Annotated in this window: 73 protein-coding genes; 29 read left to right on the top strand and 44 right to left on the bottom strand. The window is 63.0% G+C overall.

What is annotated here, in order from left to right; all coding sequences use genetic code 11:
• Window positions 1–257: 257 nt before the first annotated feature.
• Genes secB through CAF92_RS23245 form a run of 3 tightly spaced genes read right to left on the bottom strand, consistent with a single transcriptional unit; the run spans window position 258 to window position 1,453 of the window.
• Window positions 258–743, bottom strand: coding sequence for a protein-export chaperone SecB (gene secB / locus CAF92_RS23255; RefSeq protein WP_013974581.1), 486 nt, complete (start codon window positions 741–743; stop codon window positions 258–260).
• Window positions 744–783: 40 nt separating this feature from the next.
• Window positions 784–1,038: a glutaredoxin 3 gene (grxC, locus tag CAF92_RS23250; RefSeq protein ID WP_003249204.1), complete on the bottom strand. Its 255-nt coding sequence runs from the start codon at window positions 1,036–1,038 to the stop codon at window positions 784–786.
• A 1-nt stretch (window position 1,039) separates the two neighbouring features.
• Entirely contained in the window at window positions 1,040–1,453 is a 414-nt protein-coding gene (locus tag CAF92_RS23245; protein WP_003259887.1) for a rhodanese-like domain-containing protein, read from the bottom strand.
• A 206-nt stretch (window positions 1,454–1,659) separates the two neighbouring features.
• On the opposite strand from CAF92_RS23245, the gene gpmI reads away from it, so the two are divergent.
• The 4 genes from gpmI to CAF92_RS23225 all read left to right on the top strand — a co-directional run bounded on the left by gpmI (window position 1,660) and on the right by CAF92_RS23225 (window position 6,905).
• On the top strand, window positions 1,660–3,195 hold the full coding sequence (gene gpmI / locus CAF92_RS23240) for a 2,3-bisphosphoglycerate-independent phosphoglycerate mutase (RefSeq protein WP_085602045.1): 1,536 nt from the start codon (window positions 1,660–1,662) through the stop codon (window positions 3,193–3,195).
• Between the two features lie 229 nt (window positions 3,196–3,424).
• Entirely contained in the window at window positions 3,425–4,717 is a 1,293-nt protein-coding gene (locus CAF92_RS23235) for a murein hydrolase activator EnvC (RefSeq protein WP_085602044.1), read from the top strand.
• A 77-nt stretch (window positions 4,718–4,794) separates the two neighbouring features.
• Complete coding sequence (locus CAF92_RS23230) at window positions 4,795–6,111, top strand: S41 family peptidase (RefSeq protein WP_046613499.1); 1,317 nt, start codon at window positions 4,795–4,797, stop codon at window positions 6,109–6,111.
• A 5-nt stretch (window positions 6,112–6,116) separates the two neighbouring features.
• Window positions 6,117–6,905, top strand: a complete 789-nt coding sequence (locus CAF92_RS23225) for a divergent polysaccharide deacetylase family protein (protein WP_085602043.1) — start codon at window positions 6,117–6,119, stop codon at window positions 6,903–6,905.
• Here CAF92_RS23225 and CAF92_RS23220 read toward each other — a convergent pair.
• Both CAF92_RS23220 and CAF92_RS23215 read right to left on the bottom strand, forming a co-directional pair.
• Entirely contained in the window at window positions 6,889–11,535 is a 4,647-nt protein-coding gene (locus CAF92_RS23220; RefSeq protein WP_085602042.1) for a dermonecrotic toxin domain-containing protein, read from the bottom strand. The two genes, CAF92_RS23225 and CAF92_RS23220, sit on opposite strands and share 17 nt — an antisense overlap.
• A gap of 120 nt (window positions 11,536–11,655) precedes the next feature.
• A complete protein-coding gene (locus tag CAF92_RS23215) occupies window positions 11,656–13,602 on the bottom strand; it encodes a BCCT family transporter (protein ID WP_223998156.1) in 1,947 nt (648 codons plus the stop codon).
• Between the two features lie 533 nt (window positions 13,603–14,135).
• On the opposite strand from CAF92_RS23215, the gene betI reads away from it, so the two are divergent.
• From betI to trxC, 7 genes are all read left to right on the top strand, one after another.
• On the top strand, window positions 14,136–14,792 hold the full coding sequence (betI, locus tag CAF92_RS23210) for a transcriptional regulator BetI (RefSeq protein ID WP_085602041.1): 657 nt from the start codon (window positions 14,136–14,138) through the stop codon (window positions 14,790–14,792).
• A gap of 39 nt (window positions 14,793–14,831) precedes the next feature.
• On the top strand, window positions 14,832–16,304 hold the full coding sequence (gene betB, locus CAF92_RS23205) for a betaine-aldehyde dehydrogenase (RefSeq protein WP_025340943.1): 1,473 nt from the start codon (window positions 14,832–14,834) through the stop codon (window positions 16,302–16,304).
• Window positions 16,305–16,382: 78 nt separating this feature from the next.
• Window positions 16,383–18,080 (top strand): choline dehydrogenase, encoded by a 1,698-nt coding sequence (gene betA / locus CAF92_RS23200; protein ID WP_085602040.1) that lies wholly within the window; start codon window positions 16,383–16,385, stop codon window positions 18,078–18,080.
• Between the two features lie 267 nt (window positions 18,081–18,347).
• Window positions 18,348–20,090, top strand: a complete 1,743-nt coding sequence (locus CAF92_RS23195; RefSeq protein WP_046613503.1) for a potassium/proton antiporter — start codon at window positions 18,348–18,350, stop codon at window positions 20,088–20,090.
• 35 nt (window positions 20,091–20,125) lie between these two features.
• Window positions 20,126–23,434, top strand: coding sequence for a mechanosensitive channel MscK (gene mscK / locus CAF92_RS23190; protein ID WP_085602039.1), 3,309 nt, complete (start codon window positions 20,126–20,128; stop codon window positions 23,432–23,434).
• A gap of 180 nt (window positions 23,435–23,614) precedes the next feature.
• Window positions 23,615–25,075 carry a protein adenylyltransferase SelO gene (selO, locus tag CAF92_RS23185; protein WP_085602038.1) on the top strand — a complete coding sequence of 487 codons (1,461 nt, stop codon included), beginning with the start codon at window positions 23,615–23,617 and terminating at the stop codon, window positions 25,073–25,075.
• Window positions 25,076–25,202: 127 nt separating this feature from the next.
• Window positions 25,203–25,637, top strand: coding sequence for a thioredoxin TrxC (gene trxC / locus CAF92_RS23180; RefSeq protein WP_063912048.1), 435 nt, complete (start codon window positions 25,203–25,205; stop codon window positions 25,635–25,637).
• Here trxC and CAF92_RS23175 read toward each other — a convergent pair.
• On the bottom strand, window positions 25,634–26,407 hold the full coding sequence (locus CAF92_RS23175) for a ParA family protein (RefSeq protein ID WP_046613507.1): 774 nt from the start codon (window positions 26,405–26,407) through the stop codon (window positions 25,634–25,636). The two genes, trxC and CAF92_RS23175, sit on opposite strands and share 4 nt — an antisense overlap.
• A gap of 136 nt (window positions 26,408–26,543) precedes the next feature.
• Window positions 26,544–27,455: a LysR family transcriptional regulator gene (locus CAF92_RS23170; RefSeq protein WP_046613508.1), complete on the bottom strand. Its 912-nt coding sequence runs from the start codon at window positions 27,453–27,455 to the stop codon at window positions 26,544–26,546.
• Between the two features lie 166 nt (window positions 27,456–27,621).
• Here CAF92_RS23170 and CAF92_RS23165 point away from each other — a divergent pair, with 166 nt between their 5' ends.
• Window positions 27,622–28,809: an MFS transporter gene (locus CAF92_RS23165; protein ID WP_230384968.1), complete on the top strand. Its 1,188-nt coding sequence runs from the start codon at window positions 27,622–27,624 to the stop codon at window positions 28,807–28,809.
• A gap of 115 nt (window positions 28,810–28,924) precedes the next feature.
• Here the strand turns inward: CAF92_RS23165 and CAF92_RS23160 are convergent, their stop codons facing one another.
• The 24 genes from CAF92_RS23160 to pilM form a co-directional block, all read right to left on the bottom strand.
• Window positions 28,925–29,272 carry a YgiW/YdeI family stress tolerance OB fold protein gene (locus CAF92_RS23160; protein ID WP_075046628.1) on the bottom strand — a complete coding sequence of 116 codons (348 nt, stop codon included), beginning with the start codon at window positions 29,270–29,272 and terminating at the stop codon, window positions 28,925–28,927.
• A 60-nt stretch (window positions 29,273–29,332) separates the two neighbouring features.
• Complete coding sequence (locus CAF92_RS23155) at window positions 29,333–29,716, bottom strand: hypothetical protein (protein WP_085602036.1); 384 nt, start codon at window positions 29,714–29,716, stop codon at window positions 29,333–29,335.
• Between the two features lie 92 nt (window positions 29,717–29,808).
• Complete coding sequence (gene gspL / locus CAF92_RS23150) at window positions 29,809–30,918, bottom strand: type II secretion system protein GspL (RefSeq protein WP_085602035.1); 1,110 nt, start codon at window positions 30,916–30,918, stop codon at window positions 29,809–29,811.
• Window positions 30,911–31,768 carry a general secretion pathway protein GspK gene (locus CAF92_RS23145; protein WP_085602034.1) on the bottom strand — a complete coding sequence of 286 codons (858 nt, stop codon included), beginning with the start codon at window positions 31,766–31,768 and terminating at the stop codon, window positions 30,911–30,913. The genes gspL and CAF92_RS23145 overlap by 8 nt, the downstream gene beginning before the upstream one ends.
• Window positions 31,765–32,331: a type II secretion system minor pseudopilin GspJ gene (gene gspJ, locus CAF92_RS23140; protein WP_256573785.1), complete on the bottom strand. Its 567-nt coding sequence runs from the start codon at window positions 32,329–32,331 to the stop codon at window positions 31,765–31,767. Before gspJ ends, CAF92_RS23145 begins: the two co-directional genes overlap by 4 nt.
• Window positions 32,332–32,341: 10 nt before the next feature.
• Window positions 32,342–32,722 carry a type II secretion system minor pseudopilin GspI gene (gene gspI, locus CAF92_RS23135; protein ID WP_085602033.1) on the bottom strand — a complete coding sequence of 127 codons (381 nt, stop codon included), beginning with the start codon at window positions 32,720–32,722 and terminating at the stop codon, window positions 32,342–32,344.
• Window positions 32,700–33,164 carry a type II secretion system minor pseudopilin GspH gene (gene gspH / locus CAF92_RS23130; protein WP_085602032.1) on the bottom strand — a complete coding sequence of 155 codons (465 nt, stop codon included), beginning with the start codon at window positions 33,162–33,164 and terminating at the stop codon, window positions 32,700–32,702. The genes gspI and gspH overlap by 23 nt, the downstream gene beginning before the upstream one ends.
• A complete protein-coding gene (gspG, locus tag CAF92_RS23125; protein WP_085602031.1) occupies window positions 33,161–33,607 on the bottom strand; it encodes a type II secretion system major pseudopilin GspG in 447 nt (148 codons plus the stop codon). Before gspG ends, gspH begins: the two co-directional genes overlap by 4 nt.
• A gap of 1 nt (window position 33,608) precedes the next feature.
• Window positions 33,609–34,814: a type II secretion system inner membrane protein GspF gene (gspF, locus tag CAF92_RS23120; protein ID WP_085602030.1), complete on the bottom strand. Its 1,206-nt coding sequence runs from the start codon at window positions 34,812–34,814 to the stop codon at window positions 33,609–33,611.
• A 1-nt stretch (window position 34,815) separates the two neighbouring features.
• Window positions 34,816–36,279 (bottom strand): type II secretion system ATPase GspE, encoded by a 1,464-nt coding sequence (gene gspE, locus CAF92_RS23115; RefSeq protein WP_085602029.1) that lies wholly within the window; start codon window positions 36,277–36,279, stop codon window positions 34,816–34,818.
• On the bottom strand, window positions 36,276–38,117 hold the full coding sequence (gspD, locus tag CAF92_RS23110; RefSeq protein WP_085602028.1) for a type II secretion system secretin GspD: 1,842 nt from the start codon (window positions 38,115–38,117) through the stop codon (window positions 36,276–36,278). The genes gspE and gspD overlap by 4 nt, the downstream gene beginning before the upstream one ends.
• Window positions 38,114–38,611, bottom strand: coding sequence for a type II secretion system protein N (locus CAF92_RS23105; RefSeq protein WP_085602027.1), 498 nt, complete (start codon window positions 38,609–38,611; stop codon window positions 38,114–38,116). The genes gspD and CAF92_RS23105 overlap by 4 nt, the downstream gene beginning before the upstream one ends.
• A 5-nt stretch (window positions 38,612–38,616) precedes the next feature.
• Window positions 38,617–39,129 (bottom strand): cytochrome b, encoded by a 513-nt coding sequence (locus tag CAF92_RS23100; RefSeq protein ID WP_046613522.1) that lies wholly within the window; start codon window positions 39,127–39,129, stop codon window positions 38,617–38,619.
• Between the two features lie 51 nt (window positions 39,130–39,180).
• Window positions 39,181–40,644 carry an N-acetylglucosamine-binding protein GbpA gene (gene gbpA, locus CAF92_RS23095; protein ID WP_256573783.1) on the bottom strand — a complete coding sequence of 488 codons (1,464 nt, stop codon included), beginning with the start codon at window positions 40,642–40,644 and terminating at the stop codon, window positions 39,181–39,183.
• A gap of 391 nt (window positions 40,645–41,035) precedes the next feature.
• Window positions 41,036–42,100, bottom strand: a complete 1,065-nt coding sequence (hemE, locus tag CAF92_RS23090; RefSeq protein WP_085602025.1) for a uroporphyrinogen decarboxylase — start codon at window positions 42,098–42,100, stop codon at window positions 41,036–41,038.
• Between the two features lie 238 nt (window positions 42,101–42,338).
• On the bottom strand, window positions 42,339–43,757 hold the full coding sequence (locus tag CAF92_RS23085) for an FAD-dependent oxidoreductase (protein WP_013974599.1): 1,419 nt from the start codon (window positions 43,755–43,757) through the stop codon (window positions 42,339–42,341).
• 106 nt (window positions 43,758–43,863) lie between these two features.
• A complete protein-coding gene (gene gltB, locus CAF92_RS23080; protein WP_046613524.1) occupies window positions 43,864–48,309 on the bottom strand; it encodes a glutamate synthase large subunit in 4,446 nt (1,481 codons plus the stop codon).
• A gap of 373 nt (window positions 48,310–48,682) precedes the next feature.
• Window positions 48,683–50,308 carry an SPOR domain-containing protein gene (locus CAF92_RS23070; protein ID WP_046613525.1) on the bottom strand — a complete coding sequence of 542 codons (1,626 nt, stop codon included), beginning with the start codon at window positions 50,306–50,308 and terminating at the stop codon, window positions 48,683–48,685.
• Window positions 50,309–50,323: 15 nt separating this feature from the next.
• Window positions 50,324–51,421: a 3-dehydroquinate synthase gene (gene aroB, locus CAF92_RS23065; protein WP_046613526.1), complete on the bottom strand. Its 1,098-nt coding sequence runs from the start codon at window positions 51,419–51,421 to the stop codon at window positions 50,324–50,326.
• A 96-nt stretch (window positions 51,422–51,517) separates the two neighbouring features.
• The gene (aroK, locus tag CAF92_RS23060) at window positions 51,518–52,036 is read right to left on the bottom strand and encodes a shikimate kinase AroK (RefSeq protein WP_046613527.1); all 519 of its coding nucleotides are present in this window, start codon (window positions 52,034–52,036) and stop codon (window positions 51,518–51,520) included.
• A 4-nt stretch (window positions 52,037–52,040) separates the two neighbouring features.
• Complete coding sequence (locus CAF92_RS23055) at window positions 52,041–53,309, bottom strand: type IV pilus secretin PilQ (protein ID WP_085602024.1); 1,269 nt, start codon at window positions 53,307–53,309, stop codon at window positions 52,041–52,043.
• Window positions 53,233–54,234 carry a pilus assembly protein PilP gene (locus CAF92_RS23050; protein WP_046613726.1) on the bottom strand — a complete coding sequence of 334 codons (1,002 nt, stop codon included), beginning with the start codon at window positions 54,232–54,234 and terminating at the stop codon, window positions 53,233–53,235. The genes CAF92_RS23055 and CAF92_RS23050 overlap by 77 nt, the downstream gene beginning before the upstream one ends.
• Before the next feature lie 11 nt (window positions 54,235–54,245).
• Window positions 54,246–54,782: a PilN domain-containing protein gene (locus tag CAF92_RS23045; RefSeq protein WP_085602023.1), complete on the bottom strand. Its 537-nt coding sequence runs from the start codon at window positions 54,780–54,782 to the stop codon at window positions 54,246–54,248.
• Entirely contained in the window at window positions 54,779–55,660 is an 882-nt protein-coding gene (gene pilM / locus CAF92_RS23040; protein ID WP_085602022.1) for a type IV pilus biogenesis protein PilM, read from the bottom strand. The genes CAF92_RS23045 and pilM overlap by 4 nt, the downstream gene beginning before the upstream one ends.
• Window positions 55,661–55,867: 207 nt before the next feature.
• Here pilM and CAF92_RS23035 point away from each other — a divergent pair, with 207 nt between their 5' ends.
• Window positions 55,868–58,318, top strand: coding sequence for a penicillin-binding protein 1A (locus CAF92_RS23035; protein ID WP_371916251.1), 2,451 nt, complete (start codon window positions 55,868–55,870; stop codon window positions 58,316–58,318).
• Between the two features lie 110 nt (window positions 58,319–58,428).
• Here CAF92_RS23035 and CAF92_RS23030 read toward each other — a convergent pair whose 3' ends face one another.
• The 3 genes from CAF92_RS23030 to rpmE all read right to left on the bottom strand — a co-directional run bounded on the left by CAF92_RS23030 (window position 58,429) and on the right by rpmE (window position 60,914).
• Entirely contained in the window at window positions 58,429–59,697 is a 1,269-nt protein-coding gene (locus CAF92_RS23030; protein WP_046613532.1) for a malic enzyme-like NAD(P)-binding protein, read from the bottom strand.
• 177 nt (window positions 59,698–59,874) lie between these two features.
• A complete protein-coding gene (locus CAF92_RS23025; RefSeq protein WP_085602021.1) occupies window positions 59,875–60,696 on the bottom strand; it encodes a thermonuclease family protein in 822 nt (273 codons plus the stop codon).
• Between the two features lie 2 nt (window positions 60,697–60,698).
• Window positions 60,699–60,914, bottom strand: coding sequence for a 50S ribosomal protein L31 (gene rpmE, locus CAF92_RS23020; RefSeq protein ID WP_046613534.1), 216 nt, complete (start codon window positions 60,912–60,914; stop codon window positions 60,699–60,701).
• A gap of 167 nt (window positions 60,915–61,081) precedes the next feature.
• On the opposite strand from rpmE, the gene CAF92_RS23015 reads away from it, so the two are divergent.
• The 3 genes from CAF92_RS23015 to CAF92_RS23005 all read left to right on the top strand — a co-directional run bounded on the left by CAF92_RS23015 (window position 61,082) and on the right by CAF92_RS23005 (window position 65,956).
• Window positions 61,082–63,301: a primosomal protein N' gene (locus CAF92_RS23015; protein ID WP_085602020.1), complete on the top strand. Its 2,220-nt coding sequence runs from the start codon at window positions 61,082–61,084 to the stop codon at window positions 63,299–63,301.
• Window positions 63,302–63,519: 218 nt separating this feature from the next.
• Window positions 63,520–65,256, top strand: a complete 1,737-nt coding sequence (gene argS, locus CAF92_RS23010; RefSeq protein WP_046613536.1) for an arginine--tRNA ligase — start codon at window positions 63,520–63,522, stop codon at window positions 65,254–65,256.
• Window position 65,257: 1 nt separating this feature from the next.
• The gene (locus CAF92_RS23005) at window positions 65,258–65,956 is read left to right on the top strand and encodes an SPOR domain-containing protein (protein WP_046613537.1); all 699 of its coding nucleotides are present in this window, start codon (window positions 65,258–65,260) and stop codon (window positions 65,954–65,956) included.
• Between the two features lie 123 nt (window positions 65,957–66,079).
• On the opposite strand, the gene CAF92_RS23000 is transcribed toward CAF92_RS23005, so the two are convergent.
• Complete coding sequence (locus CAF92_RS23000) at window positions 66,080–66,496, bottom strand: TM2 domain-containing protein (protein WP_085602019.1); 417 nt, start codon at window positions 66,494–66,496, stop codon at window positions 66,080–66,082.
• 166 nt (window positions 66,497–66,662) lie between these two features.
• On the opposite strand from CAF92_RS23000, the gene CAF92_RS22995 reads away from it, so the two are divergent.
• Complete coding sequence (locus tag CAF92_RS22995; protein WP_085602018.1) at window positions 66,663–67,298, top strand: C40 family peptidase; 636 nt, start codon at window positions 66,663–66,665, stop codon at window positions 67,296–67,298.
• A gap of 65 nt (window positions 67,299–67,363) precedes the next feature.
• Here CAF92_RS22995 and CAF92_RS22990 read toward each other — a convergent pair whose 3' ends face one another.
• On the bottom strand, window positions 67,364–68,362 hold the full coding sequence (locus CAF92_RS22990) for a type IV pilus twitching motility protein PilT (RefSeq protein WP_085602017.1): 999 nt from the start codon (window positions 68,360–68,362) through the stop codon (window positions 67,364–67,366).
• A 65-nt stretch (window positions 68,363–68,427) separates the two neighbouring features.
• Here CAF92_RS22990 and CAF92_RS22985 point away from each other — a divergent pair, with 65 nt between their 5' ends.
• The 9 genes from CAF92_RS22985 to CAF92_RS22945 all read left to right on the top strand — a co-directional run bounded on the left by CAF92_RS22985 (window position 68,428) and on the right by CAF92_RS22945 (window position 74,997).
• Entirely contained in the window at window positions 68,428–69,114 is a 687-nt protein-coding gene (locus CAF92_RS22985) for a YggS family pyridoxal phosphate-dependent enzyme (protein WP_085602016.1), read from the top strand.
• Between the two features lie 38 nt (window positions 69,115–69,152).
• The gene (gene proC / locus CAF92_RS22980; RefSeq protein WP_046613542.1) at window positions 69,153–69,971 is read left to right on the top strand and encodes a pyrroline-5-carboxylate reductase; all 819 of its coding nucleotides are present in this window, start codon (window positions 69,153–69,155) and stop codon (window positions 69,969–69,971) included.
• Window positions 69,972–69,981: 10 nt separating this feature from the next.
• Window positions 69,982–70,572, top strand: coding sequence for a YggT family protein (locus CAF92_RS22975; RefSeq protein WP_013974619.1), 591 nt, complete (start codon window positions 69,982–69,984; stop codon window positions 70,570–70,572).
• Between the two features lie 99 nt (window positions 70,573–70,671).
• Window positions 70,672–71,811, top strand: a complete 1,140-nt coding sequence (locus CAF92_RS22970) for a homoserine O-acetyltransferase (protein ID WP_085602015.1) — start codon at window positions 70,672–70,674, stop codon at window positions 71,809–71,811.
• A gap of 7 nt (window positions 71,812–71,818) precedes the next feature.
• Window positions 71,819–72,439, top strand: a complete 621-nt coding sequence (gene metW / locus CAF92_RS22965) for a methionine biosynthesis protein MetW (RefSeq protein ID WP_015272149.1) — start codon at window positions 71,819–71,821, stop codon at window positions 72,437–72,439.
• 22 nt (window positions 72,440–72,461) lie between these two features.
• A complete protein-coding gene (locus CAF92_RS22960; protein ID WP_046613544.1) occupies window positions 72,462–72,896 on the top strand; it encodes a DUF4426 domain-containing protein in 435 nt (144 codons plus the stop codon).
• The gene (gene rdgB, locus CAF92_RS22955; protein WP_046613545.1) at window positions 72,893–73,489 is read left to right on the top strand and encodes an RdgB/HAM1 family non-canonical purine NTP pyrophosphatase; all 597 of its coding nucleotides are present in this window, start codon (window positions 72,893–72,895) and stop codon (window positions 73,487–73,489) included. The genes CAF92_RS22960 and rdgB overlap by 4 nt, the downstream gene beginning before the upstream one ends.
• Complete coding sequence (hemW, locus tag CAF92_RS22950) at window positions 73,486–74,661, top strand: radical SAM family heme chaperone HemW (protein WP_085602014.1); 1,176 nt, start codon at window positions 73,486–73,488, stop codon at window positions 74,659–74,661. The genes rdgB and hemW overlap by 4 nt, the downstream gene beginning before the upstream one ends.
• Before the next feature lie 9 nt (window positions 74,662–74,670).
• The gene (locus CAF92_RS22945; RefSeq protein WP_003257821.1) at window positions 74,671–74,997 is read left to right on the top strand and encodes a DUF3392 domain-containing protein; all 327 of its coding nucleotides are present in this window, start codon (window positions 74,671–74,673) and stop codon (window positions 74,995–74,997) included.
• 253 nt (window positions 74,998–75,250) lie between these two features.
• On the opposite strand, the gene trmB is transcribed toward CAF92_RS22945, so the two are convergent.
• The 4 genes from trmB to CAF92_RS22925 form a co-directional block, all read right to left on the bottom strand.
• On the bottom strand, window positions 75,251–75,973 hold the full coding sequence (trmB, locus tag CAF92_RS22940; protein ID WP_085602013.1) for a tRNA (guanosine(46)-N7)-methyltransferase TrmB: 723 nt from the start codon (window positions 75,971–75,973) through the stop codon (window positions 75,251–75,253).
• A gap of 9 nt (window positions 75,974–75,982) precedes the next feature.
• Window positions 75,983–76,777: a thiazole synthase gene (locus CAF92_RS22935; protein WP_013974625.1), complete on the bottom strand. Its 795-nt coding sequence runs from the start codon at window positions 76,775–76,777 to the stop codon at window positions 75,983–75,985.
• A 53-nt stretch (window positions 76,778–76,830) separates the two neighbouring features.
• The gene (gene thiS / locus CAF92_RS22930) at window positions 76,831–77,031 is read right to left on the bottom strand and encodes a sulfur carrier protein ThiS (RefSeq protein WP_003257817.1); all 201 of its coding nucleotides are present in this window, start codon (window positions 77,029–77,031) and stop codon (window positions 76,831–76,833) included.
• Window positions 77,032–77,133: 102 nt separating this feature from the next.
• Window positions 77,134–77,505, bottom strand: coding sequence for a DUF423 domain-containing protein (locus CAF92_RS22925; protein WP_046613548.1), 372 nt, complete (start codon window positions 77,503–77,505; stop codon window positions 77,134–77,136).
• A 64-nt stretch (window positions 77,506–77,569) separates the two neighbouring features.
• Here CAF92_RS22925 and mtgA point away from each other — a divergent pair, with 64 nt between their 5' ends.
• Window positions 77,570–78,280: a monofunctional biosynthetic peptidoglycan transglycosylase gene (gene mtgA, locus CAF92_RS22920; RefSeq protein WP_046613549.1), complete on the top strand. Its 711-nt coding sequence runs from the start codon at window positions 77,570–77,572 to the stop codon at window positions 78,278–78,280.
• A 183-nt stretch (window positions 78,281–78,463) separates the two neighbouring features.
• Here mtgA and rpoH read toward each other — a convergent pair whose 3' ends face one another.
• The 4 genes from rpoH to ftsY all read right to left on the bottom strand — a co-directional run bounded on the left by rpoH (window position 78,464) and on the right by ftsY (window position 82,634).
• Entirely contained in the window at window positions 78,464–79,318 is an 855-nt protein-coding gene (gene rpoH / locus CAF92_RS22915) for an RNA polymerase sigma factor RpoH (protein WP_046613550.1), read from the bottom strand.
• A gap of 111 nt (window positions 79,319–79,429) precedes the next feature.
• Window positions 79,430–80,452: a permease-like cell division protein FtsX gene (ftsX, locus tag CAF92_RS22910; protein WP_046613551.1), complete on the bottom strand. Its 1,023-nt coding sequence runs from the start codon at window positions 80,450–80,452 to the stop codon at window positions 79,430–79,432.
• Window positions 80,449–81,120, bottom strand: coding sequence for a cell division ATP-binding protein FtsE (gene ftsE, locus CAF92_RS22905; protein ID WP_013974630.1), 672 nt, complete (start codon window positions 81,118–81,120; stop codon window positions 80,449–80,451). Before ftsE ends, ftsX begins: the two co-directional genes overlap by 4 nt.
• Window positions 81,121–81,122: 2 nt before the next feature.
• Window positions 81,123–82,634 (bottom strand): signal recognition particle-docking protein FtsY, encoded by a 1,512-nt coding sequence (gene ftsY, locus CAF92_RS22900; protein WP_085602012.1) that lies wholly within the window; start codon window positions 82,632–82,634, stop codon window positions 81,123–81,125.
• Between the two features lie 230 nt (window positions 82,635–82,864).
• Between ftsY and CAF92_RS22890 the strand changes: the two genes are divergently transcribed.
• Window positions 82,865–84,220, top strand: a complete 1,356-nt coding sequence (locus tag CAF92_RS22890) for a pitrilysin family protein (RefSeq protein ID WP_085602011.1) — start codon at window positions 82,865–82,867, stop codon at window positions 84,218–84,220.
• Complete coding sequence (locus tag CAF92_RS22885) at window positions 84,213–85,703, top strand: pitrilysin family protein (protein WP_085602010.1); 1,491 nt, start codon at window positions 84,213–84,215, stop codon at window positions 85,701–85,703. The genes CAF92_RS22890 and CAF92_RS22885 overlap by 8 nt, the downstream gene beginning before the upstream one ends.
• Window positions 85,704–85,736: the final 33 nt, after the last annotated feature.

The following is an 85,736-nucleotide window of genomic DNA, read 5'->3' as shown; positions in this document are numbered from 1 at the left end:
CGTGATCCCTGTGGGAGCGGGTTACCCGCGAAGAAGACACCGCGATGGATGGCACGGGCTTCGCCCGTGTTCGCGGGCAAGCCCGCTCCCACAGGGATCACGCCAGCTTTTAGAAATTGAGCAAGACAGTTGCTCCCACAGGGACCGCACCGGCCTTGAAACCTGTCAGTAACTGTGGGAGCCGGCTTGCCGGCGATAGGGCGGGAACAGGCCAACAAAAAAAGGCGACCGAAGTCGCCCTTTTTCAAACGCAGCTATTACTGCACAGTCGGCGCTTCGCCAGCTTCCTGCATGCGCTGCATTTCCTGCGCGTACAGGGCGTCGAAGTTGACCGGCGACAGCATCAGGGCCGGGAACGAACCGCGGGTCACCAGGCTGTCCAGGGTCTCGCGGGCGTACGGGAACAGGATATTCGGGCAGAACGCACCCAGGGTGTGGCTCATCGAAGCCGCATCCAGGTTCTTGATCAGGAAGATACCAGCCTGCTGCACTTCAGCGATGAAGGCCACTTCGTCACCGTTCTTGACGGTAACCGACAGGGTCAGCACCACCTCGTGGAAGTCGCCTTCCAGGGCTTTCTGCTTGGTGTTCAGATCCAGGGCAACGCTCGGTTCCCAGGTCTGACGGAAGATCTGCGGGCTTTTCGGGGCCTCGAACGACAGATCGCGCACATAGATGCGCTGCATGGAGAACTGAGGGCTGTTGTCTTCTGCAGCAGCGCCGTTGGTCTGTTGGTCAGTCATGGCAGATCCTTATCCTAATGTTTTTGAATGCAGTGCAAATTCAGGCCGCCAGCAGCGCGTCGAGCTTGCCGGCGCGCTCCAGGGCATAAAGGTCATCGCATCCACCGACGTGAGTGCTGCCGATCCAGATCTGCGGCACCGATGTACGACCGGCCTTCTGGCTCATTTCGGCACGAACCTGTGGCTTGCCGTCGACCTTGATTTCCTCGAAGGCCACGCCCTTGCTCTCGAGCAGGTACTTGGCGCGCATGCAGTAGGGGCAGTAGTCGCTGGAATAGACGATGACGGGCTTCATATCACTTCACCAGGGGGAGGTTATCGGCTTTCCAGCTGGAAACGCCACCGCTCAGCTTGGCGGCGTTGTAACCAGCCTTGAGCAATTCGCGGCAGATGGTGCCGGACTGCTGGCCCATCGAGTCGACGACGATCAGGGTCTTCTCTTTGTGCTTGTCCAGCTCGCTCATGCGGTTGACCAGCTTGTCCTGCGGGATGTTCACCGCACCGACGATGTGACCGGCGGAGTATTCCTTGGTCGGGCGGATATCGATGACCAGGGCTTTCTCGGCGTTGACCAGAGCAGTCAGCTGGCCGTTGCTCAGGCTCTGGCCACCACGACGGATTTCGTTGACCAGCAATGCGACCAGCAAAACAACGAAGATCGCCACCAGGATGTAGTGGTTTGTCGCAAATTGAATCAGGTTAGCAACCATCTGGGGTGTTCCACGCGATTGAAAATGCCGGCCAGTATACACAGCCCCTTATTGCCACCAAAGCCCGACGGGCCGGCCGGAAAGGTACCTTCATGTTGCCACATTGGCCACGCTGGTCAGGGAACAGGACGAATATTCGCCGCCAGTGGCGCATTTGCCCTAAAATGCGTGTCTTTATCATCTTTGAACAACCGTGAGTTTGATTGATGACGAGTACGCCCAAACCCCTGGTCCTGATCATCCTGGATGGCTTCGGCCACAGCGAAAGCCCCGAATACAACGCCATCTATGCCGCCAACACACCGGTCTATGACCGCCTGCGCGCCAGCCAGCCGCATGGCCTCATTTCCGGCTCGGGCATGGATGTCGGCCTGCCGGACGGGCAGATGGGCAACTCCGAAGTCGGTCACATGAACCTCGGCGCCGGCCGCGTGGTGTACCAGGATTTCACCCGGGTGACCAAGGCCATCCGCGACGGCGAGTTCTTCGAAAACCCGGTACTGACCGGCGCCGTGGACAAGGCAGCCAGTGCTGGCAAGGCCGTGCATATCCTCGGTCTGCTGTCCGATGGCGGCGTACACAGCCACCAGGACCACCTGGTGGCCATGGCCGAACTGGCCGCGCAGCGCGGTGCGCAGAAAATCTACCTGCACGCCTTCCTCGACGGCCGCGACACTCCGCCACGCAGCGCGCAGTCGTCCATCGAACTGCTCGACACCACCTTCGCCAAACTGGGCAAGGGCCGCATCGCCAGCCTGATCGGCCGCTACTACGCCATGGACCGAGACAACCGCTGGGACCGCGTCAGCGCCGCCTACAACCTGATCGTCGACAGTGCTGCCGAATACACTGCCGACACCGCACTGGCCGGCCTGGAAGCAGCCTACGCCCGCGACGAGAGCGACGAGTTCGTCAAGGCCACGCGCATCGGTGAAGCAGTCAGGGTCGAAGATGGCGACGCGGTAATCTTCATGAACTTCCGCGCCGACCGCGCCCGCGAACTGTCGCGCGTGTTCGTCGAAGCCGACTTCAACGAATTCCCGCGTGCCCGCCTGCCAAAACTGGCCGCCTACATCGGCCTGACCCAGTACTCGGCGAAAATCCCGGCACCTGCCGCCTTCGCCCCGGCCAGCCTGAACAACGTGCTGGGCGAGTACCTGGCGAAAAACGGCAAGACCCAGCTGCGCATCGCCGAGACCGAGAAGTACGCCCACGTCACCTTCTTCTTCTCTGGTGGCCGCGAAGAGCCGTTCGAAGGCGAAGAGCGCATCCTGATCCCGTCGCCGAAGGTCGCCACGTACGACCTGCAGCCGGAAATGAGCGCACCGGAAGTTACCGACCGCATCGTCGAGGCCATCGAGCAGCAGCGTTATGACGTGATCGTGGTCAACTACGCCAACGGCGACATGGTCGGCCATACCGGCGTGTTCGAAGCTGCGGTGAAGGCCGTCGAGGCCCTGGATGGCTGCGTCGGGCGCATTGTCGAGGCGCTGGACAAGGTCGGTGGCGAAGCGCTGATCACCGCCGACCACGGCAATGTCGAGCAGATGGAAGACGAGTGCACCGGCCAGGCGCACACTGCGCACACTACCGAGCCGGTGCCGTTCATCTATGTCGGCAAACGCAACGTCAAAGTGCGTGACGGCGGCGTGCTGGCCGATGTGGCGCCGACAATGCTGAAGCTGCTGGGGCTGGAAAAGCCGGTGGAAATGACCGGCACCTCCATCCTGGTCGACGCCTGATTCTGTGTATCGGGGCCGCTCTACGGCCCATTCGCAGCACAAGGCTGCTCCTACAAAGGGCTCGCGCAATGCCTGCAGGTGCAGCCTTGTGCTGCGAATTGACTGCACGGCAGCCCCGATAACACATGAATTCCAGACAAACGCCCCTCTGCACCCGCAGCGAGGCGTTTTTTTTGCCCGCCCGCGCGGGCATACTAGGCCAGTCTCCATCCTTGGTACGCCAAACCCCATGCTTCGCGCCCTGATCCTCCTAGCCCTGTCTTGCCTGCTCAGCCCGGCCTTTGCCGATGAGCGTGCGCAGACCCAGCAGCAACTGGACGCCACCCGCCAGGACATTGCCGAGCTCAAGAAGACGCTGAGCAAGCTCCAGGAAGAAAAGGCCGGCGTGCAAAAGGACCTCAAAGCCACCGAGACCGATATCGGCAACCTCGAAAAGCAGGTGGAGGCCCTGCAGCAAGAACTAAAAAAGACCGAGGGCGAGCTGGAGCGCCTTGATACCGAGAAAAAAAAACTCCAGAGCGCCCGCGTTGAACAACAGCGACTGATCGCCATCCAGGCCCGTTCGGCCTACCAGAATGGCCGCGAGGAATACCTCAAGCTTCTGCTCAACCAGCAGAACCCCGAGAAGTTCGCCCGCACCCTGACCTACTACGACTACCTGAGCAAGGCGCGCCTGGAGCAACTGCGCACCTTCAACGAGACCCTGCGCCAACTGGCCAACGTCGAACAGGAAATCGCTACCCAGCAGCAACAGCTGCTGGCCCAGCGCGCCGACCTCGACAGCCGCCGCCAGGCCCTGGAAACCGAGCGCGGCAAGCGCCAGCAGGTTCTGGCCAAGCTCAACAGCGACATGAAGGACCGCGACCAGAAGCTGCAATCGCGTGAACAGGATCAGGCCGACCTGTCCAAAGTTCTCAAGACCATCGAAGAAACCCTCGCCCGCCAGGCCCGCGAGGCCGAAGAAGCGCGCAAGAAGGCCTTACTGGCCCAGCAGGAAGCGGAAAAACGCCGCCAGCAGGAAGCCCTGGCCGCCGCTGCCGCCCGCGAGCCGGTGGAGCCACCGAAAAAGGCCCGTACAACCCTGGGCCCGATGGTTTCCAGCGACGGGGCGAGCTACGGCGGCGCATTTTCTGCCGCACGGGGAAAACTTCCATGGCCAGTCAATGGTCGATTGCTGGCACGTTTCGGTGATGCCCGCGGCAGCGATGCCCGTGCCAAGTGGGACGGGGTGATGATCAGCGCCAACCCGGGCACCCAGGTACGTGCCGTGCACGGCGGGCGCGTGGTGTTCGCCGACTGGTTGCGCGGTGCCGGGCTTCTGGTCATTCTCGACCATGGCAACGGTTACCTGAGCCTGTACGGCCATAACCAGAGCCTGCTCAAGAGCGCCGGTGATATCGTCAAGGCCGGCGAGGCCATTTCCACCGTTGGCGACAGCGGCGGCCAGGACGCTGCCGGCTTGTACTTCGCCATCCGCCAGCAGGGCCGGCCTACCGACCCTTCGCAGTGGTGCCGGGGCTAGTCAAATTTCCACGGGGTAGCCACAGGCTGCACCGATGCTCCCAAGGGAGCGCTTACAGGATCAGGAGTTAGTTCGACATGCTGCACTCGCCTCGTCTCACCCAGCTGGCCCTGTCCATCGCCCTGGCGGTCGGCGCGCCCCTGGCCACTGCCGCGGAGCCGGCCAAGCCGGCCGCAGTACCGGCCACCGAGGTGACCGCCAAGGCACCACTGCCGCTTGAAGAGCTGCGCACCTTCGCCGAGGTCATGGACCGCATCAAGGCGGCCTACGTGGAGCCGGTGGACGACAAGACCCTGCTGGAAAATGCCATCAAGGGCATGCTCAGCAACCTCGACCCGCACTCGGCCTATCTCGGCCCCGAGGACTTCCAGGAACTACAGGAAAGCACCAGCGGCGAATTCGGCGGGCTGGGCATCGAAGTAGGCCAGGAAGACGGCTTCATCAAGGTGGTCTCGCCGATCGACGACACCCCGGCCTCGCGTGCCGGCGTGCAGGCCGGCGACCTGATCGTCAAGATCAACGGCGCCCCGACTCGTGGCCAGACCATGACCGAGGCGGTGGACAAGATGCGCGGCAAGGTCGGCGAGAAAATCACCCTGACCCTCGTGCGCGACGGCGGCACCCCCTTCGACGTGACCCTGGCCCGCGCGGTCATCCAGGTCAAGAGCGTGAAGAGCCAGCTGCTGGAGAACGACTACGGCTACATCCGAATCACCCAGTTCCAGGTCAAGACCGGCGACGAAGTAGGCAAGGCCCTGGCCAAGCTGCGCAAGGATAACGGCAAGAAGCTGCGCGGCGTGGTGCTGGACTTGCGCAACAACCCGGGCGGCGTGCTGCAGTCGGCGGTGGAAGTGGCCGACCACTTCCTGACCAAGGGCCTGATCGTCTACACCAAGGGCCGCATTGCCAATTCCGAACTGCGCTTCTCGGCCGACCCGGCCGATGCCAGCGACGGCGTGCCACTGGTGGTGCTGATCAACGGCGGCAGTGCCTCGGCCTCGGAAATTGTCGCCGGCGCCCTGCAAGACCAGAAGCGCGCCGTGCTGATGGGCACCGACAGCTTCGGCAAGGGCTCGGTGCAGACCGTGCTGCCATTGGCCAACGACCGTGCGCTGAAGCTCACCACCGCGCTGTACTTCACCCCCAACGGCCGCTCGATCCAGGCCCAGGGCATCGTACCCGACATCGAAGTGCGCCCGGCCAAGCTCACCGCCGAAGCCGACACCGACAACTTCAAGGAAGCCGACCTGCAGGGCCACCTGGGCAACGGCAACGGCGGTGCCGATCGCCCGACCGGCAGCGGCAAGCGCAAGGAGCGCCCGCAGGATGACGACTTCCAGTTGAGCCAGGCACTGAGCCTGCTCAAAGGGTTGAACATCACCTCCGGCAAGTGATCCCCATGCGGTATCTGCTTTGTCTGCTGTTCTGCCTTATGGCCGGGGTCGCGCAAGCGGCGCCGGCCGGCAAGGCCTACATGAGCATCATCATCGACGACCTGGGCCAGAGCAGCGAGCGCGACAGCCGTACCTTGGCCCTGCCCGGCCCAGTGACCATGGCGATCATGCCCGACACCCCGCATGCCACCACGTTCGCCCGTCAGGCACACAAGGCCGGCAAGACGGTGATCCTGCACATGCCCATGGACCCGGCTACCGGCCCTTACGCCTGGCACCCCGGCACACCTCTGCCGGAGCTGGCCCGGCGCCTGGACGCCGCCCTGGCGAAGGTGCCGTGCGTGGTCGGCATCAACAACCACATGGGCAGCCGCATGACCGCCGAACCCGAAGCAACGGCGATGCTGATGGCCGACCTGCAACGCAGGCACCTGTTCTTTGTCGACAGCCGTACCAGCGCTGCCACGGTAGCTGCATTCCAGGCTCAGGCTCAGGGCCTGGCACAGGTATCCCGCGATGTCTTTCTGGACAACGTACGTACGGTCGAGGCCATCGGCAGCGAATTACAGCTCGGGGTCGAACTGGCTCGCAAGCAAGGCTCAGCCGTGCTGATCGGCCACCCTTATCCGCAAACCCTCGAAGTGCTCGAACGCGAACTGCCCCGGCTGAAGCGCCAGGGCGTAGAACTGATCGGCCTGGAACAGATGATTGCCGAGCGGGGCAATCAGACGATGCCTGCACATGTCAGGCACCACCCCACTACCCCCGTTGGCCGGCTCAACGGAAAGGAATGATTCCTCGGGCCTCGGCCAGCGTAAGTCTTCCCCTGTGCACCCGCTGGCCCGAGGCTGCAGCGACCTGGCTACTCAAACGACGCTGGCTCCAGGTCTTGAGGTGGCCCACAGTGAAGTCCTCTGCAAAAGCGTCTGGCGAGCTGAAATGGAAGTGCGCAGCCCAAAGGTTACGCTTGCTCGGTAGGCGCACGATCCGGTATTCGTCAAAAGCGCTGCCATCCTGCATGGTGCGCCGCTCCAGATATTCGACCTGTATCAGGCGCTCTTCGTGGAGATACTGCAAGCCTTCGGCCGACGGATACTTGGTGTCAGTATAGAGCGTGGTCAATTGCAGTTTCTTCTCCGCCCCCAACTTGTCCAGATCCAGTTCCAGCGCCCTGACCAGTTTGTCGTTTCCTCCGGCATTGCGCACCACATTGAGCGCCTGATTCAGCTTTTCCAGATGCTGATCGAACAACTGCTTGAGCAACGCCCCTTTGATGTCGTGCTCGAGATAGTCCTTGGCCTGCTCCCGCACGGAATCGCTCTCGTCCAACAACGCCTGTACCCACATGGGCAGGTCTGTTGGAGTAGCTTCGTCCACCAATGAAGGGCGCTTGCTTTCACGCTGTCGCCATTCCCCATCCACCAGATCGAAAATGGCCAGAACTTCTTCACTGAAGGTCTCGCGCACTTCCACAATCTGGTTTTCGCCTATCGTCCTTTCAACCCCGATCATCAACTGCCCAGCAAGGTTGCGCACCACTCGCTGCTCTTCGGTAGACACCTTGTAGGGCGTGCGCTTTGGCGCGAGCCTTCTTCCCTCCTGCTCCGAGATAGCGACAACCAGCCGCTGCCCCGCATCTTCCTTCAGTTGTTCTACATGGTTGCGATACCGCTCGAGCATTTCAGGCTCGATCAGGTCGCCACCTTCGCGGAGAATGCGGGCACTATTGAGCAGCGCGGCAGAGTACTCATCCCAAGCCTCTTGCAGGATCACGATGCGGTCATCTGCCGACAGATTGGCGAAATCAAGCTCCCCATGAGCCTCTGCAGCATTGCGCAAGGCCATGCTGACCAGTTCGTCCCGGTAGCGGGCGACTGTCAGAAGGTCGCCGGTAGCATCGAGATGCAAGGACAGGTCAGCCAGGTTCTGCACTTGATGGAAGCGCATCTGCACAGTCGAGAAGGCTCTTTCGTCGATCAAATGCCCCACCGTGCGATGGTCGCCAGGGGGGTTGGAAGGTATGGCCAGCTCAACCGGCGACTCGGCCAGCAAATTGTCCAGGAGCACTCGAATCGCAAGCATGCGGTCCTGGTACTGCGCCACACGCTCCAGCTTGATACGAAACGCAGCATATTGGTCACCGACCTCTGCCAATGGTTTCCTATCGATAGCCCGTTGCAGAGCCGCAAGTTGCGGGTAGTCCGTCAGGTTCCACAGCTCGTTGTAAACGAACTCGCAATCGCGAATCAGCTCTATGCGAGCATTCTCTTCATGCGTCGCGACAGGCTCATCCAACCCATCCTTTTGGCGTTGCGTGGCATATTTGGGTTCTGCCATCGTGATCAACAGCTTCAGCTTTTCGTCTTCCTTGCCGATGGCCTCTTCAAGCAGCGAAACGATTTGCTCACGCTGCTGGGCGATGCTTTCCCGCGCTTCCATCGCTCGCTGTTCATACCGCGCAGTCAGTGACCGGAGCGCTGTCGTATCGGTACCTGCCGGGGCCGAACTCACTTCCTCCTGCGCCTTTAGCTTCAACGCATCTATTTTGCCAAGGCTCTGGTGCAAAGCCATCATCTGCTGGGTGGCTGCATGAACCGTCAACTTCAAATTCGGGATTTCCACATCCAGCTGGCCGACGCGGTCGTACAGTTTCTTGAATCGTAGTGATACCGATGTCTTGGGGCTTGGAGCCCCTCCTGCCAGGCGCAGTTTCGTATCCAACCGCCAAGCCCCATCGACAAATGTCAGCCAAGGCCCGTAGGCGCCAGTCGCATCGGCCACCCGAACTCCATCAGCCAGCAACTCCACGCCATACAGGTCACCCGCCATGGCCGCGTAGTAGCTTCCATCGATCTGGTACAGGCCTTCACCATCACCCGCTGACAAGGGCCTCAGCCCATTGACCGAGACGCTGGAGCGCATGGTTTGCAACCTCTGCCGCTGTTGCATGGGCAGCCAGTTGAACCCATGCTGGCCACGCCAGGAAAAATCCAGCACCTGACTGCCCAGCTCGCCCAGTTTGCCTTCCGGCGCTTCGCGCACCTCGATAGCAAACTCGGTAAACGCGCCGTTTTGCCGGTCAGGCCCTTCGAACAGTGAAACCTCCGGCAACAGCCTTGCGGGCACTGTCTCCAGCTTCGGTTGATGGGCATGAAGCAGCGCCATCCCAAGGTTGAGCAACATGTCGGCCACTGCGGCGGATCGATCGAACTCTCCCCCCTGCTCCAATGCGGTCAGGTCGTGTTGCAACGAAACCAGAAATTGCACGAGCCAGGCCACCGAAGCTACCGGACCGCGTATCGCCTGGGTCACCACATCGAACAACAGCCAGGCGCCTTCGCACAAGAGTTGCCAGCGGCTCTCGGCAACAGATACCGATTCCAGGCCCGCCAGCTCGACAAGCAGGTCTCGATTGGCCTGGTAGATTTTTTCATCAACGTCGTTGCGCCACAGTTCCAGGTCGAGCATCGCCGGCTCCGGCTTGGTTGGTAGCGCATAAGGGTCGACACCAATACTCACGATGTGTGGTTCGGCGAACCCACCGTCCGCATATATGTCGCGCACGGTCGGATCAATCCAGTCAAGAATGCTACCCTGCAATAGATCCGACTCTCGGATATGTGCAAGCAAGGCCTCAAGGTTTGCGTACTCGCGGACCGTGTCCTGTGGATACAGCGGGCGGTACAGCAGAACCTTTGCCGGCTCGGCGCAGAACAGCAAGTACATGCCGCGCACAGCGTCTTTCTTGCGCGATTGGCGGCTGCGCCTGAAAGCCAAGGGGATCAGGGACATGCGCGGAACCGAGGGGTCCTGATGACCTGCGCAGAAATCGACCACGCACTGCAGCCCCACCTCGGAAACTTTCGCGTCGAGCCTGGCCGAAAGGGCACTGGAAAGAAACCTGCTTCGCCACTCCCTGGCCAAACGCACGACGCGTTCGGCACGCATGTTCTTGTCATCGAACTGTTCGGCAACATAGGCCGGGTAACGGCCACCAATGTCTACCTGGGTGACCAGTCGCTTCGCTGCATCGGCATCCAGCCAGTTCGGGGGAGTGATGCCCTCCTTATGACGGACCTGTTTGATGTATGCGCCCTTGAGCGAAGCAAGGTTGCCGATAGCGAATTCGGTAAGCGACCTGGTGCCCACGAACGCCAGCGGCTCGCCACCGCCGGCACCTGTCGCGGCGCCTCCAGGCACACCCCGGGCGATGTACAGGTCGAGGAGCAAGTGATCTGGAGAAGTCTCGTCCCCATGTTCCTTTCTTATCTGTTCGCCCAGTTGCTGTGCGGTATATGCCGTCAATGACTGTATGCCGTCCAGCACCGAAACACCCCCGGCATCCAGTTGGTCAAGGGCGAGCTGCAACAACGCGGCGCGACAGGCAAAGCTGTCCTGCGGAGCACTGGCTCTGAGCCCTGGCGGGGCCATGGTTGCTGGTGTGTCGTCCTCGTAGCGTACGAACCAGGCCGCCGGGTCGCTCAGGTCGGCAAAACGCTTCTCCATTGCCGCCACATCGGACAAGCCACTGAAACGCATCAAGTCGAAAGCCCTGAACATCGACTCAAGCAACAGTGAAACCTGATGGGCAAAGACGTTGCCCTCGACCGGCTGACGCGTCCACGACAGGCTTTGGAAGCTGTAGTGGCGCGCCAGTTCGTTACGCAGCGCTTCGCCGAAATCAGCCAAGGAAGCGAAGCTGCGCGTAATACCGGACGGAGCGCACCAGAGCACAACCTGCCTGTCATCGTAATCGCCAGTGACCAGCAGGTGACTGAGCATCTGATCGTATTGAATCGACCCACAGGTCAGGCTGGCTTTCACGAAATAGACCGATGGCTGGGCAGCACCACCGCGGATCAATCCGCGGATGCAGGCCTGCTCCTGAGCATCCAGTCCCTGCAGAGGCAGGCCACGCAAGAGGGCAGTCCTGAGCAGCAGTTGCAGCCACTGGTCACGGCTCACCCCTGCACTGCCCTTGGCATTCCAGTATTTGAGCTGTGCCTCGCAGAAAAACCGTGGCAACTGCTTCACCAGCTCGTCGAGCGCATCGGACATGCCACTCAGTTGGCGGGTGTCGAAAGCGCTGTCCGAGCCAGGAAAACGGTATGAGGAGGTCAGTGCAAGATTATGATGCCGCTCACCGAGAGGCTCGATGTCCAGTGGCTGTGCTTCGAGCAATGCCTGGAGCACACGGTCGACCAGCGGTTGCGTGGTCCAGTAGGGCGTCTCGGGATCGGGACTATCCAGCATGAGAGGGTCGGCGTTGGACAGCGCCGGCTTCACAAAGGCAAGCCAGGGCAGCTTCCCCAGCAGCAAGGTCCACAGTTTCTCGCTGGCCACCTGCCGCAATGTCGGCCGATCACTGAACTGACTGGCTGCGGCGTACTGAAAATCGAATGTGGGAATAGCGGAACGTTTCATGAAGCATGCCTCCGGAAGAAAACCGGCAGGCTGCAGCAAACTTGTCCGACACCCGGGCTAATTATTGCTTGCCAATGAAAAAGGCCCTGCGTCTTGCAGGGCCTCCTCATCGCTCAAGAATCAGCTGTACACACGCCCCAGCAACTGGCGGTGGCTTTCGAACTGGTCCAGTACATCACGCACGATCTGCTCTGGCGCAAAGCCCATCAGGTCGTACTCCTGGCTGCCATCGTGCAGGTACACCTCGGCACGATAGAAGCGCTGGCGCACTTCCGGCTCGCCTTCCACCGGTGCTTCGCTCGGCGCGGCCAGGTAGCCGTCCAGGCTCACTTCATAGACGAACGGGTTGCCCTCTTCCATCATCACCCGCAGGCCCATCATGTTGCGCGACTGGCCAACCCGGGTTTCCACCTCGAAGCCCAGGGTCTGCAACTGCGCGGCGGCTTCTTTCAGCGCCGGGCTGACCTGCTTGTCCATGAAACGCTGCACCACGGCCTGGGTCGGCTGCAGTTCCAGCTGGGTCAGGCGCTCGCTGAAGCCACGACGGCCACGGGCGGCCAACTCGGCACGCTCCTGCTCCACCGCCACGTCCTGTTTCATGGCCTTGTACAGGCCGAACATGAACAGCACCAGCACCACCGAGAACGGCAGGCCCGCGAGCACAACCATGGTCTGCATGGCTTCGAAGTTACCGGCGAACAGCAGGCCGATGGTGACCAGGGTGATGACCACCGACCAGAACACCACCATCCAGTGCGGGGCGTCTTCGTCGACCTTGCCGCCTTTGCACGACAGGTTGGCCATCATCACCGCACCGGAGTCGGCCGGTGTGAGGAACAGCACGAAGCCGACGAACACCGCTACACCGATCACGATCTTGGCCGCCGGGAAGTATTCCAGCAGCTGGTAGATCGACATCGACGGCTGTTCCAGGGCGGTCTTACCCAGCTCCACGGCGCCCTGGTTGATCACCAGGTCCAGCGCGGTGTTGCCGAAGATCGACAGCCAGGCCAGGGTGAAGCCCAGCGGGATCAGCAACACGCCGCTGACCAGTTGACGCACGGTGCGGCCCTTGGAGATACGGGCAATGAACATGCCGACGAACGGGCCCCAGGAGATCCACCAAGCCCAGTAGAACACGGTCCACAGGCCCAGCCAGCGCTCGGACTTGCCGGCTTCGCCTTCATACACATAAAGGTCGAAGGTTTTCAGCACGATACCGTTGAGGTAGTCACCGATGTTCTGCACGAAGCCGTTGAGCAGGTGCAGGGTTTCGCCGCCCAGCAGGACGAAGATCAACAGGCCGCTGAACAGTACGATGTTCAGGTTGGACAGGCGGCGAATGCCGTTTTCCACACCCGAGACCGCCGCCACGGTAGCAACACCGGCCATGACCAGGATCACCACCAGCAGGTTGGTCTTGCTGTGGTCCATGCCGAACAGGTATTCCAGGCCAGAGGCTACCTGCATCGAGCCGATGCCCAGGTTGGTCACCAGGCCCAGCAGGGTGACGAACATGCCGAAGATGTCCACGGCATTGCCGGCAGCGCCCTTGACCCAACGCTCACCCACCAGCGGGTACAGTGCCGAACGCAGGGCCAGCGGCTGGTTGTGGCGGTAGGCGAAGTAACCCACGGCCAGGCCGACCAGGGCGTAGATCGCCCAGCCATGCAGGCCCCAGTGCAGGAAGGTCAGCTGCAGGCCCTGGCGCGCTGCGTCGAGGCTGGCAGAAGTGCCTTCCGGTGGATTGAAGTAGTGGTCCAGTGGCTCGGAGGCGCCGAAGTACAGCAGCGAAATACCGATACCGGAGGAGAACAGCATGCCGGCCCAAGCGCCATAGCTGAAGTCGGGCTGGTCATCCTTGCCACCAAGCTTGAGCTTGCCGTAGTCGGAAAAGGCCAGGTAGATGACGAACAGCAGGTAACCGCCGATTACCAGCATGTAGTACCAGCCGAAGGTGCGTGTCAGCCATTTCTGGGCCACGCCCAGCACTTGGCCGGCGGTTTCGGGTACAGCGATAAGCAAGGCAGTCAGAACGAGGATCATCAGCGCGGAGGTGAAGAACACCACGCGGTTGACCCGTACCCTCTCGGCCGGAGGGTTGGTAAGTGAGGCAGAACTCATTGCACGAATGCTCCGGGCAGTGCGGCTGTGGAGGCTAATCAGTCTTTCCCGAGCAATTGGTGGAATATCCCCACTGCATCAGGTGTTATAAAAGCACCCTGGAAACCGTGATCCCGAATCGATACGTTGCAAAAAAACAGACAGGTGGCCTGCTGCAAATGCCACACCTTCGCTGAGGTGCGCGCATTCGTCACAGATCACCCCGCCCGCTCCAAGGGCCCGCCGCAGGGTCCATGACCGCACGGCAGAATCTGCATTTCGCATCGCTCATGCCCGTCAACGCCTTGTATTCCGGGGGTTACGCGATTTCCTGGGGTGTCAATCCGTGCCTTCTCGACCGCCTGAAAAACTGTCAATGGCACAAATTGTCGCAGAGCTTATTCTTTATTGATTGAACGTTCAATCAAAACAAAATAGACTGGCCTTCGCCGAGTCAGCCGCCCGTCGTCTGCTCGCAGGCCTGAGGAGATAGCAAGATGCCCAAGGTCGGTATGCAACCCATCCGCCGCCAGCAGTTGATCGAAGCCACGTTGCAGGCGGTCGATCAGGTCGGACTGGGCGACGCCAGCATTGCGCTGATTGCCCGTTTGGCCGGTGTGTCGAACGGCATCATCAGTCACTACTTTCGGGACAAGAACGGCCTGATCGCAGCGACGATGGGTTACATCATGAACATGCTCAACGAAGGCGTTAGAGCACGTCGCCAGGCCCTGACGGACGACAGCCCGCGCGCCCACCTGAAAGTGATCATCGAGGGCAACTTCGATGCCAGCCAGGTGAACGGCCCGGCGATGAAAACCTGGTTGGCCTTCTGGGCTTCCAGCATGCACCAGCCCGATTTGCACAGGTTGCAGCGGATCAACGACCACCGCTTGTATTCCAACCTGTGTTGCCAGTTCCGCCGCGCCCTGCCGCTCTACCATGCGCGCAAGGCAGCCCGCGGCCTGGCAGCCTTGATCGACGGCTTGTGGCTGCGTGGTGCCCTGTCGGGAGATGCATTCGACACCGACCAGGCGATACGGATTGCTTACGAATACATGGATCTACAACTGGCTAAGCAGCACACCCTGGGTACAAACGACCAGGCCGCTGAACAGCCGCGCACGGCCTTTGCCAACCCGGCAGGAGCGTGACGCGCAAGCCAAACCACACACTGCACTTGCGAGGACACTATGGCCCGTTTCGGAACGCAAAAACTCTACATTGATGGCGCTTACGTCGACGCTGGCAGCGATGCCACCTTCGAAGCCATCAACCCGGCTACCGGCGAAGTCCTCGCCCACGTGCAACGTGCCACCGAGGCTGACGTCGAGAAGGCCGTCGAAAGCGCCGAGCGTGGCCAGAAAGTCTGGGCCGCGATGACCGCCATGCAGCGTTCGCGCATCCTGCGCCGCGCCGTCGAGATCCTGCGCGAGCGCAACGACGAGCTGGCCATGCTGGAAACCCTGGACACCGGCAAGTCGTACTCGGAAACCCGCTACGTCGACATCGTCACCGGCGCCGACGTGCTGGAGTACTACGCTGGCCTGGTTCCGGCCATCGAAGGCGAGCAGATCCCGCTGCGTGAATCGTCCTTCGTCTACACCCGCCGCGAGCCGCTGGGCGTGACCGCCGGTATCGGCGCCTGGAACTACCCGATCCAGATCGCCCTGTGGAAATCCGCCCCGGCCCTGGCCGCCGGCAACGCGATGATCTTCAAGCCGTCGGAAGTCACCTCGCTGACCACCCTGAAACTGGCCGAGATCTACACCGAAGCCGGCCTGCCGAACGGTGTGTTCAACGTCCTGACCGGCAGCGGCCGCGAAGTCGGCACCTGGCTGACCGAGCACCCACGCATCGAAAAAGTCTCCTTCACCGGCGGCACCACCACCGGCAAGAAGGTCATGGCCAGCGCCTCGAGCTCGTCGCTCAAGGAAGTCACCATGGAACTGGGCGGCAAGTCGCCACTGATCATCTGCGCCGACGCCGACCTGGACAAGGCCGCCGACATCGCCATGATGGCCAACTTCTACAGCTCGGGCCAGGTGTGCACCAACGGCACCCGCGTATTCATCCCGGCTGAAATGAAAGCTGCCTTCGAGGCCAAGATCGTCGAGCGCGTTGCCCGCATTCGCGCTGGCAACCCGGAAGACGAAAACACCAACTTCGGCCCGCTGGTCAGCTTCCAGCACATGGAAAGCGTGCTTGGCTACATCGCCAAGGGCAAGGAAGAAGGTGCCCGTGTGCTGTGCGGTGGCGAGCGACTGACCGCCGGTGATTTCGCCAAGGGCGCGTTTGTGGCCCCGACCGTGTTCACCGACTGCACCGACGACATGACCATCGTCAAGGAAGAGATCTTTGGCCCGGTGATGAGCATCCTCACCTACGAAACCGAAGAAGAAGTCATCCGTCGTGCCAACGACACCGAATACGGCCTGGCCGCCGGTGTCTGCACCAACGACATCACCCGCGCCCACCGCATCATCCACAAGCTGGAAGCCGGTATCTGCTGGATCAACGCATGGGGCGAATCGCCGGCCGAAATGCCGGTCGGTGGCTACAAGCAGTCGGGCGTCGGCCGTGAGAACGGCGTCAGCTCGCTGGCTCAATACACTCGCATCAAGTCGGTCCAGGTCGAGCTGGGCGGCTACAACTCGGTCTTCTAAGGCCCTGTCCAGCCACGCCCGTGCCTCTGCGCACGGGCGTTCCCGCTCCCTGATCACCGCCAACACGAGGGTACTTTCATGTCCCAAGAATTCGATTACATCATCGTCGGTGCCGGCTCGGCCGGTAACACCCTGGCGACCCGTCTGACCGAAGACGCCGGCGTCACCGTACTGCTGCTGGAAGCCGGTGGCCCCGACTACCGCTTCGACTTCCGTACCCAGATGCCGGCCGCCCTGGCCTTCCCGCTGCAGGGCCGCCGCTACAACTGGGCCTACGAGACCGACCCGGAGCCGTACATGGGCGGCCGCCGCATGGAGTGTGGCCGCGGCAAGGGCCTGGGTGGTTCGTCGCTGATCAACGGCATGTGCTACATCCGCGGTAACGCCATGGACTTCGACGGCTGGGCGGAACTGCCAGGCCTGGAAGACTGGACCTACCTGGACTGCCTGCCGTACTTCCGCAAGGCTGAAACCCGCGACATCGGCCCGAACGACTACCACGGGGGCGAAGGCCCGGTCAGCGTGACCACGCCGAAAGCCGGCAACAACCCGCTGTTCCACGCCATGGTCGAAGCCGGCGTGCAGGCCGGTTACCCACGCACCGAAGACCTCAACGGCTACCAGCAGGAAGGCTTCGGCCCGATGGACCGTACGGTGACCAAGAACGGCCGTCGTTCCAGCACCGCCCGTGGCTATCTGGACCAGGCCAAGAAGCGCCCGAACCTGACCATCGTCACCCACGCCCTGACTGATCGCGTACTGTTCGACGGCAAGCGCGCCATCGGTGTGACCTACCTGGTCGGTGACAGCGAAGAGCGCGTTGAAGCCCGTGCCCGCAAGGAAGTGATCGTCAGCTCTGGCGCAATCGCTTCACCGCAGTTGCTGCAGCGCTCCGGTGTTGGCCCGCGCGCCCTGCTGGAAAGCCTCGACATCCCGGTGGTGCACGACCTGCCGGGCGTTGGCGAGAACCTGCAGGACCACCTGGAACTGTACCTGCAGTACGCCTGCACCCAGCCGGTGTCGCTGTACCCGTCGCTGCTGTGGTGGAACCAGCCAGCCATCGGTGCCGAGTGGATGTTCAACGGCACCGGCATCGGCGCCAGCAACCAGTTCGAAGCCGGTGGTTTCATTCGTACCCGCCCTGAATTCAAGTGGCCGAACATCCAGTACCACTTCCTGCCGGTGGCCATCAACTACAACGGCTCCAATGGCGTGAAGGAACACGGCTTCCAGGCGCACATGGGTTCGATGCGTTCGCCTGCGCGTGGCCGCATCCAGGCCAAGTCGAAAGACCCGCGCCAACACCCGAGCATCCTGTTCAACTACATGTCCACCGAGCAGGACTGGCAGGAATTCCGTGACGGCATCCGCCTGACCCGCGAAATCATGGCCCAGCCAGCACTGGACCCGTACCGTGGCCGTGAGATCAGCCCGGGCGCACACGTGCAAACCGATGAAGAGCTGGACAAGTTCATCCGCGAGCACGCCGAAACCGCCTTCCACCCATCCTGCTCGTGCAAGATGGGCACCGACGACATGGCAGTGGTCGACGGTGAAGGACGCGTACATGGCATGAAGGGCCTGCGCGTGGTCGATGCGTCGATCATGCCGCTGATCATCACCGGCAACCTCAACGCCACCACGATCATGATCGCCGAGAAAATCTCGGACAAGATCCGTGGCCGCAAGCCGCTGCCGCGCAGCACCGCCAAGTACTACGTGGCCAACGGTGCACCGGTGAAGGGCAAGCCGATGCGTGAGGTCAAGCAGGCGTAAATCCTGCACCGGCCTCTTCGCGGTTAAACCGCTCCCACAGGGTTTGCACAGGTCTGGAAACTGTGCAGCGCGTGTGGGAGCGGGGTTCACCCGCGAAAGGGCCTGCCCCGGCAATACCAGAAAAGGCACCCACCGCAGTGCCTTTTTTTCATCTGCAGAAACGCTTTACAGCCTGCCAATTCATCAGGTTAGAATCATTTGGCACGCGACCTGCTAGCGTCATGCTATCAAGTCCCCTCCCCCCTGCGGTCCCCGGAGTACCTGCCTTTGGATGCAAGCACCATCAACAGCCTGTTCCTGATCGGCGCATTGCTGGTGGGCGCAAGTATCCTGGTCAGTTCGCTGTCGTCGCGACTGGGCATCCCTATTCTGGTCATCATCCTCGCCGTCGGCATGGTCGCCGGGGTCGATGGTGGCGGCATCATCTTCAACAACTACCCGACCGCCTACCTTGTGGGCAACCTGGCGCTGGCCGTGATCCTGCTTGACGGCGGCCTGCGCACGCGGGTGGCGAGCTTCCGCGTGGCGCTGTGGCCGGCGCTGTCGCTGGCCACCATCGGCGTGATGATCACCACCGCCCTCACCGGCCTGGTCGCCGCCTGGCTGTTCGACCTGAGCCTGATCCAGGGCCTGCTGATCGGCGCCATCGTCGGCTCCACCGACGCCGCGGCAGTGTTCTCGCTGCTCGGCGGCAAGGGCCTGAACGAGCGGGTCACCGCCACCCTGGAGATCGAGTCGGGCAGCAACGACCCAATGGCGGTGTTCCTCACCGTCACCCTTATCGACATGATCGCCAGCGGCCAGACCGGCCTGCACTGGAGCCTGCTCACCCACTTGCTGCGCGAGTTCGGCATAGGCGGGCTGCTCGGCCTGGGCGGCGGCTGGCTGATGCTGCAACTGGTCAACCGCATCAAGCTGGCTGGCGGCCTGTATCCCATCCTGGTGATCGCCGGCGGCCTGGTGGTTTTCTCGGCAACCAACGCCCTGCACGGCAGCGGCTTCCTTGCCGTGTACCTGTGCGGCCTGGTGCTGGGCAACAAGCCTATCCGCAGCCGCCACGGCATCCTGCACATGCTCGACGGCATGGCCTGGCTGGCGCAGATCGGCATGTTCCTGGTGCTGGGGCTGCTGGTCACGCCCCACGACCTGCTGCCCATCGCCCTGCCGGCGCTGGGCCTGGCGCTGTGGATGATCCTGGTGGCGCGCCCGCTGTCGGTGGTCGCCAGCCTGTTGCCGTTCAAGGCCTTCCACGGCCGTGAAAAGGCCTTCATTTCCTGGGTCGGCCTGCGCGGTGCGGTACCGATCATCCTCGCGGTGTTCCCGCTGATGGCCGGCCTGCCGGACGCCCAGCTGTTCTTCAACCTGGCATTCTTCATCGTGCTGGTGTCGCTGCTGGTGCAAGGCACCAGCCTGCCGTGGATGGCCAAGTTGCTGAAAGTGACAGTACCGCCAGACCCGGCGCCAATCTCGCGTTCCGCGCTGGAAGTGCACATCACCAGCGAGTGGGAAATGTTCGTCTACCGCCTGGGTGCCGAAAAATGGTGCATCGGCGCCGCCCTGCGCGAGCTGAAAATGCCCGAAGGCACGCGAATCGCCGCGCTGTTCCGGGGCGAGCAACTGCTGCACCCGTCCGGCAGTACGGTACTGGAAGTAGGCGACATGCTCTGCGTGATCGGCCACGAGCACAACCTGCCGGCCCTGGGCAAACTGTTCAGCCAGGCGCCACAACGTGGTCTGGACCTGCGCTTCTTCGGTGACTTCGTGCTCGAAGGCGATGCCGAACTGGGTGCTGTAGCGGCGTTGTACGGCCTGAAACTCGACGGCCTGGACGCGAAAATGCCGCTGGCCCAGTTCATCCGACAGAAGGTCGGAGGCGCTCCAGTAGTAGGTGACCAGGTCGAATGGCATGGCACGATCTGGACCGTGGCCACCATGGACGGGAACAAGATCCAGAAAGTAGGCGTCAGATTCCCCGAAGGAACGCGACCCGGACCAGGATTGTTCCTCTAAACTTCGTTTCTGCCGGATCCACAAGTAGCCTGCCTATGTCCCTGCGCGTGTACCTCCGCACAGCCCTGCTCGGGCTGTGCCTGTCTCTCTCTTTTGCAGCCACCGCAGCAGAAGCCCCGACCACCGCCAGCATCCAGAACAGCCTCGACAAGATCGCCGAGCGCAAGCTGCCCGAGGCCGAGCAGAAAGCCCTGCAGCAGGTGCTGGAGCAAACCCTCAGCCTGCTCGCCAGCAAGGAAGACAACGAAAAGAAACTCGCCGCGCTGAAGCAGCAGCTTACCGGTGCGCCGAAAGAAACCAGCGACAGCCAGCGCGAACTGGCCAGGCTAAAGGAAAGCAAGCCACAGCCGGTGGCTCAGCGTTACGCCAGTCTCTCGGTGCCGCAACTGGAGCAGATGCTCAGCGAGCGCAGCACCCTGCAGGGCGAGCTGCAGAAGGCGTTGTCCGAAGCCAACAGCCTGATCATCAACTCACAGACCCGCCCGGAACGCGCCCAGGCCGAAATCAGCAACAGCCAAGCGCGCACCCAGCAGATCAACAGCATCCTCAAGACCGGCAAGGACGCCGGCAAACCGATCAACGCCGACCAGCGCAACCAGTTGAATGCCGAACTGGCATCGCTCAACGCGCTGACCCTGCTGCGCCGCCAGGAGCTGGCCGGCAACAGCCTGCTGCAAGATCTGGGCAACGCCCGCCACGACCTGCTGATCGAGCGCTCCGCGCGCCTGGAACAGGAAATCCAGGACTTGCAGACCCTGATCAACGACAAGCGCCTGGCCCAGTCCCAGGAAGCGGTCACCCAGCAGTCGATCGAGGCCCAGAAAGCCGGCGGCAGCAGCCTGCTGGCCACCGAAAGCGCGGTCAACCTCAAGCTCTCCGACTACCTGCTGAAAAGCACCGACCGCCTCAACGAACTGACCCAGCAGAACCTGCGCACCAAGCAGCAACTGGACACCCTGACCCAAGCCGACCAGGCGCTGGACGAGCAGATCAACGTGCTCAAGGGCAGCCTGCTGCTGTCGAAGATCCTCTACAAGCAGAAGCAGACCCTGCCGCACCTCAAGGTCGATCGCGACCTGGCCGACCAGATCGCCGACACCCGCCTGTACCAGTTCGAGGTCAACCAGCAACGCGAGCAGATGAGCAGCCCGGTAACCTATGTCGACAAGCTGCTGGCTGCCCAACCACAGGAAGATGTGACGCCACAGCTGCGCAAGGCCTTGCTGGAAGTGGCGATTACCCGCAGCGATCTGCTGGAGCGACTGAACCGCGAGCTGTCGGCGCTACTCAACGAATCCATCACCCTGCAGCTCAACCAGAAGCAGCTGCTGGGCACCGCCCAGAGCCTGCGCACCACCCTCGACGAGCAGATGTTCTGGATCCCCAGCAACAAGCCGCTGGACTGGGACTGGCTGCGCTATGTGCCGGAGCGCCTGGCCGACCAGATGGCCAACCTGCCGTGGGGCTCGGGCCTGAAGGAGCTGGGCGACGGCCTGAGCCAGCGCCCGTTGCTGTTCCTGCCGCTGCTGCTGGTGATCGGCGCCCTGCTGTGGCGCCGCAAGTACCTGTACCAACGGCTGGGCAAGGTGCACCAGGACATCGGCCACTTCCGCCGTGACAGCCAGTGGCACACACCCCAGGCGATCCTCATAAACATCCTGCTGGCGATGCCGGTCAGCCTGGGCCTGGCCCTGTGCAGCTACGCCCTGCAGATCGACGCCCGCGGGCAGAACGCCAACCTCGGTGCCGCCCTCTGGCAACTGGCCCAGGCCTGGCTGGTGTTTTACACCGCCTACCGCATCCTCGCCCCGGGCGGCGTGGCGGAAATCCACTTCCGCTGGCACAAGCCACAGGTCGAGTTCCTGCGCGGCTGGGTGCGCCGCCTGGGCACCGTGGTACTGGCACTGGTCGGTGTGGTGGCGGTGGCCGAACATCAGCCTTCGGCGCTGGCCGATGATGTACTGGGTATCGGCGTGGTACTGACCTGCTACGCACTGATGGCCTGGCTACTCAGCCGCCTGTTGCTCAGCAGCCCGGCGCACCGCGACACCTCGCTGTTCCGCAAGGCCGTGGGTGTGGCCTTCACCGCCCTGCCCATCGCTCTGTTCGTGGCCGTGTGCTTCGGCTACTACTACACCGCGTTGAAACTTACCGACAGGCTCATCTACACCCTGTACCTGCTGCTGTTCTGGCTTGTGATCGAAGCCGCGTTCGTGCGTGGCCTGTCGGTGGCGGCACGGCGCCTGGCCTACCAGCGCGCGCTGAGCAAGCGGGCGGCCGCCAAGGAAGGCCTGGATGGCGAAGTCATCACCGAAGAGCCAACGCTGGACATCGAGCAGGTCAACCAGCAGTCGCTGCGCCTGATCCGCCTGGCCCTGCTTGGCGGCTTCATCGCCGGCTTGTACTGGGTGTGGGCGGACCTGATCTCGGTGTTCGCCTACCTCAACAATTTCGTCCTCTACGAATACACCAGCGGCACCGGCGCCGCCGCCAGCATGGTGCCGATCAGCCTCGGCGACCTGCTGGGCGCATTGGTGATCGTCGGCATCACCTTTGCCCTCGCCGGCAACTTGCCGGGCCTACTGGAAGTGCTGGTGCTGTCACGCCTGAACCTGGCTCAGGGCAGTGCCTACGCCACCACCACGCTGTTGTCGTACACCATCGTCGGTATCGGTATCGTCAGCACCCTGTCGACCCTGGGGGTCAGCTGGGACAAGCTGCAATGGCTGGTGGCCGCGCTGTCGGTGGGCCTGGGCTTCGGCATGCAGGAGATCTTCGCCAACTTCATCTCCGGCATCATGATCCTGTTCGAGCGCCCGGTGCGGATTGGCGACACCATCACCATCGGCAACCTGTCGGGCACGGTGAGCAAGATCCGCATCCGCGCCACCACGATTACCGACTTCGACCGCAAGGACATCATCGTCCCCAACAAGACCTTCATCACCGGTCAGCTTATCAACTGGTCACTGACCGACACGGTCACCCGGGTAACGCTGAAGCTGGGCATCGACTATGGCTCTGACCTGGATCTGGTGCGTGACCTGCTGCTCAAGGGTGCCCACGAAAACCCACGCGTGCTCAAGGACCCGGAGCCGATCGTGTACTTCCTCAACTTCGGCGAGAGCTCGCTGGACCACGAGCTGCGCATGCACGTACGCGACCTGGGCGACCGCAACCCGACGCTGGACGAGATCAACCGCTACATCAACCGCGAGTTCAAGGCACACAACATCAAGATCTCGGTGCGCCAGGTCGAGGTGTTCCTGATGGATCCGAAGGGCGGCAAACAGCAGCTGATTCCGGTGGAGCAGCCGAAACCGGATGGCACTGCTTCGGCCTGAGTGGGCTCTAATACTTTATTCTGTGCAGAATCCCTGCGAGGGCTTTGCCCTCGATCGCCGGCAAGCCAGCTCCAACAGGGGCCGTGCCGCACCCAGGCCCTGCACATCCCCTGTGGGCGCTGGCTTGCCGGCGATAGGCCGCAAAGCGGCTCCCTAGGTACCGACTTCCAGGAGCAGCCCGTGAAAGCCCTCGACCAACTCACCTTTGACAATCGCTTCGCTCGCTTGGGTGACGCGTTCTCCACCCAGGTCCTGCCCGACCCCATCTCAGACCCGCGCTTGGTGGTAGCGAGCGAGTCGGCCATGGCGCTGCTCGACCTCGACCCGGCCCAGGCAGAGCTGCCGGTTTTCGCCGAGCTGTTCAGTGGCCAAAAGCTGTGGGAAGAGGCCGACCCGCGGGCTATGGTCTATTCCGGCCATCAGTTCGGCTCCTATAACCCACGCCTGGGTGATGGCCGCGGCTTGCTGCTGGCCGAAGTGCTGAATGACCAGGGCGAGCACTGGGACCTGCACCTCAAGGGCGCCGGACAGACGCCCTATTCGCGCATGGGCGACGGCCGCGCCGTGCTGCGCTCCTCGATCCGCGAGTTCCTCGCTTCCGAGGCCCTGCACGCCCTGGGCATTCCCAGCAGCCGGGTACTGTGCGTGATCGGCTCCAGCACCCCGGTGTGGCGCGAAACCCGCGAAAGCGCGGCGATGCTCACCCGCCTGGCGCAGAGCCATGTGCGTTTCGGGCATTTCGAATACTTCTACTACACCAGGCAGCCGGAACAGCAGCGCGTGCTGATCGACCATGTGCTGGAGCAGCACTACCCCGAATGCCGCGATGCCGTGCAGCCGTATCTGGCCATGTTCCGCACCATCGTCGAGCGCAATGCAGAGCTGATCGCCCTGTGGCAGGCCTATGGCTTCTGCCATGGGGTGATGAACACCGACAACATGTCGATCCTCGGCATCACCTTCGACTTCGGCCCGTACGCCTTCCTCGACGATTTCGACGCCAACTTCATCTGCAACCACTCCGACGACCGTGGCCGCTACAGTTACGCCAACCAGGTCCCTATCGCCCACTGGAACCTAAGTGCGCTGGCCCAGGCGCTGACCACGGTGATCGAAGTCGAAGCGCTCAAGGAGGCGCTGGGCCTGTTCTTGCCGCTGTACCAGGCACACTACCTGGACCTGATGCGCCGGCGTCTGGGCCTGACCACCGCGGAAGAGGACGACATGGCGTTGGTGGAGCGCCTGCTGCAGCGCATGCAGAGCGGTGGTGTGGACTACAACCTGTTCTTCCGCAAGCTGGGCGATCAGCCCGTCGCCGAGGCGCTGAAGGTGGTGCGTGACGACTTCATCGACCTGGCCGGTTTCGATGCCTGGGGGGCGGACTACCTGGCCCGCTGCGAGCGTGAAGCGGCCAATGCGGAAGGGCGGCGTGAGCGCATGCATGCGGTGAACCCGCTGTACGTGCTGCGTAACTACCTGGCACAGAAAGCCATCGAAGCGGCCGAAGCGGGGGATTACAGTGAAGTGCGACAGCTGCATCAGGTGCTGAGCCGCCCGTTCGAGGAGCAGGCCGGGATGCAGGGCTATGCCGAGCGACCGCCGGAATGGGGCAAGCACCTGGAAATCAGCTGCTCATCATGAATCCTGGGGCCGCTGCGCGGCCCATCGCGACACAAGGCCGCTCCTACGAGGGTACTCGGACTCCTGTAGGAGCGGCCTTGTGTCGCGATGGGCTGCAAAGCAGCCCCAAAAACCTCAAGGAATTGACATGTCCGAACCACTGGTAATCCCCTGCCCCCACTGCAACGGCCTCAACCGCCTGCCCGCCGAGCGCCTGGGCGACGCGCCGAAATGCGGCCGCTGCAAACAGGACGTGCTGCTGAGCACCCCTTTCGAACTCACCGAAGCCAGCTACGCCAGCCAGATCAAAGGCGATCTGCCACTGCTGGTCGACATCTGGGCGGATTGGTGCGGTCCGTGCAAATCTTTCGCCCCCACCTTCGAACAGGCCGCCCGCCAACTGGCCGGCCGCTGCCGCCTGGCCAAGCTCGACAGCGAAGCCAACCGCAACCTGGCCGGGCAACTGGGCATCCGCTCGATCCCCAGCCTGCTGCTGTTCAAGCATGGCCGTGAAGTCAGCCGTCAGGCCGGGGCGTTTCCACTCCAGTCGTTGATGGAGTGGTTGCGTAGCCAGGGGGTCTAAGCGTTCTCCTCGAGCAGCGAGTGCAACTCGACAAACTGCAGGGTCAGCTTGTGCCTGGGCTCCAGATGAATCAGCGGAAGGCTGGCATGGTGCGACTCACGCATCTTCACCGAGCTGCCCAGGTACACCGGTAGCACCGGGAGCCCTTCGGCCAGCAGCTCGTCGAGCATCTGCTGTGGCAGGCTGGCGCGGGACTGGAATTGGTTGACCACGATGCCTTCGACCACCAGGTCTTCGTTGTGGTCATCCTTGAGTTCTTCGATCTCGGCCAGCAGGCCATACAGGGCCTGGCGAGAGAAGCTGTCGCAGTCGAAAGGAATCAGCACGCGATCGGCGGCGATCAGTGCGGAAACCGCATAGAAGTTAAGCGCTGGCGGGGTATCGATGTAAATGCGCTCGTAGTCCTCGTCGAGTTCGTCGAGCAACTTACGCAGCTTGTTGATCTTGTGCTTCGCCTCAAGCTTCGGCTGCAGATCGGCCAGCTCGGCCGTGGCGGTGACCACGTGCAGGTTGTCGAACGGGGTTTCATAGATATCGACCTGATTCTTCTTGCTGAACGGCCCGCTGGACAGGCTTTGCTTGAAGAAGTCGGCGATGCCCATGGGAATATCGTCGCCGGTCAGGCCAGTCAGATACTGGGTCGAGTTGGCCTGGGCATCCAGGTCGATCAGCAGGGTCCGATAACCTTCGCTGGCGCTCACCGCCGCCAGGTTGCAAGCGATGCTCGACTTGCCCACACCACCTTTCTGATTGAACACCACGCGCCGCATGATTGACCTCCGTGTATCAACGAATGCCCGAGTATGTGGTGCGGCTGCGGCAATGACCAGTGCCTTTTGCCCGAAGCAACAGCCTCAAGCCATGCGCGCCCCCTGTGGGTGCTGGCTTGCCGGCGATGGGGCCCGATCAGGCAACTACACTGCCCCCGCCAGCCACCTGCCCCGTGAGCAACTCGGCAAATGCCCGTGCCATCGCCGACCCACCATGCTCGCGCTGCACCAGCCACACCGCCGACATCGCCCCTTCATCCAGCAGCGTGCGATAAACCACCCCTTCGATGCGCATGCGCTGGAACGACGCCGGCAGCACCGATACCCCAAGCCCTGCCGATACCAGCCCGATGATGGTCATTGCCTCCCCCGCCTCCTGGGCAAAATGCGGGCTGAAACCCGCCTGGCGCGCCAGGCTCAGCAACTGCGCGTGCAACCCGCTGCCATAGCTGCGCGGGAAGAACACGAACGGTTCATGGGCCAGCGCGGCCATGTGCACGCCGTGGTCCGTGCCTTCGGCCAATGGATGCGAGGCATTGATCACCGCCACCAGCGGCTCGCGAAACAGTTCGGTGGCCACCAGCCCTTCCGGCAGCGGCATCGGCCGCATCAGCCCGACCTCGATGGACTCGTCGAACACCCCTTCCGCCACATCGCGACTGCTCATTTCCTTGAGGTTCAGGTGCACCGCCGGGAAGCGCTGGCGAAACGCGTGGATGGCCTTGGGGATCTTCGAGGTGAACGGTGCCGAGGAGGTAAAGCCGATCTTCATCTCCCCCAGCTCCCCCAACTGCGCACGCCGAGCGACATCGGCGGCCTTTTCCACCTGCGCCAGCACCTGGCGGGCTTCCTCGAGGAACAACCGCCCCGCCTCGCTCAGCTCGACCCGACGGTTGGTACGCTCGAACAGACGGGCCCCCAGCTCCTGCTCCAGCGCCTGGATCTGCTGGCTCAAGGGTGGCTGAGAAATGCCCAGCTGCTGGGCGGCGCGGCCAAAATGCAGCTCTTCGGCCACGGCGATGAAGTAACGCAAATGGCGCAGTTCCATGATCGGCTCCGAACAGGTCGCACAACGTCTTAAATAGGTCGAACAATATATTGGATCTAATCATTAGGCAGCTATATGCTTTTTTTCATTGCGCCAGAGGTACCCGCCCGTGAAAACTGCTGTAGCCCCCCTTCCCGTCGAGCCAGACCCTGCCCCGCTGAACGAAATGTGGATCGAAAAAGGCACACCCGCCTTCATGAAAACCGTGCTGGCGCTATTCAGCGGCGGCTTCGCCACCTTCGCCCTGCTGTACTGCGTGCAGCCCATGATGCCGTTGCTGTCGAAGGAATTTGCCATCAATGCGGCGCAGAGCAGCCTGGTGCTATCAGTCTCCACAGCCATGCTGGCGTTCGGCCTGCTGATCACCGGCCCGATCTCCGACCGCATCGGGCGCAAGCCGGTGATGGTGTTTGCCCTGGTCTGCGCCGCCCTTTCCACCCTGGCCAGCGCTGTGATGCCTAGCTGGGAGCTGGTACTGGCCTCCCGCGCCCTGGTCGGCCTGTCGCTGAGCGGCCTGGCGGCGGTGGCGATGACTTACCTGAGCGAAGAGATCCACCCGCAGCACATCGGCCTGGCCATGGGCCTGTACATCGGCGGCAATGCCATTGGCGGCATGAGCGGGCGCCTGATCACCGGCGTACTGATCGACTTCGTCAGCTGGCACACGGCGATGCTCACCATAGGCGGCCTGGCCCTGGTGGCGGCGCTGGTATTCTGGAAGGTGCTGCCCGAATCGCGCAATTTCCGCCCGCAGGCGATGAACCCACGCAGCCTGCTGGATGGCTTCGTCAGGCACTTCAGGGATGCCGGCCTGCCCTGGTTGTTCCTCGAAGCCTTCCTGCTGATGGGCGCCTTCGTCACCCTGTTCAACTACATCGGCTACCGCCTGCTGGCCGAGCCCTATCACATGAACCAGGCGCTGGTCGGCTTGCTGTCAGTGGTGTACCTGTCTGGCATCTACAGTTCGGCGCAGGTGGGCGCGCTGGCTGACAAACTGGGCCGGCGCAAGGTGTTCTGGGCCAGTATCGTGGTTATGGCGGGCGGCTTGATGATGACCCTGGCCAGCCCGCTGGCGATGGTGATCGTCGGTATGCTGGTGTTCACCTTCGGCTTTTTTGGCGCGCACTCGGTGGCCAGCAGCTGGATCGGCCGCAGGGCTTTGAAGGCCAAGGGACAGGCGTCGTCGTTGTACCTGTTCAGCTATTACGCCGGGTCGAGTGTAGCCGGTACGGCGGGCGGGGTGTTCTGGCATCATTGGGGCTGGAATGGCATCGGGCTGTTCATCGGCAGCCTGCTGGCGGTGGCGTTGCTGGTGGCGCTACGCCTGAGCAAGTTGCCGCCCAAAACAGCCTGAGCATGGGGCTGCTTTGCAGGCCATCGCCGGCAAGCCAGCTCCCACAGGACCCCACAAGGCTCATGACCTGTGGGGTACTTGTGGGAGCTGGCTTGCCGGCGATAGGGCCCTCGGATCAGTTGATGATCTCGACCATATCCACATCCACCTCCCGGCTCATCAGGTGCTTCTCCACCTCACCGGTCAGCTTGACCTTGGTCTTGTCGTTGAACGGCGTCGGCGGCAGGTCTTCATCATCGATTTCCACGGTGATGGTGCCGGTGTTGTCCTTGAACTCGTACTTGTCGTCGTTGTTGATCTTCTTGGTCACGAAGCCTTGCAGGACCACTGGGGTGTCGTCGGCAGCATCGTTGGCCGCAGCTACGGTGGTGACCGACTGGGCACCGGGGCCGGTGTAGCCGGCAGCCAGGGCGGCAGTGCTGAACAGAGGGGCGAGGATCAAGGCGAGGTAACGGATTTTCATGGGACAGGTCCTGATTCGATTTCGATGGAAACAGCCTACCGCTGCTGGCTGAAGCCAACCTTAATCAGCACTGGCCTCATCCAGCGCCAACCCCAACTGCGCCTGCAGCCGCTCCCCGACTACTTGCAACTGCAAGCTACGGACCTGCGCGCCTTCACGCTCCAGCGCATGCAGCCACCCCAGCAGTGGCACAGGCTCACCCTCGAGGCTTACGTCCACCTGACCGGCCCGTGCCTGCAACCCGGTAATTCGCAAACCGGCGGCCAGTGCGCGTTCGTTCAGAATAGCGGGTGTCAGCACCGTCACCGCTTCCCCGGCCAAGGCCGGGCCTGTCGAAACCCGTTGCAGATGCCCGGTGAGCTTCAGCTCATGCGCATGGGCGAGCTCGGCCTGTTGCAAGCGCTGCTTGCCGGGTACCCAGGCAAACTGCCAGAGCAGGACCATGGCCAAACTCCAGAGTGCGGCCATGATCACTGCCCTTCGATTACCGGGTATCGATTGCCATTGGCCTATCAGGGCCTGCTCAATCCACCGCATCAGCGAGTCTCCCTGAAAGTCAGGGTCGCGCGCACAACCTGCTCGGCCTGCCGGGCTTGATCCATCAGCACGGCAGGCGCCCGCTGGCGCAGGCGCTCAAGGTCATCGAAACCTTGCGCAACCACTTCCATGCGCCACCCTCCGCGGGGACTGGACACGGCTCGCTCAACCGTGATGTTCCCGGTTTCCACCAATTGCTCCGTGAAAGATACCAGCCCCTCCACGGTAGTCTTCTCTCGGGGACGGAATTCCAGTGCCCTGATCTGTGTGGCCAGGTCACCTGCGACAGACTGCTCGGGCGCCCAACGCAGAAACGTCTGAAGATTCTCGGCATGTAGCTGTGCTGTACGTTCCGACAGCCATTCAGCACGCAGATGTTCCGCCAGGCACACCATTGCGAAGGCCAGCAGCGCTCCGCCCGCCAGGGATGGCCAGGGCACGATAGGGCTTCGTCGCCGAAATGGCCCCTGGCGCAGGTCCAGGGCCTTGGCCCGACCTTGGATGAAGGTGTGAAAGGCGCTATCGACGGCTTGGTTATGGAGGGTCTGCCCTGCATCAGCAGGTTCGGCCGGCCGCTCCATCGGCGGCAGTTGCCGCACCAGTACCTCGGCTGCCTGGGGGCCGGCGGCCAGCCAAGGCCCACCATGCCCGCCCAACAACCAGCGCCCCTCGAGCCACAGGGCACGGGGCTGCTCGGCGCCCAGCAGGTCGGCATCGGCGTGGATCCCGAGCGGGTCGATTCCCTGGCTTTTCAACAAGGCCATAAGGCTGGCCAGAACCTGACGCTCTATCACCAGAGCCCGGCGATGTCCCTGCGCATCCGGCGGGCCGAAAACCAGATGCAGCGTTTCCAGCGGCGCTGCCAAATAGTCTTCGGCAGCGTAGGCCAATGTTTCAGGCTTGGGCCGCTTGCACGGCACAGGACCGATCTCGCAACTGCCCAACATCTCCATAGGTACCACCACGATAGCAGGACCGGTGAGCGTCGGAGCCAGCTCCTCCAGTCGTGCCTTGTGCAGGCTGCCGTCCGCCGCACGCAGCCACACCGGCCACCGCGCATCGGCTGCCGCAACCCCTTCCGGCAACAGGTACAGCCAATTCTCACTCATCTGCTCTTTGCTCCCGCATCGCAGAAAACACACGCCGCACCACACGAACCTGATGCGTGTCCAAATCGATCTCCAGGTCGCTGTACAGGTACATGCGCTTACCTGCCATCTCTGCCTGCACCTCCAGGCGAAACCAGCGGCTGGTCACGGCCAGCCCGCGCCTGTCCAGCCCCACGCCTTCCAGTTGGGGCAGGGCCAAAAAACGTTCTACCGTGGGGTAACCCGCTTCGGGGCGCTCGCTTACCAGTTGGCTTGCCACCGTAAGCGACACCTCGGCGGTCGCCGCAAGCAGTAGCGCCGGGGCCGTGTTGATGTTGAGCCGCGCCTCCTTGGGCAACACCACTACCCAAGGCTGCAAACGCGCCATTACCTCAGCGGAAACACCCGGCAACGTACGCAACTGGGTTGGGTCGAGCATCGGCTGGCCAGCGAGCCCTTCCAAAGCGGGTGGCTCCACCTGCAACGAATGGCACAGGCGCTCCCAGCGCTTGAGCAGCAGCGGGTCGGGTTCCTTGCCTGGCATCAGGGCGCCGAGGTTCAAGCGGCCCGAGAGGTCCTCCAGCTGCAGGCTCAGTTGCCCCTGACCAAGGGTGAACGCTCGGGGCTGGGCCCAGGATTGTCGAACATGAGTGACCTGCAGTACTTCACCAACCTCACGGCGCAAGCTCGCCAGGGCATGCTGCTCGCCGGCCTGAGCCAAACGCAGCAAGCGCGACGCGTCGATCTGCTGGCTGACACCACCAATCAGCAATTGATGGCTGCGCAACATACCGGCTGACAGCAACGTGAGCAGCGCCATGACAAGCAGCACGGTGACCAGCGCAAGCCCCTTTTGACGTTGCCTTCTCATTGGCTGGTGCCTCCCAGCGGCAGTACCCGCCGGATCTGTTCAAAACGCCTGGTCGACAGTGTCACCTCCAGCGCCTGCGGTGGCACCGGCCGACGCTGGGCCATTGGCCAGCGCGCCTGCCAGCCGCTACCGGGCACGTGCAGACGCCAGTGCAGCTCGCTTACACCTTCGAGCAAACGCTGCGGGCGTGGCAGGCCTTGCCCCAGCGTGCGTCGCTGGCGCCACAGCACGCCGTCTTCGAGCCAGTACTCGACAACCCTCAGCTCGCTGCGCTTGAGCGTTTGGCTGCCTTGTTCGCTGGCCAACCAATGGACCCGAGTGCCGTTCAACAGAATGCCGTAACCGCCTTTGCCCAGGCTCGAGGGCGCATACACCAGCATGGCGTCGCGCTGAATCAAACTCATGGCCCTACCCAGCGCACGCAGCTCATCGGCCTGTGCCTGTCGTGCGTTCTCGGCACGCATGAACACATCAAGCACGCGCGCACTTCCAATTGCCAGGACTGCAAAGATAGCGAGCGCCAACAGCAACTCGATCAAGGTGAAGCCCCCTTGGCGGGCCATCCTGCCCGGGCTAGCGCGGCGCATCCGCCATCCCCAGCCACCCCGTGGCCTGATGCAACACCTGGCGATCCGCAGCAAGGCCCACACGTACCTGCACTTCCAGCAAGCCACCCACGCCCAGGCGGCGGCTTTCGTGCAGAGTCCAGCGGTGTTGACCGAACATGACCTCCAGGCTCCGCTGGCCGGGAGTCCGCGCAGCTTGCAGGCCCAGCTCTGTCAGGTGATTGTCGGCCACCCAGCTAGCCAATAGGCGCTCTCGAGCCCCCTGCGATTGCGCCAGCACATGCTGGCTGGCCGTGGTCACCGCCACAGCCAGCACCGCGAAAATCGCCAGCGCCACCAACACCTCCAACAAGGTGAAGCCGCGTTCAGTGCATGAACTGGGGGTCATTGAGGCCATCACTCGACACGGAAACAAGGCGCACATTGTCCGCCTCGAAATGCAGGGTAAACGGCGTGTGCTCGTCATTACCGTACATCAGCAGTTGCGGCGCCCCATCAGCCAGGGCATGCGGCACAGGCAGCCCATCGATCTCCAAGCGCAGGTCCAGGCCAATATCGCGGTGCCTGCCGGCTGCCTCCCAGCCATCCTCGGAGGCGTTGAGCAGTTGGTAGCCCTGAGCATCGATGCGAATACCTTGAGTCAGCCTTTCCAGCACCGCCTGCTGCCGCGCGTACTGCACCAACTGAAGGAAGAGGTTGGCCTCCTGGCTGGCCACACGCTGCGGATCGCGTGCGAACGTGAACCCGGCCATGCCCATCACAATGCCCAGCAACAGCATCACCAGAAGCAGCTCCAGCAGGGTGAAGCCTCGAGAGCGGCGCTGTTTCATTCAGACCAGTTACCGATATCAGCATCCATTTCCTCACCGCCCGGCTGACCATCGCTGCCCAGGGAGTAAAGGTCATAGCCATGGGGCGAACGGGTTCCTGGGCTTGCGTACTGATAATGCGAGCCCCAGGGGTCGGTTGGTGTGCTTTTCAGATAGCCTTGGGCACTCCATTGACGTGGCAATGGCGCCACCGTGGGGCGTTTCACCAAGGCGTCCAGTCCTTGCTCGGTTGTCGGGTAGCGGCCGTTGTCCAGACGGTAGATTTCCAGCGCGGTGGAAATTGACTGGATATCGGTGCGGGCTGCGGTCAGCTTGGCATGGTCGGGACGGCTCATGACGTTGGGCAGCACCAGCGCGCCAAGAACCCCCAGGATAATGACCACCACCATGATTTCGATGAGAGTGAAGCCGCGTTCGGCGCGGCGTGATGAACGCATGGACATGTCAGTTGACCAGTTGGTTGAGGTTAAGGATCGGCAGCAGGATGGCGAGCACAATGAACAGCACGATGCCCCCCATCAACAGCAGCATCAGGGGCTCACAGAGGCTCACCAGCAAGGAAATACGCCCTGCCAGTTGTTTGGCCTGAAGGTCTGCGGCACGTTCGAGCATGGTGTCGAGCTCACCGGCGCGTTCGCCGCTGGCGATCATGTGCAGCATCAGTGGTGGCAAGGCTTCGCTGCGCGCCAGGCAGTTGGCCAGCGTGGTGCCCTCGCCCAGCTCACGGGCGGCCCGCAGCAGGCGCTCGCGTAGAATCAGGTTGCCGATCACGGTCGCGCTGATGTTCATCGCCTCGACCAATACCACGCCGCTGCGCCCCAGAATCGCAAGGGTGCTGATGAAGCGGGCCGCTTCGCTGGCCCGGACGAATTCGCCATATCCGGGCAGGCGCAGTGAAAAGCCATGCCATTGCCTGCGCCGTGCCGGTTGGCGAAGGGCACAGGCAACCAGTACGATGGCCATGGCCAATAGCGCCAGCGCTGCCAAGCCATAATGGTTTGTGGCATCGCTCAAGGTGATCAGCACTCGCGTTGCCAGCGGCAGTTGTGCATGGTCACGCGAAAAGGCCTGCACCACGTCTGGCACCACATAGCCCAGCAGAAAACCCACCACCAGCAACGAGATAACCAGCAGGATCACTGGGTAAACCATCGCCAGCTGTACCTTCTGCCGCAGGGCCTGATGGTTCTCGCCATGCTCGGCCAAACGCTCGAGCACACCTGCCAGGTGGCCGGAACGTTCGGCAGCGGCCACGGTGGCCCGATAAACCATGGGGAATGCCTGTGGGTAATGCGCCAGTGCCTGCGCCAGCGCATGGCCTTCGGCAACCCGCTCAGCCACGCCGCGCAATACCTGACGTACGTGGCGCGGCGTACTCTGCTCGGCAACTACCTGCAAGGCCTCGGTCAACGGCACCCCGGCATGCAGCAGAGTCGCCAGCTGGCGCGTCAGCAGCGAGCGCCGGGCCAGACTCAGGGTACTGCGTGCCAGCAACCGGGCCATAGGGGATGCCCCCAAGGGGCTCATGCTCAGCACCAGCAACCCTTGCTCGCGCAATGTTTGCCGGGCCTGTCGCGCACCCGACGCCTCCACGGTGCCTCGCTGGCGCACACCCTTGGCATCCTGGGCCTGGTAGCGGAACAGCGCCATGTCAGTCCTGCCCCGTCACACGCAGCAGTTCTGCGACGCTTGTCTGCCCCTGGCAGACACGCTGGACGCCATGCTGGAACAGGCTTGGTGTATCCACGCGGATCAATTCGAGCATGTCGTCATGAGACGCCCGGGCATGAATCGCCTGGGCCAGCGCGGGCTTCACCACCAGCATCTCGTGCAACGCCAGGCGCCCGCTGTAACCCAGCTGGCATTCGCTACAGCCCTGCGCCTTGTAGAGCCGCGGCGGCAATTCGGCCGGGTGGCCCAGGACGCTGGCCGTAGCCTCGTCCACTTCATGTTCGACCCGGCAGTGGGGACAAAGCCGTCGCACCAGGCGCTGGGCCATGATCCCGGCCAGTGAAGATGCGAGCAGGCAAGTATCGATGCCCATGTCGGCAAGGCGTGTTATTGCGCCCAGAGCGCTGTTGGTATGCAAGGTGGACAGCACCAGGTGGCCTGTCAGCGAGGCCTGCACCGCAATCTCGGCGGTCTCCCGATCGCGGATCTCGCCCACCATGACCACGTCGGGGTCCTGTCGCAAGATGGCACGCAGCCCCCGGGCGAAGGTCATGTCGACCTTGGTATTGACCTGGGTCTGGCCGATGCCGGGAAGGTAGTACTCGACCGGGTCTTCGACGGTGAGGATATTGCGCGATACCTGGTTCAGGTACGAAAGCGCGGTGTACAGCGTCGTGGTCTTGCCGGAACCGGTGGGCCCGGTGACCAGGAAAATGCCATGTGGTTTCGCCAGCATGCGCATGAAACCAGAACGTACCGAGCCGGGCATCTGCATATGGTCGATGTCCAGACGCATTGCCTGCTTGTCCAGCAAACGCAGTACCACCCGCTCGCCATGGGCGGCGGGCAAGGTCGACACCCGCACATCCACTTCGTGGCCGGCCAGGCGCAGGCTGATCCGGCCATCCTGAGGCACGCGCTTCTCGGCGATGTCCAGGCGCGCCATGACCTTGATGCGCGAAACCAACAGTGCAGATAGCTCCCGCGGTGGCGCCAGCACCTCGCGCATGACGCCGTCGATACGCATGCGTACGCGCAGCTGATGCTCGAAGGTTTCCAGGTGGACGTCCGAGGCCCGGGCCCTCACCGCCTCGCTGAACAAGGCATTGAGCAGGCGGATGATCGGCGCATCGTCCTGTTGCTCCAGCAGGTCGCTGGTTTGCGGCAAGGCTTCAGCCAGCTGCGCAAGGTCGATTTCCCGGTCCAGGCCCTGAACAACGGCCTGCGCTGCATCCTGACCGGGGCCGTAGCAACTGGCAAGGCGCTCGGCGAAGTCGGCATCGCTGACACGCCGCAGGTGCCAGTTACTGCCCACTACACGGCAGGCCTCGGCAAGAGCGGCCAGCGAAGTGCTCTCTCGCATCAGCAAGGCAGGCTCAGCCGCCTGGCGGTCGAGCAGGATGCCGTGACGTCGGGCAAAGCTGAACGGCAGGTCGCTGTTCATGAGCGTGGCCCTGGTGCGCCGGGCAGAGCTTGCGACTCGAACATCTGCCGGGGATCTTCCGGCAGGGTCGAATCATCCGCAGCGCGTACCCCTTCGTAGGCGCGTCGCCCCGTTTCGACCAGCTCGGCCTGGCTGCGCAGAATGGTCGGGCGCAGGAAGACCATCAGGTTGGTTTTTTCCTGAGTATCGCTGCGCCACCGGAACAGACCGCCCACCCATGGGATTCGGCTGAGCAGCGGAACACCGCGCTCTACCTTGCGCACGCTGTCCTTGATCAGGCCGCCGATCACGATAATCTCGCCATCGGCGGCCAAGATGGTGCTCTTGAGCGTGCGCTTGTTGGTGATCAGGTCGTTCTCGGTCGTGCTGGGTGCAATTTCCGAGCTCTCCTGCTCGACCTCGAGGCGCAGGCTGCGCCCTTCATTGATGTGCGGGCGCACCTTCAGGCTGATACCGATGTCCTTGCGCTCGACTGTGGTAAAGGGGTTCTCCGAACCACTACCGGGGGTAACGTAGGAGCCAGTCTTGAACGGCACGTTCTGGCCTACCAGAATCTGCGCCTCCTGGTTGTCCAAGGTCAGCAGGCTCGGCGTCGACAACAGGTTGCTGCGGCTATTGCTGGCCAAGGCCGAAACCAGCGCGGCAAAACGGTCCGAGCCAATGGCCAAGGCGACGCCCCCCGGCAGCTTGGTTTCCTTGCCCAGCAGATCGGCCAGGGCAGCACCACTTTCGCTGAAGGTAACGCCACCTTTGAGGCCACCTTTGTCGATGCCCCATTGCAGGCCCAACGCTTCATCGATACTGCCACTGACTTCGACGATTGCCGCATGGATCAGCACTTGCGCCCGGGGCTGGTCCAGTTGTTGGATGATCTGCTCCACGCGGCCCAGCGTCTGCGGCTCGCCCATTATCACCAGGGCGTTCTGGCTGGCATCGGCCTTGACCATGGCCTCTCCGGGGAGGTCCGCCCCCAGAGCCTTGGTGCCTGGCGTACCATCGAGCCGCTTGCCCACCTCACCCAATACTTCGGCAAGCTGCTCGGCACTGCTGTGTTGCAGGCGCACCACCCGCCAGTTCTGCGAAGTGGCCGGGAGCGGTACATCCAGCGAGCGGGTCAGTTGCGCAAGACGTTGCCTGGACTTGATCGGGCCCAGGATCAGAAGACGGTTGCCGTTCATGTCAGCCAGTACCCGAACGCCGCTGTCCGGGCCGCCGGCGGCGGCTTCGACCACCGGGAGCACAACCTCGGCCTGGGCTTTGCGCAAAGTCACCAGTTCATGATCATGCCGCTGACCACTGTCCAGCTGCAGGATCAGGTTTTCCAGGCGGTCCAGGTTGGCTGCGGAGTCGGTGATCACCAGGGCGTTGGCGGAGCTGGACGGTCCAATGTAGCCATTGCTGGAAACCAACGGCCGCAGCAAGCCGGCCAGATCGGCAGCGACACTGCCCGACAGGTTGAAAACCCGTGTGGTGACCGCTGCCGGTATGGCCTCCACCTGCTGGTTTGCCCAGGCCTTGGCTTCGCTTGCAGGCAGTACCAGCAAGCGGTCGCCGTCGTTCACGGCGGCAAACCCATGGGCATTGAGCACCGAGTAAAAAAGCCGCCGTATCCCTTCGCGATCAAGCGCCTCGTTCGAAAGGACGGTGATGCGCCCCTGCACGCGCGGGTCAAGAATGATCGGCTGGTCAAGGATCGCCCCCACCTCACGCACCACGTCGCGCACGTCGGCATCGCTCATCGCCAGTTGCCAGGTGGGTGCCTCTGCAAGCGCCAGGGAGCAGGCAAGGGTAAGAGAGGCGCCGAACGAGGCGGCGCGCAGATATCGCATCAAAGTCATTGCACCTCCCGCAACAGGCGGGCTGAGGGGTCTGAAACAGCGCGCGGGCGAGTCGCCGCACCCGTGGGCAGAAATACAGAGGGGGTATCGCTGGACAACGACACGACTTCCTCGCGACCGTCGATCCACAGCACGATGGAACGCACATTTATGTGGCGCAGCACGCCATGGCCCGTTAACCGGTCACCGACGCGATAGATAGCCTCGCCGCTATCGTTTCTCACCAACGCTCGGGCATCGCCCTGACTGGAAACGAAGCTGGCCTTGAGGGCGATATCCGCCCGGGTCGACTGACGTTGACCCGGGGCCTGAAAGCCGAACGCCAGGGCCAAGGTAGCCGCCGATAACGGTTTTTCCGGCAAAGCCGCTGTCGTCAACGGCGGGACCTGGGCGATCGGGGGCGCAACTGCGGGATAAAAGCTTTCACGCCATGCCAGGCAGACAAGCGTTACCAGCGCGAACGCAAGCCAAATCAGATACGTCGAGCGCTTCATCGTAATCAGGGCAGCATCCGCCTCAGCACGCGCCGCCCGGACAGCTCATGCAAGAGCACGGCGCCGATGTGCAGCGAAACGCCCAGTGCCAGCAGCAGGCAAGAAGCGATGTGAGCCTTGAACCAGACGTTGTGCCAGAACGGGTTGCTCAGCATGGGCGCGATGGAGAACCAACCGAACACATCGATGACCCGATCCATCATCAGCACCCCGGACAACAGCACGATAGCTGTGGTCCAGTACAAGCCCTCATGAGCGACATGAGCGATGCGTTGGTGTTTGAGATGGTCATGCAGGCTGCGGGGTTTGGGTCTGGTCAGGCGCAACAGCCAGCGCAGCATGAATACCGGGATGAACAGGGTCGTCATGGCCACATTGACGAATGCCACAAAGTGGCGCGTGGCGGGGGCGACATTCAGGTACGCCACGTAGAAACCGCTGATCAAGACCCAAATGATGACCGTGGCAGAGATCCAGTGCAGGAGGATCTGCTGCCAGCAATATTTTTGCACTTGCATAGATAGTACTCGAAGAGCCTGGCCCCGCCGGAAGGGGCCAGGTCAGACGCTTTACTTCTCGATCCAGGCCATGTTCCAGTGGGAACCAACACCTGGCTCGAACTGGGTGGCATCTGCGGAGTACTGCAAGCAGTAACCCGAGTTAGGGAACGGCTGGCACTCGTAAACCTTGCCGTTCTTAGGCTGCAACACTGTTGTGCCAGCCTTGTAACTCGACAGCGATTTCGGGAAAACGAAGTCGTGAGACCCATCGCCAGCCGCTTTGAGCTGAACCGTCTTCTCGTCCTGCAGCAGCACCCGCTCACGCTTGTCCACGCCTACGACCTTGAGGGTATGCTCGCCTTCGGTACTTTCGACATTCAGCACGAACGGCTCGGTGCCGTTGACGCTCTGGCGCGAGTAAGACACCTGCTTCTTGTTGGTATCGAACAGCCGTGCTGTCACTGTCAGGGCCTTGTTGGTCATGACGGTGAAATCCACACCACCCTTGCCGTCGGTGATCGTGTATTCGGGTTTGACATCGTGCAGGTGCATCGTGGCCTGCTCGCCAGCGGCGGTTTCAAAGTGCAGAAGGTAGTTGGTCAACCCACTTTCGGTTTTGGCGAAGATGCTGTTGGAACCCTGCACAGGCTCGATATTACCGTCCGCATCCATTTTACCGGCGCGTACCAACGTCTGGGTTTCGTTGATCTGCTTGGCGAGCTTATAAGCCCAGTTGGCAGCTATGGCTTCTTCGGCATTTTCGATCTTGATGCTTACATGGTTTTCAGTACGCTCCCCATTGGCATCGAATGCCCGGGCAGTAACTTTGTCGCCAACTTCGAGGTCACGGCTGGCGCTGATTTCAGCCAGGCGCGGCCACTCAGGGACCGGGCCGCCATCCAGCTGGATATCGACGTCAGCGACACTGTGGAAAGCCTTATCGGTATCGCCAACCTTCCAGACGGCGAGAATCACGTGCTGGCCCGAACGGTCGGCTGGCAATGTGCAGCTATGCCTTGGATTGGTGCCGGTACCTTTTGCCGGTATCTGGTTGCCGCCATCCAATGCACAGAACGGGGTCGAATCGAATGAGTCACGGGTCAGCGCAGCGTTGGGGTTCCAATCCGCCTTGGTAATGAAGTACTCCCACGACCGCACCGGATGCGGGGCTTCATAATGCCAGTCGAACTGCATGTTACGGTCCAGGACCGGGGTCAGATGCCAGCGATTGGCTGATTGCTCATCGAGTGCGGCAAAGTCGCCCCGAACGCCACCACTGGCGATTTTTCCATCCTCGGGACCTTGGCTCGGAAAGCGCCCTATCACTTCGCCGACCGACCACGGTTCGTACTGGGCACCTCCGCAGTTGACGTTCAGGTTTTTAAAACCTGCATGGCAGAGCGCTGCACGAGACGGAGGATCAGCCAGGTGACCATGTGCATTGGCAATTTGCGTCTGCAAACCTGCACCTGCGATCGCCACCCACACACCGGTGGCGACAACGCTTTTTCGCAGGGTCTTTCTTCTATTCATCACGAACTCCGAACGCATTGCTGGTTAAATGCGTAAAGGCGCATTTATTGAAATTCAATGCACCTTCAGCGCGAATGGAGCGCGGAGAGTAAAGAAAACAACTTTGCGTTTATGTAGGAATAAACCTGGCAGGCCGCGGTCTTTTCTCGTGGCCTTGAGGCAATTTCCATGTTGAGACTTTCGAAACAAAAGCGCTAAAGACGCGAGGAGGAATTACTATCGGTCTTCAATGTCGAGAACTTTCTCTACATCGAAAGATTCACAGCAACATGCAAGCCTTTGGTGAAGCGCTGACATGTAACTTGAAGCCTGTTCAACATCAGGAAAATATCACCAATCTGATGCGAACAGGCTTACTAAAGCCCCCGCGACCCGCTCGGGGACCCTCGAATCAAGCGTGGTATTGCGCCGACAGCTCATGCACGGCGTTGATGAACACGCCGGCGTGCTGCGGGTCGACTTCCGGTGTGATGCCATGGCCCAGGTTGAACACATGGCCTGTGCCGTGGCCATAGCTGGCCAGGATGCGCGCCACTTCCTTGCGGATGGCCTCGGGCTTGGCGTACAGAACGGTCGGATCCATGTTGCCCTGCAGCGCAACCTTGTCACCCACGCGGCGGCGGGCGTCGCCGATTTCGCAGGTCCAGTCCAGGCCCAGCGCGTCGGCACCGGCTTCGGCGATGCTTTCCAGCCATAGGCCGCCGTTCTTGGTGAACAGGATCACCGGCACCTTGCGCCCCTCGTGCTCGCGGATCAGGCCGCTGACGATCTTGCGCATGTAGGCCAGGGAGAATTCCTGGTAAGCCGCCGCCGACAGGTTGCCGCCCCAGGTGTCAAAAATCTGCACGGCCTGGGCACCAGCGAGGATCTGGCCGTTGAGGTAGCTGGTGACCGACTGGGCCAGCTTGTCCAGCAGCAGGTGCAGAGCCTGCGGGTTGTCGTAGGCCATGGCCTTTGTCTTGCGGAAGTCCTTCGACGAGCCGCCTTCGACCATGTAGGTAGCCAGGGTCCACGGGCTGCCGGAGAAGCCGATCAGCGGCACGCGGCCGTTCAGCTCGCGGCGGATGGTGCTGACCGCGTCCATCACGTAGCCGAGGTCTTTCTGCGGGTCGGAGATCGGCAGCGCTTCGATGTCGGCCGGGGTGCTGATGACCTTCTTGAAACGCGGACCTTCGCCGCTTTCGAAGTACAGGCCCAGGCCCATGGCATCGGGGATGGTGAGGATGTCCGAGAACAGGATCGCCGCGTCCAGCGGGTAGCGGTCCAACGGCTGCAGGGTGACCTCGCAGGCGAACTGCGGGTTCATGCACAGGCTCATGAAGTCACCGGCCTTGGCGCGGCTGGCGCGGTACTCCGGCAGGTAGCGGCCGGCCTGGCGCATCATCCACACCGGGGTGACGTCTACGGGTTGCTTGAGCAGTGCACGCAGGAAACGATCGTTCTTCAGGGCAGTCATGTCGGCATCCGGAAAAATAGTGCGGGCATTTTCTCAGACGCCAGCGCAAAAGGCACGGTCAAGGCCATGCGTTTTGTCTATTGGATGCCATGGATCAAGGATTTTTGTATACAAAAATGCCGTTGGGGCTGCTTTGCAGCCCATCGCGACGCAAGGCCGCTCCCACATTAGGAATGCATTTCCCCTGTGGGAGCGGCCTTGTGTCGCGAAAGGGCCGCGAAGCGGCCCCGACAATCGATCAGACTTCCAGGTAGTCCAGGATACCCTCAGCAGCAGTGCGCCCTTCGAAGATAGCCGTCACCACCAGGTCCGACCCACGCACCATGTCGCCACCGGCAAACACTTTCGGGTTGCTGGTCTGGTGCTTGAACTTGCCTTTCTCCGGTGCCACCACGCGGCCCTGGCTGTCCAGCTGGATGCCATGCTGCTCGAACCACGGCGCCGGGCTTGGGCGGAAGCCGAAAGCGATGACCACGGCATCGGCCGGCAGGATCTCTTCGGACCCAGGGATCGGCTCCGGGCTTCGGCGGCCACGGGCATCCGGCTCGCCGAGACGGGTCTCGACCACCTTCACGCCTTCGACCTTGTCCTCGCCGACAATGGCGATAGGCTGGCGGTTGTAGAGGAACTTCACGCCCTCTTCCTTGGCGTTCTTCACCTCACGACGCGAACCCGGCATGTTGGCCTCGTCACGGCGATAGGCGCAGGTCACCGACTTGGCGCCCTGGCGGATCGAAGTGCGGTTGCAGTCCATCGCGGTGTCACCACCACCCAGCACCACTACCTTCTTGCCCTGCATGTCGACGAAGTCTTCCGGCGACTTCTCGAAGCCCAGGTTGCGGTTGACGTTGGCGATCAGGAAGTCCAGCGCGTCATGCACTCCCGGCAGGTCCTCGCCCGGGAAGCCGCCTTTCATGTAGGTATAGGTACCCATACCCATGAACACCGCGTCGTACTCGGCGAGCAGTTGCTCCATGGTCACGTCCTTGCCCACCTCGGTGTTCAGGCGGAACTCGATGCCCATGCCGGTGAACACTTCTCGGCGGTTGCTGAGCACGGTCTTTTCCAGCTTGAACTCGGGAATGCCGAAGGTCAGCAGGCCGCCGATTTCCGGGTTGCGGTCGAACACCACCGGGGTAACGCCGGCACGTACCAGCACGTCGGCACAGCCCAGGCCGGCCGGGCCGGCACCGATGATGGCGACGCGCTTGCCGGTTGGCTTGACCTTGGACATGTCCGGGCGCCAGCCCATGGCGAAGGCGGTATCGGTGATGTACTTCTCCACCGAGCCGATGGTCACCGCGCCGAAGCCGTCGTTCAGGGTGCAGGCACCCTCGCACAGGCGGTCCTGCGGGCATACGCGGCCACACACTTCCGGCAGGGTGTTGGTCTGGTGCGACAGCTCCGCCGCAGCCAGGATGTTGCCTTCGGAGACCAGCTTCAACCAGTTGGGGATGAAGTTGTGTACCGGGCACTTCCATTCGCAATACGGGTTACCGCAGCCCAGGCAGCGGTGCGCCTGCTCCACGGACTGCTGCGGCTTGAAGGGCTCGTAGATTTCCACGAACTCCTTCTTGCGCTGGCGCAGCAGCTTTTTCTTCGGGTCCTTGCGGCCCACTTCGATGAACTGGAAGTCGTTGTTCAGACGTTCAGCCATTTTTCAAAACCTCTTTACCGCAGTTGCCAGCCTCAGGCTGCAAGCTGCAAGACGATCACTTGAGCACGACAGGCCCCGCGTACGGGGCCGTCACTTGCAGCTGTTGTTACTGCGGGTTGGCACGGGTGCTGGACAGCAGTTGCTTCAGGTTGGCTGCCTTCGGCTTGACCAGCCAGAAGCGCCGCACGTAGTCGTCCAGGTTCTCCGAGAGCTCACGCCCCCACTCGCTGCCGGTCTCTTCCACGTACTCGGCAAGGACCCGAGCCAGGTGGCTGCGGTAGGCCTCCATCGCTTCACCACTGATACGCTGGATTTCCACCAGCTCATGGTTAAGCTTGTCGACGAAGGTATTGTCCATGTCGAGCACGTAGGCGAAGCCGCCAGTCATGCCAGAACCGAAGTTGTAACCGGTCTTGCCCAACACGCAGACAAAGCCGCCGGTCATGTATTCACAGCAGTGATCGCCAGTGCCCTCGACAACAGCGTGGGCGCCGGAGTTACGTACAGCAAAGCGCTCGCCAGCAGTACCGGCGGCGAACAGCTTGCCGCCAGTGGCGCCGTACAGGCAGGTATTGCCGACGATGGCGCTGTGCTGGGTTTCGAACGGGCTGCCGGCTGGCGGCACGATAGTGACCTTGCCACCGGTCATGCCCTTGCCGACGTAGTCGTTGGCATCACCTTCCAGGTGCAGGTTCAGGCCACCGGCGTTCCACACGCCGAAGCTCTGGCCCGCAGTCCCCTTGAAGCGGAAGGTGATCGGCGCCGCGGCCATGCCCTGGTTGCCGTGCAGACGGGCGATTTCACCCGACACGCGCGCACCGATGGAGCGGTCGCAGTTGCAGATGTCGAGGCTGAACTCGCCACCAGCCTGGTCGCGGATGGCCGGCATGGCCATTTCCACCATCTTCTCGGCCAGCTCGCCCTGGTCGAACGGCGGGTTCTTTTCGACTTCGCAGAACTGAGGCTTGTCAGCCGGGATGTGCGAGCTGCCCAGCAGCGGCGTCAGGTCCAGGTACTGCTGGCGCTCGGTGTCGCCTGGCAGCACATCGAGCAGGTCGGTACGGCCGATCAGCTCGCCGAGGCTGCGCACACCCAGCTTGGCCAGCCACTCACGGGTTTCTTCGGCGACGAAGGTGAAGAAGTTGATCACCATGTCGACGGTGCCGATGTAGTGGTCCTTGCGCAGCTTGTCGTTCTGGGTGGCTACGCCGGTAGCGCAGTTGTTCAGGTGGCAGATGCGCAGGTACTTGCAGCCCAGGGCGATCATCGGCGCGGTACCGAAACCGAAGCTTTCGGCGCCGAGAATGGCTGCCTTGATCACGTCCAGGCCGGTCTTCAGGCCACCGTCGGTCTGTACCCGTACCTTGCCGCGCAGGTCGTTGCCGCGCAGGGTCTGGTGGGTTTCGGCCAGGCCCAGCTCCCATGGGGCGCCGGCGTACTTGATCGAGGTCAGCGGCGAAGCACCGGTACCACCGTCGTAGCCGGAGATGGTGATCAGGTCGGCATAGGCCTTGGCCACACCGGCGGCGATGGTGCCGACGCCAGCTTCTGCCACCAGCTTGACCGAAACCAGGGCTTGCGGGTTGACCTGCTTGAGGTCGTAGATCAGCTGGGCAAGGTCTTCGATCGAGTAGATGTCGTGGTGCGGCGGTGGCGAAATCAGGGTCACGCCCGGTACCGCGTAACGCAGCTTGGCGATAAGGCCGTTGACCTTGCCGCCTGGCAGCTGGCCGCCTTCACCGGGCTTGGCGCCCTGGGCAACCTTGATCTGCAGCACTTCGGCGTTGACCAGGTACTCCGGGGTCACGCCAAAGCGGCCGGTGGCCACCTGCTTGATCTTCGAGCTCTTGATGGTGCCGTAGCGCGACGGGTCTTCACCGCCCTCGCCAGAGTTGGAACGCGCGCCCAGGCGGTTCATCGCCTCGGCCAGCGCTTCGTGGGCCTCTGGCGACAGTGCACCCAGCGAGATACCGGCGGAATCGAAGCGCTTGAGGATCGCCTCCAGCGGCTCGATCTGCTCCAGCGGCAGCGGCTGTTCGGCCACCTTCACCTTCAGCAGGTCGCGGATCATCGACACCGGGCGCTGGTCGACCAGCGTGGTGTATTCCTTGAACTTGGCGTAGTCGCCCTGCTGCACGGCGGCCTGCAGGGTGTTGACCACATCCGGATTGTAGGCGTGGTATTCGCCACCGTGAACGAACTTCAGCAGGCCACCTTGCTGGATCGGCTTGCGCGCGCTCCAGGCTTCGGCTGCCAGCAGCTTCTGGTCGCTTTCCAGGTCTGCGAAACGCGCACCCTTGATGCGGCTGGAAACGCCCTTGAAGCTCAGGCCGACCACTTCCTCGGACAGGCCGATGGCTTCGAACAGCTGCGCACCACGGTAGGAGGCGATGGTGGATATACCCATCTTCGACAGGATCTTCAGCAGGCCCTTGGAGATGCCCTTGCGGTAGTACTTGAAGACTTCGTCCAGGTCGCCCAGCACTTCGCCGGTACGGATCAGGTCGGCCAGCACTTCATAGGCCAGGTACGGGTAAACGGCCGAGGCACCGAAGCCCAGCAGAACGGCGAAGTGGTGCGGGTCACGGGCGGTGGCGGTTTCCACCAGGATGTTGCTGTCGCAACGCAGACCCTGTTCGGTCAGGCGGTGGTGCACCGCACCAACGGCGAGCGAGGCGTGCACCGGCAACTTGCCCGGGGCGATGTAGCGGTCGCTTAGCACCAGCTGGGTCTTGCCAGCGCGCACGGCTTCTTCAGCCTGGTCGGCGATATTGCGAATGGCCGCTTCCAGGCCGACGCTCTCTTCATAGTTGAGGTCGATCAGCTGGCGATCGAAACCTTCGCGCTCCAGGTTCATCAGCGAACGCCACTTGGCGGGCGAGATGACCGGCGAGCTGAGGATTACCCGCGAAGCGTGCTCCGGGGACTCCTGGAAGATGTTGCGCTCGGCACCCAGGCAGATTTCCAGGGACATGACGATCGCTTCGCGCAGCGGGTCGATCGGTGGGTTCGTCACCTGGGCGAACTGCTGGCGGAAGAAGTCGTACGGTGAACGCACGCGCTGCGACAGCACGGCCATCGGCGTGTCGTCCCCCATCGAACCGACCGCTTCCTGGCCCTGCTCGCCGAGCGGGCGCAGCACCTGGTCACGCTCTTCGAAGGTGACCTGGAACATCTTCATGTATTGCTTGAGCTGGTCAGCGTCGTAGCTGGCCACGCCCTGATCGTCGGTCAGCGTCGCCTGGATGCGCGTGGCGTGCTGACGCAGCCAGCGCTTGTAGGGGTGGCGCGACTTCAGGCGGTTGTCGATGGCGTCGGTGTCGAGGATCTGGCCGGTTTCGGTGTCTACGGCGAAAATCTGGCCCGGGCCGACACGGCCCTTGGCAATGACGTCCTCGGGCTTGTAGTCCCATACGCCGATTTCCGACGCCAGGGTGATGTAGCCGTTCTTGGTGGTCACCCAGCGCGCCGGGCGCAGGCCGTTACGGTCGAGCAGACACACCGCATGGCGGCCTTCGGTCATTACGATACCGGCCGGGCCATCCCATGGCTCCATGTGCATGGAGTTGTATTCGTAGAAGGCGCGCAGGTCGGCGTCCATGGTCTCGACGTTCTGCCAGGCTGGCGGTACCAGCATGCGCACGCCACGGAACAGGTCGATACCGCCAGTTACCATCAGCTCCAGCATGTTGTCCATGCTCGAGGAGTCGGAACCGACGCGGTTGACCAGCGGGCCGAGCTCTTCGAGATCGGGGATCAGGTCGTTGGCGAACTTGGTGCGACGGGCCATGGCCCAGTTGCGGTTGCCGGTGATGGTGTTGATCTCGCCGTTGTGGGCGAGGAAGCGGAACGGCTGCGCCAGCGGCCATTTCGGCAGGGTGTTGGTGGAGAAGCGCTGGTGGAACACGCAGATCGCGGTTTGCAGGCGCTCGTCACCCAGGTCTGGGTAGAAGGCCGCCAGATCGCGCGGCATCATCAGACCTTTGTAGATGATGGTCTTGTGCGAGAAGCTGCAGATGTAATGATCGGCGTCGTGGGCGTTGGCCACAGAGGAACGGCGACGGGCGCTGAACAGCTTGATGGCGAATTCCTGGTCGCTCAGGCCTTCACCGCCGATGAACACCTGCTCGATCTGTGGCAGACGCTCAAGGGCCAGGCGGCCGAGCACGCTGGTATCGATCGGCACCTTGCGCCAGCCGACCAGCTTCAGGCCAGCAGCGAGGATCTCGCGGTCCATGTTCGCGCGAGCGGCTTCGGCTTTGACCGGGTCCTGGTTGAAGAACACCATGCCGACGGCGTACTGCTTGGGCAGCTCGACGGCGAAATGCTCCTGGGCCACGGCACGCAGGAATTGATCGGGCTTCTGCATGAGCAGACCGCAACCGTCACCGGTCTTGCCGTCGGCGTTGATGCCGCCGCGGTGGGTCATGCAGGTCAGTGCCTGCATGGCGGTTTGCAGAAGGTGGTGGCTCGGTTCGCCCGTCATATGGGCGATCAGGCCAAAACCACAGTTGTCCTTGAATTCTTCGGGATGGTACAGACCTGTTTTCATAGACACATTCTCACCAGGTTCACCTCTCAACGGAGGTAAATCTCTTTTTTTAACAACCACTTACCATCCACGCCGATCAAACGCCAGCTTTTTTGCGGTGGCCATGGAAAACCATTGTTGCACAGCGACAGCGATGCTCACAAATTTTCATGTCTCACCATTGAAAATTTATGTCGCAATTTTGAATGTTTTTGCGCCATGCGCCGTGATAGCGGCTTGGCTCGAGTCTGAAGCGTTTCAGCCATGACTGCAAGTAAGGCTTGTGGCCGGCAGTCTGGGACAGAAAAGCCTGCCGCGTGACAACGCAGCAGGCTAGTCGAAAGTCAGTAATCGCTCAGCAACTGGGCGGCGGGGTGGTGCCGCCCGGAAGGTATCAGCGGGCCGAGGCCAGCTCTTGTTGGACGCTGGCGACAGTACGTGGCCAAGGTTTACCAGCCTGGACCTTCGCTGGCAAGTTCTTGATTGCCGCAACCGCTGCGTCGCGGTTGGCGAAGTTGCCGTAAGTGACTACGTACAGCGGCTTGCCCTGCAGGTTTTTCTTGAAGTAGCGATAGTCGCCACCCTGCGCCTTGACGAACGCCTGGGCCGAAGCCTCGGAGCTGGTACCCAGGATCTGCACCACGTAATTGCCCGGTTTCTGCCCGGCGTACCAACCGCTGTTGCCGCTGCCACCGGCCACAGGCTTCTCGACAGGCTTGGCGGCCGGCTTGGCCACGGCGACCTGGGTCGGTGCTGGTGCCGGCTTGGCAGGCGCAACCGGCTTGGCAGGCTGGGTTGCGACAGGTTTTTGCGCTGGCGCAACCGGCTGTGGTTGCGGCTGCGCTGGCGCTGCGGCCACTGACTGGGCAGGTACCGGTGCCGGGCCTGCCGGCACCCCTTGCGGCGGTGCGATGGTGGTCACGGTTGGTGGCGGGTTGCCTGGCTGCAGAGCGGTATCACCGGCCGGGCTGCCTTCCTCACCTTCGCCCATGCCTGCGGCCTGGGCCAGCGGCTCGCGCATCACCGGCTGCGACTGGCCAACCAGGGGCAGCGGCATCGGCTGGGACGAACCCGAGAACTCGATGGCCGGGTTGCCACCATTGGCCTGGCCCTCGCCAAGTGGCAGCTGGGCCTGGGCGGCCGGCGCTTCGGCAGGCGCCTTGTCACCTTTCTTCGGCATCAACACCGCGGCCGCAACGGCGACCACAACCACAGCGGACAGCGCGAGCACATGTTTTTTAGGCATCTTGAACCCCATGGATGGTCGCTTGGCCGTCGAGCGGCTGGCGATCATGGCTTCGATCAAAGTGTCACGGGCGACCTGGTTGATGTTGCCAGGCCAGCCGTCGGAGTTTTCATGGATATCGACGATCTGTTCACGGCTGAACACCTCGATGCCCCGGCCAGCACCTTCCAGGCGCTGCTCCAGGTACTCGCGGGTTTCTTCTTCGCTGTAGGGGGCGAGTTCGATGATGTGGAAGCGTTCTTCCTCGATATTGATCTCATCCAGCCCGGCAATCAGCGACGGCTCACCGAACAGGAACACATGCGGGCGCCCTTCCGGTACACCCGCCGCCAATTCCAGCAACGCTTGGAGTGCCGACTCGTCGAGTTGTTCCGCATCGTCCACCAGCAAATACACTTCCTGGCCGGTCAGTGCCAGTTGCACCACCTTGGCCAGGATCGCCTGCATTTCGGCCTCGGCCACATCCAGGCTCTGCGCGACCTGGCCGAGTACGCTTGCGGCATCGCTGGCGCCACGGGCGGATACCACCACGCTCTGCACCGCCTGCTTGTTGGTACTGGCCACCAGGGCCTGGCGCAGCAAGGTCTTGCCGCTGCCCAGTGGACCGGTGACAACCAGCATCAGCTGGCTGTAGCGTGCCAGGTGGTGCAGCTGGCCGAGCACGGGCTTGCGCTGGGCCGGGAAGAACTTGAAACCGGGCACGCGGGGTGCGAACGGATCGTGGCTCAACTGGTAATGGTCGAGAAAGGCCTCATCGGCATGCAAACTGGTCATTGCGCTGTCACAACCTCAAAGCTGGGCCACGATCGCGCGGTAATCCGCCGACAACGTGGCCTGAAGAATCTCTTTCGGATAGTCGTCGGTCACCACGGCCTCGCCCATCTGGCGCAGCAGCACCAGACGCAGCCGGCCGTCGAGCACCTTCTTGTCGACCGCCATGTGCTCCATGAAATGCGCCGGGGTCATTTCCTGTGGTGGCACCACCGGCAAACCCGCGTCCTGCAACAGGCGGATTCCGCGATCGCGCTCGTCCTGGTCGATCCAGCCAAGACGCATGGACATTTCCAGGGCCATCACCGTGCCCGCCGCCACGGCTTCGCCGTGCAGCCACACACCGTAACCCATGTGGGTCTCGATGGCATGCCCGAAGGTATGCCCCAGGTTCAGCGTGGCGCGTACGCCAGACTCGCGCTCGTCGGCCCCCACCACCGCGGCCTTGGCCGCGCAGGAGCGGCGGATGGCTTCGGTCAGCGCCACCGGGTCGAGGGCGCGCAACGCCTGCATATTGTCCTCGAGCCAGGCGAGGAATGGCTTGTCGCAGATCAGGCCGTACTTGATCACTTCGGCCAGGCCTGCGGACAGCTCGCGCGCCGGCAGAGTCTTGAGGCTGGTGGTATCGATCAGCACCGCATTGGGCTGGTAGAAGGCACCGACCATGTTCTTGCCCAGCGGGTGGTTGATACCGGTCTTGCCGCCAACCGAAGAGTCGACCTGGGACAGCAGGGTGGTCGGCACCTGAATGAAATCGACGCCGCGCTGGTAGCAGGCGGCAGCGAAGCCGGCCATGTCACCGATCACGCCACCACCCAGGGCAACCACGGTGGTGCGGCGGTCGTGCCGTGCAGTCAGCAGGCCATCGAAGATCAGTTGCAGGGTTTCCCAGTTCTTGTGGGCTTCACCATCAGGCAATACCACCGGCAGCACCGAATAGGCACCCAGGGTCTTGCTCAGGCGTTCGAGATACAGGGGCGCGACGGTCTCGTTGGAAACGATGGCAACCTGCCGCCCGGCGATGTGCGGCGCCAGCAGCTCGGGCTGGTCCAGCAGGCCTTCGCCAATGTAGATCGGGTAGCTACGCTCGCCCAGGTCGACCTTTAGTGTCTGCATGTATCCCCACAATGTACTTGGGCGCGGCGCCGTTCGGGCACCCGCGCGGTAACGTTGAACCTCGCCTCGGCGCTGGTGGCCGAGAATAGTCCCGGGCTAACGGGGCGGCAACTGCTGCAAGCGCTCGAGAATATCGATCACCACCATGCGTGGCGGCCGCTCGTCGGTTTCCACCACCAGGTCGGCGATCTCACGATAAAGCGGGTCACGGGTTTCCAGCAGGGCGCGCAAGGTCGCCTCGGGGTTGGCGGTGCGCAGCAGGGGGCGATTACGATCGCGCGCGGTGCGGCCAACCTGCTGTTCCACAGAAGCATGCAGATAGATCACCCGGCCACCCTTGTGCAGGGCCTGGCGGTTGGCTTCGCGCATTACCGCGCCACCGCCGGTCGCCAGGACCACGCCGTCGAGTGCGCACAGCTCGGCGATCATCGCCTGCTCACGGTCACGGAAACCCGGCTCGCCTTCCTTGTCGAAAATCCACGGGATGTTGGCACCGCATCGCAGTTCGATTTCCTTGTCGGAATCCTTGAACAGCAAGCGCAGCTCTTTGGCCAATAGGCGTCCGATGGTGCTTTTACCAGCGCCCATGGGTCCCACAAGTATCAAATTTCGCACAGAATCAACGACTCACAGCAATCGCCTGGTCACTCATGATACGCGGAGTCAGGAAGACCAGCAGCTCGGATTTTTTCTCTTGTAATGCATCGCGTCGAAACAGCCGCCCAACATACGGCAGATCGCCGAAAAATGGCACCTTGTCGACCACATTGTTTTGCGAAGTCGAGTACACGCCACCGATAACGATCGTTTCACCATCCACCACGCGAACCTTGGCATTGACCTCGTTCTTGCGGATCGGTGGTACGTTGTTCAAGGCATTGACGTAATCCGGCTCGTCCTTGGTCACCCTGACGGTCATGATTACCTTGTTGTCCGGGGTGATCTGCGGGGTCACCTCCAGCGACAGCGAGGCTTCGCGGAACGCTACCGAGGTTGCGCCGCTTTTGCTGGTTTCCTGGTACGGCACCTCGGTACCCTTGAGAATCCTGGCCGTTTCCTTGTCAGCCGTGACCACCTTGGGCTGCGAAATGATTTCGCCGTTGCCGCTCTTTTCCATGGCACTGAGTTCCAGGTCGAGCAGCACGTCGCCACGCAGCACGCCCAGGCCGATACTGCCGCCCACCCGCTCCACCCCGAGATCGACGAACAGGTCCTTGCCCGGCCGAGGGTCCTCAATGTAAAGCGGCCCACCCCAGCGCACCCCCAGGCTTTTTTCGTAATCGACATTGGCTTCGACGATACGCGCCTCGATCGCTACCTGGCGCACCGGCACATCCAGTTGCTCCACCAGTTGCCTCAGCTCGGCAAGGCGGTCGGCCGGCTGGTGCACCACCAGCGTGTTGGTGCGCTCATCGACACTGAGGCTGCCCCGACCGGTGAGGATGCCGTCATCCGCCAGGCTCGCCAGCAGCAGCTCCGCAAGTTCGGCGGCCTTGGCGTGATGGATGGGCAACAGCTCTCGGAGCAACGGCTGCAACTGCGCATCCAGCGCCTGACCCACACGGGCATCGACAGACTGCGCGGCGAACTCGGCCGCAGGCGCCACAAGCAGCACATTACCCTCCTGGCGCCGGGCCAGGCCCTTGCTGCGCAGCACCAGGTCCAGCGCCTGGTCCCATGGCACATCCTGCAAGCGCAAGGTGACGCTACCCTGCACGGCATCGCTGGCGACCAGGTTTACCCCGGCATAGTCAGCCAGCACCTGCAGCACCGAGCGCACTTCCACATCCTGGAAGTTCAGCGACAGAGGTTCACCCTGGTAGGGCGTCGCCGACGCCAGCGGGACCGGCAGCAGGGCTGCCAGCATCCATTTCATCAATGTTTTCATCGTCGTCCGGGGCCTCCGTGCCCAAGTGCTTTGCGAGCGTGATGAACGCCGTACGTTCATGCCACTCCCCTGCGATGAACAGCCGTTCGAGTACTTCGACCTGGGCTTGATCAACCCTCGCCACCACCCCCTGGTCACGCCCGACTCGGTCCCCAGGGCGCACGCGATAGAGTCTGCCAGCAGCCACCAGCAGTGCTTCGTGTTCCGCCCCACGCGACAGGCTGCCGACCATCTCCAGTTGCGCCAAAGGCACGCCAGCCAACCCGCTGACCGTCAATCGCTTCGCCCCAGGCGCAAACGGGTCGACTGGCGGCGCTGCCATCACGCCCCTGGCCGGCATGCGCGCATACATCGCAGGCTCCGGCACTGGCGCCAGCGCCTGAAAGGCATCAACCCGCAACTGCAGGCGCAGCAGGCCAGGCTTGCCATCTACTGCAGCCAGCTGCAGGTCACCACTGCGTAGCACACGCGCCTGGCCCAACCAGTCGCCCAGCCACTGACGCAGGGCCGCGTAACGCCCCACCACCTGAAGCTCCAGCGGCACCTTGCGAAAGCCGGCCTGCTGTTCGTCTTCATGTACATCGAAGCGCTCGATGAGCAAGCCGTGCGCATGGCCCGACGCCGCCAGGCGCTCGAGCAGGTCACTCATGCCCTCCCCGGCTGCCAGGTGCCAGTACGCCTCCCGCAAGCGTCGCTCGGCAACGGCCACAGACGCGTGGAGTTGCTCCAGCTCGGCCAGCTGCACCTCGCCGGCTGAATGCTGCTCGTGCAACTCGGCATGCCGAGCCTCCTCCCGCGCCTGCTGCTGCAGTGCTGCAGGGAGAAGTATGGCGCAGCCCAGGCCGAACAACGCCAAGGCCACCAGCACGGGCGCCAGCTGCCTGAAGCGGCTGGAGCGCTCGGCCACGGCCAACCAGCCGAGCACCTGCGCAGCATTCACGACCAGAACGCCGAAACGCGCGCACCCAGCAGGAATTCATCGCCGCCCGGCAGGCTCCTGATGCGCTTGAGCTCCAGACCGACCAGCGCGCCGGAGCGGCTCAGGTCACGCATGAACTGCGCGACCACGGCGCCCGAGGTGGCCAGCCCGGTCATCTGCAGGTTGCCGTCTTCCAGGCTGAGGTCGAGCAATTGCACACCCACTGGCAACGCCCGCTCGAGGTCAGCAAACACCCCGGCCAGCACATCCTGGTGGGCACGCAGGCCCTCCAGCGCCACCGCCCGTGCCAGTAGCGCCTCGTGCTGCGCACGCACATCGGCCAGCGGCTGCAATTGCTCGCCCAACACCTCAAGTGCTGCCTGGTGTCGGGTATTGGCCAGCGCCTGCTGCTGCCCGCGCTGGCGGGCCAGCTGGTCGACCAGCGTCACGCCACACAGGGCGAGCAGCGCTCCGGCGACCAGCTGCCTTCGAAAAGACCGCAACGTAGCCCGGCGTTGCCGTTCGCGCCAAGGCAGAAGATTCAGCCGCATCATCGGCGCAACCCTCCCAGAGCCAGGGCGCACGCCAGGATCATCGCGCCATCGACATGTTCCAGGCGGGCCAGATCGGGTACCAGGCGACACGGCAGGTTCAACCGGGAGCCGAGGCTCTGCAACTGCCCCGGTTCGATAGGGGAACGGCTGGCAATCAACAGGCAATCGGGCAAAGGCTCACTGGCGAGCAAGGCCAGCAAGCGCTCCGGCAGCGCTCCCGCTATCGTCGACAGGCCCAGGCTCAGCTCACGCCGCTGCTGAGGCCGGCCCGACTGCCAGCTATGAAGGGTGGTGCTTTGCGCCTCGATACGCAGCAGCGCCGAGCGCTGCTGCCTGTCCAGTGGCAGCATGCGCCCCAAGGCAATGCTGTCGACCTCCACGGCCTCCAGTTGCAACCCGGCCTCCTCGATGATGCTTTCAAGTGGCGCCAGTGCACTCTGTCGGCACGCAGCTACCATCACCTCAGCGCAGCCTGGCTCGACCCTAGAGCCTCCCAGAACCTGAAAATCCAGGGCCAGGTCTTCCAGCGGAAATGGAAACAGCCGTTCGGCGTCAGCCAGCAACTGCGCCTCCATTTCTGGCCCACCCTGTTCCACCGGCAGATGGCACACTTTGCAGATCACCTGGTTGCCCGGCAGTGCCAGCGCGACCCTGCGCTGCCTGAGGCCGCTGCGTCGGTAGGCCCGCCTCAAGGCAGCCGCCACGGCGCCAGGTTCTGCCACCCAATCACTGCCAGCCGGTGATTCGAACGGTTCTTGTACCGAGGCAAGCACCCGGCAGCGCCGGTTACGCCGCTGCAATTGCACAATCCGAACGGAGTCAGGGGCAATTTCCACCCCCAAGAGTGAACCGGCATCCTTGCCGAAGCGTCCTAGCATCGTGGCATCCTTGTTGTCTGTCGCCGCCGTCTGTCGCGACTACCTGCCCCAACCCCGCGTCAACACTAGGCCGCGCCGCCCCATCGAGGCGACGGGCAGCCTGGCCGGTAACCCGGAGAGGCGAAAAAATGCTTATAATGCCCAGCGTTTTTTGGTCCGCCGGACCTGCGTGCAATCCACTCCCAACCTGGACACCGAAAAGCCTTGATACGTCTGCTGAAGTTCTTCTGGTGGTCTTCCGTCGCAGTCATCTGCGCGCTCGTACTCGGTGTGAGCGGTGCGTTTCTGTATCTTAGCCCCAGCCTGCCCTCGGTCGAATCGCTCAGAAGCATCCAGTTGCAGATCCCCCTCAGGGTGTACAGCAGCGACGGCAAGCTGATTGCCGAGTTTGGCGAAATGCGTCGGTCGCCGATCCGCTTTGCGGAAATTCCCCCACAATTCATACAGGCGCTTCTGTCAGCCGAGGACGACAATTTCCTCAACCACTACGGTGTCGACCCCAGCAGCCTGATGCGCGCCGCAACCCAGCTGGTGAAAACCGGCCACATCCAGACCGGCGGCAGCACCATCACCATGCAGGTGGCGAAGAACTTCTTCCTCACCAGCGAGCGCAGCTTCTCGCGCAAGACCAACGAAATTCTGCTGGCGCTGCAGATCGAACGTGAGCTGACCAAGGACGAGATCCTCGAGCTGTACGTGAACAAGATCTACCTGGGCAACCGCGCGTACGGTATCGATGCCGCTGCGCAGGTGTACTACGGCAAGTCGATCCGCGACGTGAGCCTGGCGCAGATGGCGATGATCGCCGGCCTGCCCAAGGCACCCTCTCGCTTCAACCCGCTGGCCAACCCGGTGCGCGCCAAGGAGCGCCGCGACTGGATCCTCGGCCGCATGTACAAGCTTGGCAAGATCGACGAAGCCAGCTACCAGGCAGCCCTGGCCGAGCCGCTCAACGCCAGCTACCACGTGCCCACGCCTGAAGTGAATGCGCCTTACATCGCCGAAATGGCCCGCGCCGAAATGGTCGGCCGCTACGGCAGCGACGCCTACACCGAAGGCTTCCGTGTCACCACCACGGTGCCCAGCGACATGCAGGAAATGGCCAACAAGGCCATCCTCAACGGCCTCTCCGACTACGATGAGCGCCACGGCTACCGCGGCCCCGAAGCACGCTTCCCGGGGCGTACCCAGGCGGCCTGGCTGCAGGAACTGGGCAAGCAGCGCAGCCTTGGCGGCCTGGAGCCGGCCATCGTCACCCAGGTCGAAAAAACCGGCCTCAAGGTGCTGACCCGCAGCGGCCAGGAAGAGCTGGTGGCCTGGGACACCATGAAATGGGCACGCCCGTTCATCAATAGCAACTCCCAGGGCCGTGCGCCGCAGTCGCCGGCAGACGTGGCCCAGGTCGGTGACCTGGTGCGCCTGCAGCGCCTTGAGGATGGCAAGTTCAAGTTCAGCCAGGTGCCTGGCGCGCAGAGCGCGCTGGTCACCCTCGACCCTTACAACGGCGCCATCCGCGCCCTGGTCGGCGGCTTCTCGTTCGAGCAGAGCAACTACAACCGCGCCATGCAGGCCAAGCGGCAGCCGGGCTCGAGCTTCAAACCGTTCATCTACAGCGCCGCCCTGGACAGTGGCTACACCGCATCCAGCCTGGTCAACGATGCACCGATCGTCTTCGTCGACGAGTACCTGGACAAGGTCTGGCGACCGAAGAACGACACCAACACCTTCCTCGGCCCGATCCGCATGCGCGAAGCGCTGTACAAGTCGCGCAACCTGGTGTCGATCCGCCTGCTGCAGGCCATGGGCGTGGACCGCACCATCGACTACATCGCCAAGTTCGGCTTCAACAAGCAGGACCTGCCACGCAACCTGTCGCTGGCACTGGGCACCGCCACCCTGACCCCGATGGAAATCGCCACTGGCTGGAGCACCTTTGCCAACGGCGGCTACAAGATCACCCCGTACCTGATCGAGCGCATCGAAAGCCGCAGCGGCGAGACGCTGTTTACCGCCAACCCGGCCCGCGTACCACAAGGTGCCGAGGACCAGGCGGGTGTGGCCGCGCCCGAACAGCCGATCAGCACCGCCGCCATGCCGGGCGAGGCACCCGCCGCCTTCGGCCAGGTGGCGCCTGCACCGCAGGCGCCGGCTGTGGCCGAGCAGATAGTCGACGGGCGTACCACCTACATCCTCACCAGCATGCTGCAGGACGTGATCAAGCGCGGTACCGGCCGCCGGGCGCTGGCCTTGGGCCGCACCGATCTGGCAGGCAAGACCGGTACCACCAACGAATCCAAGGACGCCTGGTTCTCCGGCTACAACGCCGACTACGTGACCACCGTCTGGGTCGGTTTCGACCAGCCCGAAACCCTTGGGCGCCGCGAGTACGGCGGCACGGCGGCACTGCCGATCTGGATGAGCTTCATGGGCGCGGCGCTCAAGGACAAGCCTGCGCATGCGCCAGCAGAGCCGGAAGGCATCCTCAGCCTGCGCGTCGACCCGGTCAGCGGCCGTGCCGCTTCGCCGAGCACGCCGAATGCCTACTTCGAGCTGTTCAAGGCCGAGGATTCGCCGCCGTCGGTGGACGAACTGGGCACTGGCGCAGCACCGGGCAGCCCGTTGCCGGCGGATGAAGCGGCGCCGATGGATCTGTTCTGAAGCACAGCGGTTAACGCCGCCCCCTACAAGGGACGGCATCATCAGTGCAGCGTGTAAACAAAAAGCCCCGGCTCATACGAGCCGGGGCTTTTTGTGTCGCCAGGCAGCAATCAGCCTTTGAACACGTCATCCACGCTGGTCAGCGGGTAGTGCTTCGGATACGGCAGGGTAGCCACGCCGGATTCGATGGCGGCCTTGGCCACCGCGTCGGAAACGACGGTGATCAGGCGAGCGTCCAGCGGCTTCGGAATGATGTACTCACGGCCGAACTCCAGGCCTTCCACGCCGTAGGCCTCGCAGACTTCCTTCGGCACTGGCAGCTTGGCCAGGTCTTTCAGGGCGATGGCGGCGGCGATCTTCATTTCTTCGTTGATGCGCTTGGCGCGAACGTCCAGGGCACCACGGAAGATGAACGGGAAGCCCAGTACGTTGTTGACCTGGTTCGGGTAGTCGGAACGACCGGTAGCCATGATCACGTCGCTGCGGGTGGCGTGCGCCAGCTCAGGCGAGATTTCCGGGTCCGGGTTCGAGCAGGCGAACACGATCGGGTTGGCAGCCATCGACTTCAGGCCTTCGGCGCTCAGCAGGTTCGGGCCGGACAGGCCTACGAACACGTCGGCACCGTCGAGGGCGTCAGCCAGGGTGCGCTTGTCGGTTGCGTGGGCGAACTGCGCCTTGTACTGGTTCAGGTCGTCACGGCCAGCGTGAATCACGCCGCTGCGGTCGATCATGTAGATGTTCTCGACCTTGGCGCCCATGCTCACCAGGAGCTTCATGCAGGAGATCGCGGCAGCGCCGGCACCCAGGCAGACGATCTTGGCGTCTTCCAGCTTCTTGCCGGCGATTTCCAGGGCGTTGATCATGCCGGCAGCGGTCACGATGGCAGTACCGTGCTGGTCATCGTGGAATACCGGGATGTCGCACTGTTCGATCAGGGTGCGCTCGATTTCGAAGCACTCAGGCGCCTTGATGTCTTCGAGGTTGATGCCACCGAAGGTGATCGAGATGCGGCGAACGGTGTCGATGAAAGCCTGCGGGCTTTCCGATTCCACTTCGATGTCGAACACGTCGATACCAGCGAAACGCTTGAACAGAACACCCTTGCCTTCCATGACCGGCTTGGAAGCCAGTGGGCCAAGGTCACCCAGACCGAGGATGGCGGTGCCGTCGGAAATCACCGCAACCAGGTTGCCTTTGCCGGTGTATTTGTAAGCCAGCTCTGGATCACGGCCGATTTCACGCACGGGCTCAGCAACACCTGGGCTGTAGGCGAGGGCGAGATCACGGGCGGTGGCGGTGGGCTTGGAAAGCTCGACGCTCAGTTTCCCCGGACGAGGTTGAGCGTGATATTCGAGAGCGGCGGTTTTCAGGTCTGACATGGTGGGCATTCCGCTATTTACTGTTCTGACGGACCGCCGAGGATACGCAAAGAGCCGGGGAGCCACAAGACTGGTCGGTCACTTGTGTCAAGGCCTTTAGCCTACGACTTTACGCTATAACCCACGGGGCATACGCCTCACAGTGTGTACAATCTAATAGCGAAATGTCTACATCTTTTAGCCTGAAATGCGCTCCAACATGCCCGGATCGGTCAACGGCAACAGCCAGCGTCGCTGCCCGGGCTTCAGGCCGCCCTTACGGGAACGATCCAGCACCCAGCCACGCGCCTCGACCTGGCGCCCCTTGAGGTTATCGAAGAAGCTGGCGGGGAAGTTGCGCTGCAGACGAGCGGGAACCTGCAGCACCACGGCCCCGTCCAGGTTCAGCCAGACCCCGCCACGGTTGCGCTCCACGTCTTCGATGCGGCCCGCAATGATCGCGAAACCCGACTGCCTCACATCCCCGGCACGCACCACAGGCGAACGACGCCACAGCCCGGAGCCAGCCTTGCGCGCAGCCTGCTCGGCAAGCTGCTGGCAAGCGCTGAGGCGCACATTTGGGGCAACCGCGACGCGATAGCCCAAACCCTCGCTGAGCAACTGTGCCTCGATATTGTCGCCATTGCGGCCGTAGATATGCGCCAGCGTGCGGCCGTATTTGTCCTTGGACTGGACGCCCGGCTCCAGCACGACACGCCCGTCGCTGGCCTTGACCAAGGCCTGCAAACGTTGCCTGGCGGACTCGGCATAGGGCTCGCTGTTGCGCCCGTTGCGGCCGATTTCCGGGGCGTTGATACCGATCAGTCGCACGCTGCGGCCATCGACTAGACGCAAGGTATCGCCATCCACCACCTGCCGTACCGCCACCCACTGTGGGCTGTCCGGCAGCGGGCAGAACGCCAGGGCCGGGAAATGCCAGATGACGCCCATAAAAAAGGCGCCCACAAGGGGCGCCTTTTTTTGCAGCAATGCGAAACCCGAGGGGCTCGCCATGCGCATGATTACTTCTTGGTACCGAACATACCGAAGCGATCGGCGAACTTCTGTACGCGACCACCGGTGTCCAGGACTTTCTGCTTACCGGTGTAGAACGGGTGGCACAGGTTGCAAACGTCGATCGACAGGGTGCTGCCCAGGGTCGAACGGGTTTCAAACTTGTTGCCGCAGCTGCAGGTGACTGCAACTACTTCGTAGTTCGGATGAATATCTGCTTTCATGGTCACTTCCTCGAGCTGCGTGCCGCCACCCAACACCAATTGTTGAATACCGCACGTAATTAGGCGGCGAATAATACCAGAGCATCACGCCAACGCAAGTTGTCGCTTGCACCGACCGTCGTCTGCTAGGCTCGCCAGTCTTTGAAACGCCCTCCGAGACTTTTCGCGTGTCCGACGTCATCCTGCGCCTTGCCCTGCCCTCCCCGCTGCGTCGCCTGTTCGACTACAAGGCGCCGGCAAGCATGGCGCGCCAAGCCTTGACCCCGGGCATGCGCATTCGCGTGCCATTCGGCCGCCGCGAAATGATCGGCGTGCTGGTGGAGGTGTGCGAGCAAAGCGAAGTGCCCGCCGACAAGCTCAAGCCGGCCAGCGCCCTGCTCGACCCGGTGTCGCCGATCCCGCCGTCGCTGTTCAGGTTGTGCCTGTGGACCGCCCAGTACTACCAGCACAGCCTGGGTGACACCCTGAGCTGGGCCTTGCCGACCCTGCTGCGCCAGGGCGAACCCGCCGAGATGCGTCAGGAGCGCTTCTGGCACGTCGCCCCCGACGCCCGCCTGGAAGACCCTCGCATCGCCCGCGCACCGCGCCAGCGCGATGCCCTCAAGACCCTGGCCCAGCACCCGCACGGCGTGGCCCACAGCCTGCTGGCCAAGCTCAACCTGAACAAGGACAGCCTCGACCTGCTGCTGGCCAAGGACCTGGTACAGATCGAGGTCCGCCGCCACCTGCCGGCGCTGCGCCACGAACACTGGCTGGCACAGCCGGAACTACCGCTCAACGAAGAGCAACGCGACGCCTTCGACGCCGTGCGCGAAGGCTTTGGCGGCTTCGGCGCCTTCCTGTTGGCCGGTGTCACCGGCAGCGGCAAGACCGAGGTGTACCTGCAACTGATCCGCGAAACACTGGAGGCGGGCAAGCAGGCCCTGGTGCTGATCCCGGAGATCAACCTCGGCCCTCAGACCCTGGCCCGCTTCGAGCAACGCTTCAACGCCCGCATCGCCCTGCTTCATTCGGCGGTGAACGACCGCGAACGCCTGGATGCCTGGCTGGCAGCCCGGGACGGCGAGGCAGACATCATCATCGGTACCCGCTCGGCGCTGTTCACGCCGATGAAGAACCCCGGCCTGATCATCATCGACGAGGAGCACGACGGCTCCTATAAACAGCAGGAAGGCCTGCGCTACCACGCCCGCGACCTGGCGTTGGTGCGTGCCCATCAGGAAAACGTCCCGATCCTGCTCGGTTCTGCCACGCCATCACTGGAAACCCTGCACAACGCGCTGACCGGCCGCTACCGCCTGCTGCGCATGAACCAGCGCGCTGGCGGCGCCCGCCCGCCGCGGATGCTGCGTCTGGATGTGAAGAGCCTGCCACTGGACAGCGGCATCAGCGGCCCACTGCAGCAGGCCATCCGCCAAACCCTGGAGGCAGGCCAGCAAGTGCTGGTTTTCCTCAACCGCCGCGGTTTCGCCCCGACCTTGCTGTGCCACGACTGCGGCTGGCTGTCCGAATGCCCGCGCTGCGATGCGCGCATGACCGTACACCAGCGCTCCGGCGTGCTGCGCTGCCACCATTGCGGCTATGACGAGCGCCTGCCGCAGCAGTGCCCGCAGTGCAACCACGTTGACCTGCGCCCGGTCGGCGCCGGCACCGAGCGCGCCGAGGAACGCCTGAAAGTGCTGTTCCCTGATTACCCGATCCTGCGTGTGGACCGCGACAGCACGGCACGCAAGGACGCCATGCACAACCTGTTCAGCACCATCCAGCGCGGCCAGCCGAGCATCCTCGTCGGCACCCAGATGCTCGCCAAGGGCCATCACTTCCCGCGGGTGACCCTGGTGGCTATCCTCGATGCCGATGGCGGGCTGTTCTCCGGCGATTTCCGCGCCAGCGAACGCATGGCGCAGCTGATCGTGCAGGTTGCCGGGCGGGCCGGGCGGGCCGAGGAACCCGGCAAGGTCATCATCCAGACCCACCTGGCCGACCATCCACTGCTGGTGCAGCTTACCGAGCAGGGTTACTTCGCCTTCGCCGAACAGGCCCTGGACGAGCGCCGCGCCGCCGGGCTGCCGCCTTACTCACACCTGGCACTGCTGCGCGCCGAAGCGCACAAGCCCGGGCAGGCCGAAGCTTTCCTCGACGAGGCCTGCGCCGCCGCCGAGCGCCTGGTGGCCGAACAGCGCCTGCCTGGCATCGAGCTGCTGGGGCCGGTGCCAGCACCGATGGAGCGTCGCGCCGGGCGCTTCCGGGCGCAACTGTTGATACAGGCCAATACCCGGGCGCCTTTGCATCGACTGATCAGCTCCTGGTTGCTAGTGTTGGAGCAGATGCCGAGCGGGCGCCAGGTGCGTTGGTCGCTGGATGTCGACCCGGTAGACCTGTACTGAATCGACCGGCCTAATCGCTGGCAAGCGAGCTCCCACACGTTGCGCGCGCTCTTCTGCGGGAACTGGCTTGCCGGCGATGAGGCCCTCGAACACAACATGGAACCCTTGATGGTTGCACCCCAAAGGTTGGCAACCCGCCCCCGGCCACGGATAATGCCCAGTTTTTCCACCTGCGCATCCAAGCGCTCCACCGCGCTTGCGGTCGAAAAGAGATCCCCATGAAAGACACCATTCGCCAGCTGATCCAGCAAGCCCTCACCCAACTCGTCACCGACGGTGTGCTGCCTGAAGGGCTGTCGCCGGCGATCCAGGTGGAAAACGCCCGGGACAAGACTCACGGCGACTTCGCCAGCAACATCGCCATGATGCTGGCCAAGCCGGCCGGCATGAAGCCGCGCGACCTGGCCGAGAAACTGATCAATGCCCTGCCGGCCAGCGCCGACATCAGCAAGGTCGAGATCGCCGGCCCCGGCTTCCTCAACTTCTTCCAGAACACCGACGCCCTGGCCAACCGCCTGGATGCCGCACTGGCCGACGCCCACCTGGGCGCGCGCAAGGCCGGCCCTGCGCAAAAGGTCGTGATCGACATGTCGGCACCCAACCTGGCCAAGGAGATGCACGTCGGCCACCTGCGTTCGACCATCATCGGTGACAGCGTGGCGCGCGTGCTGGAGTTTCTCGGCGATGAGGTGATCCGCCAGAACCACGTGGGCGACTGGGGCACCCAGTTCGGCATGCTGCTGGCCTACCTGGAAGAAAACCCGATCACCAGCGACGAACTGTCCGACCTGGAAAACTTCTACCGCGCCGCCAAGAAGCGCTTCGACGAATCCGAAGAGTTCGCCACCCGCGCCCGCGGTCTGGTGGTCAAACTGCAGGCCGGTGACCCGGACTGCATGGCCCTGTGGACGCGCTTCAAGGACATTTCGCTGTCACACTGCCAGAAGACCTACGAACTGCTCAACGTCAAGCTGACCATGGCCGACGTGATGGGTGAAAGCGCCTACAACGACGACCTGGCCAACGTGGTCGCCGACCTCAAGGCCAAGGGCTTGCTGGTCGAAGACCAGGGCGCACAGTGCGTGTTCCTCGACGAGTTCAAGAACAGCGAAGGCGAACCTCTGCCGGTTATCGTGCAGAAGGCCGACGGCGGCTACCTGTACGCCACCACCGACCTGGCCGCCGTGCGCTATCGCAGCAACGTGCTCAAGGCAGACCGCGCCCTGTACTTCGTCGACCAGCGCCAGGCCCTGCACTTCAACCAAGTGTTCGAAGTTGCACGCCGCGCAGGCTTCGTCGGCCACCCGATGCAGATGGAGCACATGGGCTTCGGCACCATGAACGGCGCCGATGGCCGCCCGTTCAAAACCCGTGACGGCGGCACCGTGAAGCTGATCGACCTGCTCACCGAGGCCAAGGAGCGCGCCTACGCGCTGGTCAAGGAAAAGAACCCGAGCCTGGCCGATGACGAACTGCGACACATCGGCGAAGTGGTGGGCATTGGCGCGGTTAAGTACGCCGACTTGTCCAAGCACCGCACCAGCGACTACAGCTTCAACTTCGAGCTGATGCTCAACTTCGAAGGCAACACCGCGCCTTACCTTCTGTATGCCTACACCCGCGTGGCTGGCGTATTCCGCAAACTGGGCAAGGGCTTCGATGAAGTCGACGGCAACATCGTGCTACAGGCTGCCCATGAGCAGGACCTGGCCGCGCGCCTGGCGCAGTTTGGCGAAATCCTCAACAACGTCGCCGACAAGGGCACACCACACGTACTGTGCAGCTACCTGTACGACCTGGCCGGCCTGTTCTCCAGCTTCTACGAGAACTGCCCGATTCTTGCCGCCGAAACCCCGCAGCAGCAGCAGAGCCGCCTGCGCCTGGCGGCCCTGACCGGTCGCACCCTCAAGCAAGGTCTGGAACTGCTCGGCCTGGAAACCCTGGAGCGCATGTAAGTTGGCTGCCAAGAAAAAACCTGCACCCAAACGCGGCGCCAGCCGCCAGACGGCACCGGCCAAGCAGCCGATCCCCGGTTGGGTATGGCTGGCGGTAGGCCTGACCGTAGGCGCCTTCATCGTGTTCCTGATGAAACTCGAGCCCGGTGGCGAAGACATCAAGCGCACCAAACCCGAGCAGCAGAAGGCGGAAAAAGTGGCCGAAGCCGGCAAACCGGCGCAGACCACCCCGCAGCAGCCGGTGAAGCCGAAGTACGACTTCTACACGTTGCTGCCGGAGTCCGAGGTGATCGTGCCGCCGGAGGCCGTGCCAGAGAAGACGCCACCCGTTCCGGCCCAGCCGGTGACCCCGGTGACGCCGGCCGAAGCGGCGAAGATCGACACGGCGCGAGCTCAGGCGGCGCTTATGGGCCAGACCCCGCCACCGGCACCACCGGTGATCAAGCCGGCGGCAACCACCCAGTTCTTCCTGCAGGCCGGTTCGTTCCGCAAGCAGGCTGATGCCGACAAGGTACGCGCGCAGATCATCCTGCTGGGCCAGTCGGTGAAGGTGGAGTCGGGCACGGTCAAGGACGAAACCTGGTACCGCGTGCTGGTGGGCCCGTTCAGCAACCGCGAGCAGCTGACCGGGGCGCAGAAGCAGCTGGCCGGGGCAGGTTTCAGCAACCTGCTGCTGCAACAGCGGCAGACCCGTCAGTAAAAAAAGCCTTGCCGCTTCGGTGCGACAAGGCTTTTTCATAGGCGCTTCCGGCCTCTTCGCGGGTGAACCCGCTCCCACAGGGCTCTATGGTGCCTGTAGGAGCGAGTTCACCCGCGAATAATTTCAGCGCCCCGCATTCCGCTCGGAAACCTGGCTGTTCAGCGTCCAGAAGTCATACAGCACCCCCACAAGGAACAGCCCGCCGGTAAAGAAGTAGATGATCGCGGTGATCCACTTGCCCTGATACAGCCGGTGCAGCCCAAACACCCCCAGGAAGGTCAGCAGGATCCAGGCGATGTTGTAGTCAATGCGCCCGGACTGGAACCTGAGGTCGGCTTCACGGTCCATGGACGGGATCAGGAACAGGTCGATCAACCAGCCGATGCCCAGCAAGCCAAGGGTGAAGAACCAGATGGTGCCGGTTACTGGCTTGCCGTAATAGAAACGATGCGACCCGGTAAAGCCGAAAATCCATAGCAGGTAGCCAATGGTCTTGCTGTGGGTGTCGTGAAACGGCGCCCCTTGTTGATAACTGTTCATTCATAGCCCCCGTGGGTTATCCGAAAATTTTCTAAGAAAAAATGTGACTTTCTTGTCGCAGGCCGACGTACGGCACCTGGACAATCGACCAACGGATCAAAGATTGATCAAAAAGCTGTTATAAAGTTGCGCGCCCAACACATAACTATTCATAAGAGCTTCATCTATGCCGCCTTTACTCAAGACATGGCTGACCCTCTGCCTATTATTGCCCCTGGCCGCCCACGCCACCAATCGTGAGCAACGTCTTCCCAATGGTTTTACCGGCTACACCACCAATGCCTCGGTAAGACATGCACCGGTCAAGCAGACCGCGCTGCGCACCCGCCCAAGCAATGTCGCTAGCAGCCGCAGCGTGCCCGGTGTGCCGGTCGCCGCCATGTCGCCGAAGCAGAGCAGCGACGTGCTCAGCCGTGCGGTGAATGTGCTTGGTACCCCTTATGTCTGGGGCGGCAGCAGCCCGAAGAAAGGCTTCGACTGCAGCGGGCTGGTCAAATACGCCTTCAACGACGTCGCCGACGTCGACCTGCCGCGCACCTCCAATGCCATGGCTCAGGGCCACGGCGTCAAGGTGGCAAAGAGTGACCTGAAGCCAGGTGACCTGATCTTCTTCAACATCAAGAGCCGCCGGGTGAACCACGTTGCCATCTACCTGGGCAACGACCGCTTCATCCATGCTCCACGCCGTGGCAAGCGGGTAAGCATCGATACCTTGAGCAAGCCGTACTGGCAGAAGCATTACGTGGTGGCCAAGCGAGTGCTGCCGAAAGAACAGCAGCAGCTGAACCTGGCCAAGCGCTGATCTGATCAGCCCTCTCCTGTATCGGCCTCTTCGCGGGCGTGCCCGCGAAGGGGCCGGTACCGCCACTACAAGTCTTCGATCAGCCCTCGCTCCCTCAGCCCCCGCATTGCCCCTTCCATCGTCCGCATCCCGTCCGCACCACCCGCCTGCATCACCGAACACAACTGCGCCATCCGTCCTTCCCGAACCAGATTACGCACCGCTGGCGTTAACACCAGCACTTCCCGCGCAGCAACTCGACCACCGCCCGCACGCCTGACCAGCACCTGCGCCACCACCAGGCGCAACGACTCGGCCAGCATCACCCGCACCAGTGGCTTCTCTTCTGCAGCGAACACCTCCACCAACCGGTCAATGCTGTTGACCGCCGAACGCGTATGCACAGTCGCCAACACCAGGTGCCCGGTCTCGGCCGCACGCAAGGCCAGGCGAATGGTTTCCAGGTCGCGCAGCTCACCGATCATGATCACATCCGGATCCTGGCGCAGGGCACTGCGCAGCCCTTGGGCGAACCCACCGCAATGGCGGCCGACCTCGCGCTGGTTGACCAGGCTGCGCTGGCTGCTGTGGATAACCTCGACAGGGTCTTCGAGGGTGATGATATGCAGAGCCCGATCGCGGTTCAGTTGGTCGAGCAGTGTCGCCAAGGTGCTGGACTTGCCGCTCCCGGTCGGTCCACCAACGAGGATCAAGCCATCGCTGCACTGCGCAACAGCTTGAAACACATCCCCCAGGTCAAGTTCATCGAGTGTGGCGATATGCCCCGGAATCAGGCGAAAGGTGGCCGCAGGGCCATGCAACTGGCGAAACAGATTCAGCCGAAAGCGCCCCACCATCGGCAGTTCCAGCGCAAGGTCCAGCTCATCACCCTGGGCCCACTGTCGGCGCTGGTCTTCATCCAGCATGGGCGCCATGCCCTCGGTCAAGGCAGCCGGGCCCAAGGTCGGCAGTGCCATGCGCTGCAGCTCGCCATCCAGGCGCAACATCGGTATCTGGCCCGCCGCCAAGTGCAGGTCGGAAGCCCCCGCATCCACGGCCCGGGCCAACAGTTCGGTCACATCCATGAGACTCCCCAAAGGCCTTCAAGTAGGTAGAATGCCGCAACCCCCACAGCCGCCGGCATCAGTCCATGTCCACCCTAGCAGACAACCTTTCCGCTATTTACGCCCGAATCGCCAGCGCTGCCCAGGCTGCCGGGCGTGATCCGGCCAGCGTCCAGTTGCTGGCCGTGAGCAAGACCAAGCCAGCCAGCGCCATCCGCGAGATCCACGCCGCCGGTGTGTGCGATTTCGGGGAAAACTACCTACAGGAAGCGCTGACAAAGCAGCAGGCTCTCAGCGACCTACCCTTGATCTGGCACTTCATCGGCCCCATTCAGTCGAACAAGACCAAAGCCATTGCCGAGCATTTCGATTGGGTACATTCCGTGGACCGCCTGAAAATCGCCCAGCGCCTGTCGGAGCAGCGCCCGGCCGGGCTGGCGCCACTGAACATCTGCCTGCAGGTGAACGTCAGCGGCGAAGACAGCAAGTCCGGCTGCGCACCCGCCGACCTGCCGACCTTGGCCAAGGCGGTAGCAGCACTGCCCAACCTGCGCCTGCGCGGGCTGATGGCCATCCCGGAACCTACCGATGACCGCGCCGCCCAGGAAGCCGCCTTCGCCACCCTGCGCCAGTTGCAGGAAGGCCTGGGCCTTGGCCTGGACACCCTGTCCATGGGCATGAGCCACGACCTGGAAGCGGCCATCGCACAGGGTGCGACCTGGGTGCGTATCGGTACCGCCCTGTTCGGTGCCCGCGACTACGGGCAGCCCTGATTCCATGCTTTACTCACTCTTTCCCACAAGGACCTGACATGAGCAAGACTCGTATTGCCTTTATCGGCGCCGGCAACATGGCCGCCAGCCTGATCGGTGGTCTGCGTGCCCAGGGCCTGGACGCCTCGCAGATCCGCGCCAGCGACCCGGGCGCCGAGACCCGCAGCCGCATCCAGGCCGAGCACGGCATCGAAACCTTCGAGAGCAACGCCCAGGCCATCGACGGCGCCGACGTCATCGTCCTGGCGGTCAAACCGCAGGTCATGAAAGCCGTGTGCCAGACCCTGCAACCGAACCTGCAGGATGGCCAGCTGATCGTTTCCATCGCCGCCGGCATCACCTGCGCCAGCCTGCAAAGCTGGGTCGGCGCTCGCCCGGTGGTGCGCTGCATGCCCAACACCCCGGCACTGCTGCGCCAGGGCGTAAGCGGCCTGTACGCCACCGCGGAAGTATCCAGCGAACAACGCCAGCAGGCCGAACAACTGCTGTCGGCCGTGGGGACCGCCCTGTGGCTGGAGCAGGAGCAGCAACTGGACGCCGTGACTGCCGTTTCTGGCAGCGGCCCGGCATACTTCTTCCTGCTGATCGAAGCAATGACCGCGGCAGGTGAAAAGCTTGGTCTGCCACGTGAAACCGCCTCCCAGCTGACCCTGCAGACAGCCCTGGGCGCCGCACGCATGGCGGTTGCCAGCGATGTCGATGCCGCCGAACTGCGCCGGCGTGTCACATCGCCTGCCGGCACCACCGAAGCGGCGATCAAGTCGTTCCAGGCCAGCGGCTTCGAAGCCATTGTCGAACAGGCGCTGCAGGCTGCGGCTACGCGTTCCGCCGAGCTGGCCGAACAACTGGGCAAATAAGGAGCCTTAGATGAATGCACTGTCCGGCGCCGCGATCTTCGTGGTGCAAACCCTGGTCAGCCTGTATCTGGTGATCGTCCTGCTGCGCTTCGTCCTGCAGCTGGTCAAGGCCAACTTCTACAACCCGCTGTGCCAGTTCGCCGTGCGTGCCACGCAGCCGCTGCTCAAGCCGATTCGCCGGGTCATCCCCAGCGTCGGTGGGCTGGATACCTCTTCGCTGCTGTTGTCGGTGGTCATCCAGGCGCTGCTGATGGCATTCGTGCTGATGGTGACCTACGGCACCTTCGGTGACATCCTGCACCTGCTGATGTGGGCCATCATCGGTATCACCTCACTGTTCCTGAAGATTTTCTGGGTAGCGATGATCGTCATGGTGATCGTGTCCTGGGTTGCTCCCAACAGCCACAACCCGGCAGCCGAACTGGCCTACCAGATCAGCGAACCAGTGCTGGCACCGTTCCGCCGCATCGTGCCCAACCTGGGCGGCATGGACATCTCGCCGATCTTCGCCTTCCTCGCGATCCAGGTGATCCAGTCGTTCGTAATGCCGCCGCTGGCCGCCTACGCCGGCATGCCACAAGAGCTGTGGCGGATGATCTGAGCCTCACCTGACCCTGGTTGCTTCCAGCGGCAAGCCTCTGCTTGCCGCTGGGGGTAGCGCTCTTTAGACTTACGCCTCCGTCAAGCGTGAGCAGGGTCGATGTCCACTGTCTTTCCCGAAGATTCCGTCGGTCTGGTAGTACCGCAAACCGCCCGGTTCGATGAACCGCTGGCACTGGCCTGTGGCCGCTCCCTGGCCAGTTACGAACTGGTCTACGAGACCTATGGCACCCTGAACGCCAGCGCGAGCAACGCCGTGCTGATCTGCCATGCCCTTTCCGGCCACCACCATGCCGCTGGCTACCATGCCGCCACCGACCGCAAGCCGGGCTGGTGGGACAGCTGCATCGGCCCTGGCAAGCCGATCGACACCAACCGCTTCTTTGTGGTCAGCCTGAACAACCTGGGCGGCTGCAACGGCAGCACCGGCCCCAGCAGCGTCAACCCGGCCACCGGCAAGCCCTATGGCGCCGACTTCCCGGTGCTGACCGTGGAGGACTGGGTGCACAGCCAGGTGCGCCTGGCCGAGCGCCTGGGCATCCCGCAGTGGGCTGCCGTGGTCGGAGGCAGCCTGGGTGGCATGCAGGCGCTGCAGTGGACCATCAGCTACCCCGAACGCGTGCGCCATTGCGTCGACATCGCCTCGGCGCCCAAGCTGTCGGCACAGAACATCGCCTTCAACGAAGTGGCACGCCAGGCCATCCTCACCGACCCCGAATTCCATGGTGGTTCGTTCCAGGACCAGGGCGTGATCCCCAAGCGCGGCCTGATGCTGGCGCGCATGGTCGGCCACATCACCTACCTGTCGGACGACTCGATGGGGGAGAAATTCGGCCGTGAGCTGAAGAGCGACAAGCTCAACTACGACTTCCACAGCGTCGAATTCCAGGTCGAGAGCTACCTGCGCTACCAGGGCGAGGAGTTTTCCGGGCGCTTCGACGCGAACACCTACCTGCTGATGACCAAGGCGCTGGACTACTTCGACCCCGCCGCCGCCCAGGGCGGTGACCTGGCGGCCACCCTGGCCCACGTCAAGGCGGATTACTGCATCATGTCGTTCACCACCGACTGGCGCTTCTCCCCGGCCCGTTCGCGCGAGATCGTCGACGCCCTGATGGCCGCGCGCAAGAACGTCTGCTATCTGGAGATCGACTCGCCTTACGGGCACGACGCCTTCCTGATCCCCACGCCTCGCTACATGCAGGGTTTCTCGAACTACATGAACCGCATTGCCATCTGAGGACAGCATGAGAGCCGATCTGGAAATCATCCACGACTGGATCCCCGCCGGCAGCCGGGTACTCGACCTGGGCTGCGGCAGCGGCGAACTGCTGGCCTCGCTGCGCGACCGCAAGCAGGTCACCGGCTATGGCCTGGAGATCGACGCCGACAACATCGCCGCCTGCGTGGCCAAGGGCGTCAACGTCATCGAGCAGGACTTGGACAAGGGCCTGGGCAACTTCGCCAGCAACAGTTTCGACGTGGTGATCATGACCCAGGCCCTGCAGGCCGTGGAGTACCCTGACCGCATCCTCGACGAGATGCTGCGCGTGGGCCGCCAGTGCATCATCACCTTCCCCAACTTCGGCCACTGGCGTTGCCGCTGGTACCTGGCGACCAAAGGCCGCATGCCGGTTTCGGACTTCATGCCGTACACCTGGTACAACACGCCGAACATCCACTTCTGCACCTTTGCCGACTTCGAGGAACTGTGCCACGAGCGCCGCGCAAAGGTGCTCGACCGCCTGGCCGTGGACCACTTGCACCGCAACGGGTGGGGTGGCCGGCTTTGGCCTAATCTTCTAGGTGAGATCGGCATCTACCGCGTCAGCAGCCCGGGCCTGCAAGAACATCAGCTCGCGGTCTGACGCCCACCGGAGGAATCACCCCATGCGTCGCCTAGCCCTGTTCCTGATCAGCCTGTGCCTGGCCCTGCCGGTACTGGCTGCCGATGCTGCCCGCCCCGAGCGCAAGGAAGTGTTTGGCGACGTGACGGTGCACTACAGCGCGTTCACCTCGAGCATGCTGACACCGGAGGTGGCCGCAGCCACCGGCCTGGTACGCAGCAAGAACCAGGGCGTACTCAACATCGCCGTGCTCAAGGCCAACAAGCCCGCCACGGCTGTGGTCAGCGGCACGGTCAAGGACCTGACCGGGCGCAGCAGCCCATTGTCGTTCAAGCAGATCACCGAACAGGGCGCGGTTTACTACATCGCCCAGTTCAAGATCGACCAGGCAGAGACCGTCACCTTCGACCTGAATATCGAAACCGGCGGCATCAGCAACTCCCTCAGCTTCAACCAGGAAGTGTTCCCAGGCGAATGATGAATTTCCAGCAACTCGTATTGGCCAGCCATAACGCCGGCAAACTCAAGGAACTCCAGGCCATGCTCGGCGCGTCCGTGCAGCTGCGCTCGATCGGCGAGTTCAGCCAGGTCGAGCCGGAAGAGACCGGCCTGTCGTTCGTCGAGAACGCCATCCTCAAGGCGCGCAACGCTGCTCGCATTTCCGGTCTGCCGGCCTTGGCCGATGATTCGGGCCTGGCGGTGGACTTCCTCGGCGGCGCGCCAGGCATCTACTCGGCGCGCTATGCCGACGGCAAGGGTGACGCGGCGAACAACGCCAAGCTGCTTGAAGCACTGAAAGACGTGCCTGAAGCCGAGCGCGGCGCACAGTTCGTTTGCGTCCTGGCACTGGTGCGCCACGCCGACGATCCGCTGCCGATCCTGTGCGAAGGCCTGTGGCACGGGCGCATCATGTTCGAGGCCAGTGGCGAGCACGGGTTTGGCTACGACCCGCTGTTCTGGGTACCGGAGCGCAACTGCTCCAGCGCCGACCTGGCCCCTGTGGACAAGAACCAGCTCAGCCACCGCGCCCGCGCCATGGCCCTGCTGCGCCAACGCCTGGGCCTGGCATGATCGAAACGCTGTCCACCCCCGGCGCGGCAAGTTTCACCAGCCTGCCGCCGCTGGCGCTGTACATCCACATCCCGTGGTGCGTACGCAAATGCCCTTACTGCGACTTCAACTCTCACGCTGCCGGGCCTGAACTGCCGGAGGATGCCTACGTCGCCGCCCTGCTGACCGACCTCGACCAGGAACTGGCCGCCGTGCAAGGACGGCCGATCAGCTCGATCTTCTTCGGCGGCGGGACCCCGAGCCTGTTCAGTGCCGACGCCCTTGGCCGGCTGCTGCGTGGCGTGGAACAACGTATCCCGTTTGCGCCGGACATCGAAATCACCCTGGAGGCCAATCCGGGCACGTTCGAGCAGGACAAGTTCAAGGCCTACCGGCATACCGGCATCAATCGTCTTTCCATTGGTGTACAAAGTTTCCAGCCAGCCAAACTGCAGGCGCTGGGGCGTATCCACAATGGCAATGAAGCGGTCCGCGCCGCCGGCATGGCGCGCGCCGCCGGCTTCGACAACTTCAACATGGACCTGATGCACGGCCTGCCCGACCAGTCGCTCGACGATGCGTTGGGTGACCTGCGCCAGGCCATCGACCTGGGGCCGACGCACCTGTCGTGGTACCAGCTGACCGTGGAGCCGAACACGGTGTTCTGGAACCAGCCACCCGAGTTGCCCGAGGACGACATCCTCTGGGACATCCAGGAGGCCGGCCAGGCACTGATGGCCGAGCACGGCTTCCGCCAGTACGAGGTCTCGGCCTATGCCCAGGCTGGGCGCGCTGCCCGGCACAACCTCAACTACTGGCGCTTTGGCGACTTCATCGGCATCGGCGCCGGTGCCCACGGCAAGCTGACCTTCGCCGACGGGCGTATCCTGCGCACCTGGAAAACCCGCCTGCCCAAGGATTACCTGAATCTGGCCAAGCCGTTCAAGGCCGGCGAAAAGCAGCTCCCAGTCGAAGAACTGCCGTTCGAGTTCCTGATGAACGCCCTGCGCCTGACCGATGGGGTGGAAGCCGAACTGTTCACCCAACGCACCGGTTTGCCGCTGGCACAACTGCATGAGGCACGCCGCGCGGCCGAACAAAAGGGCCTTTTGCAGGTCGAACCGGATCGACTGGTGGCCACGCCAAGGGGCCAGTTGTTCCTCAATGACCTGCTGCAGTATTTCTTGACCTAAGGATGACCCATGGATCTGGTACTTGATTTGCTCGCGACGGTTTCTCGCTGGAGCCGCAGCAACCTGTCGGAGATTTCACTGGCCTTGGTAGGCTGCCTGCTGGTGCTGTTCGGCACCGATATCAAGGGCTGGGTGGAACAGCGCCTGGGCGGCCTGGCGGGCGCCCTGCGCGTACCGTTCATGGCCTTACTGGTTATGATTGGCAGCGGCGCAGCGCTGATCTATGCCACGCCTTGGGTGGTGAAAGGGCTGAGCCAGTTCAACAACTATGCGCTGGCGCCGGTGTTGCTGGTGGTACTGGTGCTGATCGGGGTGGTGGCGGATCGACGGGGCTGAGCCACGGCCTTGCAGGAGCAACTGTCTTGCTCAAAATTTAAATGCGCATGCGGTCACTGTGGGAGCGGGCATGCCCGCAAACACCGGCAAAGCCGGTGCCATCCACCGCGTCGCCTGTTTCGCGGGCACGCCCGCTCCCACAGAAGTCCCGAGCGCTCTTGAGCACAGTCATAAAAAAACCGCCCTTCTCAAGGCGGTTTTTTTTCGCCTGCATTTCTGCAGGCATCAGCATATTGAAAGGCCGATCAGCCGATCAATCCACCTTCTCGAACTTCAAATCCCAAACTCCATGCCCCAGCCGCTCGCCGCGGCGCTCGAACTTGGTGATCGGGCGCTCTTCCGGGCGCGGCACGTAGGTACCGTCAGCCGCACGGTTGCGATAGCCCGGGGCAGCGCTCATCACTTCCAGCATGTACTCGGCATACGGCTCCCAGTCGGTGGCCATGTGGAACACGCCACCGGGCTTGAGCTTGCGTCGTACCAGCTCGGCGAACTCCAGCTGGACGATGCGGCGCTTGTGGTGGCGCGCCTTGTGCCATGGGTCGGGGAAGAACAGCATCAGGCGGTCGAGGCTGTTGTCAGCCACGCAGCGGTTCAGCACTTCGATGGCATCGCAGTCATAAACCCGCAGGTTCTTCAGGCCCTGGGTCAAAACGCCGTTGAGCAGCGCGCCTACACCAGGACGGTGTACTTCCACACCGATGAAATCCTGTTCAGGCGCGGCAGCAGCCATTTCCAGCAGGGAATGGCCCATGCCGAAGCCGATCTCCAGGGTGCGCGGCGCCGAACGGCCGAACACCTGGTCGTAGTCCACCGGGCTGTCGGCCAGCGGCAGGATGTACAGCGGGCCGCCCTGCTCCAGGCCACGTTGCTGGCCTTCAGTCATGCGCCCAGCGCGCATCACGAAACTCTTGATGCGGCGGTGCGGGCGGGCTTCGCCGTCAGTGGTGATCGGCGTATCGTGCGATTCAGTCATCAGGGGCTCTTACTTGATCAGACCATCCAGCGGCGAAGAGGCGCTGGCATAGAGTTTCTTCGGCATACGGCCGGCCAGGTAGGCCATGCGACCGGCAACGATGGCGTGCTTCATGGCCTCGGCCATCAGCACCGGCTGCTGGGCGTGGGCGATGGCCGAGTTCATCAGCACCGCTTCGCAGCCCATTTCCATGGCGATGGTAGCGTCGGACGCCGTACCTACACCGGCATCGACCAGCACCGGCACCTTGGATTCCTCCAGGATGATCTGCAGGTTGTAGGGGTTGCAGATACCCAGGCCGGTACCGATCAGGCCAGCCAGCGGCATGACCGCGATGCAGCCGGCTTCGGCCAGCTGGCGGGCGATGATCGGATCGTCGCTGGTGTAGACCATCACATCGAAACCATCCTTGACCAATACTTCGGCGGCCTTGAGGGTTTCGATCACATTGGGAAACAGGGTTTTCTGGTCGGCCAGCACTTCCAGCTTGACCAGGTTGTGGCCATCCAGCAGTTCGCGGGCCAGACGGCAGGTGCGCACGGCTTCGACCGCGTCATAGCAGCCAGCGGTGTTCGGCAGGATGGTGTAGCGGTCCGGTGGCAGCACATCGAGCAGGTTCGGCTCGCCCGGATTCTGGCCGATATTGGTGCGGCGCACGGCAACGGTGACGATCTCGGCACCCGAGGCTTCGATAGCCAGGCGGGTTTCTTCCATGTCACGGTACTTGCCGGTACCGACCAGCAGGCGCGACTGGAAAGTACGCCCGGCCAGGGTGAAGGGCTTGTCGCTACGAACGTTGCTCATGGTTGTTCCTCGGGAAAAGGTTGCTGGGCTTGCAGGTGAATCGCCGGCCGGAATCAGCCGCCACCGATGGCGTGGACCACTTCGACCTGGTCGCCATCATTCAACAGCGTGCTGTCGTGCTGGCTACGCGGCACGATATCCAGGTTCAGTTCCACCGCGACGCGGCGCCCGGTCAGCTCCAGGCGGGCCAGCAGGGCCGCGACGCTTTCGCCAGCGGGCAATTCGTAAGGTTCACCGTTCAGTTGAATGCGCATGCGCACGGCCACCATTGTTCTTTGGGGCCCGCATTCTAGCGCCGAACCGCCCCGCAACCCAAGGGCGCTGCACGCCATTAGTCGCGATTGTGGACCACTCGGTCAACCGAGCCGCCAGGCTGCCAGGCCCAAGCACAGCCAGCCGGCGAGGAAGCACAGGCCACCAATCGGAGTGATGATGCCCAGCTTGCCCAGGCCGCTGAGGGTCAGCAAGTACAGGCTACCGGAGAACAGCACTATCCCCACGGAAAACAGGCCGCCAGCCCAGCCGACCAGCCGCCCTGGCAGGTGCACCGAGAGAACGGCGACAGCAAAGATGGCCAAGGCATGTACCAACTGGTAGGTCACACCAGTCTGGAAGATCGCCAGATAATCGGCCGTCAGTCGGCTTTTCAGGCCGTGGGCGGCAAATGCACCCAAGGCGACACCGGTGAAGCCGAAAAAGGCGGCAAGCATCAGGAAGCTGCGAAGCATGGGACGACTCCTTGGATCGGGTCTGTATAATGGCCCCTTCCACCCGTACGGCCAAGCCATCGCCATGCTGCCAACCCTTCTCCGCCGCCTCTCCCGCGCCCTGCTCTGGTTCGCTGCTGGCAGCATCGTGCTGGTGCTGGTGTTCCGCTGGGTGCCACCACCCGGTACGGCGCTGATGGTCGAGCGCAAGGTGCAGTCCTGGGTGAATGGCGAGCCGATCGACCTGCAGCGCGACTGGGAGCCGTGGGAGAATATCTCCGATGACCTCAAGGTCGCGGTCATTGCTGGCGAGGACCAGAAGTTCGCCAACCATTGGGGGTTCGACATCCCGGCCATCCAGGCGGCGCTGGCCTACAACGAGCGCGGCGGCAGCATTCGCGGTGCCAGCACCCTGACCCAGCAGGTGGCCAAGAACCTGTTCCTGTGGTCCGGGCGCAGCTGGTTCCGCAAAGGGCTGGAGGCCTGGTTCACCGCGTTGATCGAGCTGTTCTGGTCGAAGGAGCGGATTCTCGAGGTCTACCTGAACAGTGCCGAATGGGGCAAAGGGGTGTTTGGCGCCCAGGCGGCGGCGCGCTACCACTTTGGCGTCGATGCTAGCAGGCTTAGCCGCCAGCAGGCGGCGCAGCTCGCGGCAGTGCTGCCGAGCCCGATCAAGTGGAGCGCCAGCCGGCCGAGTGCCTACGTAGCCAGCCGGGCCAGCTGGATTCGTCGGCAGATGAGCCAGTTGGGCGGGCCCAGCTACCTTATGCAGCTCGACACTTCGCGCAAACTTTGAGCCTTATGGGGCTGCTGCGCAGCCCATCGCGACACAAGGCCGCTCCTACAGGGGATCGCAGTCTCTTGTAGGAGCGGCCTTATGTCGCGAAAGGGCCGCAAAGCGGCCCCAAAATCTCCCAGCCAATAAAAAAGCCGCTCACCCTATCCGGGCCAGCGGCTTTTCCTTGCAGCCAGGGCTCAATCAGGCCGCGATCAGCGCCTTGACCTTGTTCATCGCATTCTTCTCAAGCTGGCGAATCCGCTCAGCCGAAACGTTGTACTTGTCCGCCAGCTCGTGCAACGTGGCCTTCTCCTCTGCCAACCAGCGCTGGTAGAGAATGTCGCGGCTACGTTCGTCCAGCCCTTGCAGTGCTTCGTGCAGGTTGCTGGTGGAGTTGTCGCTCCAGTCGGCATCCTCAAGCTGCACCGCCGGATCGTAGCGGTGGTCTTCCAGGTAATGCGCAGGCGACTGGAAGGCACTGTCGTCGTCAGCTTCCGCTGCCGGGTCGAAGGCCATGTCCTGGCCACTGAGACGGCTTTCCATCTCGCGCACTTCACGCGGCTCCACGCCCAGGCTTTCCGCCACGCGGTGCACTTCGTCGTTGTTCAACCAGGCCAGACGCTTCTTCTGGCTGCGAAGGTTGAAGAACAGCTTGCGCTGGGCCTTGGTGGTGGCCACCTTGACGATGCGCCAGTTACGCAGGATGAACTCGTGGATCTCTGCCTTGATCCAGTGCACGGCGAACGACACCAGGCGCACGCCCATTTCAGGGTTGAAGCGCTTGACGGCTTTCATCAGGCCGACGTTGCCTTCCTGGATCAGGTCGGCCTGGGCCAGCCCGTAGCCGGCATAGCTACGAGCGATATGTACGACGAAACGCAGGTGGGCCATCACCATTTGACGAGCGGCCTCGACATCCTGCTCATAATAGAGACGCTCGCCCAGATCACGCTCCTGCTCGACAGTCAGCAGCGGAATGCTGTTGACCGTGTGCACGTAGGCTTCCAGGTTTGCACCGGGTACCAGGGCATAGGCAGGTTGCAACGATGTGGTCATTCAAGAACCTCCGACTTACAGAACTCACGCCTTGTGGGCGCTGCCAACATTGACCTGGAACGACGGTACAAGTTCCATAGTGAAGAATTTGTCAATGCTGGCACGTAAAAACTATCGCGGCGCCAGCTCGTTCAGATGGCGGGCCACTGCGATCCATGCACCGATATACCCCAACAGCACCGCTCCGATCAAGAGCGACAGACCATCGGACGCCGGCACCCCGCCCAAGGCGAAGTCGCTGCCGTACAGCCCGGACAGCCCTACCACCGCCTCGTTCAGCCAGTTCAGGCCAAACGCCAGTATGCCCCATGCGATCACACCTGCGCCCAGGCCATACAGTGCGCCCATATAGAGGAAAGGCCGCCGTACGTAGGCGTCTGTGCCACCGACCAGCTTGATCACTTCGATCTCGGTACGGCGGTTTTCAATATGTAGACGAATTGTGTTACCGATTACTAACAGCAGGGCAGATATCAGCATCACGGCCAGGCCGAAGACGAAGCGGTCACCCAGCTTGAGAATGGCCGCCAGGCGCTCGACCCAAACCAGGTCGAGTTGCGCAACTTCCACCCGTGGCAGCTCCGACAGGCGCTGACGCAAGGCTTCCAGGGCCGGTTTGTCAACTTCGGTAGGGGTCACCACAACCACGCCAGGCAGCGGGTTGTCAGGAAGTTCACGCAGGGCTTCGCCCAGGCCGGACTGCTGCTGGAACTCCTCCAGCGCCTGCTCGCGGCTGACATACTGCGCGTCAGCCACGCCGGGCATGCCCTTGATCTCGTCGCGCAGCGCCTCGCCTTCGCGGCTGCTGGCATCAAGCTTGAGGTACAGCGAAATCTGCGCGGCGCGCTGCCACGAGCCGCCAAGCTTCTCGACGTTCTTCAGCAGCAACGACAGGCCCATGGGCATGCTCAGCGCCACCGCCATCACCAGGCAGGTGAAAAAGCTGCCGATCGGCTGCTTGCCCAGCCGGCGCAGGCTGTCAGCCAAGCTGGCACGGTGGCTTTCCAGCCAGGCATGCAGCAGCGTGCGGAAATCCGGGCCGTCATCGTCGTCGTGCTTTTTCTTCGCCGGTTGCGGGTCGGCCGGCTTCGGCGCAACCCGCTCGGAAACCTTTGGCGTACGTGTAGTGCTCATTGCCCGGCCTCCCCATCGCCGATCAAGCGGCCGCGCTGCAAGGTCAGCATGCGGTGGCGCATGCGCGCAATCAGTGCCAGGTCGTGGCTGGCGATTAATACCGTGGTACCCAGGCGGTTGATGTCCTCGAACACCCCCATGATCTCCGCGGCCAGGCGCGGGTCGAGGTTACCGGTGGGTTCGTCGGCCAGCAGCAGGGCTGGCTGGTGGACGATGGCGCGGGCGATGCCCACCCGCTGCTGCTGCCCGGTGGACAGATCGGCAGGAAACAGCTCGCCCTTGTCGGCCAGCGACACACGCTCCAGCGCCGAGTCCACGCGCTTGGCAACCTCGGCCTTGGACAGGCCGAGAATCTGCAACGGCAAGGCAATGTTGTTGAACACGGTACGGTCGAACAACAGCTGGTGATTCTGGAACACCACGCCGATCTGCCGGCGCAGGAATGGGATCTGCGAATTGCTGATCTGGCCCAGGTCCTGTCCGGCCAGCATCAGCTTGCCGCTGGTCGGGCGTTCCATGGCCAGCAGCAGGCGCAGCAAGGTGCTCTTGCCCGCGCCCGAGTGGCCGGTGACGAACAGGAATTCGCCCCGGCGCGCCCGGAAACTCAGCTCATGCAAACCCACATGACCATTGGGATAGCGCTTGGCAACCTGTTCGAATCGGATCATGTTCAGTCTCGCTCGGCGAACAGAGCCTTGACGAACGGCTCGGCTTCGAAGGTACGCAGGTCGTCGATGCCTTCACCGACACCGATGAAGCGGATCGGCAGCTTGAACTGCTTGGCTAGGGCGAAGATCACCCCGCCCTTGGCAGTGCCGTCCAGCTTGGTCAGGGCCAGGCCGGTCAGTTCGACGCTCTGGTTGAAGTACTTGGCCTGGCTGATGGCATTCTGGCCGGTGCCCGCATCGAGTACCAGCAGCACTTCGTGCGGCGCCTCGGCGTCGAGCTTGCCGATGACCCGGCGGACCTTCTTCAGCTCTTCCATCAGGTTGTCTTTGGTGTGCAGACGGCCAGCGGTGTCGGCGATCAGCACATCGACACCACGAGCCTTGGCGGCCTGTACGGCATCGAAGATCACCGAAGCGGAGTCGGCGCCGGTGTGCTGGGCGATCACCGGGATCTGGTTACGCTCGCCCCACACCTGCAGCTGCTCGACCGCAGCAGCACGGAAGGTGTCGCCAGCAGCCAGCATCACTTTCTTGCCTTCGAGCTGCAGCTTCTTGGCCAGTTTGCCAATGGTGGTGGTCTTGCCGGCGCCGTTCACACCGACCACCAGGATTACATAGGGCTTGTTCTGCGCCTGTACCACCAGCGGCTGCTCGACCGGGCGCAGCAGCGCAGCCAGTTCTTCCTGCAACGACTTGTACAGGGCATCGGCGTCGGCCAGCTGCTTGCGGGCAACCTTCTGGGTAAGGTTCTGGACGATGGTCGATGTGGCTTCCACACCAACGTCGGCAGTCAGCAGGCGGGTTTCGATCTCGTCGAGCAGGTCGTCGTCGATGACCTTCTTGCCCAGGAACAGGCTGGCCATGCCCTCGCCGATGCTGGCACTGGTCTTCGACAGGCCCTGCTTGAGGCGGGCGAAGAAGCCGGGCTTGGCCTGCTCGGCCTGTGCGGCGACCGGGGCTGCAGCCACAGGGGCAGCAGGCTCTGGTGCTGGGCGTTCCGGGATGGCGGGCGGCGCTTTGGGCTCCAGATCCGGCACCAGGGCCACGGGCTCTTCGGCAACCGGCAGCACCAGGTTGCTGACCGGTGCGGCCGATTCGACGACCGGGGCTGGCTCGACCGGCGCCGCCTGCAAGGGCATTGACGCGACCGGATGCGGTGCAGGTGCCACCAGCGGCGGGGACGCGACCGGCTCGGGTTCAGGAGCCTGCAACGGTTGGGAAGCGACCGGTTCGGGGACAGGGGCCTCGACCACCGGGGATTGGACGGGTGCGGCGACCTGCTGCGGTTCTGTCAGCGGCGGAGCCGCAGGGGCCTGAACCGGTTCAGGGACCTGTGGCACTTCGGCGGTAGAACCCTCGACCGGAGCGGCTGCAGGCTGCTCAACGGCTGGCGGTTCATCCGCGGGCACTTCCGTTGCCACAGGTTGCTGCGGTTTCTTGCGAAACCAGCTGAACAGGCCTTTCTTCTCACCAGCCTCGGCTGGCGCTTTTTTGTCGTCGTTGGAACCAAACATGGAAGACGGCTATCTCAGGGTAGCGATGGGCCAGCTATGGCGCATCGGGAATTCTCTCTACGCAGAACAGACTATCTTGAAGCCGGCTGGTTCATGCGCAACGTTTTGTCTTAGTGTCCTGCGGGCCAGAACGGCGACAGGCATGGTCGCCAGGCAACCGGATCAGTATCCTAGCACCTCCTGGCCCGCCGACGCTAAACCAGCGGGCCGCCGAACAGGTTAAACACCGTATGAATGCTCTAGCCCGCCGCGCCGCTGGCCTGTTGCTCGGCACGCTCTGCCTGCCGCTCGCGGCTTTCGCCGCCGATGTGCAACCCACCCACGAATTCATCCTCGACAACGGCCTGAAAGTAGTCGTGCGCGAGGACCACCGCGCCCCGGTTGTGGTCTCGCAGATCTGGTACAAGGTTGGCTCAAGCTACGAAACCCCTGGCCAGACCGGCCTGTCCCACGCGCTGGAACACATGATGTTCAAGGGCAGCGCCAAGGTCGGCCCTGGCGAGGCCTCACGTATCCTGCGTGACATTGGCGCCGAAGAAAACGCCTTCACCAGCGACGACTACACCGCCTATTACCAGCTACTGGCCCGCGACCGCCTGCCAGTGGCCCTGGAACTGGAGGCCGACCGCCTGGCCAGCCTGCGCCTGCCCGTCGACGAGTTCAGCCGCGAAATCGAGGTAATCAAGGAAGAACGCCGCCTGCGCACCGACGACCAGCCCAACGCCAAGGCGTTCGAGCTGTTCCGCGCCATGGCCTACCCGGCCAGCGGCTACCACACCCCGACCATCGGCTGGATGGCCGACCTGGAGCGCATGAAGGTCGAGGAACTGCGCCACTGGTACGAATCCTGGTACGCCCCCAACAATGCCACCCTGGTGGTAGTCGGCGATGTCACCGCCGATGAAGTCAGGGGCCTGGCGCAAAAGTACTTCGGCAGCATCCCCAAACGTGCCGTGCCGCCGGCCAAGTTGCCGCTCGAACTGGCCGAACCAGGCCAGCGCCAGCTGACCCTGCACGTGCGCACCCAGTTACCGAGCCTGATCTACGGTTTCAACGTACCTGGCCTGTCCACTGCCAAGGAACCGCGTACGGTGCATGCCCTGCGCCTGATCTCGGCGCTGCTCGACGGCGGCTACAGCGCTCGCATGCCGGCACGCCTGGAACGTGGTCAGGAGCTGGTGGCCGGTGCTTCGTCCAGCTACAACGCCTTCACCCGCGGCGACAGCCTGTTCCTGATCTCGGCCACGCCGAACGTGCAGAAGCAGAAAACCCTCGCCGATGTCGAGAAAGGCGTCTGGCAGCTGCTGGATGAACTCAAGACCACCCCTCCAAGCGCCGAAGAGCTGGAGCGCGTACGCGCCCAGGTCATCGCCGGCCTGGTCTACGACCGCGATTCCATCAGCAGCCAGGCCACCACCATCGGCCAGCTGGAAACCGTAGGCCTTTCCTGGAAGCTGATCGACAGCGAGCTGGACGAACTCAAGCGCGTTACCCCGCAGGACATCCAGAACGCCGCGCGCACCTACTTCACCCGCGAACGCCTGAGCGTTGCCCATGTATTGCCCGAGGAGTCCGCTCATGAGTGATCGCCGCGCACCACGCCCAACCCTGCTGGCCACGGGCATTCGCGCCCTGGCGCTGGCAGCGGTGCTGGCCGCCCCGGCCATGGCCGACAACGCCGCCAAGGCCGATACCAACGCGGCACGCCCGGCCAACACCTTGCAGTCTCTGGCCGAGCTGGATGGCAAGGCGCCCAGCCGGCGCCAGTTGAACATCCAGCACTGGAACACCGCTGAAGGCGCCCGGGTATTGTTCGTCGAGGCCCGCGAACTGCCGATGTTCGACCTGCGCGTCACCTTCGCTGCCGGCAGCAGCCAGGATGGCGACACGCCAGGCCTGGCCGCCCTGACCAACGCCATGCTCAACGAGGGCGTGGCCGGCAAGGACGTGACTGCCATCGCCGAAGGCTTCGAGGGCCTGGGCGCCGACTTTGGCAACGGTTCCTATCGCGATATGGCCGTGGCCTCGCTACGCAGCCTCAGCGCCAAGGACAAGCGCGAGCCAGCACTCAAGCTGTTCACCGAGGTGACCGGCAAGCCTACCTTCCCCGAGGACGCCTTCAAGCGCATCAAGAACCAGATGCTGGCCGGCTTCGAATACGAGAAGCAGAACCCCGGCAAGGTCGCCAGCAAGGCGTTGTTCGCCAACCTCTACGGCGACCACCCCTACGCACACCCGAGCGATGGCACCGCCGAGAGTATCAATGCCATCAGCCTGGCACAGCTGCGCGCTTTCCATACCAAGGCCTACACTGGCGGCAATGCGGTCATTGCCCTGGTTGGCGACCTCAGCCGTAGCGAGGCCGAAGGCATAGCTGCCCAGGTATCCGCCGGCCTGCCCAAGGGCCCGGCACTGGCAGCACCGGCACAACCCGCTGAAACCTACCCGAGCCTCAACCACATCGATTTTCCGTCGTCACAGACTCACCTGATGCTCGCCGCATTAGGTATCGACCGCCAGGATCCGGATTGGCCAGCGCTGTCGCTGGGCAACCAGATTCTCGGTGGTGGCGCCTTTGGTACCCGATTGATGAGCGAGGTGCGCGAGAAGCGCGGCTTGACCTACGGCGTGTACTCGGCATTCAGCCCGATGCAGGTACGGGGCCCGTTCATGATCAACCTGCAAACCCGTGCCGAGCTGAGCGAAGGCACCCTCAAGCTGGTGCAGGGAATTCTCGCCGACTACCTCAAGACCGGCCCTACCCAGCAAGAACTGGACGACGCCAAGCGCGAGTTGGCCGGAAGTTTCCCACTGTCCAATGCAAGCAATGCGAGCATCGTCGGCCAACTGGGCGCCATCGGTTTCTACAACCTGCCACTGACCTGGCTGGAGGACTTCATGCAGCAGTCCCAGGCACTCACGGTCGAGCAGGTCAAGGCAGCCATGAACAAACACCTGTCAGCGGATAAACTGGTGATGGTCACCGTGGGCCCGAAAGTGCCACAGAAGCCGCTGCCTGCCCCCACTGACAAGCCCTCCGAGCAGCCGCTCGGGGTACCGGAGCACTAATGCCAAGATCCACCCCTCCCGCCCGCCCGCAAC

The sequence above is a fragment of the Pseudomonas sp. B10(2017) genome, from assembly GCF_002113295.1.
In the GTDB taxonomy this organism is placed as follows: Bacteria; Pseudomonadota; Gammaproteobacteria; order Pseudomonadales; family Pseudomonadaceae; genus Aquipseudomonas; species Aquipseudomonas pudica.
Note: the sequence above shows the minus strand (reverse complement) of the source record. Positions and strands in the feature narration are given on the sequence as shown.

Bases quoted from the DNA above. Each gene is read 5' to 3' on its own strand.
- gspF (WP_085602030.1), bottom strand. From the start codon at position 34,814: ATGGCGCTGTTCCGCTACCAGGCCCAGGATGCCAAGGGTGTGCGCCAG.
- CAF92_RS23245 (WP_003259887.1), bottom strand. From the start codon at position 1,453: ATGGTTGCTAACCTGATTCAATTTGCGACAAACCACTACATCCTGGTG.
- betA (WP_085602040.1), top strand. From the start codon at position 16,383: ATGTCCCAAGAATTCGATTACATCATCGTCGGTGCCGGCTCGGCCGGT.
- thiS (WP_003257817.1), bottom strand. From the start codon at position 77,031: ATGCGCATTCAACTGAACGGTGAACCTTACGAATTGCCCGCTGGCGAA.
- trmB (WP_085602013.1), bottom strand. From the start codon at position 75,973: ATGACTGAATCGCACGATACGCCGATCACCACTGACGGCGAAGCCCGC.
- gspG (WP_085602031.1), bottom strand. From the start codon at position 33,607: ATGTCCATGCGTTCATCACGCCGCGCCGAACGCGGCTTCACTCTCATC.
- betI (WP_085602041.1), top strand. From the start codon at position 14,136: ATGCCCAAGGTCGGTATGCAACCCATCCGCCGCCAGCAGTTGATCGAA.
- metW (WP_015272149.1), top strand. From the start codon at position 71,819: ATGAGAGCCGATCTGGAAATCATCCACGACTGGATCCCCGCCGGCAGC.
- CAF92_RS22970 (WP_085602015.1), top strand. From the start codon at position 70,672: ATGTCCACTGTCTTTCCCGAAGATTCCGTCGGTCTGGTAGTACCGCAA.
- CAF92_RS22990 (WP_085602017.1), bottom strand. From the start codon at position 68,362: ATGGATGTGACCGAACTGTTGGCCCGGGCCGTGGATGCGGGGGCTTCC.
- CAF92_RS23030 (WP_046613532.1), bottom strand. From the start codon at position 59,697: ATGTCAGACCTGAAAACCGCCGCTCTCGAATATCACGCTCAACCTCGT.
- CAF92_RS22890 (WP_085602011.1), top strand. From the start codon at position 82,865: ATGAATGCTCTAGCCCGCCGCGCCGCTGGCCTGTTGCTCGGCACGCTC.
- CAF92_RS23175 (WP_046613507.1), bottom strand. From the start codon at position 26,407: ATGCGGCGCGTGGTGTTCAATCAGAAAGGTGGTGTGGGCAAGTCGAGC.
- CAF92_RS23025 (WP_085602021.1), bottom strand. From the start codon at position 60,696: ATGCGCATGGCGAGCCCCTCGGGTTTCGCATTGCTGCAAAAAAAGGCG.
- secB (WP_013974581.1), bottom strand. From the start codon at position 743: ATGACTGACCAACAGACCAACGGCGCTGCTGCAGAAGACAACAGCCCT.
- gbpA (WP_256573783.1), bottom strand. From the start codon at position 40,644: ATGAATAGAAGAAAGACCCTGCGAAAAAGCGTTGTCGCCACCGGTGTG.
- aroB (WP_046613526.1), bottom strand. From the start codon at position 51,421: ATGCAGACACTAAAGGTCGACCTGGGCGAGCGTAGCTACCCGATCTAC.
- CAF92_RS23220 (WP_085602042.1), bottom strand. From the start codon at position 11,535: ATGAAACGTTCCGCTATTCCCACATTCGATTTTCAGTACGCCGCAGCC.
- ftsX (WP_046613551.1), bottom strand. From the start codon at position 80,452: ATGAGCACTACACGTACGCCAAAGGTTTCCGAGCGGGTTGCGCCGAAG.
- grxC (WP_003249204.1), bottom strand. From the start codon at position 1,038: ATGAAGCCCGTCATCGTCTATTCCAGCGACTACTGCCCCTACTGCATG.
- CAF92_RS23055 (WP_085602024.1), bottom strand. From the start codon at position 53,309: ATGAAAACATTGATGAAATGGATGCTGGCAGCCCTGCTGCCGGTCCCG.
- mscK (WP_085602039.1), top strand. From the start codon at position 20,126: ATGTCCCTGCGCGTGTACCTCCGCACAGCCCTGCTCGGGCTGTGCCTG.
- rpoH (WP_046613550.1), bottom strand. From the start codon at position 79,318: ATGACCACATCGTTGCAACCTGCCTATGCCCTGGTACCCGGTGCAAAC.
- CAF92_RS23045 (WP_085602023.1), bottom strand. From the start codon at position 54,782: ATGATGCGGCTGAATCTTCTGCCTTGGCGCGAACGGCAACGCCGGGCT.
- CAF92_RS22935 (WP_013974625.1), bottom strand. From the start codon at position 76,777: ATGAGCAACGTTCGTAGCGACAAGCCCTTCACCCTGGCCGGGCGTACT.
- CAF92_RS22925 (WP_046613548.1), bottom strand. From the start codon at position 77,505: ATGCTTCGCAGCTTCCTGATGCTTGCCGCCTTTTTCGGCTTCACCGGT.
- CAF92_RS22960 (WP_046613544.1), top strand. From the start codon at position 72,462: ATGCGTCGCCTAGCCCTGTTCCTGATCAGCCTGTGCCTGGCCCTGCCG.
- CAF92_RS23235 (WP_085602044.1), top strand. From the start codon at position 3,425: ATGCTTCGCGCCCTGATCCTCCTAGCCCTGTCTTGCCTGCTCAGCCCG.
- gspJ (WP_256573785.1), bottom strand. From the start codon at position 32,331: ATGGCCCGCCAAGGGGGCTTCACCTTGATCGAGTTGCTGTTGGCGCTC.
- argS (WP_046613536.1), top strand. From the start codon at position 63,520: ATGAAAGACACCATTCGCCAGCTGATCCAGCAAGCCCTCACCCAACTC.
- gspL (WP_085602035.1), bottom strand. From the start codon at position 30,918: ATGAGTGAGAATTGGCTGTACCTGTTGCCGGAAGGGGTTGCGGCAGCC.
- rpmE (WP_046613534.1), bottom strand. From the start codon at position 60,914: ATGAAAGCAGATATTCATCCGAACTACGAAGTAGTTGCAGTCACCTGC.
- CAF92_RS23000 (WP_085602019.1), bottom strand. From the start codon at position 66,496: ATGAACAGTTATCAACAAGGGGCGCCGTTTCACGACACCCACAGCAAG.
- CAF92_RS23230 (WP_046613499.1), top strand. From the start codon at position 4,795: ATGCTGCACTCGCCTCGTCTCACCCAGCTGGCCCTGTCCATCGCCCTG.
- CAF92_RS23105 (WP_085602027.1), bottom strand. From the start codon at position 38,611: ATGAAGCGCTCGACGTATCTGATTTGGCTTGCGTTCGCGCTGGTAACG.
- proC (WP_046613542.1), top strand. From the start codon at position 69,153: ATGAGCAAGACTCGTATTGCCTTTATCGGCGCCGGCAACATGGCCGCC.
- CAF92_RS23100 (WP_046613522.1), bottom strand. From the start codon at position 39,129: ATGCAAGTGCAAAAATATTGCTGGCAGCAGATCCTCCTGCACTGGATC.
- trxC (WP_063912048.1), top strand. From the start codon at position 25,203: ATGTCCGAACCACTGGTAATCCCCTGCCCCCACTGCAACGGCCTCAAC.
- gpmI (WP_085602045.1), top strand. From the start codon at position 1,660: ATGACGAGTACGCCCAAACCCCTGGTCCTGATCATCCTGGATGGCTTC.
- CAF92_RS23070 (WP_046613525.1), bottom strand. From the start codon at position 50,308: ATGACCAGTTTGCATGCCGATGAGGCCTTTCTCGACCATTACCAGTTG.
- CAF92_RS23155 (WP_085602036.1), bottom strand. From the start codon at position 29,716: ATGGTCCTGCTCTGGCAGTTTGCCTGGGTACCCGGCAAGCAGCGCTTG.
- CAF92_RS22975 (WP_013974619.1), top strand. From the start codon at position 69,982: ATGAATGCACTGTCCGGCGCCGCGATCTTCGTGGTGCAAACCCTGGTC.
- ftsY (WP_085602012.1), bottom strand. From the start codon at position 82,634: ATGTTTGGTTCCAACGACGACAAAAAAGCGCCAGCCGAGGCTGGTGAG.
- betB (WP_025340943.1), top strand. From the start codon at position 14,832: ATGGCCCGTTTCGGAACGCAAAAACTCTACATTGATGGCGCTTACGTC.
- gltB (WP_046613524.1), bottom strand. From the start codon at position 48,309: ATGAAAACAGGTCTGTACCATCCCGAAGAATTCAAGGACAACTGTGGT.
- CAF92_RS22985 (WP_085602016.1), top strand. From the start codon at position 68,428: ATGTCCACCCTAGCAGACAACCTTTCCGCTATTTACGCCCGAATCGCC.
- CAF92_RS23165 (WP_230384968.1), top strand. From the start codon at position 27,622: ATGTGGATCGAAAAAGGCACACCCGCCTTCATGAAAACCGTGCTGGCG.
- gspE (WP_085602029.1), bottom strand. From the start codon at position 36,279: ATGAACAGCGACCTGCCGTTCAGCTTTGCCCGACGTCACGGCATCCTG.
- CAF92_RS22995 (WP_085602018.1), top strand. From the start codon at position 66,663: ATGCCGCCTTTACTCAAGACATGGCTGACCCTCTGCCTATTATTGCCC.
- rdgB (WP_046613545.1), top strand. From the start codon at position 72,893: ATGATGAATTTCCAGCAACTCGTATTGGCCAGCCATAACGCCGGCAAA.
- CAF92_RS23085 (WP_013974599.1), bottom strand. From the start codon at position 43,757: ATGGCTGAACGTCTGAACAACGACTTCCAGTTCATCGAAGTGGGCCGC.
- gspI (WP_085602033.1), bottom strand. From the start codon at position 32,722: ATGACCCCCAGTTCATGCACTGAACGCGGCTTCACCTTGTTGGAGGTG.
- CAF92_RS23225 (WP_085602043.1), top strand. From the start codon at position 6,117: ATGCGGTATCTGCTTTGTCTGCTGTTCTGCCTTATGGCCGGGGTCGCG.
- ftsE (WP_013974630.1), bottom strand. From the start codon at position 81,120: ATGATCCGATTCGAACAGGTTGCCAAGCGCTATCCCAATGGTCATGTG.
- mtgA (WP_046613549.1), top strand. From the start codon at position 77,570: ATGCTGCCAACCCTTCTCCGCCGCCTCTCCCGCGCCCTGCTCTGGTTC.
- pilM (WP_085602022.1), bottom strand. From the start codon at position 55,660: ATGCTAGGACGCTTCGGCAAGGATGCCGGTTCACTCTTGGGGGTGGAA.
- hemW (WP_085602014.1), top strand. From the start codon at position 73,486: ATGATCGAAACGCTGTCCACCCCCGGCGCGGCAAGTTTCACCAGCCTG.
- CAF92_RS23145 (WP_085602034.1), bottom strand. From the start codon at position 31,768: ATGAGAAGGCAACGTCAAAAGGGGCTTGCGCTGGTCACCGTGCTGCTT.
- gspH (WP_085602032.1), bottom strand. From the start codon at position 33,164: ATGAAACAGCGCCGCTCTCGAGGCTTCACCCTGCTGGAGCTGCTTCTG.
- hemE (WP_085602025.1), bottom strand. From the start codon at position 42,100: ATGACTGCCCTGAAGAACGATCGTTTCCTGCGTGCACTGCTCAAGCAA.
- CAF92_RS23170 (WP_046613508.1), bottom strand. From the start codon at position 27,455: ATGGAACTGCGCCATTTGCGTTACTTCATCGCCGTGGCCGAAGAGCTG.
- gspD (WP_085602028.1), bottom strand. From the start codon at position 38,117: ATGACTTTGATGCGATATCTGCGCGCCGCCTCGTTCGGCGCCTCTCTT.
- CAF92_RS22945 (WP_003257821.1), top strand. From the start codon at position 74,671: ATGGATCTGGTACTTGATTTGCTCGCGACGGTTTCTCGCTGGAGCCGC.
- CAF92_RS22885 (WP_085602010.1), top strand. From the start codon at position 84,213: ATGAGTGATCGCCGCGCACCACGCCCAACCCTGCTGGCCACGGGCATT.
- CAF92_RS23160 (WP_075046628.1), bottom strand. From the start codon at position 29,272: ATGAAAATCCGTTACCTCGCCTTGATCCTCGCCCCTCTGTTCAGCACT.